At 70.3% G+C, this 115,343-nt stretch carries 92 protein-coding genes, 1 pseudogene and 1 CRISPR repeat array (1 of these 94 running past the window's edge); of the genes and pseudogenes, 58 read left to right on the top strand and 35 right to left on the bottom strand.

The features are described from left to right. The 3 genes from K8625_RS18375 to K8625_RS18365 form a co-directional block, all read left to right on the top strand. Positions 1–512, top strand: the 3' portion of a protein-coding gene (locus K8625_RS18375) for a class I SAM-dependent methyltransferase (protein WP_223746196.1). It extends 487 nt beyond the left edge of the window; only the last 512 of its 999 coding nucleotides appear in the window; the start codon falls outside the window, past its left edge; its stop codon occupies positions 510–512. 88 nt (positions 513–600) lie between these two features. After that, on the top strand, positions 601–1,389 hold the full coding sequence (locus K8625_RS18370) for a hypothetical protein (protein ID WP_223746197.1): 789 nt from the start codon (positions 601–603) through the stop codon (positions 1,387–1,389). 96 nt (positions 1,390–1,485) lie between these two features. Next, positions 1,486–2,862 (top strand): wax ester/triacylglycerol synthase family O-acyltransferase, encoded by a 1,377-nt coding sequence (locus tag K8625_RS18365; protein ID WP_223783612.1) that lies wholly within the window; start codon positions 1,486–1,488, stop codon positions 2,860–2,862. Here K8625_RS18365 and K8625_RS18360 read toward each other — a convergent pair whose 3' ends face one another. From K8625_RS18360 to K8625_RS18335, 6 genes are all read right to left on the bottom strand, one after another. After that, the gene (locus K8625_RS18360; protein ID WP_223783423.1) at positions 2,863–4,254 is read right to left on the bottom strand and encodes a sigma-54 dependent transcriptional regulator; all 1,392 of its coding nucleotides are present in this window, start codon (positions 4,252–4,254) and stop codon (positions 2,863–2,865) included. It abuts the gene before it with no gap. Then, the gene (locus K8625_RS18355) at positions 4,251–5,792 is read right to left on the bottom strand and encodes an ATP-binding protein (protein WP_223783422.1); all 1,542 of its coding nucleotides are present in this window, start codon (positions 5,790–5,792) and stop codon (positions 4,251–4,253) included. Before K8625_RS18355 ends, K8625_RS18360 begins: the two co-directional genes overlap by 4 nt. Positions 5,793–5,885: 93 nt before the next feature. After that, positions 5,886–9,131 (bottom strand): HEAT repeat domain-containing protein, encoded by a 3,246-nt coding sequence (locus K8625_RS18350; RefSeq protein ID WP_223783421.1) that lies wholly within the window; start codon positions 9,129–9,131, stop codon positions 5,886–5,888. Between the two features lie 51 nt (positions 9,132–9,182). Then, positions 9,183–10,478, bottom strand: a complete 1,296-nt coding sequence (locus K8625_RS18345) for an RDD family protein (protein WP_223783420.1) — start codon at positions 10,476–10,478, stop codon at positions 9,183–9,185. 135 nt (positions 10,479–10,613) lie between these two features. After that, the gene (locus K8625_RS18340; RefSeq protein ID WP_223746202.1) at positions 10,614–10,880 is read right to left on the bottom strand and encodes a GlsB/YeaQ/YmgE family stress response membrane protein; all 267 of its coding nucleotides are present in this window, start codon (positions 10,878–10,880) and stop codon (positions 10,614–10,616) included. Between the two features lie 110 nt (positions 10,881–10,990). Beyond that, on the bottom strand, positions 10,991–11,725 hold the full coding sequence (locus tag K8625_RS18335) for a 16S rRNA (uracil(1498)-N(3))-methyltransferase (RefSeq protein WP_223746203.1): 735 nt from the start codon (positions 11,723–11,725) through the stop codon (positions 10,991–10,993). Between the two features lie 107 nt (positions 11,726–11,832). On the opposite strand from K8625_RS18335, the gene K8625_RS18330 reads away from it, so the two are divergent. Next, positions 11,833–13,305, top strand: a complete 1,473-nt coding sequence (locus tag K8625_RS18330; protein ID WP_223746204.1) for an adenylate/guanylate cyclase domain-containing protein — start codon at positions 11,833–11,835, stop codon at positions 13,303–13,305. Positions 13,306–13,332: 27 nt separating this feature from the next. On the opposite strand, the gene K8625_RS18325 is transcribed toward K8625_RS18330, so the two are convergent. The 4 genes from K8625_RS18325 to K8625_RS18310 form a co-directional block, all read right to left on the bottom strand. After that, positions 13,333–13,848 carry a hypothetical protein gene (locus K8625_RS18325; RefSeq protein WP_223783419.1) on the bottom strand — a complete coding sequence of 172 codons (516 nt, stop codon included), beginning with the start codon at positions 13,846–13,848 and terminating at the stop codon, positions 13,333–13,335. An 18-nt stretch (positions 13,849–13,866) separates the two neighbouring features. Continuing rightward, complete coding sequence (locus K8625_RS18320) at positions 13,867–14,355, bottom strand: DUF962 domain-containing protein (RefSeq protein ID WP_255665767.1); 489 nt, start codon at positions 14,353–14,355, stop codon at positions 13,867–13,869. 129 nt (positions 14,356–14,484) lie between these two features. Continuing rightward, positions 14,485–15,474 carry an AraC family transcriptional regulator gene (locus K8625_RS18315; RefSeq protein ID WP_223783417.1) on the bottom strand — a complete coding sequence of 330 codons (990 nt, stop codon included), beginning with the start codon at positions 15,472–15,474 and terminating at the stop codon, positions 14,485–14,487. A gap of 117 nt (positions 15,475–15,591) precedes the next feature. After that, positions 15,592–16,098, bottom strand: coding sequence for a DUF1993 family protein (locus K8625_RS18310; RefSeq protein ID WP_223783416.1), 507 nt, complete (start codon positions 16,096–16,098; stop codon positions 15,592–15,594). Between the two features lie 122 nt (positions 16,099–16,220). Here K8625_RS18310 and K8625_RS18305 point away from each other — a divergent pair, with 122 nt between their 5' ends. Further along, positions 16,221–17,354, top strand: coding sequence for a metal-dependent hydrolase (locus K8625_RS18305; protein ID WP_223783415.1), 1,134 nt, complete (start codon positions 16,221–16,223; stop codon positions 17,352–17,354). A 212-nt stretch (positions 17,355–17,566) separates the two neighbouring features. On the opposite strand, the gene K8625_RS18300 is transcribed toward K8625_RS18305, so the two are convergent. Further along, the gene (locus K8625_RS18300; protein WP_223783414.1) at positions 17,567–18,433 is read right to left on the bottom strand and encodes a 50S ribosomal protein L11 methyltransferase; all 867 of its coding nucleotides are present in this window, start codon (positions 18,431–18,433) and stop codon (positions 17,567–17,569) included. A 40-nt stretch (positions 18,434–18,473) separates the two neighbouring features. On the opposite strand from K8625_RS18300, the gene K8625_RS18295 reads away from it, so the two are divergent. The 5 genes from K8625_RS18295 (at position 18,474) to K8625_RS18275 (ending at position 22,609) form a co-directional block, all read left to right on the top strand. Further along, the gene (locus tag K8625_RS18295) at positions 18,474–18,836 is read left to right on the top strand and encodes a hypothetical protein (protein ID WP_223783413.1); all 363 of its coding nucleotides are present in this window, start codon (positions 18,474–18,476) and stop codon (positions 18,834–18,836) included. Beyond that, positions 18,833–19,801, top strand: coding sequence for a hypothetical protein (locus K8625_RS18290; RefSeq protein ID WP_223783412.1), 969 nt, complete (start codon positions 18,833–18,835; stop codon positions 19,799–19,801). The genes K8625_RS18295 and K8625_RS18290 overlap by 4 nt, the downstream gene beginning before the upstream one ends. 96 nt (positions 19,802–19,897) lie before the next feature. Beyond that, on the top strand, positions 19,898–21,241 hold the full coding sequence (locus K8625_RS18285; RefSeq protein ID WP_141331453.1) for an AHH domain-containing protein: 1,344 nt from the start codon (positions 19,898–19,900) through the stop codon (positions 21,239–21,241). 15 nt (positions 21,242–21,256) lie between these two features. Further along, a complete protein-coding gene (locus tag K8625_RS18280; RefSeq protein ID WP_223783411.1) occupies positions 21,257–21,826 on the top strand; it encodes an imm11 family protein in 570 nt (189 codons plus the stop codon). A 51-nt stretch (positions 21,827–21,877) separates the two neighbouring features. Further along, positions 21,878–22,609 carry a class I SAM-dependent methyltransferase gene (locus tag K8625_RS18275; protein ID WP_223783410.1) on the top strand — a complete coding sequence of 244 codons (732 nt, stop codon included), beginning with the start codon at positions 21,878–21,880 and terminating at the stop codon, positions 22,607–22,609. Positions 22,610–22,660: 51 nt separating this feature from the next. Here K8625_RS18275 and K8625_RS18270 read toward each other — a convergent pair whose 3' ends face one another. Then, positions 22,661–25,261, bottom strand: coding sequence for a pitrilysin family protein (locus K8625_RS18270; RefSeq protein WP_223783409.1), 2,601 nt, complete (start codon positions 25,259–25,261; stop codon positions 22,661–22,663). 195 nt (positions 25,262–25,456) lie between these two features. On the opposite strand from K8625_RS18270, the gene K8625_RS18265 reads away from it, so the two are divergent. The 17 genes from K8625_RS18265 to K8625_RS18185 all read left to right on the top strand — a co-directional run bounded on the left by K8625_RS18265 (position 25,457) and on the right by K8625_RS18185 (position 44,287). Then, a complete protein-coding gene (locus K8625_RS18265) occupies positions 25,457–27,943 on the top strand; it encodes a plectin 1 isoform 8 (protein ID WP_370640316.1) in 2,487 nt (828 codons plus the stop codon). Positions 27,944–27,956: 13 nt separating this feature from the next. Next, positions 27,957–29,162 (top strand): radical SAM family heme chaperone HemW, encoded by a 1,206-nt coding sequence (gene hemW / locus K8625_RS18260; protein WP_223746217.1) that lies wholly within the window; start codon positions 27,957–27,959, stop codon positions 29,160–29,162. Positions 29,163–29,197: 35 nt separating this feature from the next. Further along, positions 29,198–30,043: a hypothetical protein gene (locus tag K8625_RS18255; protein WP_223783408.1), complete on the top strand. Its 846-nt coding sequence runs from the start codon at positions 29,198–29,200 to the stop codon at positions 30,041–30,043. 167 nt (positions 30,044–30,210) lie between these two features. Next, on the top strand, positions 30,211–31,749 hold the full coding sequence (locus K8625_RS18250; protein ID WP_223746219.1) for a DUF4388 domain-containing protein: 1,539 nt from the start codon (positions 30,211–30,213) through the stop codon (positions 31,747–31,749). A gap of 282 nt (positions 31,750–32,031) precedes the next feature. Next, positions 32,032–32,820, top strand: a complete 789-nt coding sequence (locus K8625_RS18245) for a TadE/TadG family type IV pilus assembly protein (protein WP_223783407.1) — start codon at positions 32,032–32,034, stop codon at positions 32,818–32,820. Continuing rightward, positions 32,796–34,364, top strand: a complete 1,569-nt coding sequence (locus tag K8625_RS18240; RefSeq protein ID WP_141327687.1) for a hypothetical protein — start codon at positions 32,796–32,798, stop codon at positions 34,362–34,364. The genes K8625_RS18245 and K8625_RS18240 overlap by 25 nt, the downstream gene beginning before the upstream one ends. After that, a complete protein-coding gene (locus K8625_RS18235; protein ID WP_223746221.1) occupies positions 34,361–35,491 on the top strand; it encodes a hypothetical protein in 1,131 nt (376 codons plus the stop codon). The genes K8625_RS18240 and K8625_RS18235 overlap by 4 nt, the downstream gene beginning before the upstream one ends. Beyond that, entirely contained in the window at positions 35,491–36,342 is an 852-nt protein-coding gene (locus K8625_RS18230; RefSeq protein ID WP_223783621.1) for a hypothetical protein, read from the top strand. Before K8625_RS18235 ends, K8625_RS18230 begins: the two co-directional genes overlap by 1 nt. Before the next feature lie 11 nt (positions 36,343–36,353). Continuing rightward, a complete protein-coding gene (locus tag K8625_RS18225) occupies positions 36,354–36,536 on the top strand; it encodes a hypothetical protein (protein WP_141327720.1) in 183 nt (60 codons plus the stop codon). Positions 36,537–36,940: 404 nt separating this feature from the next. Next, positions 36,941–37,744, top strand: a complete 804-nt coding sequence (locus K8625_RS18220) for a TadE/TadG family type IV pilus assembly protein (RefSeq protein WP_223783406.1) — start codon at positions 36,941–36,943, stop codon at positions 37,742–37,744. Beyond that, positions 37,720–39,276 (top strand): hypothetical protein, encoded by a 1,557-nt coding sequence (locus K8625_RS18215; protein ID WP_223746225.1) that lies wholly within the window; start codon positions 37,720–37,722, stop codon positions 39,274–39,276. The genes K8625_RS18220 and K8625_RS18215 overlap by 25 nt, the downstream gene beginning before the upstream one ends. After that, the gene (locus K8625_RS18210; protein WP_223746226.1) at positions 39,273–40,331 is read left to right on the top strand and encodes a hypothetical protein; all 1,059 of its coding nucleotides are present in this window, start codon (positions 39,273–39,275) and stop codon (positions 40,329–40,331) included. Before K8625_RS18215 ends, K8625_RS18210 begins: the two co-directional genes overlap by 4 nt. Further along, positions 40,331–40,507: a hypothetical protein gene (locus K8625_RS18205; RefSeq protein ID WP_223746227.1), complete on the top strand. Its 177-nt coding sequence runs from the start codon at positions 40,331–40,333 to the stop codon at positions 40,505–40,507. The genes K8625_RS18210 and K8625_RS18205 overlap by 1 nt, the downstream gene beginning before the upstream one ends. A gap of 213 nt (positions 40,508–40,720) precedes the next feature. Next, positions 40,721–41,524 (top strand): TadE/TadG family type IV pilus assembly protein, encoded by an 804-nt coding sequence (locus K8625_RS18200; protein ID WP_223746228.1) that lies wholly within the window; start codon positions 40,721–40,723, stop codon positions 41,522–41,524. Continuing rightward, positions 41,500–43,047 (top strand): TadE/TadG family type IV pilus assembly protein, encoded by a 1,548-nt coding sequence (locus K8625_RS18195; RefSeq protein WP_223783405.1) that lies wholly within the window; start codon positions 41,500–41,502, stop codon positions 43,045–43,047. The genes K8625_RS18200 and K8625_RS18195 overlap by 25 nt, the downstream gene beginning before the upstream one ends. A gap of 65 nt (positions 43,048–43,112) precedes the next feature. Beyond that, positions 43,113–44,111 (top strand): hypothetical protein, encoded by a 999-nt coding sequence (locus K8625_RS18190; RefSeq protein WP_223746230.1) that lies wholly within the window; start codon positions 43,113–43,115, stop codon positions 44,109–44,111. Continuing rightward, positions 44,111–44,287, top strand: a complete 177-nt coding sequence (locus K8625_RS18185; protein WP_194869318.1) for a hypothetical protein — start codon at positions 44,111–44,113, stop codon at positions 44,285–44,287. Before K8625_RS18190 ends, K8625_RS18185 begins: the two co-directional genes overlap by 1 nt. 24 nt (positions 44,288–44,311) lie before the next feature. On the opposite strand, the gene K8625_RS18180 is transcribed toward K8625_RS18185, so the two are convergent. Continuing rightward, a complete protein-coding gene (locus tag K8625_RS18180; RefSeq protein ID WP_223746231.1) occupies positions 44,312–45,553 on the bottom strand; it encodes an ABC transporter substrate-binding protein in 1,242 nt (413 codons plus the stop codon). 184 nt (positions 45,554–45,737) lie between these two features. On the opposite strand from K8625_RS18180, the gene K8625_RS18175 reads away from it, so the two are divergent. The 8 genes from K8625_RS18175 (at position 45,738) to K8625_RS18140 (ending at position 52,580) form a co-directional block, all read left to right on the top strand. After that, positions 45,738–46,250 (top strand): SUF system Fe-S cluster assembly regulator, encoded by a 513-nt coding sequence (locus K8625_RS18175; RefSeq protein ID WP_223746232.1) that lies wholly within the window; start codon positions 45,738–45,740, stop codon positions 46,248–46,250. Continuing rightward, positions 46,247–47,683, top strand: coding sequence for a Fe-S cluster assembly protein SufB (gene sufB, locus K8625_RS18170; protein ID WP_223783404.1), 1,437 nt, complete (start codon positions 46,247–46,249; stop codon positions 47,681–47,683). The genes K8625_RS18175 and sufB overlap by 4 nt, the downstream gene beginning before the upstream one ends. Before the next feature lie 3 nt (positions 47,684–47,686). Beyond that, positions 47,687–48,475, top strand: coding sequence for a Fe-S cluster assembly ATPase SufC (sufC, locus tag K8625_RS18165; RefSeq protein WP_223783403.1), 789 nt, complete (start codon positions 47,687–47,689; stop codon positions 48,473–48,475). Beyond that, the gene (gene sufD / locus K8625_RS18160) at positions 48,472–49,791 is read left to right on the top strand and encodes a Fe-S cluster assembly protein SufD (protein WP_223783402.1); all 1,320 of its coding nucleotides are present in this window, start codon (positions 48,472–48,474) and stop codon (positions 49,789–49,791) included. Before sufC ends, sufD begins: the two co-directional genes overlap by 4 nt. Next, on the top strand, positions 49,788–51,011 hold the full coding sequence (locus K8625_RS18155; protein WP_223783401.1) for a cysteine desulfurase: 1,224 nt from the start codon (positions 49,788–49,790) through the stop codon (positions 51,009–51,011). Before sufD ends, K8625_RS18155 begins: the two co-directional genes overlap by 4 nt. Continuing rightward, positions 51,008–51,469: a Fe-S cluster assembly sulfur transfer protein SufU gene (gene sufU / locus K8625_RS18150; RefSeq protein WP_141327708.1), complete on the top strand. Its 462-nt coding sequence runs from the start codon at positions 51,008–51,010 to the stop codon at positions 51,467–51,469. Before K8625_RS18155 ends, sufU begins: the two co-directional genes overlap by 4 nt. 18 nt (positions 51,470–51,487) lie before the next feature. Continuing rightward, entirely contained in the window at positions 51,488–52,030 is a 543-nt protein-coding gene (gene sufT / locus K8625_RS18145) for a putative Fe-S cluster assembly protein SufT (protein ID WP_141327710.1), read from the top strand. 160 nt (positions 52,031–52,190) lie between these two features. After that, positions 52,191–52,580 (top strand): hypothetical protein, encoded by a 390-nt coding sequence (locus tag K8625_RS18140; protein WP_223746237.1) that lies wholly within the window; start codon positions 52,191–52,193, stop codon positions 52,578–52,580. 62 nt (positions 52,581–52,642) lie between these two features. On the opposite strand, the gene K8625_RS18135 is transcribed toward K8625_RS18140, so the two are convergent. Further along, positions 52,643–53,350: a type 1 glutamine amidotransferase domain-containing protein gene (locus K8625_RS18135; protein ID WP_141327712.1), complete on the bottom strand. Its 708-nt coding sequence runs from the start codon at positions 53,348–53,350 to the stop codon at positions 52,643–52,645. Between the two features lie 240 nt (positions 53,351–53,590). Here K8625_RS18135 and K8625_RS18130 point away from each other — a divergent pair, with 240 nt between their 5' ends. Together K8625_RS18130 and K8625_RS18125 are read left to right on the top strand one after the other, a co-directional pair. Next, complete coding sequence (locus K8625_RS18130) at positions 53,591–54,709, top strand: isoaspartyl peptidase/L-asparaginase family protein (RefSeq protein WP_223783400.1); 1,119 nt, start codon at positions 53,591–53,593, stop codon at positions 54,707–54,709. An 81-nt stretch (positions 54,710–54,790) separates the two neighbouring features. Then, positions 54,791–56,164 (top strand): S9 family peptidase, encoded by a 1,374-nt coding sequence (locus K8625_RS18125; protein WP_223783399.1) that lies wholly within the window; start codon positions 54,791–54,793, stop codon positions 56,162–56,164. A 562-nt stretch (positions 56,165–56,726) separates the two neighbouring features. On the opposite strand, the gene K8625_RS18120 is transcribed toward K8625_RS18125, so the two are convergent. The 6 genes from K8625_RS18120 to K8625_RS18095 all read right to left on the bottom strand — a co-directional run bounded on the left by K8625_RS18120 (position 56,727) and on the right by K8625_RS18095 (position 66,379). Beyond that, the gene (locus K8625_RS18120; protein WP_223746240.1) at positions 56,727–58,067 is read right to left on the bottom strand and encodes a sorbosone dehydrogenase family protein; all 1,341 of its coding nucleotides are present in this window, start codon (positions 58,065–58,067) and stop codon (positions 56,727–56,729) included. A gap of 138 nt (positions 58,068–58,205) precedes the next feature. Beyond that, positions 58,206–59,267: a hypothetical protein gene (locus tag K8625_RS18115; RefSeq protein WP_223746241.1), complete on the bottom strand. Its 1,062-nt coding sequence runs from the start codon at positions 59,265–59,267 to the stop codon at positions 58,206–58,208. Between the two features lie 146 nt (positions 59,268–59,413). Further along, complete coding sequence (locus K8625_RS18110; RefSeq protein ID WP_223783398.1) at positions 59,414–63,190, bottom strand: tetratricopeptide repeat protein; 3,777 nt, start codon at positions 63,188–63,190, stop codon at positions 59,414–59,416. Between the two features lie 76 nt (positions 63,191–63,266). Then, complete coding sequence (locus K8625_RS18105; RefSeq protein WP_223746243.1) at positions 63,267–65,120, bottom strand: serine/threonine-protein kinase; 1,854 nt, start codon at positions 65,118–65,120, stop codon at positions 63,267–63,269. A 114-nt stretch (positions 65,121–65,234) separates the two neighbouring features. After that, positions 65,235–65,825, bottom strand: a complete 591-nt coding sequence (locus K8625_RS18100; protein WP_223746244.1) for a GAF domain-containing protein — start codon at positions 65,823–65,825, stop codon at positions 65,235–65,237. A gap of 305 nt (positions 65,826–66,130) precedes the next feature. Next, positions 66,131–66,379 carry a hypothetical protein gene (locus K8625_RS18095; protein WP_255665747.1) on the bottom strand — a complete coding sequence of 83 codons (249 nt, stop codon included), beginning with the start codon at positions 66,377–66,379 and terminating at the stop codon, positions 66,131–66,133. Positions 66,380–66,681: 302 nt separating this feature from the next. Here K8625_RS18095 and K8625_RS18090 point away from each other — a divergent pair, with 302 nt between their 5' ends. The 5 genes from K8625_RS18090 (at position 66,682) to K8625_RS18070 (ending at position 73,950) form a co-directional block, all read left to right on the top strand. After that, positions 66,682–67,137 carry a hypothetical protein gene (locus tag K8625_RS18090; RefSeq protein ID WP_141331959.1) on the top strand — a complete coding sequence of 152 codons (456 nt, stop codon included), beginning with the start codon at positions 66,682–66,684 and terminating at the stop codon, positions 67,135–67,137. Between the two features lie 48 nt (positions 67,138–67,185). Further along, positions 67,186–68,619, top strand: coding sequence for an ATP-binding protein (locus K8625_RS18085; protein WP_223783611.1), 1,434 nt, complete (start codon positions 67,186–67,188; stop codon positions 68,617–68,619). Next, a complete protein-coding gene (locus K8625_RS18080) occupies positions 68,616–69,959 on the top strand; it encodes a sigma-54 dependent transcriptional regulator (protein ID WP_046711316.1) in 1,344 nt (447 codons plus the stop codon). The genes K8625_RS18085 and K8625_RS18080 overlap by 4 nt, the downstream gene beginning before the upstream one ends. Before the next feature lie 376 nt (positions 69,960–70,335). Beyond that, the gene (locus K8625_RS18075) at positions 70,336–71,592 is read left to right on the top strand and encodes a C39 family peptidase (protein ID WP_223783397.1); all 1,257 of its coding nucleotides are present in this window, start codon (positions 70,336–70,338) and stop codon (positions 71,590–71,592) included. Positions 71,593–72,267: 675 nt separating this feature from the next. Continuing rightward, positions 72,268–73,950, top strand: a complete 1,683-nt coding sequence (locus K8625_RS18070) for a L,D-transpeptidase family protein (protein ID WP_223783396.1) — start codon at positions 72,268–72,270, stop codon at positions 73,948–73,950. Between the two features lie 2 nt (positions 73,951–73,952). On the opposite strand, the gene K8625_RS18065 is transcribed toward K8625_RS18070, so the two are convergent. From K8625_RS18065 to K8625_RS18050, 4 genes are all read right to left on the bottom strand, one after another. Beyond that, positions 73,953–74,366 (bottom strand): secondary thiamine-phosphate synthase enzyme YjbQ, encoded by a 414-nt coding sequence (locus K8625_RS18065; RefSeq protein WP_223783395.1) that lies wholly within the window; start codon positions 74,364–74,366, stop codon positions 73,953–73,955. 7 nt (positions 74,367–74,373) lie between these two features. Beyond that, complete coding sequence (locus K8625_RS18060) at positions 74,374–75,120, bottom strand: alpha/beta hydrolase (RefSeq protein ID WP_223783394.1); 747 nt, start codon at positions 75,118–75,120, stop codon at positions 74,374–74,376. After that, complete coding sequence (locus K8625_RS18055) at positions 75,120–75,857, bottom strand: peptidylprolyl isomerase (protein WP_223746249.1); 738 nt, start codon at positions 75,855–75,857, stop codon at positions 75,120–75,122. Before K8625_RS18055 ends, K8625_RS18060 begins: the two co-directional genes overlap by 1 nt. A gap of 89 nt (positions 75,858–75,946) precedes the next feature. Then, on the bottom strand, positions 75,947–76,915 hold the full coding sequence (locus K8625_RS18050) for a lipase (RefSeq protein WP_223746250.1): 969 nt from the start codon (positions 76,913–76,915) through the stop codon (positions 75,947–75,949). Here K8625_RS18050 and speD point away from each other — a divergent pair. The 7 genes from speD to K8625_RS18015 all read left to right on the top strand — a co-directional run bounded on the left by speD (position 76,797) and on the right by K8625_RS18015 (position 85,443). Then, positions 76,797–77,423: an adenosylmethionine decarboxylase gene (gene speD, locus K8625_RS44475; protein WP_370641930.1), complete on the top strand. Its 627-nt coding sequence runs from the start codon at positions 76,797–76,799 to the stop codon at positions 77,421–77,423. The genes K8625_RS18050 and speD overlap by 119 nt on opposite strands. Continuing rightward, entirely contained in the window at positions 77,420–79,321 is a 1,902-nt protein-coding gene (locus tag K8625_RS18040; protein ID WP_223783393.1) for a DUF4178 domain-containing protein, read from the top strand. The genes speD and K8625_RS18040 overlap by 4 nt, the downstream gene beginning before the upstream one ends. 30 nt (positions 79,322–79,351) lie before the next feature. Further along, positions 79,352–79,513 (top strand): hypothetical protein, encoded by a 162-nt coding sequence (locus tag K8625_RS18035; protein ID WP_223746253.1) that lies wholly within the window; start codon positions 79,352–79,354, stop codon positions 79,511–79,513. Then, positions 79,513–79,740, top strand: a complete 228-nt coding sequence (locus K8625_RS18030) for a DUF350 domain-containing protein (RefSeq protein WP_046711323.1) — start codon at positions 79,513–79,515, stop codon at positions 79,738–79,740. The genes K8625_RS18035 and K8625_RS18030 overlap by 1 nt, the downstream gene beginning before the upstream one ends. A 47-nt stretch (positions 79,741–79,787) precedes the next feature. Then, positions 79,788–81,284: a polyamine aminopropyltransferase gene (locus K8625_RS18025; RefSeq protein WP_223746254.1), complete on the top strand. Its 1,497-nt coding sequence runs from the start codon at positions 79,788–79,790 to the stop codon at positions 81,282–81,284. Further along, positions 81,275–82,906 (top strand): FAD-dependent oxidoreductase, encoded by a 1,632-nt coding sequence (locus K8625_RS18020; protein ID WP_223746255.1) that lies wholly within the window; start codon positions 81,275–81,277, stop codon positions 82,904–82,906. Before K8625_RS18025 ends, K8625_RS18020 begins: the two co-directional genes overlap by 10 nt. A gap of 179 nt (positions 82,907–83,085) precedes the next feature. Next, positions 83,086–85,443 (top strand): arylsulfatase, encoded by a 2,358-nt coding sequence (locus K8625_RS18015; RefSeq protein WP_223783392.1) that lies wholly within the window; start codon positions 83,086–83,088, stop codon positions 85,441–85,443. 78 nt (positions 85,444–85,521) lie between these two features. Here the strand turns inward: K8625_RS18015 and K8625_RS18010 are convergent, their stop codons facing one another. Next, positions 85,522–86,688 (bottom strand): acyl-CoA dehydrogenase family protein, encoded by a 1,167-nt coding sequence (locus tag K8625_RS18010; protein ID WP_223783391.1) that lies wholly within the window; start codon positions 86,686–86,688, stop codon positions 85,522–85,524. A gap of 87 nt (positions 86,689–86,775) precedes the next feature. Here K8625_RS18010 and K8625_RS18005 point away from each other — a divergent pair, with 87 nt between their 5' ends. After that, complete coding sequence (locus K8625_RS18005) at positions 86,776–87,789, top strand: NADP-dependent oxidoreductase (protein ID WP_223783390.1); 1,014 nt, start codon at positions 86,776–86,778, stop codon at positions 87,787–87,789. Positions 87,790–87,825: 36 nt separating this feature from the next. On the opposite strand, the gene K8625_RS18000 is transcribed toward K8625_RS18005, so the two are convergent. The 6 genes from K8625_RS18000 to K8625_RS17975 form a co-directional block, all read right to left on the bottom strand. After that, positions 87,826–88,893, bottom strand: coding sequence for a hypothetical protein (locus tag K8625_RS18000; protein ID WP_223783389.1), 1,068 nt, complete (start codon positions 88,891–88,893; stop codon positions 87,826–87,828). 87 nt (positions 88,894–88,980) lie between these two features. Continuing rightward, on the bottom strand, positions 88,981–89,325 hold the full coding sequence (locus K8625_RS17995; RefSeq protein ID WP_223783388.1) for a hypothetical protein: 345 nt from the start codon (positions 89,323–89,325) through the stop codon (positions 88,981–88,983). Between the two features lie 100 nt (positions 89,326–89,425). Further along, positions 89,426–90,031 carry a hypothetical protein gene (locus K8625_RS17990; protein WP_223746261.1) on the bottom strand — a complete coding sequence of 202 codons (606 nt, stop codon included), beginning with the start codon at positions 90,029–90,031 and terminating at the stop codon, positions 89,426–89,428. A gap of 6 nt (positions 90,032–90,037) precedes the next feature. Further along, positions 90,038–92,590 carry a hypothetical protein gene (locus tag K8625_RS17985; RefSeq protein ID WP_223783387.1) on the bottom strand — a complete coding sequence of 851 codons (2,553 nt, stop codon included), beginning with the start codon at positions 92,588–92,590 and terminating at the stop codon, positions 90,038–90,040. 255 nt (positions 92,591–92,845) lie between these two features. Beyond that, positions 92,846–93,157 (bottom strand): hypothetical protein, encoded by a 312-nt coding sequence (locus K8625_RS17980; RefSeq protein WP_046711330.1) that lies wholly within the window; start codon positions 93,155–93,157, stop codon positions 92,846–92,848. Further along, complete coding sequence (locus tag K8625_RS17975) at positions 93,154–94,602, bottom strand: DUF6209 family protein (protein ID WP_223783386.1); 1,449 nt, start codon at positions 94,600–94,602, stop codon at positions 93,154–93,156. Before K8625_RS17975 ends, K8625_RS17980 begins: the two co-directional genes overlap by 4 nt. Positions 94,603–94,778: 176 nt before the next feature. Here K8625_RS17975 and K8625_RS17970 point away from each other — a divergent pair. From K8625_RS17970 to K8625_RS17960, 3 genes and pseudogenes are all read left to right on the top strand, one after another. Further along, positions 94,779–96,081 (top strand): annotated as a pseudogene (locus tag K8625_RS17970) (AHH domain-containing protein). Between the two features lies 1 nt (position 96,082). Next, the gene (locus K8625_RS17965) at positions 96,083–96,661 is read left to right on the top strand and encodes an imm11 family protein (protein ID WP_194869349.1); all 579 of its coding nucleotides are present in this window, start codon (positions 96,083–96,085) and stop codon (positions 96,659–96,661) included. A 98-nt stretch (positions 96,662–96,759) separates the two neighbouring features. Then, positions 96,760–97,239, top strand: a complete 480-nt coding sequence (locus K8625_RS17960; protein WP_141328359.1) for an SgcJ/EcaC family oxidoreductase — start codon at positions 96,760–96,762, stop codon at positions 97,237–97,239. A 7-nt stretch (positions 97,240–97,246) separates the two neighbouring features. Here K8625_RS17960 and K8625_RS17955 read toward each other — a convergent pair whose 3' ends face one another. Continuing rightward, positions 97,247–98,599 carry a sigma-54 dependent transcriptional regulator gene (locus K8625_RS17955; RefSeq protein WP_223746265.1) on the bottom strand — a complete coding sequence of 451 codons (1,353 nt, stop codon included), beginning with the start codon at positions 98,597–98,599 and terminating at the stop codon, positions 97,247–97,249. A 240-nt stretch (positions 98,600–98,839) separates the two neighbouring features. Next, on the bottom strand, positions 98,840–100,051 hold the full coding sequence (locus K8625_RS17950) for a PAS domain-containing sensor histidine kinase (RefSeq protein ID WP_223783385.1): 1,212 nt from the start codon (positions 100,049–100,051) through the stop codon (positions 98,840–98,842). 332 nt (positions 100,052–100,383) lie between these two features. Here K8625_RS17950 and K8625_RS17945 point away from each other — a divergent pair, with 332 nt between their 5' ends. The 4 genes from K8625_RS17945 to K8625_RS17930 all read left to right on the top strand — a co-directional run bounded on the left by K8625_RS17945 (position 100,384) and on the right by K8625_RS17930 (position 106,956). Then, positions 100,384–101,532, top strand: coding sequence for a hypothetical protein (locus K8625_RS17945; protein ID WP_223783384.1), 1,149 nt, complete (start codon positions 100,384–100,386; stop codon positions 101,530–101,532). A 14-nt stretch (positions 101,533–101,546) separates the two neighbouring features. Further along, positions 101,547–103,715 carry a bifunctional alpha,alpha-trehalose-phosphate synthase (UDP-forming)/trehalose-phosphatase gene (locus tag K8625_RS17940; RefSeq protein WP_223746268.1) on the top strand — a complete coding sequence of 723 codons (2,169 nt, stop codon included), beginning with the start codon at positions 101,547–101,549 and terminating at the stop codon, positions 103,713–103,715. A 159-nt stretch (positions 103,716–103,874) separates the two neighbouring features. Further along, entirely contained in the window at positions 103,875–105,650 is a 1,776-nt protein-coding gene (locus tag K8625_RS17935) for an acyl-CoA dehydrogenase family protein (RefSeq protein WP_223783383.1), read from the top strand. 103 nt (positions 105,651–105,753) lie between these two features. Then, the gene (locus tag K8625_RS17930; protein ID WP_223783382.1) at positions 105,754–106,956 is read left to right on the top strand and encodes a serine hydrolase; all 1,203 of its coding nucleotides are present in this window, start codon (positions 105,754–105,756) and stop codon (positions 106,954–106,956) included. Between the two features lie 419 nt (positions 106,957–107,375). Continuing rightward, positions 107,376–108,825: a CRISPR direct-repeat array (repeat unit 37 nt; unit sequence GTCGCTCCTCGTGAACGCGAGGGGCGTGGGTTGAAAC). Positions 108,826–108,931: 106 nt separating this feature from the next. Here the strand turns inward: K8625_RS17930 and K8625_RS17925 are convergent. After that, complete coding sequence (locus tag K8625_RS17925; RefSeq protein WP_223783381.1) at positions 108,932–110,275, bottom strand: hypothetical protein; 1,344 nt, start codon at positions 110,273–110,275, stop codon at positions 108,932–108,934. Between the two features lie 84 nt (positions 110,276–110,359). Then, entirely contained in the window at positions 110,360–114,019 is a 3,660-nt protein-coding gene (locus K8625_RS17920) for a DUF3857 domain-containing protein (protein ID WP_223783380.1), read from the bottom strand. Between the two features lie 270 nt (positions 114,020–114,289). On the opposite strand from K8625_RS17920, the gene K8625_RS17915 reads away from it, so the two are divergent. Further along, the gene (locus K8625_RS17915; protein WP_223783379.1) at positions 114,290–115,252 is read left to right on the top strand and encodes a DUF6624 domain-containing protein; all 963 of its coding nucleotides are present in this window, start codon (positions 114,290–114,292) and stop codon (positions 115,250–115,252) included. Positions 115,253–115,343 lie beyond the last annotated feature (91 nt).

The raw sequence follows: 115,343 nt of genomic DNA, 5'->3' as shown, positions 1-115,343 counted from the left end.
TGCTCAGGCCCGGCGGGCGCATCCTCCCCAACCGCTTCGAGGTCTTCGTGGAGCCGGTGCAGCTGCGCGACGAGGCGTGCCTGCCCTTCATCTGGAGCCAGCGAATCCCGGGCGTGGACTACAGCTGCCTGCAGACGCTGCGCGAGGCGATGAACCCGTCCTACTTCACGCGCGTGGTGCGCTCGTACGAGGTGGACCACCTGCTGTGCGAGCCGGAGCCCGCGTTCGCCTTTGATTTGGAGACGATGGCGGCGGACGGCCTGCCCCAGCGCGTGCGCTACGAGCGGCCGGTGATGGAGGCGGGGCGCGTGGATGGCTTCTGCCTGTTCTACAAGGTGGCCTTCGACGCGGAGCTGTCCTTCACGGTGTCGCCGCTGCGAGGACAGAATCCGGCGGGCATGACGTTCTTGCGCGTGGACCCGCGCGACTTCGCTCGCAACGAGCTGTTGTCCTTCGAGCTGGAGCTGGCCGACCCGGGGGATGTGGGCACCTGGCGCTGGCACTTCCGCTGAGGGAGCGGGCGGCAGTGCTCGCGGGTGGACACCCGGGGGGACTGGAGGGCTTCGCCTCCGTCGGACCGTGCCTAGGTTTCACCCCGGCATGGGTTCCATTCGTGGGTGGGTGGTGGTGGGGGGCCTGCTGAGCGCCTTCACGGCGCTGGGGCAGGAAGGGGGCGAGCGTCCACGCACGGTGGCGGGCGTCTGCGGCAGCGCCAACTGGGTGTGCGTGGCCGAGTGCATCGAGCCCGAGTGCGTGGACCGCTGTCTGCGCGAGGGCTGCGAGCAGTCGCTGGACCGGCTCAAGGCCTGCACCCTGAAGGCGGGCTGCGCCGAGGACGACACGCAGTGTTCGGCGAAGGCGTGCGGCAACACGTGTCAGAAGGCCTTCGAGCCCGCGCCGCCCAGTCCGGAGAAGGAGCAGAAGTCTCCGTGTGACGGGCAGGCGGCCTCGGCCAGGCCCGTGCCCCAGAAGCTGGTGGGCGCCTGGAGGCTGGCGGCCGCGAGCCTGCCGTTGCAGCAGGACGGAGGCTTCACGCGCATCGAACCCCAGCCGCGCGCGGACTATGCGCGCACGCTGCAAATCACGCCCGAGGGGTGCTTCGTGCTGCGCACCGCGTTGAAGGACGCGACGTTGGGGCAGGGCAACCAGCTCGTCGTGCGCGCCTGGGGGACGATGGAGGTGCTGGATGACCACCACGTGAAGCTGCTCGCGAAGGATGGCCAGGCGGTGGGCCCGGTATGTGGTGACAAGCGCGTCATCCCCCTGGCCCGCTCCAAGGTGAAGTTCAAGGGCGGCTCGTTCCGGTGGGACTTCGAGGAGGAGACGCTCACGTTGACGGTCGACGACGCGACCAAGCAGACCTTCCAGTTCGAGCGCGAGGAGGAGTAGCGGCCCCCTCGTAAAGACAGCGCGCCACGGGAGGCCGTCCTGCGCCATCATGGTGTGTCCCGTCGGGTGGGACACACGGAGGCACGCGTGGCCGGGATGAACCAGGAGCGGATGGCGAGTGTGGACGCGCTGTGGTTCCACATGGAGGAGCCCGCCAACCTGATGATGATCACAGCCGTGCTCGGCTTCGAGGGCCGGCTGGACTTCGAGCGGCTGCGCGAGCTGGTGCAAACGCGCCTGGTGGAGTGCTACCCGCGCTTCCGCCAGAAGGTGGTGATGGGACGGCTGGGGCAGCCGCAGTGGGAGGAGGCCCAGGACTTCTCGCTGGACGCGCACCTGCGACGACTCCAGGTGCCGGCCCCCGGAGACCGCGCCGCGCTGGAGTCCCTGGTGAGCGAGTGGATGAGCACGCCGCTGGAGCGCTCGCGTCCGCTGTGGCAGTTCCACGTGCTGGAGGGTGGAGACGGGGGCGATGTGCTGCTCGCGCGGCTGCATCACTGTCTGTCGGATGGCATCGCGCTGGCGCGGGTGCTGCTGACGCTCACGGATGGGGACGGTGCGCGGGAGGAGGCGCCGGAGTCCTCGCGGACAGCGCCTCGTGAGGGAGGGCTCGCGAAGTGGATGCGCGGGGCGCGGGCGGTGGCGGGCACGGCTCGGACGGTGCTGCGCAAGGGCGCGGAGATTGCCGCGGAGCCCATCCTCGCCGGAGACCTGGTGCGGCAGGGGGCGCTGGGGGCCGCGGCGCTCGGCAAGCTGATGGTGGTGACGCCGGACCCGCGCACGCCGCTCAGGGGGCCCCTGGGGACTCGCAAGCGCGCGGCGTGGTCCTCTCCCATCCCCCTGGAGCGGGTGAAGGCCGTGGGCAAGGCCCTGGGCGGCACGGTGAACGACGTGCTGCTCGCGGCGCTGACGGGCGCGCTGCGGCGCTACCTGGAGGCGCGCAACGTCCCTCCCGAGGACCTGCACGCCGTGGTGCCGGTGAACCTGCGGCCGCTGGATGAGCCGGTGCCTCGGGCGTTGGGCAACCGGTTCGGCGTGGTGCTGCTGCGGCTGCCGGTGCACCTGGCCGAGCCTCGACGGCGGCTCCACGAGCTGTCGCGGCGGATGGACCTGGTGAAGAAGTCCCCCGAGGCGGTGGTGACCTTCGGCGCGCTGGAGCTGCTGGGCTACACGCCCGCGCCGCTGGAGCGGGTGGTGGTGGATGTCTTCGCCACGAAGGCCTCGCTGGTGGCCACCAACGTGCCGGGGCCCCGGCAGCCGGTGTCGCTCGCGGGCGTGAAGCTGCGCGCGCTCACGTTCTGGGTGCCCCAGGCGGGACACCTGGGGCTGGGGGTGAGCCTGTTCAGCTACGCGGGGCAGGTGACGGTGGGCGTGGCCGCGGATGAGCTGCGCGTGCCGGACCCGCACGCGCTCATCGACCACTTCCACGCGGAGCTGGAGGCGCTGAGCGACGGGGTGACGCAGGTCGCGTAGCTACAGCAGGGCGTGCTCCTCCAGCTTGTTGTAGAGCGTCCGGCGGCTGATGCCGAGCAGCCGGGCCGCCAGCGTGCGGTTGTCGCCCGCGCGCGCGAGTGCGTCCACCAGGGCCTGCTTCTCGGTGCCCTTGCGTTGGGACTCGAGCGTGCGGCCGCTGTCGGCGGCGGGGCTCGCGAGCGCGGTGACGCCCTGGGGCGGTGTGAGCACGGGCGTGGTGAGCCCCGGCTGCCGGGCCAGCTCGCGCGAGACGTCGTCGCCCGTGAGCGTCTGTCCGTCCGAGAGGACCACCAGGCGCTCCAGGAAGTTCTGGAGCTGGCGCACGTTGCCCGGCCAGGGCTGGGCGCGCAGCACCGCGAGCCCGTCCGCGGTGAGCGTGAAGGGCGGCTTGCCGTTGGTGCGCGCGTGGATGTCCAGGAAGTGGCGCGCGAGCGGCTCGATGTCCTCGGGGCGCTCGCGCAGTGACGGCAGCCACAGGGGCACCACGTTGAGGCGGTAGAAGAGGTCCTCGCGGAATCTCCCCGCCTTCACCAGCTCCTCGAGCGGCTGGTGCGTGGCGGCGACGAAGCGGACGTCCACCTTCACCGTCTGCGTTCCGCCCAGCCGCTCCAGCTCCCGCTCCTGAATCACTCGCAGGAGCTTCACCTGCACGGCGAGGGAGATGTCGCCAATCTCGTCCAGGAACAGCGTGCCGCCGTGCGCCAGCTCCACGCGACCGGGCTTGCGGGTGGCCGCGCCGGTGAAGGCGCCCTTCTCGTAGCCGAACAGCTCGCTCTCCAGCAGCGTGTCCGGCAGCGCGGCGCAGTGCAGCTTCACGAAGGGCCCTGCGTGCCGGGGGCTGCCGTCGTGCACGGCCTTGGCGGCCAGCTCCTTGCCCGTGCCGGACTCGCCGCGCAGCAGCACCGTGGCCATGCCCGTGGCCGCCTTCGCGAGCAGGGCCTGGGCCTCCAGCATCCGCTGGCTGCTCCCGACGAAGGCGCTCGGGGTGCGGAGCGGTTCGTTCGTCGCTTCACCTTGCGCGCGCAGGAGCGCCTTGCGGATGGTGAAGAGGATCTCCTCGCGGTCGAAGGGCTTGAGCACGAAGTCCGCGGCGCCCGCCTTCATCGCCTCCACCGCCAGCGGCACGGTGCCGTGCGCGGTGATGAGGATGACGGGGACGTCCGGCCAGAGCCGGCCCATCTCGGCCAACAGCTGCATGCCGTCCATGCCGGGCATGCGCACGTCGCTCACCACCACGTCCACCGGCCAGCGCTCCAGCAGCGCGAGCGCCTCCGTCCCGTTGCGCGCCGTGTGCGTGGCCAGGCCCGCCTGACCCAGGAGCGCACCCAGCACCTTCGCCACCGCCGGGTCGTCATCGACCAGCAGCACGGTTCCCTTCAACGACTCACTCACGCGGCTTCTCCTTCGGCCCCACCGTCCCCGCGCCGGGCTTCCACCGGCAGGCGCAGACGCACCACCGTACCGCGCCCCTCCCGGCTTGTCAGACCCACGGTGCCTCCGTGCGCCTCCACCACGCGTCGGACGAAGGCCAGCCCCATCCCGCTGCCCGAGGCCTTGGTGGTGAAGAAGTCGTCGAAGGCGCGCTCGCGGGTGCGCACGTCCATGCCCTCACCCGTGTCCTCCACCTCCACCGCCACGTCCTCGTCGTCCCTCAGCGTGCGCACGGTGAGTGTGCCGCCCTTCGGCATGGCCTCCGTGGCGTTGCGCACCAGGTTCTCCACGGCGTTGGTGAGCAGGTCCTCGTCCGCGGCGCAGGCGGGCAGGTCCGGGGCGAGTTCACGGACGATGGTGATGGGGCTCGAACTCGCGAAGGACTGGAGGGAGAGGACGCCCTCCACGAGCCGGCCCAGGTCCACGGGGCGGGGGAGGGGCTCCACGCGCGCGAGGCGCTGGTAGGTGTCCACGACGCGCCCCAGGCGCTCCACCTGTTCGAGCATCAGGTCGAGGAACTCGCCGTGCGTGTCCCACGACTGGCCTCGGGCGTGCTCTTCCTTGAGGTACTGGGCGGCGCCCTTGAGCGCGGCGATGGGGTTCTTCAGGTCGTGCGCCATCTGCGCGGAGAAGCGGCCCAGGGTGGCCAGGCGCTCCATGCGCTCGCCCCGGGTGACGAAGGCGGTGACGCCCCGGCGCGTGGCGGCGACGAGCGAGAAGGTGATGGCGGTGGTGCACAGGACGAGCGCGCCCACCTGCGCGGCGAAGAGGCGGAAGACGGTGAGGTAGGCGAGGACGCCCACGCCCGCGAGCACCACCGCGTGCAGCGCCATGCGCGGGGCGCCCTCGCTCTCGTCGCGTCCGAAGAGTCCGAAGCGCAGCGAGGCGGTGGCCATCAAGGGCATGCACAGGAGCGTGCCCAGGTTGCCCAGGCGTGGCACCTGTCTGAGGCCGAGCTCCACCGCGAGCTCGGTGAGGAGCAGGGCGACGAGGAAGGTGAGCCCCAGGGCCATCAAGCTCGCGCGGGCGCGCTCGTCCGGGCGACGCGCGTCGCGCAGGTGCAGCGCCAGCAGCGTGAAGGTCCCGATGACCGGGGGGACCACGAGGACGGTGACGAAGATGCCGAAGCGCAGGGTGAGGATTGTCGCGGCGAGCGAGGGCACGCCCAGCGCCACGTGCATCAGCAGGGCGAGGGCTCCGAAGACGGCATAGGTGCCGTACATGGCCCAGGCCGAGCGGCGGCGGCGGCCCACGAAGGCGAGGGTGAAGTGCAGGGTGCACGGCACCGTCATCAGCGCGGCGGCGAAGCCCACCAGTCGCCAGCCCGTCTCTCCCGCGCCGGCATACGCGTAGCCGGTGAAGTTCCACGCGGACAGCGCGATGGAGAGCAGGGAGAGCGGCAGCGCGAGCGGGCTGCGCCCCACCCGGGCCAATGCCAGCCCCGCGAGCGCGAGCTGCCCGGCGCACGCGATGAGGCTGATCCACATCCCACCGGTCATGGGGTCCTGTCCCGTGCTGGCGTCACCGGCGCAGCATAGCGGGATGGCGCGGCGTCCGGAGTCGAGGCGGTGTTCGCCTCGACTCACCGACGCTCAGAGCATGCCCAGCCGGCGCGCATTGGCCGGGTCCACGGCGGCGCTCTCCCACCGACGCGCGGCCACTTCGCGCTCGTTCTCCGGCGCGTCCGCGTAGTAGCCGAGCGTGTCGTTGAGCGCGCGGCTCAGCTCCTCGATGGCGGCGAGCCGCACGTCGAGCTCGCGGTGTCGCAGCGCCGCGATGAGCCAGTCCGCGCGACGACGGCTGCGGTTCTCCGCCCACCACGCCGCCCACTGCTTCGGGCTGAGGCCCAGCGGCATGCGCGTCACCTCGCGCAGTGCTTCCGCCGCGGCCTGCGCGCACATCTCGTCTTCGCTGCGCGTGAGCTGGATGAGGCCCTCGACGGCCTCGCGGTCATGCAGCGTTCCCAACGCCCGGGCCGCCAGCGCGCGACGCATCGTGTCCCGGCTGTTGAGCTCCTGGCGCAGCTCACGCATCGCCGAGTCCAACCTCGGCAGCTGCTTCAGCGCGGCCGCCGCCACCCGCGCGGCGCTGGAGATGTCCGGCTCCAGGTCGAACAGGCCGCGCAGCACGCCGTCCACCAGCTCCACGTAGGGCAGGTTTCCCGCCGTGAGCAGCGCGAAGTAGCGCGTGTCCGCGTCATGCGAATCCAGGAGCGGCGCCAGCGCCTGCGCGGCCGGGCGTCCCAGTCGCGACAGCGCGGCGGGAATCGGGCCGAGCTCGTCCGCCTCGGGCAGCTCCACCACGGGCAGCCGGCTCCACGCGGTGGGACCCGGGAAGTGCTGCGCGAGCACCCGGGCACTCGCCTCGGGCGAGCGCGCCAGCTCCACCATCGCGTTCGAGCGCTGCGCGGCGTCCGGGCCCGTGAGCCGACGCAGCAGCGGCGCGAAGTCCGGCGGCGGGCGCTCCTCCTGCGACTGCGCGCGAGGCGGCAGCGCGGCGGCGCGTCCCACCGTGCCCGCGGCGCCTCGACCGAAGAACGGGCTCCACCCCAGCCCCGCCACCACCGCGGGCGCGGGAGCGGGCGTGGCGGCCACCGGCACGTCCACGTCGATGGTGATGTCCTCCTCGACGGAGCGAGGCTCGGACACGCGCTGCTTGCGGAAGAGGATGAGCTCCTGGAAGGCCGAGGCCAGGTCCTGGCAGAACAGGATGTAGTCCGACAGCCGGCGCTGGCTCATCGGCTTCTGTCCGCAGTCTCCGTAGAGGATGGCCACCAGCCGGCCCTTCACCTCCACCGGGTACAGGAACACCGTGCGCGGCGTCTGCCGACCGAACAGCTCCAGGTAGTGCCGGGTGAGCGCGTCCGGAGGCAGCGGCCCCGCGTAGCTTCCCCGCGTCACCGCCACCGTGCGGAAGACGCTGCTCGCGTCGAGCGGCACGGACACCTGGGTGAGCCCTTCGCTCGCCATGCCCTCGCCGCGCGCTTCCCATCCAATCGCCGCGCCTCGCAACACCGCGAAGGCGGCCACGTAATCAAACGTCCGCCGGCCGAAGCGCAGCGCCACGTCCATCAACTTGTCGCGGTCCTTGGTGGACTCGCGCAGCGCGGCGCGCGCCGCCGCCAGCGTCCAGTCAGGGACCTCCTGATTGGCGGACGCGGTGGGCGGCGGCCGGACCTCGGGCTCGGGCGGCTTGGCCTTGGGCTGCGCGGCCGGCTTGTTCGGATTGGGGAAGACGATGAACGCGGGCTCGCTCGAGCGCGGAGGCTGCGCGGGCGGCACCTCGGGCCGAGGACCTCCGGCCAACAGCGGCGAGCCGAAGCGCATCGTGGAGAGCGGCACGGAGTCCGCCCCCGACGTGGGCGCGGCGGGACCCGGTGGCCACAGCTGCGGCGCGCCACTGGACTGCGCGGGCGGCCACAACGGAGGCGCGGCGCCAGGCGTCGTCGCGGAAGAAGGCGCTCCGCTGGCCGGAGCCGTGGAGGCACGCGTCCCCGTCACGGGCTGGGAGGAAGGCTGCGTGGCAGGCGCCGTGGAGGGACGTGCGCCAGAAGAAGCACCACCCTGCGTCGTCGCCGGAGGCTGCGCGGCGGGGCCTGTCACGAGTCGGCCCGTGGACGTGGCCGACGGAACGCCGCTCACCGTCGTCACCGGAGGCTGCGCGCCGGGACCTGTCGCGGGGCGGCCCGCTGAAGCCGTCGAGGAGGCGCCGCTCGCCGCGAGCTGCGCCGGTGGCTGTCCCGCGAACCCTGTCGTTGAGCCGCCGCCCGCCGCGGGCTGCGTGCCGGGCGAAGCACCACTCGCCGCGGGAGGCTGTCCCGCGAAGCCTGTCGGTGAAGCGCCGCTCGCGGAGGACTGCGTTCCGGGCACTCCGGCCGAGGCTCCGCTCGTCGGGGAAAACGGCGGAGGCTGTCCCCCGGAGGTACCCGTCGTGGACCGGGCAGGAGACTGCGCGCCCGTCGGCGAAGTCTCTCCGGCGCGCGCCCCAGTCGGAGCACCGCTCGCGGACGGCACACCGCCCCGTTGAACCGTCGTGGGCGTCGCTTCCACGGGAGGCCGAGGGGGCGTCGCCGTGAGCACCGGCGGCTGGGCCGGGCGAGACGTATCGGGCCTGGACGGCGGCGTCGCGGGACGCTCGGCCGCGGGCATGTTCAGCCGCAGCGGGGCTCGCACGAAGGCGGGAGGCGGCACCGGGTCGGGAGGCGGCGGCGGAGGCGGACGCAGGGGCGCGGGCGCCTCGCGGGGCGCGGCGCGAATCTCCGCGGCCACCGGCTCACCGGCGACGGAGCGGGCCAGCCGCTCCACCATGTCCACCGTGAGCGACTCGTCCGACGGCGGAGGAGGCGGCGGCGTGACGGGGAGCTGCTTGTCCGGGTCCAACGCGGACACCAGCTGCGTGAAGCGCGGCGCCAGCGGCTGGCGGTAGATGGTGGAGATCCACTCGCGAATCCGCACCTCGGTGGCCACCCACAACTCGAGCGGCTTGCCGAGCAGGAACCCGACCTCGTCCAGCTCCTTCTTCGGCACCGGATACGCGCAGGCGACGTGCAGCGTCTGCCCATCCAGCGACAGCGGCACCACGCACAGCCGCTCCGCGATCTTCGGCGGGATGAAGGACGCGACCTCGAGGTTCGGCTCGAAGTCGACCAGGTTCACGGGCCGGAAGCCCGCGACGTCACCGAGCAGCGAGAGGACATCCGCCTCGTTCGCGAGCCCCTGCTCCAAGAGCAGCGTGTCCAGATGTCCGCCCTGGGCCTGCTGGAGTCGCAACAACTCTCCCGCCTTCTCCTGGGAAAGGAGCGTGCGGGAGACGAGGAGCTGGGCAAGGCGGGCGGGCATGTAGGCGCGGCATCTTACGGCCGCGGCCGCAAGGCACAATGAAGCGGTGGTTCAGCTCGGTTGAACGACGAAGGTGGACGTCAGCTTGTCATGGAGCGTCTGTCCACGGCGATCAAAGAGCGCCATCCAGAATCCGCCCAGGAACAGGACGAAGGAGAGGCTGGCGAGCATCGCGCGGACGATGGCCCTTCCCGGCGCCGGCGCCAGGCCGTGGGTGTCCACCAGCCTGAGGCCCAGCAGCAGTCGGCCCAACGTGCGTCCGTTCCAGAGGAAGGCCGCCACCGCGCAGTACACGAGCGCCAACACCAGCACCAGGAAAAACCCGGGCAGCAGCACCGTGTGCAGCGCCCGCAGCCACGCGACGAACCCGTCCAGGCCGGACAGGCCCGCCTCGGGCGCCTTCATCCCCGTCACCGACGAGGCCAGGGTGATGTACAGCGCCGCCACGCCACCGATGGCCGCCGCGTCGATGCTGAAGGACAGCAGCCGGCGCCACAGCGACGCGGGGCGCGCGTGGACCTCGGTGACCCCCGGCTGCACCGCGGCGGTGCGCACGGACTTCGGCTTCTCCGCCCGAGGCGCGGCGCTGGCCATCACGGGCAGACCTGTGGACACCGGGGCCGGCGCGGACTCCACCGCTGGAAGGCTGGACGCGGAAGGCGCCGGCGTCTCCAGGGCCGCCATCACGGGCAGGCCCGAGGACACCGGGGCCACGGGCTCCGGAGCGGACCAGGGCAGGCCCGACGGCATGGGCGAGCCGGGCTCCGTGTCCGCCAGGCTCGCGGCGGGCGCCGGCGTCTCCACGCGGGGCAGGCCGGGGGCGGGTGCCACCAGGGGCTGCACGCGCGGCGGCACCGGCGGGGTGCCGTAGGCGGGCGTCATGGCGGACATGGGCGTCTGCGCCGTGGCGGGCACGGGCGGCACGTCCACGGGGAAGCCGCCCCCCTGGGCCCAGGACGGCTGGGCGGCCGGCGGGGGCGTCGCGGCGCGAGGCGCGGGCCGGTGCGAGGGCGTCATGCCCGGCGGGGTGGGGCGGGCGACCCCGGGCGGGTTCTGGGGCGCGGCGGCGCGGGGCGCGGCGGGCGGAGGAAGCGGGCCCGCGAGCGGCGCCACGGACGGCGGGGCCGGGGGAGCGGGGCTGCGCTCGGCGAAGGCGGGGCCGTCGTCACGCATGCCGGAGCGGCGGTCGATCTGCAGGTCCCGGTCGAGGAAGCTCGGCAGACCCGGCAGGGTGGTCTGGGCGGCGGCCTTGGCGCAGGCGGGGCACTCTCCGACGGGCGGCAACAGGGCTCCGCACTTCATGCACTTGGACAACGGACTCTCCTCCGGGATGAGACGCGTCGCCATGAAAAGACGTCCGCACCGAAGGAGCAAGAAAAGTGGCGAGCCCCCGAGGTCCCTCGGTCGAGGAACCGTCAGGGGCTCGTCAACGACAGGCGTCCACCTGTCCCCTGGGGGACAGCCGGTGTGGAGCGCCTCACGCTAGGCGTGGACACGGCGCCGTCCCACCGCTCCGACGATGAGCAGCACGACGATGGCACCCAGCACCGACATGATGAGACCCGAGGGTCGCAAGTCGAAGAGCCGTCCGTCCCGCGTGAAGAGGGATCCGATCAATCCGCCCAGCAGCGAGCCGACCATGCCCAGCAGCGTCGTCGCCAACAGGCCCATGCTCTGCTTGCCGGGGAGGATGGCGCGAGCGATGAGGCCCGCGATGAGGCCGATGATGATGAATGCGATGATCCCCATGAACCCTTCTCCTGTCTGTGGGGACCCGGAAGGTCCCAGATGGTCCAAACGTAGGAATGGCCCAGAGAAGGTGGGAACCCGTGTGGAACGGGCGCTCGACTGGCCCCTCGCTAACCAAGCTCTCCGTCGAGGTGCATCATCACCGCCAGGGCGGCGAGCGCGGCCGTCTCCGTACGGAGGATGCGCGCACCCAACGTGACGGGGCGGGCGCCCTGGGCCTTCAGCGCCTGCACCTCCTCACGGGCGAGCCCGCCCTCGGGCCCCACCACGAGGGCGATGGGCGTGCCGGCGCCCGCGGCCCGGAACGCCTCGCCCAGCGGCACCGCGGACTCCTCCTCGTCCAACACCAGCACCACCGTGCCCCGCGCGAGCGCGCCGACGGCGTCACCCAATGAGCGCGGCACCTCGACGCCGGGAACGTCGTCACGACGACACTGGCGCGCGGCCTCCTCCACGATTTTCGTCCACCGCTGGGTGCGCTCCTGCGCGCGCTTGGGCTCGAGCTTCACCACGCTGCGCAGCGTGTCCACGGGGAGGAAGGCGGCCGCGCCCAGCTCCGTCCCCTTCTGCAGCACCCACTCCAGCTTGTCGCCCTTGGGCAGCCCCTGCACCACGCTCACCGCGCGGCGGGGCGGCGCCTGTCGCGACGCCCCCAGGCTCACGCGCACCTCCTGCGCGTCCACGCCGGTGACCTTCGCCTCGAACGCGCGGCCCTTGCCGTCGAAGACCTCCAGCGTGTCGTTCTCGCCCAGGCGCAGGACGTGGACGACGTAGTGGCGGCGCTCGCCGGTGAGCACGAGCGTGTCGGGGGCGGGCTCGGCGATGGGGACGAAGAGGCGGACCACGTGGGCTTCTCCAGCGGCGACGGGGTGGGGGCGTGTCGGGGCGGGGACTTCAACAGCAAGCGCCGGCCCGACGCCAGGGCTCGCTGGCCTTCGCGACTTGAGGCACCATGAGCATGTCGGTGCCCCGTGGCAGGTTCCCCTGGACCTTTTCGCGCACGGGGCGTGGTGGACGCGCGGACGTGACGATGACGGGCCAGGCGGAGGTCCTGGCTCCGCCCCGGGAAGGGAAGGAAGGGGAGCTCGCCATCATGGGCCGGGACGACGAGGGCTTCTCGCCGGGACAGGACTCCGCCGTGGCCCGCTTCGCGCTGAGCCGCGCCAACGAGGAGCTGGTGCTGGCGGAGAGCTCGCTGCGAGGCGAGCGGCGCGTGGCGTGGGTGCGGCTGGCGCTGATGGCGCTCTTGTCGGTGAGCCAGGGTGGCATCGCGCACGTCACCGGCGAGTCCCTGCCGCCGCATGACCTCCAGCGCGTGCTGGCCATCGTCCTGTACGGGTTGTTCTCCGTGCTCGCGTTGGTGGTGCTGCTGCGCCAGCGGCCGCACTTGAGGCACGCACGGTGGTTGCCCGTGCCCACCACGGTGGCGGACACCAGCTTCTTCGCCTTCATGGGGTGGCATGCCTGGGCGCGCACGGGCCAGTTCGACGCGGGCATGCTGGGCGCGAGCATGGGCATGGTGCTGGTGTTCTCCGTGGCGCGCTTCTCGTGGCTGCACGTGCTGTTGTCCACGGCGCTGTCGTCCATGGGGTATGCCTTCGTCGCGGGCGTGTCCGGGCACGGCACGTGGTCCAGCACCAGCTTCGTCGTCTTCTGCTACGTGACGCTGGGGCTGCTCATCGCGATGACGAACGCGGAGGTGGGCAGCATGTTCCTGCGGCTGCGGCGCCGCGACGGCCTGTCGCGCTTCCTGCCCAAGCCGGTGGTGGAGCGGGTGATGGCGTCGGGGGACACGTCGCTGCGGCCGGTGCAGCGCGAGGTGACCATCCTCTTCAGCGACATCCGCGACTTCACCATGCTGAGCGAGACGCTGCAGCCGCGCGAGGTGCTGGAGCTGCTCGACGAGTACTTCGGGCGGATGACGCACATCGTGATGGCGCACGGGGGCATCGTGAACAAGTTCCTCGGGGACGGGATGCTCGCGTGCTGGGGCGTACCGGACTCGAGCGACGACCACGCGGAGCAGGCGATGCGCGCGGCCCTGGCCATGCGCGAGAAGCTGGCCGAGCTCAACGTGCTGCGCCTGCGCCGGGGACTGCCGCCGTTGCGCATCGGCATCGGGCTTCACACGGGCGTGGTGGCCGCGGGCATGCTCGGGGGCGCCGAGCAGCACGAGTACACCGTCATCGGCGACGCGGTGAACCTGGCCTCGCGGGTGGAGGGGCTCACCAAGGTCCACGGCGTGGACATCCTGGTGAGCGAGAGCACGTGGACGCGCGGCGGCGGCGACTTCGTCGGTCTGCGCCTGGGCGAGGCCCACGTGAGGGGGCGCCGGGAAGCGGTGGTGGTCCACGCGCTCCAGGGCCACGCGCTCGACGCGGACGTCGAGTCGCCCGCTCCCGTGCGCATCGCCAGCGGCACCTGAGGGAGGAAGGCCCCCAGGCGCGCGGGCTCACACCGTCAGCGGCGCGGGGCGGGACCCACCGGACATGACACGCGCGTGCAGGTCGCGCTTGAGGCCCATGCCGAACAGCAGCAGGGTGATGAGGTACACCGGCTCGATGAAGAACAGCTGCGGCCCGCCCAGGGACAGGCCGTGGGTCTTCTTCTCGAGGACGACGTGCGCGCCCACCACGAGCGCGAAGCGCACCACCATCACGGACACGGCGACGATGGCCACGGTGGGGCCGGGCAGGTGGCCCACGGCCAGCGCGGCGCTCAGCGTGGGGAAGAGCGGCAGGCTCATCAGCAGGCCCGCCGTCCACTCCAGGCTGATGGCGTACAGCGCCACCAGGGCCACCAGCACGTGGGCGGCGGACAGCGAGAAGCCTCCCACCGAGAAGCGCACGAGGCCCAGCGGGACGAGCAGGGCGAAGATGAACATGTAAGCGCCCAAGAAGTGCACGGCGCGGCTGAGGCCGTTCTCGTGCAGGGGCATCCAGGTGCGCAGCTTGTCGGCGAAGCTCATGGGAGTCCGGAGGATACGTCAGGCGCGCGCCGGCGTGGCGCCCTGGGGCTGGGGCTTGATGACGTAGTCGCCGAAGAGCACGGCGACGAAGAACAGCGGGCCCACCAGCGCGTGCACCAGGTTGGTGAGGAAGGACGGGGACTTCTTCTCCCACACGGCGTGGCCCGCCAGTTGGATGAGCCAGCCGAACGCTGCGATGGCCAGCACGCTCCAGGTGGGCATCAGCCGGCCCAGGGGGAAGCAGGCGGCCATGAAGGCCACCACGACGAGCCCCAGCTTCACGTCCGCGCGCAGGTACCAGACCGCGGCGAGCGCCCAGGCCACCATGCCCAGCGTCAGCACGCCGCCCGGCAGCGCGGGCACCGTCGCCAGCCTCACCCAGTCCAGCATCGCGATGATGTGCAGGACGATGACCGGAATGGCGACCTTGTGGGTCAGCCGGTTGGTGGGGTGCTGGTGCGACGAGTAGTACTCGTCGAAGAGCACGGCGATGGGGGCCTTGAGCATGGCGTCCTCCGGACGGTGGAGCAGGGGACCTCCCAAACTAGGAGAGTCCCCCGGCGCGTGTCCCTGGCGGCTCACGCCAATCTCCTGGCACGGGACGCCACGGGTCGGCTGGCCCGCACGCCCGGTGTCTCAGCCCCGCTCCGCGCCCTCGCGCCAGACGCGCGGCGTCATCCCCGTCCACCGCTTGAAGGCGCGGTCGAAGGTGCTCAGCTCGGAGTAGCCCAGGAGGAAGGCAACCTGGCTGACGCCCAGGTTCGCGTCGCGCAGGTACTGGTAGGCCAGCTCACGGCGCACCGTGTCGACCTCGTCCTGGAAGGACGTGCCGTGCTCGGTGAGGCGGCGCTGCAGGGTGCGCAGGCTCAGGTGGAGTCCCTTGGCCACGTCGGCGGCCTGGGGCGCGCCCTCGCGCAGGGACGCGCGGATGGTGTCGCGCACGGCCTGGACGAAGCCGGGCGCGTCCGGTGCGGGCGAGGGCACGGCGGCGCTCGCGGCGCGCTCCAGCACGGAGAGCAGGGCGGGGTCCGCGCCGAGCACGCGCAGGTCCAACGTGGCCGCGTCCAGCGTGAGCGCGTTGCGGCCGCGGTTGAACGTGGGCGCGACGCCGAAGTGGTCCACCAGCGGCGCGATGTCCGGAGGGGCGGGGTGCGCGAAGGCGATGGCGCGAGGCGACCACGGGCGCTCGGTGAGCTGCCGGCCGACGTGGGTGAAGAGCGCGAGCCCGTACTCACTGGCGTGGCGTCCGTACGCGAGCGGGGCGCCCTCGATGCCGTAGGCGAAGGTGCCGCCGCCGTCCGCGTCGTCGGTGAAGGACGCGCTCCAGGCGGGCTCCAGCAGGGCCATGTAGCGCGCGAGCGCGCGGAAGGTGTCGCGCAGCGTGGGCGAGGCCCGGGCGATGTACTCGACGAGGCCGTAGTTGCCGCGAGGCACGCGCTGGGCCACGTGCAGGCCGAGGAAGGCGTCCTGGGAGAGCCGCTCGGCGGCGTCGAGGAAGGCGTGCAGGGTGGTCAGCGGGAGGCTGACCTCGGGGAGCGAGCCCGCGTCGAGCGGCAGGCCGAAGCGCTCCACCAGGGGCGTGGGGTCCAGGCCCGTGGCGCGCAGGTACGCGAGCAGCGGACCCACGAGCTGCGAGCGGACCTCCGTGGGAGGTCTCGGGAGGGACTGGGAGGCAGGGGGCTCCACGCGCCGGGGACGCTAGCCTGTCCGGCGCGTCGGGCCCAAGAGGCGTTCAGCCGGGGCTCACATGGGGCCGATGAAGTCCTTCTTGCCGATGGGCACGCCCAGGTGGCGGAGGATTCCGTAGGCGGTGGTGATGTGGAAGTAGAAGTTGGGCAGGCCGAAGGTGAGCAGGTACTCGTCGCCCTTGAAGTCGCGCTTGAGGGTGCCGGTGGTGAGCGTGACGGTGCGGTTCTCGCTGCCCGCGAAGCTCTTGGCGGGGACGGACTTGAGATACGTGATGGTCTTGGCGATGCGCTGGCGCAGCTCATCGAAGGTGCTCTCGGTGTCGGGCATGCGCGGGGCGGGTTCTCCGCTGAGCCGCTCGGCGGTGGCCTTCGAGGTGTCGCTGGCGCGCTGGACCTGCTGCACCAGGTTGAACATGTCCGACGCGAGGCGCGCCTCGAGCACCTGCTTCGGGTCGAGGCCGTTCTCCTGGGCGTACTTCTCGCCCTGCGTGACGAGGGTGGAGAGCACCTCGAGGGCGCGGATGAAGACGGGGATGGTGGCCTCGTACATCGACAGGGACATGGAGTGCTCCACAGGAAGGGGTGCGCGGGGCGAGTGTTAATCCGCCTGGGCCCTGCGTGCTGGAGGATTTCGGCTGACGCGAGGTGTCGAGGTCCGCATGGGGTGAAGTAGCCTCGGGGGGAATGGACAACCTCGCGCACTCACTCGTCGGGGCCTGGATGGCGGAGGCGGGGCTCAAGCGCTACACACCGCTTGCCACCGCGACGCTCGTCATCGGCGCCAACCTCCCGGATGTGGACGCGGTGGTGACGTTCGCGGGCTCGGATGCCTCGCTGTACTGGCGACGAGGGTGGACGCACGGCGTGCTGATGCTGGCCATCTGGCCGTTCGTGCTCACGGGCTTGATGCTGGCGTGGGACCGCTTTGTGCGCAGGCGTCGACACCCGGAGCTGGAGCCGGCGCGAGCAGGGCCGTTGCTCGTGTTGTCGACGCTGTCGATATTGAGTCATCCCGCGTTGGACTGGCTCAACACGTATGGCGTGCGGTTGTTGATGCCGTTCGACGGGGCGTGGTTCTACGGGGACACGCTGTTCATCGTCGACCCGTGGGTGTGGTTGCTCGCGGGGGCGGCGGTCATCATGGCGGATGCGCGCACGCGCAAGTCCGCGGCGGGGTGGCTGGTGCTGGGCCTCGCGAGCACGGCGCTCGTGACGGTGCCCGACTTCGTGCCGTGGCCCGCGAAGGTGCTGTGGGTGGTGGGCGTGGCGGCGATTGTGTGGCTGCGATTGAAGGGGACGCAGGTGGTGTCCACGCAGCGCGTGGCCACGGTGTGTGGGGTGGGGCTGGTGCTGTACCTGGGGGCCATCCTGTTGGGCTCGCAGGTGGCGGCGCCGCGCGCGAAGGCGTGGCTGGAGGGGCAGGGGCAGTCGGTGGAGCGCGTCATCGCGGGGCCGGTGCCGGCGAACCCCTTCGTGCGAGACCTCATCGCGGTGGGGAAGGACCGCTATCACTTCGTGACGGCGGACTTCCTGAAGGGCGGAGAGGAGCACCTGCGCATCAACGGCCCGAGCCTGCCGCGCGAGCCGAACCCCGGCCCGGTCATCCAGGCCGCGCTCGCGGCGCCGCACCTGCGCGGACTGTCGAACTGGCTGCGGTTGCCCACGTATCAGGTGCGCGAGACGGAGCAGGGGTGGCGCGTCACCATCGATGACGTGCGCTACTCGCGGATGCAGAGCGGTGGGCTCGGCTCCGCGGTGGTCGAGCTGGACAAGGAGCTGAAGCCCGTTCGCGCTCCGCCGAGCAACGGGGCGCATTGACGCGAGGCCCGAAGCAGGCGGTGAAGGCGCAGGACACGTGTCCTGGCTCAGCACCGCGTCCCCTCGTCGTGCAGTAGGGCACGAGGGGGCCTTCGCGCGCGAGGTGGAGTGGCGTCGCGAAGGGCCACTCCTGGGTTCGGAATCGAGGAGCGCTCCAGGCATCCGAAGGCTCGTGAGGGGTTGTCCTCGTTCGAGCCCTCGGAGGGAGACCTTCAGCGCCTCAAGTCGATGCGCACCCACTCGCCCTGGGTGGCGCCGGGGAGCACGGTGAAGCCGAGGTTGCGGTAGGCGGCCTCGACGTCGGCGCGCTGGTGGGAGAGTACACCCGCGAGGACCAGCCGGTCCTTGGCCTTGGGCGCGATGAGCGGCGCCAGCTCGATGAGCGTGTTGGCGAGGATGTTGGCCAGCACCAGGTCGAAGGTGCCCTCGACGGCGGTCAGCTCCTTGCCGGACACGTCGATGTCCGGGGTTCCGTTGTCGGTGAGGTTCTCCTGGGCGAGCTCCACGGAGGTGGGGTCGTTGTCGGTGGCGACGACGCGGCCCGCGCCGAGCTTCTTCGCGGCGATGGCGAGCACGCCGGTGCCGGTGCCGACGTCCAGGACGCTCGCGCCCGGGTGGTCGGTCATGTACGCGTCCACGGCGGCGAGGCACAGGGACGTCGTGGGGTGGTCACCGGTGCCGAAGGCCATCTTGGGCTCGATGACCAGGCGAACCGCGTCCGCGGGGGCGTTGGCCACGTCCCAGGGCGGGCCCACCCAGAGGCGGCCGACGTGGACGGACTTGATGAGGGACTTCCACTCGTTGCTCCAGTCCTGCTGGGGCTGCTCGTCCAGGCCGAGGCGAGCGTCGGGGAAGGACTCGGCGACGCTGTCGCGAGCGGACTCGGCGGTGGGGCGGTCCTCGAAGTAGCCGATGACGATGGACTCGCCCGCGTTGGGGGGCTTCACGCCGGGCATGGTGGGGGTTTCGCGGTCTCGTACCTCGAGGCCGAGCGCACCGGACTCGTGGAGGAGGTCCTGTACGGCCTCGGACGCTTCCTCGGGCAACTCCACGGTGAGTGACAGATAGGTCTGGGACATGCGGGCCCTTTTACCGCGCCGTGCGTAGCGTGGGAGCGCCGTGAGATACCTGTTCATCTTGTGGCCCCTGGCCTGGCTGTGTGCCTGCTCCGGCCCGGAAGCACCCGACGCGGCGGTCTGTCGGGATGTGGTGACCCGCCTCTGCCAGACGTCGGCCTGCCCCGGAGTCGCCGAGCAGCTCGACCTGGACACCTCCTGTGAGACGACCCTGCTGGAGCGGACGGGGTGTGGCTCGGAGGACTTCGCCTTCGTGACGCCCGCGCGGGAGCGGGTGCTGGACTGCCGGGAGCCGCTCATCCGGGTGGGGACGACGACGGAGAAGTCGCCGAGCTGCGAGGACACAACGCGCTTCCTGGTGGAGTGCCCGGACGTGGCGGCGTACTTCCGGGGGGAGCAGCCATGAAGCGGTGGGTGGCGTCGGTGTTGATGTTGGCGGTGGGGTGCACGCCGCTGGACGTGGAGCGGCGCACCGAGCGGGGGCCTGTGCTGCGCACGTATGTCCAGGAGTCGCAGCTCGGGGAGCGGATGCCCTTCGCGAGCGCGGCGGTGGACTGGCCCCGGCTCTCGCTGCGGTTCTCCACGGCGGACGTCTGCCGGACGGAGCAGCACGTCGAGTACACGGAGAACCTCATCAGCACGCACTCGTCACCGGGCGCGGCGGGGGCGGTGAGCTCGGGTGGGGTGCTCACGGGCATCGGTGGCTTCCTGGTGCTCGGGAGGACGTTGTTCTCGAACACGCCGGACCGGGATGGCATCGACCGGGACGGGCACTACGGGCCTTCGAGTCGCAAGGTGGCGACGACGTGGGGCGTGGTGTTGTTGTCGGTGGGCGTGCCGGCGCTGGTCGCGGGGCTCATCCAGCTCCACAGGGGAGGGGAGACGACGGAGACGCGCAAGGCGGATGAGATGGTGGCGCTGCGCGAGGTGCCCTGTCATCCCGAGCCGGCGGACGGGGTGGTGGAGCTGACCGGAGGCAAGGGCGAGCCGCCCGCGCCACGTCCCACGGAGAACGGTGTGCTGGTGCTCGATGTGGAGCAGGTGCGGGCGTTGGGCTTCAAGGGGCTGAAGCTGGACGGGGCGCCGGTGTTGTTGGAGGAGGACGACCGCGCGCGGATGGAGTTGTTCCGCACGTGTGCTGTCTTGCTGTCGGCGCCGGTGGATGTGGAGGCGCTCGCGGTGGAGGCGAAGCGGCAGCCGGAGAAGCTGCGCAGGAAGCGCGACCTTGTCCGGGCGTGCAACACGTTGCCTGGGGCTCCCACGGGGCCACTGCTCGATGCGCTCGACTCGGCGCTGTCGATGGGACTCCGGGAGGTGCCGGAAGCGGAGCCACCGCCGCCGTCACCCGTGCTCCCTGGCACTGAACTCTGATTGATTGCGGAGGAGTCTCTTGTCCTCACCAGCCCACTCACTCTGATATCCCGGAGCCCAGTCTTCGGGGAACGAGTCCGGAGAGGGAGGGCGTGGATGAAAGCGCTCGGGATTGTCGGGCTGTTGCTTGCGCTGGCCGTGACGGGATGCGGGACGACGCGTCTGGTTCGCCTGGAGACAGGGGTCGAGCCTCCACTGGCACACGCTCCCATCGCCCAGGACGATGCTGCGCCGGTGGAGTTGGACGAAGAGGAGTTCGAGGCCGCAGTGGTGGTACTCGCTCGAGACGTGCGACCTTTCGCGAGTCCCATGCGAGAGGCACGCGAACTCTTCGGTGTTCCCGAGCGGAGTGGGGTGTTCTTCTTCGACAACCAGGGACCACGGCTCATCCCCCGGAAGGAGCAAGATTCACCCGATGGACCGAGCCTGCTGGAGTCCTACGCGGACGATGCGCTGACGCGCGCCTACGGCCATTGGTGTGAGCGGAAGAACCAACCGGGTGATTGCCTCCGCCTGCTGACGGAGGGCCCATTGCTGGCCAGCGACGGCAAGTACTCGTTGGCCATGGCCATCGCAATGGAGTCAGTTTGGGAGGAGACGGCGGAAGCGCTGGAGGACATGGCGGACCCACAGGCATTGATGGCGACGGTGAGTGCCTCCGTCAGCATGTACATGCTCCTCTGGGTATTGCCCGAGCCCATGAGTAAGGGCCTTGCTGCGCTGCTGACGGCCTCGGCCATCGCCTACCTGGGCGTCGACACGGTCTGGCGCATCCTGGATGGATGGGTCTCGCTGGTGCGGACCGTGGACCGGGCCACGACCTTCGAGCAACTCCGTGACGCGGGAGAGGTCTACGGTGAAGTCCTTGGAGAGAACGCGGCGCGCATCTTCGTCATGCTGACCACCGCTGCTCTGGGGAATACAGCGGGACTGTTGGCTCGCTCCTCAAGGCTGCCCGGCTCCTCGCAGGCCGCGCTCTTCGTCGAGTCTCAGGCGGGTTACCGCTACGGGGCGATCGGAGGCGTCCAGTCGGTGGCGATGGCAGCAGATGGCTTCACCATCGCGCTGGCTCCCAACGCCGTCGCCATGGCGTCACGTGAGATGGGCGGCAGGGACCCCGAGAACCATCACATCGCCACCGACAAGAACAGCAAATCTCCGGTCCGGGGTGGCCCTTGGACGCCACGGTTCCGACGAATCTTCGCGAAGGCGGGGATGGAGCTGAAGGACGCCGAGAACGTGGTCGAGGTTCAAGGCCATCGAGGTCCCCATCCGCAGCGCTATCATGAGCGCGTCTATGCACGGCTGGAAGAAGCGACGAAGGGATGCCGGACGGTGATGGAGTGTCGTGAGGTCCTGGTCACGGAACTCAGACGGCTCGCGAGGGAGGTCTCCACTCCTGGCTCGGGCTTGAACAAGTTGCTGACGCGAAGCGAGTGAGACCGAGGCTGCGCGATGGTGAAGCGGTACTTCCAATTGACCGACGATGTCTCCGTGCCGGGCCGATGGGACCTGGGGCATCCCCGCGAGTCTGGAGGACGTGAGCTGGAGGACCCCTGGATGTTCAGGGAGGGCCATCCGGTAGCGGTGAGCGGACGGCTCTCTGTTCCCATCGAAGTGCCGGGTAAGGCGCTCGACTTCTCCCTGGCGGGCTTCAGCACCCCGGTAGTCCATGTCACCGTGGCCAACCTCTTCCAGGAACTTGCCCCTGACGATGTGCAACTCGTCCCCGTGAATATCGAGGGACGCCCCGACGCGTACTTCATCCTCGTGGCGACGAAGCTCATCCGCTGCATCGACGATGGGGCGACGGAAGAGGTGCTCTACTGGACCGAGGAGGACCGTCGACCCGAGAAGCTGGGCCAGTACCGCGATGTCTATGGCATGCGCATCGACCCCGCGAAGGTGGGGGATGCGAAGGTGTTCCGCACCTGGGGCTGGTCCATCGCTCTCATCGTCTCCGAGGACCTCCAGCGTGCCCTAACGAAGAAGAAGGCCACCGGCGTGAAGCTCACACCCGTTTGACTCGCGCCAGCACCCCTGCTCGCATCGTCCCCTTCCACCGGGGGCGCACGCATGTCCGAGCAGTACGACAGCATCGGGACCAAGTACGAGCAGTTCAAGAACACCGCCGCTCTGCCCATCCCAGAGCGACACACCTTCCTGCGACTGGTCGGCGACCTGCGCGGGAAGCGTGTGTTGGACCTCGCCTGTGGCACGGGCCACTACTCACGGCTCCTCAACGAACTCGGCGCCGACGGCGTGGAGGGCGTGGACATCTCCCTGGAGATGGTCCAGCTCGCGCGCGACAAGGAACAAACCCAACCCCGCGGACTGCGCTACCACGTGCTCGACGCCCGAGCCCTCCCACGACTCGGCGACTTCGACCTGGTCACGGCCGTCTACCTGCTGAACTACGCGGGCGCTCGTCAGGAGCTGCTCGACATGTGCCGCGGCGCCTACGCCAACCTCAAGCCCGGCGGACGGTTCATCGCGATGACCATCGACCCGACCTTCGACGTGGCCCGCTCGAGCTGGGCGCCCTACGGCGTCGAGGTCCTCAGCGAGCAGTTCGAGGACGGGCGCCACTTCTGCAAGGCCCTCTTCCTCACCGAGCCGCCCGCGCCCTTCGAGTACTTCCGCTGGTCCACCCAGGTCTACGAAGCCACCCTCGCCGAGGCGGGCTTCCGCGACATCACCTGGCACCCCTTCGAGATTCCCGAAGAGGCCCGCCAGAAGTACGGAGACGACTTCTGGCGCGTCTACCGAGACAACCCACTCCTCACCGCGCTCAGTGGCCAGAAGTAGCCCCGCAACGAGAAGGCGAGCGCCCCAACCCCGGCGCTCGCCAACCCAAGCTCACGGCCCGACGACGGCGAGCACGCTCTTGTCGAAGTCGATGACCTTGCGCGCCACGTCCCGCACCTGCTCCGACGTCACCGCGGCGATGTGCTCCGCGTAGTGCAGGAAGTTGTCCAGGTTCAGCCCGTACAGGGTGTCCATGGCCATCATCCCCGCGCGCGCGCCGTTGCGCTGGAGCGCGATTTCATGCGTGCCGATGAGGTTCTGCTTCGCCCGCTCCAGCTCCGCCTCGGGAATCCGCTCGTCACGCACGCGCCGAAGCTCCGCGCGGATGCCCTCCAGCGCCGCGTCCACCTTCTCCGGACTCGTCCCCATGTACGCCGCGAAGTAGCCCGGCTCGATGCCCTCCACGCCGAAGCTGCTCACGCTGTACGCCATCGACCGCTTGTCGCGCAGCTCCACGAACAGCCGCCCGCCCTGGCCGGACAACACCCCCGACAGCGCCTCCAGCGCGTGCCGCTCCGGGTCGTTGATGCGCATGCCCCGGAAGCCCATCACCAGGTGCGACTGCGCCTTGGCCAGCACGCGCTTCTCCTCGCGCGCACCCTCCAGCGGTCCCTCCTCCAGGATGCGCGGCGCCGGCGCGGCCTTGCCCCGCGACTTGCCGAAGTACTCGTTCGCCAGCGCGAGCACCTCGTCCACCTTCACGTCGCCCACCACCGTCAGCACCAGCTGCGACGGGTCCATGTACTTCTCGTGGTACGCGCGGAGCGCCTCGGGCCCCAGCGCCTCCACCGACTCCTTCTCACCCAGCGTCGGCATCCGGTACGGGTGCGTCCGGAACAGCGTCCGGTTGAACAGGTCGAACGCCAGGCCCGACGGCTTGTCCTCCCGCGTGAGGATGTCCTGGAGCATCAGCGAGCGCTCCCGCGCCACCTCCACCTCGGGGAACGAGGGGTGCAACACGCTGTCGGAGAACAGCCGGAACGCCGCCTCGAAGTGCCGCGAGAGGAACTCCCCGCGCAGGTTCACCGAGTTGCGTCCGCTCAAGCCCCCCATGCTGCCCGCGTAGATGTCCGCGAGCTGCGAAATCTCCTCCGCGTCCCGCGTCGGCGTTCCCCGCGTGAGGCTGCGCGCCAAGAGCGTCGTCAGTCCGTTGTCCGCCGGCGTCTCGTAGCGCAACCCGCCCATGAACGCCGCGCGCACCGCGAACAGCGGCACCGCCGGCTCCACGCGCACCACCACCTTCGCCCCCGAAGGCAGCGTCTCCTGGATGATGTCGCTGGGACCCTTCGCCTTCGCGCCCAGCTTGAGCGAGGGCTCGCCCGCCGACACCTTGCTCGCCCTGCGCTCGGGCGGCGCGGCCACGGGGCCCTTCTCCACGCGGTCCAGCACCGCGTTCACCTGCGCCTCCGTGAACTCCGTCCCGTGCGGCAACAGCGCCGTGACGATGGCCTTGTCCAGCCGCAGGTACTTCTCCGCCGCCTTCTGGATGTGCTCGGGCGTCAGCGAGCGCACGGCCTCGTAGTAGCGCGCCTCCGCCTCCAGGCTGCCCATGCCGGACTGGAAGTAGCCCATCTTCCGCGCCACGCCCTGCACCGTCTCGCGCTGGTAGACGGCCTCCGCCTCCAGCAGCGCCTTCGCCGTGGACAGCTCGTCCGCCGTCACCGGCGTCACGCGCATGGTGGCCAGCGTCTTCGCCGCCTCCTCCAGCGCGCGCTCGCAGTGGCCGGGCTGCAGCGTCATCGACACCGAGAACAGCCCCGGGTCCTGCGGCGTGTACGCGAAGGCGTGGATGTCGTTGACCAGGTTGTGGCGGCGCTTCACCTCGCGCGACAGCCGGGACGCCTCCCCCTGACCCACCATCATCGCCAGCACGTCCAGCGCGGGCGTGTCCGGGTGCGCGGCCTCCGGAATGGGGAACGTCAGGTGCAGCCACGCCTCCTTCACCTCGTCCGGACGCAGGAGCACGCGGCGGCCCGTGAGCGCGGGCTCCTCGGGGCGCTTCACCTCCCCCTCGAACGGCCGGCCCCAGTCCCCACCGAAGATCTCATCCACCCACCCGCGCAGCTCCGCCTCGCTCAGGTCCCCCGAGACGGACAGCACCATGTTCTTCGGCGTGTAGTACCGGTGGTAGAACTCCAGCACCTTCTCGCGGCTGAAGCTGCGCACGCTCTCCGCGGTCCCCAGCACCGGCAGCCGGTACGGGTGGCGCTGGAAGGCCGTGGAGAACAAGTCGCGCGACGCGCGCCGGGACGGGGTGTCCTGGCTGCGTTTGATCTCCTCGCAGACGACCTCGATTTCGCGCGAGAGCTCCTCGGCGTCGAAGGCGGAGCGGCGCACCGCGTCCCCGAGGATGTCCAGGCCCGTCCGGGCGAACTGGCTGGCGATGACGATGTGGTAGACCGTCTGGTCGTAGGACGTCCAGGCGTTGATCTCCCCGCCGTGGGCCTCCACGTCCCGGGCGATTTCGCCGGGGCCGCGCCGCTCCGTGCCCTTGAAGAGCATGTGCTCGTGCAGGTGGGCCAGGCCCGCCTGGTCCGGGCGCTCGTCGGCGCTGCCGACCTTCACCCAGACCTGGAAGGCCGCGACCTTGGCGGCGTGCTGTTCCTCGAAGACGACAGTGAGCCCGTTGGGCAGCGCGTAGCGGATGGCCATATGGAAGGGTCCGAAGCTGGCACTCGCCCCCCAGGAGGGCAAGGCGAGGTGAGATTTATCCCTCACTGGCTAACGCCCAGGCGCCCCGGCGTCGAGGGGTCCGTGGGGCCTCCCCGCGTCCGGTCGCCCGAACCGACCCTTCCCGTCACGCGTCCCTGGTAGGCCGCGCCGCCGGGCGGTAACCTGCGTGGGCCCATGCCGTCACCTCCGGAAGAGGTGGATCCGCTCGCGGACCTGCGCGACAGCCTGGACCTGGAGGACACTGGCGTCCAAGCGGCCCCCCCCGCCCCCACCGCCACTGCCCTCCCCAGGCCCCAGCCCAAGCCCCCGCCTTCGGCGCCACCGCCCGCTGCCCCGCCCCCTCTGCCCCCTCGCCGTCCGGCGGCGTCCCCGGCTTTGTCGTCGGCGGGCACGGGCGCGGCCAAGGCCCCCGCGGCCACCCCCGCCCCCGTCGCCACCACCCCGGCCCCGGTTTCGCGGGCGGTGCGGGTGCCCGGGGATGATCCCTTCAAGGAGGCCGCCGAGCCCCGGATGCCCATGGGGGCTTCTCCAGAGGAGAAGCTCGAGTACTTCCGGGCCGTCGTCCGGCAGAAGACGGAGACCCTGGCCCGGGCGCGCACCCTGTACGCCGAGCGCGACGGGGAGGTGACGGGGCTCAAGCAGTCGCTCACCCAGGCGCGCAAGGAGGCCGCGGAGGCCAAGGCGCAGCTGGGGGCGGTGAAGGACTCCCCGGCGAAGCTGGCGCAGACCTCGGAGGCGCTGGCCAGCGCGGAGAAGCGCGCGGCGGACGCCGAGGCGAAGCTCGCCGCGGTGGAGGCGGAGCTGTCCGCGGTGGAGGCGGACCGCAAGGACTTGTCGCGGGCGCTCGCGGAGGTGGAGTCGGAGGTCCCCCGGCTGACGGCGGAGCTCCACGACGAGCGCGAGTCGCGGGGCGCGGTGGCCGAGGAGCTGGTGGGCGCCAAGGAGGCGCTGTCGCTGGCGCAGGACCGCGTCGCGGAGCTGGCGGCGGAGAAGTCCGAGGCGCAGGGCGCGCTGGAGGCCGTCCAGGAGCAGTACCAGCAGGTGCTCTCCGACGTGGAGCGGCTGGGCGGCGAGCTGGAGACGGCCACGGCCGAGCGCGACTCGCTGGGCCTGCGCGTGGGCCAGCTGGAGGCCGCGCTCGCCGAGGCGCAGGGCGCGCTCTCCGCGGTGGAGAGCGAGAGCGACTGGTCCAAGAGCTCGCTGGAGGAGGCGCAGACCCGCTCGCGCACGCTGGAGGAGGAGCGCGACCAGGCGCGCCGCCAGCTCGCGGTGGTGGAGGAGGGGCTGCGCACGCTGCAGGCGCAGACCTCCGAGCTGGAGAAGGCGCTGGCCCTGAAGGACGCCGAAATCGTGGGCCTGCGCGCGGCGCTCACCGCGCGCACCACGGAGGCCTCCGAGCTGCCCGTGCTGCGGCAGGCGCTGGAGCAACGCGCCGCCGAGGTGGCCCGACTCGCGGCGCGGCTGGAGACCGAGGCCGCGCGCGCGAACGAGCGCGCCCAGGCCCTGGAAGAGGGGCTCGCGCAGGCCGGCGAGCGGGCGCAGGTGGCGGAGGGCGAGGCCGCGGCGCTGAAGGAGGCGCTGGAGGCGCTGGAGGTCGAGCAGGTCTCGCTGCGTGACCGCATGGAGGCGGACGCGGCCGCGCTGGGCGAGGCGGCGCAGCAGGCCGAGGCGAAGGTGGGCGAGGTGTCCGCGGCGCTGGAGGCCGCGCACGCCGAGCGCGACGATCTCAAGAAGCAGCTCGCCGCCGCGGAGATGAAGACCGCCACCACGGACGCCGAGCGCGTGGGACTGGCCGCGCGGGTGACGATGCTGGAGACGGCCTCCGCGCAGCGCGAGGCGGAGCTCGTCCGGGTGCAGGGCGCGCTCGCGCAGGCGAAGGAGGAGGTGTCCCTGGAGCGCGTGCGCCGCGAGGCCGCGGAGGCGGAGCGCTCCGACGCGCAGGTGCACGCGGCGGAAGTGGAAGCCCGCGCGGATGCGCTGGCGGAAGGGCAGGGCGGCGCCGAGGCCCAGCTGGCGGAGCTGCGCGAGGAGCTGGAGGCCGCGCGCGCCGAGGCGGACAAGGCGGAGCGGCTCCAGCAGCGGCTGAAGATGCTGGAGGGCGCGCTGGAGACGGCGAAGACCGACGCGGCCCGCGCGAGCCAGGCGGCGCAGACCGCGCAGGCCGGCAAGCAGAAGGAGGAGGCGGCGGCCCAGGCGGCGGAGACCCGGCTCAAGGACGTCGAGGTGGCGCGGCTGGAGCTGGCCTCGAAGCTCGAGGCCGTGGAAGCGACGCGCGCGGAGCTGACCTCGAAGCTCCAGGAGGCCGAGGCAAGGCTTGCTCGCGCGGAGTCCTCGCAGGCGGGCAAGGCGCAGGAGTCGGCCGCGACGCGCGCCGCGTCCGAGAAGAAGCTGGAGGAGGCGAAGGCGGCGCTGTCTGCGGCGGAGGCGAAGCTGCGCGCCGAGCAGCAGGCCCGCGAGGCGCTGGAAGAGAAGCTGGCCCAGGCATCACAGCCCGTGGCGTCGAGTGCGCCCGCCGACTGGGAGGCCGAGCGGGAGGGGCTCAAGGCGGACGCGGCCAACCTCAAGCGCAAGCTGGTGGCGGCCGAGACGGCCCTCGAGGCGGCGGCTGGCTACAAGGCGAAGATCGCCAAACTGGAAGCGCAATTGAAGGGCCGGAAGTAGAGGTTTGCTCCTCATGCCGTTCGACGCGCCAGTGGACCTGCTCACGGGGATGCCGGCGGCCCGCTTCGGGCTGTACCTGCACTTCCCCTACTGCCTCGCGAAGTGCCCGTACTGCGACTTCGCCGTGGCCGTGGCGCGCCAGGTGCCCGAGGAGCGCTACGCGAACGCGGTGCTGGCGGAGCTCGACGCGCGCCTCGCCGTCTCGCCCGGGCTGCGCGACAAGCCCCTGGAGTCCATCTTCCTGGGCGGTGGAACTCCGTCACTGTGGCATCCGCGTTACGTCTCCCGCGTGCTGGACGGAATCGCCGCGAGGCTGAAGGTGTCGCCCGGCGCGGAGGTCTCGCTGGAGGGCAACCCGGAGCGCGCGGACGCGGAGCGCTTCGAGGGCTACCGGGCCGCGGGCGTGAATCGGCTGTCCCTGGGCGTCCAGTCCTTCGAGCCCCGGACGCTCAAGGCGCTGGGCCGCGCGCACGACGCCGAGCAGGTGGAGCGCGCGGTGGAGCTGGCACGGCGCGCGCGCTTCCCGGTGGTGTCCATGGACTTCATCTACGGCGTGCACGGCCAGACGGTGGCCCAGGTGGAGCAGGACGCGCGCCGCGCGGTGGCGCTCCAGCCCGAGCACCTGTCCACGTACGCGCTGACGGTGGAGCGCGAGGTGCTGGCGGTGGACACGCCCTTGTCCAAGCAGCTCAAGCGCGGCGAGCTGGAGCTGCCCTCGGACGACGACGTGGTGACGATGGCCGCCACGGTGCGCCAGGTGTACGGCGCCGCGGGCCTCACCCGCTACGAGGTCTCCAACCACGCCAGAGCGGGCTTCAGCTCCCGGCACAACGCGCTGTACTGGACGGGCGGCGAGTACCTGGCGCTGGGCGTGGGCGCCACGGGGATGCTGCTGTCCCCCGAGCCCTCGCGCTACGCCAACCTGCGCAGCCCGGAGAGGTACCTGGCCCAGGTGGAGGCGGGGCGCCTGCCCGAGGACAGCCGCGAGGCGCTGGGCGCCGAGGAGCTGTTCGCGGAGCGGCTGGCGATGGGGCTGCGGCTGGTGTCGGGCGTGGACTGGGAGGCGGTGTGTGAGCGATATGGCCAGCCGGTGGAGCCCCGACGGGCGGAGGTGGCGCGGCTGGTGGAGCACGGCTTCGCGACGCTCACGAACGGGCGACTGGCCTTGACGGAGAAGGGCGCGGACGTGCACAGCGCCGTCTGCGCGCGGCTCTTGTAGTCGAGCCGGCGCGCGCGAGGGATTTCGAGGAGCGTATGAGCAAGTGGCTGTTGTGGATGTTCCTGACGCTGCTGACGGGCAGCCCGCTGTTGTCGCTGGGCCTGGTCATCGTCTTCATCTTCGTGGCGGACCGCTTCACGTGGCGGCTGTTGCCCAGCCCCGTGCGGATGATGAAGCGCTTCCAGCGCGCCGGGTACCTGGCGGGGACCATCCTCACCAACCCCCACGAGCGCCGCGCGCGCCACGAACTGGCGGACATCCGCGTGGAGCAGAAGCGCTATGAGGAGGCCGTGGACATCCTCAAGCCCAACCTGGAGGCGGGCGACGAGGACGTGGACACCCTGTTCCTGCTCGGCGTCGCATACCTGGGCGCGGGCGACGCGCAGCGCGGCGAGCTGCTCCTGGACGAGGCGGCGAAGCTGGACGCCGGCTACCGCCAGGGCGCCATCGACCTGGAGCGCGGCCGCTTCCGATTGAAGCGCGGCGAGGTGAAGGGCGCCATCGAGGCGCTGGAGCGCTTCTGCGCGACGCGGCTGGGCTCGGTGGAGGGCCGCTACCTGCTCGCCCGGGCCCTGGCGAAGGACGGGCGCAGCGCGGACGCGAAGCGCGCTCGGGACGCGGCGTGGAACGAGTACGTCGTCGCCCCGGGCTTCCAGCGTCGCCGCGAGCGCCGGTGGGCGTGGCTGTCCCGACCCAGCCGTCCGCTGACCTACGCGGTGCTGCTCGCGCTGGTGCTGGGCACGGGCGCGACGATGGCCCGCCAGATGGGCCTGTTCACCCAGCGCACCCACCGCTATGGCGGCGGCTACGGCGAGGGCTACTCCCCGGGCGAGGCACCCTCGGCCGCCGGCTGGGAAGAGGCCGGGCCCCCAATCGAGTAGCGCGCCGGGTAGCCCCAGACCCCCGGACCGCGAGTGGAGGCCGGTCCGCTCGCTGTTCGGACCTCCTGGTGAAGGGCCCTGGGGCCGGGGGATGTCTGGAGTGGCGGGACGGGCGTAGGCTTCAAGACGTCGTCCCTCCCCGCGTCCACAGCCGAGGCCCCCGCTCCATGTTTCCCTCCCCGTCGCAGGTGCTCCGGCAGCGCGAGGGATTGCTCGCGGACACGCCCTTCCCGCTGCTGCTCCAGGCGCTGATGGCCGAGGAGCGCACGTGCACGCTGGAGCTGAAGGTGCGCCAGCGCGAGAAGCGCATCCTCTTCGAGGAAGGCTCGCCCGTGGCGTGCCAGTCCAACCTGCTCCACGAGACGCTGGGGAAGTACCTGGTGGAGAAGGGCAAGCTGTCCGAGGCCGACTACCAGAAGTCGCTGGCGGAGAGCGTCTCCTCGGGCATGCAGATGGGCGGGCTGCTGGTGCAGAAGGGGCTCATCAGCCCGTTCGACTTGTACAAGCAGCTGCAGGCGAACCTGGCGCACAAGCTGCTCGACTGCTTCCGGTGGGTGGACGCGAAGTACCGCCTCATCGCGGACGTGGAGACGCCCGACGCGAGCGTGCGGATGAACACCGCGCAGCTCATCCTCACGGGCGTGGAGGGCGTGATGCCCTTCGACGCGGTGGCCACCCACTTCACCTTCACCGACGAGCGCCGCTTCGGGCAGATGCCCGCCGTGGAGTCGGGCCCCAAGCTGTCGTCCAAGGACGCCCGGCTGCTCCAGCAGCTGCGCCAGCGCCCCACCTTCAACGAGCTGATGGAGCGCACGGGCTTCGACATGGAGACCGTCCTGCGCCGCCTGTACGCGCTGTGCCTGCTGGGCGTCGCGGGCTTCGTGGAGGACGTGGACGCCCGGGCCGTGGAGCTGTCCTCGCGCGCGGTGCCCGTGGCCGCCCCGCCTCCCGAGCCCGTGGCGCCCGAGCCCGTCGCCGCCCGGGGCCTGCCCTTCAGCGACGAGGACGTGCCCACGCGCGACGCGCTGGTGTCGGCCTTCCTCGCGCACCGCGCCAAGGACCCCTTCGCGCTGCTGGAGGTGCCCGAGGACGTGCAGCCCCTGCCGCTGCGCCGGGCCTTCCTCGCCTGGGCCGAGCGCTTCTCACCCCTGCGCTTCCAGACGCCCGAGCTCAAGGAGAAGGCCGAGTCCCTGCTCGCCGCCTACGCCCGCGCCTATGGCACCCTGTCCGACGCGGAGCAGAACCTCCTGTGGCGGAAGCGCCGCGCCGCCCACCGCGAGAAGGAGCGCACCGCCACCGGGCGCCCCTCCACCGCCGAGCAGTTCCGCATCCGCACGGATTTGCTCGACGCCAGGACGCAGTTCGACGAGGCCCGCCGCCGCCTCAACGACAAGCAGTACGCCGGCGCGTTCGAGTACTTCGAGTACGCCTGCGACATCGAGCCCAAGCCCCTGCACCACGCCTGGCGCGCCTGGGCCCGGTATCTGATGAAGCCCGAGTCCCACGGCCGGCTGGCCCTCCAGGAGCTCCAGGAGGTGGTCCGCCAGGAGCCCGGCCTGGAGGATGGCTGGGCCTTGCTGGGCGAGGTGGCCCAGGGCGAGGGCCAGTGGGCCCTGGCCGACGAGGCCCTGCGCAAGGCCTTCAAGCTCAACCCCAAGAACCGCCGCTACGTGGAGCTCATCCAGGAGATGGCCCGCCGCCGCTAGCCCGGTCAATCCCCCCCGAAAGCAGCCGTCCGAGCGGTGCATGGATGTCTCTTCACGTCACCCGCTTTTCCAGGCGCTGAGAGTTTTCCGGGGACCCATCGGTCATCTGGCCGAACAGCTCTTTCGCGCACGGCATTTTCTCCCAAGGAGAGGGATGCTCCCAGAGGGGGGGACGGGGCTCGCAACAACGGGCCCTTCATTCGCGAGATCTAAAGGTCCGTGCAACCCTGTTGTCGTCCGGCGGCAGCCCCCGGTGGGGTGCCGCTCCTGAAGCGAGGCTGGATGCGTTCCGTCCCCACAAGGGCCCAATCAGGCCAGGCCGCGGTGGAGTCCGCCATCGTCCTGCCGCTGTTCGTGTTCCTCATCCTGGGCACGTTGCAGCTGGGGCTGATGCACCAGGCGCGGCTGCTCGCGAAGTACGCCGCGTACAAGGCCGTGCGCGCCGGCTCGCTGCACAACGCCAAGGTGGAGACCATGGAGGCCGCCGCGCTCGCGGTGCTCCTGCCCATCCTCAGCACCCGGACCTCGGGCGAGGCGGGCATCGAGGTCGTCAAGCCCGTCGGCAGCGCCCAGGAGTTCGAGACCAAGTTCGAGGAGCTGAAGAACAACCAGATGCCCGGGGCGAACCTCAAGTACGCCGAGGTCACCATCTGCGGCCCCACGCAGGAGGAGGTGTCCGGCGGCGGTGAGTTCGACTTCGACGACCCGGAGAACATCCACCCGGACGGCTGGCGGGAGAACCACCGCACCAAGCTGCGCATCCAGCTGACGCTCAACTACCGGCTGGTGGTGCCGTTCGCGGACTGGGTCATCTACAAGGCCGCGCGCGGCCGCGAGGTGCCCATGCTGATGCGCATGGGGAAGATGAAGGCGGAGGAGCAATCCAAGACGTCCACCCGTCGCTTCGGCGGCGCCGCCACGGGCGAGGGCCCCTACGAGAGCGCCGCCTCCCAGGGCATCTACATCATGCCCATCCGCACCACGTACACCATGCGGATGCAGTCCAACCTGTACCTGGGCGCCAACGCCCTGCCCGCGAGCAACGCATGCCTCTTCCCGTTCTCCTACTGAGCCGGCCCGCCCGCCGCCGCCAGCGCGGGCAGGCCATCGTCCTGGGCTCGTTGTCGTTCCTCGTCCTGGCGCTGATGGTGACGCTGAGCTTCAACCTGAGCCACGCGCTGCGCCGCAAGATGTCCCTGCAGCAGCACAGCGACACGCTGTCGTTCTCCATGGCCGTGCTGGAGGCGCGCGCGCTCAACTACTACGCCGTCAGCAACCGGGCCATCGCCAGCTCCTACGTGGCGATGAACAGCCTGCACGCGTACATGTCCGCCGCCAGCCTCACCGGCCAGATGATGCGCGCGTCGTCGAACAACTTCATGCAGATCGCCATGATTGAGTTCGGCCTGTGCGTCGCCTGCGAGTTCATGTGCGACCACTGCGAGCACATGGCGGAGGCGTTCAAGATTTCCGGCGACTTCCGCGACGCGGGCAAGGACTACGACGACAAGGTGGAGGCCTTCGAGTCCAACTTCCGTCAAGCCATGGAGGCCCTGGACCTGATGGTGGACAACATCCACACCGCCCAGCGCGAGGTCCACGACAAGACGCTCCAGGCGGTGAAGGACGGCAGGAGCCACGGCCTGGGGCAGCTGCGCGACTACACCGCGCCGCTCGCCACGGATTTGGTCTCCGCGGTGGGCTCCATCAACGCCAACGAGTTCAACTGCGCCGTGGACGGCATGGAGTGCCAGGGCAGCGAGAGCAACACCTCGCCCGAGGCCCGCGCGCGGGTGATGACGGAGATCGCCAACGCCACGCGCTCGGGCTGGCCCGCCAACCGCGACAGCCCCGGCGCAGGCGCGTCCGCCAACCTGCCCAAGTACCTCAACTCGCAGTTCTTCGATGAGCTGGACGAGATTCCGGACAACGAGGCGACGAAGCTCATCTCCGGCACCAAGGGCACCGCCAAGACGGTGAAGAGCAAGGGGCAGCTCACCCAGGGCGGCCAGTCCGGCGGCAACGACGGCACCATGGTGGCCGCGTCGGACGAGGGCAACATCTTCCACCGCTGGGAGCACGGCGTGGGCACCAGCAACTTCAAGTCGGAGGTCTGGAGCGACGACGGCGGCGGTGGCCACGTGAACAACGGCGCGCACTCCGGCCAGCACCGCTTCGAGGGCGTCAACACGCGCGCGCTCACCGGCTGCGCGGGCTCCGGCAACTGCTTCATGAAGTTCCGCGCCAACCCGGACCCGGACCGGGACTGGGGCCAGCCGCGCGTCTACAGCTACGTGTCCATGCCCTTCCGCGTGGGCAACACGCGCCAGGCGCCGTGGGAGCTCAACTCGTCCGCGCAGGTGCGCCTCACCCACGGACAGCAGGGCCAGGGCAGCCTTACCGTGGCGGCGACCGAGGGCATGGCCATGTCCAAGTCCCTGGTCTACTACCACCGCTTCGGCGAGGAGGGCTGGAAGGAGGCGCCCAACCTCTTCGCGCCGTACTGGCGCGCCAAGCTGCACCCCTTCACCAAGGGGGACGCGCAGCAGGTGCTGGACGCGGCGGGCAACTCGGACGCGGCGCAGATGTCCCAGGTGGACGGGGTGGCCCTGTGAAGACTTATGGACAACGCGCGAGGCGCGGCGCGGCCGCGGTGGAGACGGCGCTGTGCATGCTCGTCATCATCCCCGTGTTCATGTACGCGCTCTTCGTCGATGACCTGTTGAGGCACACGCTGGACTCGCAAGAGACGGCGCTGTCGACCATCTGGGACTACGCCGTCCAGGACTATCCGACCAAGCCCAAGAACCCTCCGCCCGAGGGCGGCGCGGAGGAGCCCTTCTATGGCTTCAACGGCGCCCAGTACTACGCGCGCCTCCAGTACTGCGACCACGAGTCGGGCCTGGACAGCTTCGGCCCCGGCAAGGGCCCCGAGTGCGAGAACGACGAGGGCCACCACGCCGAAGTCACCGCGCACGCGTGCTGGCTCAACCCGGGCGCGCAGCAGGTGCAGTGCACGCTGAACCAGGCGGACCCGAACGGCGGCGGCGGTGGTGGGCCCGCGGGCGCGTACAACGTGACGCTGCACCAGGCGTACATGGATGACTTCGGCAAGGGCGGCGTCATCCGCTGCTCGGCGCGCCTGGGCGTGCAGAACTACCTGTTGCCGCGCACCTTCCTCCAGGACTTCAGCCAGGTGAACCTGGCGCGCCAGACGAAGAAGAAGAGCGACGGCATCCACAGCAACGCGCAGGGCGGTGATTTGCAGGACGACCCGCGGGGCCTCGCGGGCGATGTCTACCTGCTGCCCTGGGAGCGCATCGCCATCGTGACGGACACCTGGGCGCTGACCAAGGAGGCCCGCTACGAGCCGGGCACCGAGGACAGCGACCAGGAGAACCTCTACGCGCGCGTGTCGCAGATCTACAAGAGCGGGGACAACCCGGCCTACGAGCAGATGTCCTCGGCCGCGGAGGCGTTCGTCAACGAGGCCACGCAGGAGGTGCTCAGCAGCGACATCCGCCTGGATGACATGCCGCCGGGGGATGACCCGCGCGAGGCGAGCCTCTCCATCGTCCCGTTCCCGTCCAGCGGCGGCCCGACACAGACGATGAACCAGAATGGCGGCAGCGCCACGTACTTCAACAGCGAGTGGCGGGACTGGGACCGCAACAACAACGAGAAGACGCACAACGCGCGAGGGAACAACTACCTGGGCTGCGCCCAGGCGGAGCGCTGCTGATGCCCAAGTCGTCGAGCCTGGTCATTCGCGTGCCCGCGCTGCTGTTCTCCGTGGCCGTGGTGGGCGCGTTGATCGGCTTCGCCTGGGAGGGAGCCGTCTACGGGCGGCGGGACGTGTCCGAGGAGTGGTCTCCTCCGCCCTCGTTGGATGACGCGCCTCCGGCGAAGGCGCCGGGCCGCTCGCCCGCGGAGGAGGCGGCGCTGAAGCGGGCGCTGGTGCACTTCCCGGCGTACCCGCGCGCGAGCCGCGCGGAGCTGCTCGCGGTGGACTACCTGGGGCCGGACGTGCCCATCGCGGTGGCCTGGTTCACCACGCAGGACACGCCCGAGCAGGTGCTGGAGCACTACCGCAAGGTGCTGCTCGACAACGGGCTGCCGGTGCTCGGAGAGCGGCACGGGGTGAACGGCGGCTGGGTGGGGTACTGGAGCCCGGCCACGGAGGAGATGCGGCTGGTGTCCGTGCTGGCGCAGGGCGGGGAGACCCTGGGCTTCGTGTCGGCGGGGCAGGTGGCGCCGCTGCTCAAGCGGGCCTCGAAGGTGCCGTCGTGGATGCCGCTGCCGCCGGAGCTGAGCGAGCCGGTGACGCTGTCCTTCGACATGGAGGGCGCGGCGCACCACGTGGTGTCGGGCAGGATTCCGGGGGACTCTCCCCAGGCGGTGGGGGAGAAGTACCGGGCGCTGTTGAAGGAGAAGGGCTGGGAGGTGGGGGCGGTGGAGCCGATGGACGCCGGTGGCATCGGGTTCGAGGTGATGCGGGGGACGACGATGGGTCGCGCCACGCTGCGCCTGAAGCTGCCCGAGCCGGGCGTGGAGCTCCAGCTGTCGCTGCTGCAGCGCGGGGCTGTGCCATGAAGGAGGCCGTGGTGGAGAAGTCGCTGAGGAAGCAGGGGCGTGCCCGGGGCCAGTCGATGGTGGAGTACGCCGTCGTCACCGCGGCGCTGATGGGCTTCACCGTGATGGGCTGGCCGTTCCTCGTGCAGCTGCTCAACGCGCTGCACCGGTACTTCAACTCCATCTACTACGTCATCCAGTCGCCCATTCCGTAGGGCGCCGGCGGCAACCCCTGGCCCGGGACGAGTCGCGCGCTCCTGGCGCGCTGGATTCGACCGGGCTGTTTCATTCCTGTCTGGTTGATTCGCGTTCGCGCGCGTGGGCGCCGGCTGCCTGGAGGGCGGACGGGAAACCCTTACGTGTTTTCCGAAAGACAGCCACCTCATTGCCCTCCAGGGCGATGAAGTGTCGCGGAGGCGTCGTCATGTCGTGGATTCCCCCGAGGTCGTTGCCTGTATTTGTTTGATGTGGCTGCGGGCAGGCAGGCGGGGAGGCTGGGATGGCTTTGTCCATTCATGGCTGTCATTGATGTGAGGCGCAGGACATTCCCGGTCAGGGGCGGAAGAATCGAATCCTCGGCTTTTGTGGTTCTTTCTGCGTGCGTGGTAGTGATTGATGGATGCGATGCTCCTTCCGCTTACATCTTGCGAGGGCGCAGTCCGGGCAGTCCGCGGTGGAGACCGCGATTGTCCTGCCGCTCTTCGTGTTCCTCATCCTGGGTATCCTGCAGTTGGGGCTGATGCACCAGGCGCGGCTGCTCACGAAGTACGCGGCCTACAAGGCGGTGCGGGCTGGCTCCATCCACAACGCGAACGTGCGGGAGATGGAGAAGGCGGCCCTCGCCGTGCTGCTGCCCGTGCTCGCCCAGCGCGCGTCCGGCCAGGGGGGCATCGAGTACGTGCGGCCGGTGGGCAGCGGGCAGCAGTTCGCGGACAAGTGGAAGGAGCTCAAGGACAACAAGATGGCGGACACGGAGCTGAAGTACGCCGAGGTCACCATCTGCGGGCCGACGAAGGCGGACGCGGGCGGGAGCGGCGGCGAGGTGGACTTCGACGACCCGGACAACGCCACCTCCGCTGACTGGAAGCAGAGCCACCGCACCAAGCTGCGCATCCAGGTCACGTTCAACTTCCGGCTGGTCGTCCCGTTCGCGGACTGGGTCATCTTCAACGCCGCGCGCGCCCGCGACATGCCCATGGTGATTCGCATGGGCGAGGTGAAGGGCACGGAGAAGAGCAAGGTGGCCGTCCGGAAGTTCGGGAGCGCCTCCACCGGCGAGGGCCCCTACGACGCCGCCGCGTCCAAGCGCATCTACATCGCCCCCATCCGCGCCACCTACACCATGCGGATGCAGTCGAACCTCTACACCAACACCGACGACCTGCCCTCGAGGAACGCATGCCTCTTCCCGTTCGCATACTGAGTCGCCGGCCGCGTCGCCGCTCTCCTCGCGGGCAGGCCATCGTCCTGGGCTCGCTGTCGTTCCTCGTCCTCGCGTTGATGGTGACGCTGAGCTTCAACCTGAGCCACGCGCTGCGCCGCAAGATGTCCCTGCAGCAGCACGGCGACGCGATGGCGTTCTCCATGGGCGTGCTGGAGGCGCGCGCGCTCAACTACTACGCGGTCAGCAACCGGGCCATCGCCGGCTCCTACGTGGCGATGAACAGCCTGCACGCGTACATGGCGGCCGCGAGCGTCACCGGCGAGATGCTGCGCGCGGGCGGGGTGAACTTCACGGCCATCGCCGCCTCCGAGGCCGCCAAGTGCGCCGCCTGTCAGGGGAAGTGCCCCTGCTGCCAGCACGCCGTCGAGGCGGGGCAGATCGCCGCGAAGTTCGCCAAGCAGTCCTTGATGTATGACCGGGACGTCCGGGGCCTGGAGGGCAAGTTCAAGAACGCCATGGAGGGCCTGGACCTCATGGTGGACAACATCCACACCTCGCAGCGGGAGGTGCATGAGAAGACGCTGCAGGCGGTGAAGGACGGCTCGAGCCATGGCCTCTCCCTGCTGAAGACGCAGACGGTGCCGGAGGTCAGCGACCTGGCGTCGGGGGTGGGGGCGCTCAACGCCAACGAGTTCAACTGCGCCGTGGACGGGATGGAGTGCCAGGGCAGCGTGGCGAACACCTCGCCCGAGGCGCGCGCGCGCGTGGTGACGGAGATTGGCAACGCGAGTCGCTCGGCCTGGCCCGCCAACCGCAAGGGCCTGCCGCCCAACCACCTGCACGAGAAGTTCCTCGAGGAGTTCAAGACCATCCCCAACAACAAGGGGACGCACCAGTTCGTCGGTCACTTCGGCTCGTCGAAGACGGTGCAGAACATGCTGGGCGTCTACCTGCCGGGACAGATGGGGGGCAACCAGGGGACCACCGTGGCGGCCAACGAGACGGGGGCCCTTGCCCAGTTGTCGTGGGAGGACGCCATCCCGGCGACCGCGCCCTACCTGGCCAACATCTGGAGCGACGACAGGGGCGGAGGCCACACGGTGCTGATGGCGCACTCGGGGCAGCATCGCTTCGAGGGGACGAACGCGAAGGCGCTCACGTCGTGCGCCGGCTCGGGCAACTGCTTCATGAAGTACCGCGCCAACCCCGACTCGGAACGCGACTGGGGCCAGCCGCGCGTCTACAGCTATTACACGATGAAGCTGAACGTGGGGAACCCGCGCGAGGCCCCCTGGGAGCTCAACAACTCCCGCAGCGTGAAGTTCACGCATGGCGAGCAGGGCACCGGCAGCCTGACGCTGTCCGCGGCCGATGGCATGAGCCTGTCGAAGTCCCTGGTCTACTACCACCGCTTCAAGCAGGGCGGCTGGTCGGAGCCCCCCAACCTCTTCGCGCCCTACTGGCGCGTGAAGCTGCATCCGTTCAAGCCCGATGAGGCGAAGAAGGTGCTGGAGGAGGCGGGCAACTCGGACGCGGTCGCCATCGTCGAGGCGCCGGAGGTGTCGCTGTGAGCGCCAGGACTGGGAGCCGCCTCGCGCGAGGCTCGGCCGCGGTGGAGACGGCGCTGTGCATGCTCGTCATCATCCCCGTGTTCATGTACGCCATCTTCCTGGACGACCTGTTGAAGCACGTCCTGGACGCCCAGGAGACCGTGGTGTCCACCGTCTGGGATTACGCGGTGTCGGACTACGCGGCCAGGCCGGAGGGCGGTGAGGCCTTCGCGAACTTCGGTCAGACGCAGGGCCTGGCCCGGCAGATGTTCTGTGACCACGAATCGGGGCTGGACAGCTACGGCCCCGGCAAGGGGCCCGAGTGCGACAACGACGTGCGCCACCACCAGGATGTGGTGGCCCATGCGTGCTGGCTGTATCCGGAGGCCAAGCAGGTGTACTGCTCGGTGGACCAGAACGCTGTCGGGAGCTACGGCGTCACGTTGCACGCCGCCTACATGCGGCAGTTCAACAAGGGAGGGCTCATCCGCTGCTCGGCGCGCAGCAGCGTCCAGAACTACCTGCTCCCCACGACGTTCCTCCAGGAGTTCTCGCAGGTGGACCTCGCGAAGGAGCAGAAGCAGAACAAGGGGCAGGTCCACAGCAACTCCCAGGGAGGGAGCGAGAAGGACACCTACCTGCTCCCGTGGGAGTACATCGCGCTGGTGACGGACACGTGGGCCCTCACCAAGGGCCAGAGCTTCTCGCCCGGGGAGGGACAGAAGGAGGAGGGTGACCTCTACGCGCGCGTGCAGCAGCTCTACTCGAACCAGGAGAACTCGGGCTACCCGCAGATGGCGTCCGCCTCCGAGGAGCTCGTCAAACAGGCCATCGACCGCAACCTGCTCGCCTCCAGCCTGGCGCTCAACCACACCCCCGGCGACGACCCGCGTGACGTCAGCCTCTCCATCCAGCCGCAGAACGGCGGCGCCCCGTCGCAAATCGTCATCCAGGGACTGACCCCCGCCACCTACTTCAACAACGAGTGGCGCGACTGGGAGGTGAACAACAACCAGGCCACCGCGCGGCAGCGGGGCAACTACTACATGGGCTGCAAGCAGCCGGGGAAGTGCTGATGGCCGTGCTGAACCGACGCAAGCCTCGCGGCCAGGCCATGGTGGAGTACGCCGTCGTCACCGCGGCGCTGATGGGCTTCACCGTGATGGGCTGGCCGTTCCTCGTGCAACTGCTCAACGCGCTGCACCGCTACTTCAACTCCATCTACTACGTCATCCAGTCGCCCATTCCGTAGGGGCGCTGCCTGTCTGGAGGGTGGACGGTGAATCCTTACGGGTTTCCCGAAAGACAGTCTTCGAGCTGCGGGCGGGCAGGCGGGCTGCTGGAGTGGGTTCGTCCCAATGTGTGGTTGTCATGGGTGTGCGGCGCAGGACATTGCAGGCCAGGAATGGGAGATTTGAGCCCCTGGCTTTGTGGCTGTTTCCGTGTGCGTGGTAGTGATTGATGGATGCGATGCCCCTTCCGCTCACATCCCGCGAGGGCGCAGTCCGGGCAGTCCGCGGTGGAGACCGCGGTTGTCCTGCCGCTCTTCGTGTTCCTCATCCTGGGCATCCTGCAGCTCGGGCTGATGCACCAGGCGCGGCTGCTCACGAAGTACGCGGCCTACAAGGCGGTGCGGGCTGGCTCCATCCACAATGCCAGCGTCGCGGAGATGGAGAAGGCCGCGGTCGCCGTGCTCCTGCCGATGCTGGCCAAGCGCGCTGAGGGACCCGACGGCATCGAGTATGTGCGTCCGGTGGGCAGTGGCCAGGAGTTCACGGACAAGTGGAACGAGATGGCGGGCAACCGGATGGACAAGGTTGGCCTGAAGTACGCCGAGGTCACCATCTGCGGGCCCACCCGCGAGGACCTGGGCGGTGGGAGTGGCGAGCTGGACTTCGACGACCCCGACAATGCCACCTCCGACAATTGGCGACAGAGCCAACGCACCAAGCTTCGCGTGCAGGTGACGTTCAACTACAGGCTCATCATTCCGTTCGCGGACCGGGTCATCTACTACGCGGCACGGGGGCGGGACCTGCACATGTCGCTGCGGTTGGGGCAGGTGAAGGACGATGAACGGTCCAAGGTGGCTCAGCGCAGGTTCGGGAGCGTCTCCACGGGAGAGGGGCCCTACGAAGGTGCGGCATCGAAGGGGGTCTACATCGCTCCCATCCGTGCCACGTACACCATGCGGATGCAATCGAATCTGTATCTCAATACGTCGGACATCCCCTCGAGGAACGCATGCCTCTTCCCGTTCTCCTACTGAGCCGGCCAGGGCTGCGCCGCCAGCGCGGGCAGGCCATCGTGCTGGGCTCCTTGTCCTTCCTGGTGCTGGCGTTGATGGTGACGCTCAGCTTCAACTTGAGTCATGCGCTGCGGCAGAAGATGAGCCTGCAGCAACATAGTGACTCCATGTCGTTCTCCATGGCGGTGCTGGAGGCCCGGGCGCTCAACTACTACGCGGTCAGCAACCGGGCCATCGCCGGCTCCTACGTGGCGATGAACAGCCTGCACGGCTATATGGCCGCCGCGAGTGTCACGGGCGAGATGCTGCGGGCGGGCAAGGACAACTTCGACAAGATCTTCCGTATCGAGATGGCCTTGTGCGTCGCCTGCCGCTTCTCGTGTGACCACTGCAAGCATGCCGCTGATGCCGAGAAGATCGCCAATCGGTTCGAAAAGGATGCGCTGATGGTCGACAGCAACGTCCGCGGCCTCGAACCGAGCTTCCGTACGGCGATGCAAGGCATGGACCTCATGGTCGACAACATCCATACGTCCCAGCGGGAAGTGCATGAGAAGACCCTCCAGGCCGTCAAGGATGGCTCGAGCCATGGCTTGTCCAGACTCAAGGGGGATACCGCCCCCAATGTCAGTGAGCTGGCATCGGCGGTCGGGAGCCTGAACGCCAACGAGTTCAACTGCGCCGTGGATGGCATGGAGTGCCAGGGAAGTGTCGCCAACACGTCGCCCGAGGCGCGTGCCCGCGTGGTCACGGAGATCGGGAATGCGAGCCGCTCGGACTGGCCTGCCAACCGCAATGGCAAGCCACCCAAGCATCTTCACCCGGACTTCCTCAAGAAGCTCAAGGACATCCCGGGCGAGGGCAATTACACGGTGCTCCAGCATGACGGCTCCGCCAAGGCGGTGCAGAACAAGTCCAGGGTCTTCAGCGAGGGCTCAAGGAGTGGAAACCAGGGCACCACCATCGCCGGCGCCGAGAAGGGCTCTGTCCAACACCAGTGGAAGCACAACGTGGTGTCCTCGGACTACGACACCGTCGTCTGGAGTGACGCCAATGGTGGAGGTCACGAGAACGGCGGTCGGCAGCATGTGGGGCAACACCGCTTCGAGGGGACGAACGCGAAGGCGCTCACGTCGTGCGCCGGCTCGGGCAACTGCTTCATGAAGTACCGCGCGAACCCGAGCTCGGCCCGCGACTGGGGGCAGCCCCGGGTCTACAGCTACTACTCGATGAGGCTGAACGTAGGGGACCCTCAGACGGCGCCCTGGGAGCTCAACAGCTCGCGCTCCGTCAGGTTCCAGCACGGCGGGCAGGGCAGGGGGAGCCTGACGTTGTCGGCGGCCGATGGCACCGCCATGTCCAAGTCGCTCGTGTATTACCACCGCTTCAAGCAGGGAGGCTGGACGGAGGCGCCCAACCTCTTCTCCCCCTACTGGCGCGCCAAGTTGCACCCCTTCACGGCGCCCGAGGCGAAGCGGGTTCTCGAGGATTCGGGTAACTCCGATGCGTCGACCATCGCGGATGCACCGGGGGTGTCGCTGTGAGGACTCGGACGAGACGAGGGACGAGGAGCGCTCGGGGCTCAGCCGCGGTGGAGACGGCGCTGTGCATGCTCGTCATCATCCCCGTGTTCATGTACGCCATCTTCCTGGACGACCTCCTGCGCCACACGTTGGACGCCCAGGAGACCGCGCTGTCCACCATCTGGGACTACGCCGTGTCGGATTACGCGGCGGAGCCGACGGGGGGAGAGGCCTTCGCGGGTTTCGGCCAGACGCAGGGACTCGCGCGACAGATGTATTGCGACCATGAGTCGGGAATCGACAGCTATCAGACCGACCCACCCGAGTGTCGGCTGCGGACCATGCATCACCATCAGGAATTGGTAGCCCATGCCTGCTGGATGCATCCCGAGGCGCAGCAGGTGGAGTGCACGGTCGACCAGAACGCTGTCGGAAGCTACGGGGTGACGCTGCATGCCTCGTACATGCGCCAGTTCAATCGAGGTGGGCTCATCCGATGCTCGTCGCGCAGCGGCGTCCAGAACTACCTGCTCCCGACCACCTTCCTCCAGGAGTTCTCCCAGGTCGACCTCGCGAAGGAGCACAAGGATGGCGACGTCCACGACAACGCGGAGGCCAAGGGCGATCGAAGCAAGGATACCTACTACCTCCCTTGGGAGCGCATCGCCCTGGTCACCGACACGTGGGCGCTGACGACGCCGCAGAACACGGAGCCTGGCGTGAAGGACACCGAGCCGACCAACGTCTACGTGCGCGTGGCTCACATCTATTCGAGCCAGGAGAACTCGGGCTTCACTCAGATGTCTCCCGCCGCGGAGCAGTTGGTCCGGCAGGCCATCCAACGGAAGTTGCTCGATACCTCCCTGCAACTGGACAACGATGCCGGAGATGACCCGCGCAACGTGAGCATTTCCATCAAGGCCCAGACTGGAAGCAACGCGCCCACCCAGCGCATCGACCAGGGCGATGGTGCCGGCACCTACTTCAACAACGAGTGGCGCGACTGGGAAGCCAACAACAACCAGGCCACGGCGCAAGCGCGCGGCGAGTACTACATGGGCTGCCAGCAGCCGGGGAAGTGCTGATGGCCTCGCTCACGCGACGCAATCGCCGAGGCCAATCCATGGTGGAGTACGCCGTCGTCTCCGCCGCCTTGCTCGGCATCACCACGGTGGGCTGGCCCTTCCTGGTCCAGCTCCTCAACGCGCTGCACCGCTACTTCAACTCCATCTACTACGTCATCCAGTCCCCCATCCCGTGAGGGAGGGGGACCGGGCACACACCGCTACGGCGTCACGGTGGTGACGAACTCCGCCTTGCCGCCGGCGACCTTCAGTACGACGGCCTCCTTCACCGCGTCGCGGTTGGCGTCCAGCGTGATTCGCCCCGCGACGCCCGGGAAGTCCTTCGTCACCGCGATGGCGTCGCGCAAGGACGGGCCGCTCAGGTCCGGGGCGCGCTTCATCGCCTCCACCAGCACCCGGCCCGCGTCGTACGCCAGCGCCGCCACGCTGTCCGGCACGCTGCCGTAGCGGGCCTTGTAGCGCGCCAGGAACGACTGGAGCACCGGGTCCGGGTTGCCCGGCGAGTAGTGGTTGGAGAAGTAGCTGCCCTCCAGCGCGGACCCGCCCAGCTCGAACAGCTTGTCGGAGTCCCACCCGTCGCCGCCCAGGAGCGGCACCTTCAGCCCCACCTCCCGCGCCTGCCGCGCGATGATGCCCACGTCCGTGTAGTAGCCCGGCACGAACACCGCCTCCGGCTTCAACTGCTTGATGGCCGTCAACTGCGCGCGGAAGTCCGTGTCGCCCTTCGAGTAGCTCTCCGTCCCCACCACCTGTCCGCCGAACTCCTGGAACTTCGCGGTGAAGACGTTGGCGAGCCCCATGGAGAACGCGCTCTTGTTGTCCGTGAGCACCGCCACCCGCGACAGCTTCAGGTTCTCGCGCGCGAACTTCGCCATCACCAGGCCCTGGAACTCGTCGATGAAGCAGACGCGGAAGATGTAGTCACCCTTCTTCGTCACCTCGGCGCTCGTCGACGTGGGCGTAATCATGGGCACCTTGCCCGCCTGCGCCTTCTCCGCCATCGCCATGGACACCGACGAGGCCGCCTCGCCAAGAATCGCCACCACCTTGTCCTGGGTAATCAGCCGCGTCGCCGCCTGCGCCCCTTCCTCCGGGCGTCCCTGGCTGTCGTACACGCGCACCACCACCTTGCGGCCCTTCACGCCGCCGGCGGCGTTGGCCTCGTCCAGCGCCAGCTCGATGCCGTTGCGCGCCGACACGCCGAACGTGGCCTCACTGCCCGTGAGGCTGCCCACCTCACCCACCACGATGGGGCCCGAGTCCCCGCCCGCCTGCGCCTGAGCGCCCGGCTGGGTGGGCGCCTGCGCTGGAGTGCCCTCCTGGGAGCCTTGGGGAGCCGTGGCCTGGCCGCTCGGCGGGGCGTCGGTGGGGGTGGGCGCGGACTTCTTCTCACAGCCCGCCAGACTCAGTGCCAGGGTGGCCAGGAGCAGCAGATGACGCATCGGCGGATTCCCTCCAGGTGACAAGGGCCTCACCCTAGCCCTGTCCCAGAAGCCCTCCAACCGCAGGGCCGCCCGCCTTCCGTCAAAATGCAATGTGGACTGAAACGGTCCAGATTACATATGACGCCCCGGCGGGCTGGAGGGCCCGCGTGGGAATGGACCCAGAGAGGAGAGAGCGTCCCGCATGCTTCGGATGAGCAAGATGACCGACTACGGCATCGTGCTGATGACCGAGCTGGCTCGCGCGGAGGGTGGCACCCGCACCACTCGCGAGCTGGCGGCACGCACCCGTGTGCCATTGCCCTCGGCCAGCAAGGTGCTCAAGGGCCTGCTTCAAGCGGGCCTCGTGGTGTCCCACCGCGGCGCCAACGGGGGCTATGGCCTGGCGCGGCCGCCAGCGTCCCTGTCGCTGGCGGAGCTGGTGGCCTCGCTGGAGGGCCCGGTGTCGCTCACCGAGTGTGGCGTGCACCCCACCGGCGGCGCGCCCTGTGAGCTGGAGGCGGTGTGCCAGGTGCGCGGCCACTGGCGCCTCATCAATCAGGCCATCCAGGAGTCGCTGGCGCGCCTGACGCTGGCGGACCTCATCGCCCCGGCGCCGCGCATGCCCGAGCGGCTGGTGGGCCTGGGCGTGCCCTCGCGGCCCACGAGCCCCAACGCCCCCCCGACGACTTCATCCGTGACAGGAGCACGCTCATGACCACCGACACCCTCCAGGAGCTGACGCGCCGCCCGTACGCGGCGGGCTTCGTCTCCGCCGTGGAGGCGGACACCTTCCCGCCCGGCCTGAGCGAGGACGTCATCCGCGCGCTGTCCGAGAAGAAGGGCGAGCCGTCCTTCCTGCTCGAGTGGCGCCTGAAGTCCTACCGTCACTGGCTCACGCTGCGCGAGCCCACGTGGCAGGCGGTGACGTACCGCCCCATCGACTACCAGGCCATCAGCTACTACTCGGCGCCGCGCTTCAAGCCGAAGAAGGACAGTCTGGACGAGGTGGACCCGGAGATTCTGCGCACCTACGAGAAGCTCGGCATCCCGCTCGAGGAGCAGAAGCGCCTGCAGAACGTCGCGGTGGACGCGGTGTTCGACTCGGTGTCCGTGGCGACGACGTTCAAGGACAAGCTCGCCAAGGCGGGCGTCATCTTCTGCTCGTTCTCGGAGGCGGTGCGCGAGCACCCGGAGCTGCTCAAGAAGTACCTGGGCACGGTGGTGCCGCACTCGGACAACTTCTTCGCGGCGCTCAACTCGGCGGTGTTCAGCGACGGCTCGTTCGTCTACGTGCCCAAGGGCGTGAGGTGCCCGATGGAGCTGTCCACGTACTTCCGCATCAACGCGGCGGAGACGGGCCAGTTCGAGCGCACGCTCATCGTCGCGGACGAGGGCTCCTACGTGAGCTACCTGGAGGGCTGCACGGCGCCCCAGCGCGACACCAACCAGCTGCACGCGGCGGTGGTGGAGCTGGTGGCGCTCAAGGGGGCCACCATCAAGTACTCCACGGTGCAGAACTGGTACCCCGGCGACGCCGAGGGCAAGGGCGGCATCTACAACTTCGTCACCAAGCGTGGCATCGCGCACGAGAAGGCGAAGATTTCGTGGACGCAGGTGGAGACGGGCTCGGCCATTACGTGGAAGTACCCGAGCGTCATCCTCAAGGGGGATGACTCGGTGGGCGAGTTCTACTCGGTGGCGCTCACCAACAACCTGCAGCAGGCGGACACGGGCACGAAGATGGTGCACATCGGGAAGAACACCCGCTCCACCATCGTGTCCAAGGGCATCAGCGCGGGCCGGGGACAGAACACGTACCGGGGGTTGGTGAAGGTGCTCAAGAGCGCCCAGGACGCGCGCAACTATACGCAGTGCGACTCGCTGCTCCTGGGTGACAAGTGCGGCGCCCACACGGTGCCGTACATCGAGGTGAAGAACGCGTCCGCGCAGGTGGAGCACGAGGCCTCCACGTCGAAGATTGGCGAGGACCAGCTCTTCTATTGCAGGCAGCGCGGCATCTCCCAGGAGGACGCGGTGTCGATGATTGTGAATGGCTTCTGCCGGCAGGTCTTCAAGGAGCTCCCCATGGAGTTCGCGGTGGAAGCGCAGAAGCTGCTCGGAGTGAGTCTGGAAGGGAGCGTGGGGTAGGTCATGGCGCTGCTGTCGGTTCGGAATCTGCACGCCCGCGTGGGCGACAAGGACATCCTCAAGGGCATCGACCTGGAGGTGGGCGCCGGTGAGGTGCACGCCATCATGGGGCCCAACGGCTCGGGGAAGAGCACGCTGGCGAGCGTGCTCGCGGGGCGTGACGCCTACGAGGTGACGCAAGGCGAGGTGCTGCTCGACGGCAAGTCATTGCTGGAGCTGTCGCCCGAGGCTCGCGCGGCGGAGGGCGTGTTCCTGGCCTTCCAGTACCCGGTGGAGATTCCGGGCGTGGGCAACCTGCACTTCCTGCGCACGGCGCTCAACGCGCAGCGCCGGGTGAAGGGGCTGGAGGAGCTGGATGCGATGGACTTCCTCCAACTCGCCAAGGAGAAGTCGAAGCTGGTGCAGCTGGATGCGGCCTTCATGAACCGCTCGGTGAACGAGGGCTTCTCCGGCGGCGAGAAGAAGCGCAACGAAATCTTCCAGATGGCGGTGCTGGAGCCGCGCCTCGCCGTGCTCGACGAGACGGACTCGGGCCTGGACATCGACGCGCTGCGCACGGTGGCGGGGGGCGTGAACGGCCTGCGCTCCAAGGACCGCGGCATGGTGCTCATCACCCACTACCAGCGGCTGCTCGACTACATCGTCCCGGACAAGGTGCACGTCATGGCGGCGGGCCGCATCGTCCGCTCGGGCGGGCGCGAGCTGGCGCTGGAGCTGGAGGAGAAGGGCTACGGCTGGCTGGGCCTGGAGGGTGGCAAGGGGGCGCCGAAGGGCGGGGAGGTCCGGCGATGACGCGCTACCTGGACGTCGCCTCGCGCTTCCAGAAGGAGTCCGCGAGCGCGCCCGCCTTCCTGCGTGCCCTGCGTCAGGAGGGGCTCGCGCACTTCGAGCGGCTGGGCCTGCCGACGACGAAGGACGAGGCGTGGAAGTACACCAACGTCTCGCCCATCGCGGAGGGAGGCTTCACGCCCGTGTCGGCGCTGCGTGACAGCGCGGTGCTGGCGCCGGTGGTGGACAGGCTCGCGCTCGTCGGTGGACCCCGGCTGGTCTTCGTCGACGGACGCTTCGCTCCGGAGCTGTCGAGCGTGACGGGGCTGCCGCGCGGGCTGACGGTGAAGCCGCTCGGCGTGGCGCTGACGGAGGACGCGGCGCTGCTCGAGGCCCACCTGGGGCAAAGGGCGCGAGCGTCGGAGCAGGCCTTCACGGCGCTCAACGCGGCGCTGCTGGAGGATGGGGCGCTGGTGCACCTGTCGAAGGGCGCGCTGAGCGAGGTGCCCGTGCAGCTGGTCTTCCTGACGCGCGGCGACGCCGCCGTGCTGGCGAGCCCGCGCGTGCTGGTGCTCGCGGAGGAGGGCAGCGAGGGCACGCTGGTGGAGACGTACGCCAGCGCGAGCGGAGGCCCCGTGGCCACGTTCACCAACGCGGTGACCGAGGTGACGCTGGGGGACAACGCCAGCCTGAAGCACTACCGCCTCCAGTCGGAGGGGGACGCGGCGCTGCACGTGGGCGGGTTGCACGTGAAGCAGGGGCGCGACAGCCGCTTCGTCTCGCACACGTTCGCCTTCGGCGGCGTGCTGGCGCGCAACGAGGTGCACGTCTCCTTCGCGGGCAAGGGTGGCGACGCGACCCTCAATGGCCTGTACGTGGGGCGCGGGACGCAGCACCAGGACGTGCGCACCGCGCTGGACCACGCGGTGGCGGACTGCACCAGCCGCGAGCTGTACAAGGGCGTGCTGGATGACCGGGCGCGCGGCACGTTCCACGGTCTGGTGAAGGTGCGGCAGGACGCGCAGCGCACGGACGCGCGGCAGCAGAACCGCAACCTCCTGTTGTCCGAGCACGCGCAGGCGGACACGCGGCCGCAGTTGGAGATTCTCGCGGACGACGTGAAGTGCGCGCACGGCGCGGCGGTGGGGCGGCTGGACGCGCAGGCGCTGTTCTACCTGCGCTCGCGAGGCATCCCCCAGGCGGAGGCGGAGCGGCTGCTCACGTATGCCTTCGCCCGTGAGCTGGTGGAGGCGGTGCCGGAGGGGCCGGTGCGCGCGAGCGTGGAGTCACTGCTGGCCCAGCGGTTGCCGGGCGCGGCCCGGACGGAGGTGACGGCATGAGCACGTTCGACGTGCAGCAGGTGCGCGCGGACTTCCCCCTGCTGCGGCAGGAGGTGCGGGGCCGTCCCCTCGTCTACCTGGACAGCGCGGCCACGGCGCAGAAGCCGCAGGCGGTCATCGACGCCATCGTCCGCTTCTACCAGCACGACAACGCCAACGTGCACCGGGGCGTCCACATCCTCTCCGAGCGCGCCACGGAGGCGTACGAGGGCGCGCGCGAGACGGTGCGCGGGTTCCTCAACGCCCGGGACGCGCGCGAAATCATCTTCGTGCGTGGCACCACCGAGGCCATCAACCTCGTCGCGCAGACCTACGGCCGCAAGCACATCGGCGCCGGGGACGAGGTGCTCATCACGCAGATGGAGCACCACGCCAACATCGTCCCCTGGCGGATGCTGTGCGAGCAGACTGGCGCCACGCTCAAGGTGATTCCGGTGGATGACCGGGGCGAGCTGGTGATGGACGCGGTGGACGCGCTGCTCACGGACAAGACGCGCATCCTCGCGGTGACACACGTGTCCAACGCGCTGGGCACGGTGAACCCGGTGAAGGAGCTGACGCGCCGGGCGCACGCGAAGGGCATCCCCGTGCTGGTGGACGGGGCGCAGTCGGTGACGCACTTCCCCGTCGACGTGCAGGACCTGGGCTGTGACTTCTACGCCTTCAGCGGGCACAAGACGTTCGGCCCCACGGGCATCGGCGTGCTGTACGGGCGGCTGGAGCGGCTGGAGCCGATGCCTCCGTACCAGGGCGGCGGGGACATGATCCTCTCCGTGACGATGGAGAAGGTGACGTACAACCGCGTGCCGCACCGCTTCGAGGCGGGGACGCCGAACCTGGAGGGCGCGGTGGGGCTGGCCGCCGCCATCCGGTATCTGCAGGGCGTGGGGCTGTCCGCCATCGCCGAGCACGACCGGGAGATGATGGCCTACGCGACGGCCGTGCTGGAGTCGGTGCCGGGGCTGCGGCTCATCGGCACGGCGCGCGAGAAGGCGGGCGTGCTGTCCTTCACGCTGGAGGACATCCACCCGCACGACGTGGGCACCATCCTGGACCGCGAGGGCATCTGCATCCGCACGGGCCACCACTGCGCGCAGCCGGTGATGCAGCACTTCAAGCTGCCGGCGACGGCGCGGGCGTCGCTGGCGCTCTACAACACGCGCGAGGACGTGGACGCGCTCGTGCGCGGGCTGCACAAGGTGAGGGAGGTGTTCGGATGAGCTCGGGCTCGGATGATTTGAAGGACCTCTATCAAGAGGTGGTGCTGGAGCACTCCAAGCGGCCGCGCAACTACCGCGTGGTGGAGGGCGCCAACCACGAGGCGGCGGGGCACAACCCGCTGTGCGGAGATCAGCTCTCCGTGACGATGAAGATGGAGGGAGACGTCATCCGCGACATCGGCTTCCAGGGGCAGGGCTGCGCGATTTCACGCGCGTCCGCGTCGCTGATGACGGGGGCGGTGAAGGACAAGTCGCGCGAGGAGGCGGAGGCGCTCTTCGCGCTGGTGCACAAGCTGGTGACGGAAGGGCCGGAGTCGGTGGACCTGGACGCGCTGGGCAAGCTCGCGGTGCTGTCGGGCGTGAGCGAGTTCCCCGCGCGGGTGAAGTGCGCGAGCCTGGCGTGGCACACGATGCGCGCGGCGCTGGCGGGACACAGTGAAGCGGTCTCCACGGAGTAGGGAAGGAGGGAGCGGACCATGCGAGGCGTGACGGCGATGCTGGAGCGGGAGGTCCCCGCGACCATCATCCCCAGCGGTGACAGGGTGGTGCTGCCGGAGGGCGCGGAGCTGCGGGTGATGCAGACGCTCGGCGGCAACATCACGGTGCAGGACCCCTACGGGCAGCTCTTCCGCATCGACGAGAAGGACGGCGCGGCGCTGGGCGAGGAGTACGCGCCCAAGGAGAAAGCCGCGGGCGACCCCAGCGAGTTCCACGAGGAGCAGGTCTGGGAGCAGCTGCGCACGGTGTATGACCCGGAGATTCCGGTGAACATCGTGGAGCTGGGCCTGGTGTACGCGTGCAAGGCGGAGCCGCTGCCGGAGGGTGGGCAGCGCGTGGACATCCAGATGACGCTGACGGCGCCCGGCTGCGGCATGGGGCCGGTGCTGGTGGATGACGTGCGCACCAAGGTCAGCGGCGTGCCCGGCGTGAAGGAGGCCCACGTGGAGCTGGTGTGGGACCCGCCCTGGGACCAGAGCCGGATGACGGACGTGGCCCGGTTGCAGCTCGGGTGGATGTGACTCCCTGATTCGAGCCCACCGCGGGCCTCGTGCCCGCGCGTGTCGAGACCGCGGAGCGATACTTCTGCCCCCGAGTTGCTCTTGATGTCCGGATTGCGGAGGATGCCGCCGGCTCGGTCGTCCTTCGCTCGCACACCTTCTCGACACCAGGAGGTCTGCCATGAAGTCTCTGAAGCTGTGGCTGTGGGCTTGCGCCGTCAGTCTTGTGGTGGGGTGTGGCGGAGTGCCCGCCGAGACGACGGTCGACGAGGGCGATGCCCTGACCTCCGCTTCGGAGGCGCTGGTGGGCTGTTACGCCTCCTGCTCGGATGGCACCACCGTCACGTGTCCGACGACGCCCGTCACCTGCACTTCGACGAACTACGTGAGCGTGGTCTGTGATGGCACGACGTACGCGTGCCCGCCCACGGGCTGCCGGCCTGGGATGCCGACCTGCTCCTTCGCGCGGACCAAGATCTGCCTCGACCTGTCCACCTTCTCCTGCTGCGATGACGGGGAAGTGGGGGAGTGCACCTGCCGGCAGGTGGGTGGAAATCCCCGCTGCCTCTGAGCGGCGCTCGACCTCGTCGGGCCCGAGGAGGGCCGTGGAACGCACCACGGCCCTCGCGCGCTTCAGCGTGAAGCCGCCAGCCGGCGCACGCCGAAGCTGATGGCCGCGGTGGCCAGGCTGCCCGCGAGCAGCCGGGGCCAGCGCCGTCCGGACTCCTCCGTCGTCGGGTGGTAGCGCGCGGCCACGGGGTGCTCGTCCTGGGCCTGGCGCAGGCGCTCGCGCACCTCGGGCATCTTCTCCGCGAAGAGCTCCACCATGGCGCGCTCGAAGGCGGGCAGGTCCTGCGGCCCCCGGCTGGAGACCCAGTTGTCGTCGCGCACCAGCTCGTCGTCGCGCCACAGGGCGCCGGAGTTCTTCACGTCGTCCTGGATGCCGGGCCACGACGTGAGCGTGCGGCCCTCGGTGAGGCCCGCCGAGATGAGCAGCCACGGCGCATGACAGATGATGGCCATGGGCAGGTTGAGCGAGTCCGCGTCGTGGACGAAGTCCTTGGCCAGCGCGCTCTGGCGCAGCGTGTCCGGGTTGATGAGCCCGCCGGGCAGCAGCACCGCGTCGAAGTCCGCGGCCTTCACGTCGCGCAGCGTGGCGTCCACGCGGACCTTCTTGCCCGGCAGCATGTGGTTCATGCCCCGGATATGGCCGGGCAAGAGCGACACGATGGTCACCTCCGCGCCCTGGCGCTGCAGCTTCTTGACCGGACGCGTCAGCTCCACCTGCTCGAAGCCGCTCGTCGCCAGCACCGCCACCCGCAAGCCCTTCAGCTTCTTCATCACGCGCTCCCCGGTTCCGTGGACGACCCCGAGACTGTGCACGCCAGCGCCATCCGGCACGGGGGACGGAGCGGACGGGAAGGCCCTTCGTCTGTGGCCTGCTCATCGCCTGGAGGGCAGGCAGGGGGCCGTCGTTGTGCCCTTCGGAGCGCCGTGCTACCGACGCGGGCACATCGCCTGCGAACACGCGTGTCGTCACCTCATACGCGTCGTCTCGCGGGTCCCGCTGGAGGTCACGGAATGTTCGCTTCCCTGCCGTCTCTTCCCCGAAGCCTCGTCGCGGGGACCGCGCTGTTCCTCCTGCCCGTGGGCTGCACGAGCACCCAGGGCGCGCGGGTCGATGACGCCCGACTCACCCAGGAGGGCTCGGCTGCTCGCAAGCCCCGATGGGGGCTGGTCATCCACGGCGGCGCGGGCGTCATCTCGCGCGAGAACCTCTCGCCCGAGCGCGAGGCCGAGGTCCGCGCGGCGCTCCAGCAGGCCCTCGCGGCGGGACATGGCGTGCTGGCCCAGGGGGGCACGAGCCTGGACGCGGTGAGCGCGGCCATCCGTGTCCTGGAGGACTCTCCGCACTTCAACGCGGGCAAGGGCGCGGTCTTCAACCACGACGGCGTCAACGAGCTGGACGCGGCCATCATGGACGGCAGGACGCGCTCGGCCGGGGCTGTCGCGGGGCTGCGTCACGTGAAGAACCCCATCGACCTGGCGCGCCGGGTGATGGAGCAGTCGCCGCACGTGATGATGATGGGAGAGGGCGCGGAGGCCTTCGCCAAGGCGCAGGGCGTGGAGCTGGTGGACCCGAAGTACTTCTACACGGAGGAGCGCTGGCAGGGCCTCCAGCGCGCGCTGGAGAAGGAGCGCGCGACGCCCGCTCCGGGCACGACGCCCTCCACGCTGCGGCCCGGCCATGACCCGGTGACGGGGGACCATAAGTTCGGCACCGTGGGCGCGGTGGCGCTGGACCAGGCCGGCAACCTCGCGGCGGGCACGTCCACGGGCGGCATGACGAACAAGCGCTACGGCCGCGTGGGGGATTCGCCCATCATCGGCGCGGGCACCTACGCGGACCCTCGCTGCGCGGTCTCCGCCACGGGGCACGGTGAGTTCTTCATCCGCTACACCGTGGCGCGCGACATCTGCGCGCGCGTCGAATACCAGGAGCTGCCCCTGCCCGAGGCCGCCAACCTGGTCGTCAACGACGTGCTGGTGAAGGCGGGAGGCGAGGGCGGCGTCATCGCGATGGACCGCGATGGGAATGTGGCGATGCCGTTCAACTCCTCGGGCATGTATCGCGGCTACGTGGGCGAGGACGGTCAGCCCCACGTGGCCATCTTCAAGGAGCCTGAGGCGTCGAGGTAGCGCGGGCGCACTGTCGGGGCGGTGACGAAGAATCCGCGCTCGCCGCTTCCAAAAAGTCCGGACCGCGGTGTCTTGGGGCTCATGCGCACGACACGATGGGTGATTCTCGTCCTGGCCCTGTTGGGCTGCTCCTCGTCCGACCTGGAGCCCGAGGCGCCGCTTCCTCCCGAGGAGCAGGAGACCGACTCCAAGCCCCTGACGGTGACCGTCCTGGGCTCGGGGCAGGCGGCGGCCGGTGGGCAGCAGTGGGCGTACCAACTGCTGCGGCTCCAGGAGGAAGGCAAGGCGGCGTCCTACGCGCAGTGGTTCCCGCCGAGGAGTCCGGGCGCCTGGCCCGTGATGATGCTGACCCGTCCCTATGACGGAATCACGTGGACGGGCGAGGCGGTGGACGCGAAGTGGGCTGCGCGAGGCAACGGCTTCCATCCGGATGACAGCGAGCCGGGCCACCACGCGGGCTCGTCCAACATCGTCTACAGCATCAGCACGCCGGAGCTCATCGCGGGCGAGTCGTTCTTCTACCTGTACAACGGCTTCGGCGTGCTCAACGTCTTCGGCCGCTTCTACGCGGGTGGCAGCATCCAGAACGACCGGGACGACATGCACGCGGGGCTGCGCTTCCTCGCGCAGGCGCCCGAGGTGGACCGCTCACGCATCGGCATCCAGGGTGGTTCCTGGGGCGGCTTCGAGGCGCTCTACGCGGCGGCGGATGCGCCGGGGGCGGTGCGTCCCAGGGCGGGCGTGGCGCTCTTCCCGCTGTCCGACTTCGCGCGGCAGTTCGAGTACCTGGAGACGGTGATTCCCTCGCGCGTGTCGGACCCGTGGGTGCGCTCCCAGTACGCCACGTTCTTCGAGCCCTATCGGCGCCGCATCGTCGCCGCCACGGGAGGGGCTCCGGGGGCGCCGGGCGCGGACTACAGCGCGTGGACGCGCGAGCACCTCGCGCCGAGGCTGACGACGCCCTTCCTCGTCCTGCACGAGGACTGGGACACGCTCGTCCCCGTGGAGCAGACGCAGACGCTCGCGCCGCTCGTGGGCCCGACGATGTCTCCGCTGTACATCCAGCACCTGGAGGTCCCGGACTGGAACACGCGCGCGTTGGACCACGGGCAACTGGTGGTCCAGTACGCCCATGCCCTCACCACGGTGTCCCTGGGGTATCTGCTGACGAACCTGGGGCCCGAGGAGCAGTCGCTCTACGTCCCCTTCGTGCAGGACGCGTTGGTGGGGTGGCTCCAGGCGCAGCGCGTGCTCCAACTGAACGGGCGGGACGTGTCCCAGGTGGCGCCGCGCCTGCTTGAGCTTGCGGACCCTCGCGTCACCCTGGTCGAGATGACCTCGGGCAGCGTCTACTCGGGCTCGGAGGGGGTCGCCGTGCTGGTGAACGCGCTCTGGGGAACGCAGTATACGGCGGGGGAGATTCGCGAGGTGCTCTCCACGGGGCTGCCTCCCTGACGTCTCGTGGGCTTCGTCGCCGGATTGCAACGGGGATACTGCTGTAGGCTCCAGGGGTGGACCCACGGGTGGGCGGGTCCGCTTGCGCCGAAAGGAGCCTTTGCATGAGGTGCGTGTCCTCGTCGTGGCGTTCCCCTGTCCGGATGCTGTTCGCGGTGATGCTGCTCTGGCTCGGCGCGGCTCGCGCGGAGTCGGACGACGCGGTGGTCTGTGAAGCGTCTTCATCCCCGCGGGCCTTGTTCTGTTCCGAGGGGGACTGCCTCTCGGAGAGCGACTGTTGGTCCCTGTGCCCCATTGCCCGGAGCGTCTTCTGCAATGCGAGCAATGTCTGTGAGTTCGATGTGGGAGGCGGAGGGGGTGGCGGTGGTGGTGTCCCGGTGTGCGAGATGCAGGAGTGTTCGGAGGACAGGCACTGTGTCTGCAATGGGCGTCCGGGCTCCTGCGGGCCCGACTTCCTCTGTTACTACTGACGTCCGCTGATCCGCTGGAGCGGGCGAGGACAGCGGACACCCCGGACGGGCGTCAGCGCGTCACGTCCGGGGCCCCGCCTGTCGAGCTCCCGCTACGGCGTCACGGTGCGCGTGCCGGTGAACTCGATGCGGCGCACCTCTCCGCCTCCGGCGTACGTCGTGTAGTAGAGCGCCTGGCGCGTGCCCGACGGGCCGAAGCGCAGCGTCACCGCGGAGCCGGAGCCCAGGCCCGTGGCGAACGCGTCCACCGTCACCGCGCCGCCCGCGCCGCGCACCAGCTTGAACACCTTCCCGCAGATGTAATCACTGAAGAAGTACGCGTTGTCGTCCGCGTTCGCCCACGCTCCAGGCGGCGCGAAGGCCCCTCCCGTGATGGAGTTGCAGTTCTGGAACGGCGAGCCCGTGGGGTTGGTGCCGCGCTTGTAGTCGAAGAGGGGGTTCGTCATCCCCGCCGGAGGCGCGCCGCAGTTGGTGGTGGAGTTGTTCGCGCAGTGCCCCTCGCGCGTGTTCCAGCCGTAGTCCGCGCCCTTGATGCCCTCGTCAATCTCCTCCCACAGGCTCTGGCCCACGTCGTTGATGAAGAACGTGCTGGTGCCCGGCTGGAAGGCGAAGCGGAACGGGTTGCGCAGGCCCGTGGCGTAGTTCTCCTGGCACGGCCCCGTGCCCGTCGGCACCCCCGCGGGATTGCCGCAGCGCCGGCTGCCCGACACCGCGTACCAGGGGTTGTCCGTGGGCGCGGTGCCGTCCTTGTTGATGCGCAGCATCTTCCCGAGCAGCACGTCCAGCCTGCGCGCCGTGGTGTTCGCTCCCCCGCAGCGGCTCGGGTCCCCGAGCTGACAGCCGCCGTCTCCCACGCTGACGTAGAGCAGCCCATCCGGGCCGAAGTGCAAATCACCGCCGTTGTGATTGCCGCCCGGGGACGGGATGTTGTCGAGCAGCACCACCTGGCTCGACGGGCTCACCACGTTCGTGCTCGGCAGCGTGAAGCGCGACACGCGGTTCACCGCCACGTTGGCGATGTTCGTCGTGCACGTGTTGAACTTGTTGAACGTGTAATAGAGGAAGATGTGCCCGGTGGTCGCGAAGTCCGGGTCCACCGCCACGCCCAACAGGCCGCGCTCCGAGTTGGTGCACAGCACCGCGGAGAGGTCCAACGCCGGCGTCGGCAGCAGCACGCCCCCGCTGAACACCCGCAGCTGCCCCGTCTGCGTGGTGATGAGCAGCCGCCCATCCGGCGTGAAGGCCAGCGCCGTGGGCCGGGCGATGGCCGTCACCTGCGCGTCCGTGTACGACGGGGGCAGGGTGATGGCCGCGCGGGAGGTCTCCAGGCCCTCCGGGGCCGGAGTCTCTTCCGCCGCGGGCTCCGGCGCGCAGGCCGGGGCCACGAGGAACAAGGACAGCAACACCGCGAAACGACAGGACCCAGGTGTCATGGTGCACTCCTGAAGGAGGGGGATGAGGCACCTGGGTTTTGCTGTTTAATCTTGATTTTCGCGAGTCTGAACGACGCCCCTGTCGAGGGGTGAACGCTGGGGGGGCCCCCGGGGGGAGGCGGGCCCCGAGCCAGGGCTCTAGCGTCGGCGGTCGCCGTCTCCCCAGCCGCCGCCGCGTCCGCCGCGGTGGCGGTCGCCGCCGCGGACGGGCGTGGCCTCATGGCCGCGGGGCGAGGAGCGGTGGCTGGGGGCGCGCCAGCGCTCGTGGCGCTCCGGCCCGCGGTGGTGGCTCTTCCAGCGGTCATCGCGGCCGCGCCACGAGTCGTCGCGGCGGTGGTAGCCGGGGCCCGGCGAGGCGCGGTGGTAGTAGGTCGGCGAGCGCCAGACGCGGTCATGCCGGTAGTAGTGGCCGGAGGCGCGCCACGGGCGGTGGTAGTAGTAGCGGACGGCCGGCGCGCGGTACCACGTGTGCGCGAAGTAGTTGGGGTGGCCCCAGCGCACGGACACGCGGGCGTGGCGGAAGACGGGCACGGTGACGTGCAGCGAGCCGCGCGGCGCCCAGCCTCCGCTGACGAAGTGCCAGGTCAGGCCGCGCTGCACCCAGCGGGGCGACACGAAGACCAGGCCCGCGCGCGGCGGAGCGGCCCACGTGCCATCCACCCAGTCCCAGTTGTTGCCGGACCAGTACCAGTAGCCGGGCTCCCAGGTGAGGTCGGCGGAGGGCGCGGCCGGACGGATTTCCTGGCGCGGCGCGGGAGGCGCCTGCTGCACGGTGAGGGCCTCGGAGGACACGGCGATGGGAATCTCCACCTCGGTGGTGCCCCGCCGCGCCCAGCCGCCGGAGACCCAGTACCAGGCCCCCCGGTCCTCCTCCCAGTAGCCGTTCACGAACTGGTAGCCCTCCATGGGGGCCAGCCACGTGCCCGGGTTGAAGCGCCACTCGTCGCCGTCCCAGTACCAGTGCCCGGAGGCCCACACGGCGCCGGCATAGGGCCTGCGCGAGGGCTGCTCCGTGGGCAGCGCCGGAGGAGGCTGGGGCGCCATGGGGGCAATCTCCTCGTCGGAGTCTTCGTCGAACTCGCCTTCGCCGTACTCGCGGCCGTCGTACGAGGGGTCCGCGGCGGGCACTGGCGTCGTCTGCGCCTGAACCACCGGGGCCGACAGCAGGGCCACCATCCAGAGCCAGCTTCGAGGACTCATGACGTCTTCTCCAGGTTGAGAATCCAGCGCCCCGTGCAAGGGGCACCTCACGCCCTTCGGACGCGGGGAGGGGCTCCGTATTCAACCCGGGAGCCCCTCACGGGTCGACCCGTCTCGCCGGCAGAGCGGGCGGACAGGCGGGCGGGCTACTGCTTCACCAGGAACATCTCCCGCGTCTGGATGAGGTCCACGTCTCCGGTGAAGCCGGCGAACTGCTCGTACTGGCGGGGCGCGACGCGCGCGCGAGGCAGCCGCAGCGACTCGGTGATGGTGAGCGTGGCGCCCTCCTGCTTCTCGGTGCGGGTGAAGTGGCCGAAGGGGTTCTTCACGTCGATGGGGGGCTGCGGGTCGGGCAGCTTCCAGCCCGGGGGCAAGGACAGCGCCACCTGCGTGCTGCTGGCCTCGGTGTTGTCGATGTAGAGCGGCGTGCGGCGGCTGCTCAGCTGCACGTAGCGGCGGCCCAGCTGCGCGGGGAAGGTGAGGGGGCCCAGCGCCATGCGGTTGCCACCCTCCAGCCGTCCGAAGCGCGGCACGGTGAACTCGTAGCGCAGCACGAAGGGCGCGCCCACCTGGTCCTGGTGGTCCAGCGTGACGCTGGAGAGCGCCGCGCCGCCGAAGTAGCGCGCCACCGCGCCCTGGAGCGCCTGGTTGCGGCTCTCCGCCGACAGCTGGTTGAAGGCCTCCGCCAGCTGCGCCGCCTCGAAGCCCGTGTACGTCTCCTCGCCCTTGCCGGTCATCTTCCCCTCGGCGTCGAGCGAGAGCGTCAGGCGCACCTGCTTGCCCGTGGACTGCTTCGTCGCGGGCGTCTTCACCACCTCCAGCTTCCTGCCCGGCTCCGGCAAGAGGTACGCCGTCAGCTCGCCCATGGCGAACTCCGGCAGCTCACCGAAGGGCCCGTAGCGCACCGACGTGTCCACCCACACCGGCGCGCTCCCCGGCACCTCCACGCGCAACGCCGCGTAGGGCAGCAGGCTGTCGTTGGGGAACAGGTACTCGGCCGGGTCCACGTTGAAGGTGCGCACCGCCGCCACGCGCGAGGGGATGCCCAGCTCCTCCAGGCCCGCCTTGAGCACCGTCAGCCGGCTGCCCCGGTCCTGCGCCACCGTGGACGCCGCGGACTGGCCCAGCCCGTTGTCCCGCCCGGAGAAGCGCTGCATCACCGCCGCGTGCAGCGCCTTCACCGCCTCCAGGCCCTCCTTGCCCTGGGTGGCCTCGCGCGTGAAGCGGACGACCTCCGCGGTGCGCGCCCAGCGCTCCTGGAACGCGTCGCCGTAGATGCGCGCCAGGCTGTCGTTGCCCGTGGCGCCCGCGCCCACCATGACGAAGGGCAGGTACTCGTTGCCGGAGGGGGGCGCGTCCGGCTCGGGGATGAACGGCGGCACGCGGCGCGCCTCGTAGTGGAAGACCTCCTCGTCGCCCCTCACCGTGGGCCGGGGCGCCTTCATCGCGTGCGCGTCCACCTTCATGCCCGTGCCCTTGGGCGCGGCCACCGTGTACGTGGTCCACGCGTTGGGCTGGTTGGCGATCTGGAAGTAGAACGCGGACGCGGTGAAGCCCGGCTGCGCGGGGCCGCGCGGGCTCTCCGCCAGCAGGTACTCCACCTGCACGCTGTCCCCCACCTGCACGCCGGGCAGGCTCACCGTGTCCTTGCCCTCGATGTTCTCCGGCTCGAGCACGCGCCCGTCCGCCTTGAGCGTGCGCAGCGCCAGCACCTGCGCGCCGCGGGGCACGTTGACCTCCGCGATCTCCTGCACGCCCGACTGCTCCAGCGCCTTCTGGATGGTGTGGATGCGGTTGACGATGCTGCCGTCCGGGTACACGCGCACCGCCGCGGCATCCAGGACGAACACCGCCGCGCCGCCGGTCACGGGCTCCGCGTCGTAGGCGCGCAGCGCCTCCTGCCCGTCGATGGCGAACTCCTGCAGCAGCTCCTTGCCCGTCTTCGCGCGCTCCACCGCGCGGCGCAGCGACAAATCGTCCCCCTCCAGCGCCAGCGCCTTCTCGCGCAGCGCGAGCGCCTCCGCGCCCTTGCCCGAGTACTCGCGCACGTCCGCCATGCGCTTGAGCAGCTCCGTGTTGCGCGGCCACGTCACCGCCAGCTTCTCCAGCACGGCGATGGCGTCGTCATGGCGACGCAGGCCCACGTAGAGGGTCGCCAGCGACGTGCCCGCGCTCACGCTCGTCGGGTCCCGGGCGAGCAGCTGCGCGTACTCGCGCGCGGCGGCCTCCAGGTCCCCGCGCGTGCGCGCGTGGTCCGCCCGCCGCGCCGCGACGCCGGGGCAGTCCTTCTGCGCCTCCACCAGCGTGTTGGAGCGCTCCACCGCGTCGCGCCGCCGCGCCAGGTTGTACTGGAGCCCCAGCGCCTCACACAGCTGCGGCTGGAGCTGCAGCGCCGCGGCCAGCGACTCCTCCGCCAGCGCGTCCACGTCCAGCGTGAGCGCCGCGCGCGCGCGCATCAGGAACAGCGGGAAGCCCGGAGGCTGCACCGCCTCGCTCGCCGTCTTCAGGGTCTCCAGCGCGCTCGCCGCCTGCCCGTCGTCCATGAACAGGTCCGCGCGCAAGAGCAGCGCGGCCACGTGGGTCGGGTCCTTGGACAAGAGCGCTTCCAAATCCCGCGTGGCCCGGCCGCGCGCCACCTTGGAGGGCACCGTCCGGTCCGCCGCGGCCACCTCCGCGCGCAGGGCCAGCAGCGCGGGCGTCGTCGCGTCCACGTCCGCCATCAGCCGCCGGGCGCCGTCCGCGTCGCGCGCCAGGCCGTCACGCGCCGCGAGGAACGTGGAGAGCAGCTCCCCCGCCTCGCCCGAGAGCGCGTCCTTGATGGACTTCGCGGTGGGGTAAACGCCCTTCGCGTCGGCCAGCGAGGGGGCGCTGCCCCACGTCGCGGGCGCCGGTCCGGTGGCGGCGGTGAAGCGCACGTTGGCGGGCTGGCCGTCCTCGCGCAGCAGCGAGAACGACAGCACGCCGGAGGTGCCGCCCTTGAGCTGACGGACGATGATGCGGTGCTTGCCCGCCGACAGCTTCACGGCGCGGCTGGTGACGGTGGAGGTGGCCTGCGTCCACGCGGCGCGCTCCAGCACCAGCGTGCCGTCCACCACCACCTGGTGCGACGCGGCGCTCACCGAGCGCGCCACGTAGGTCGCCCCTTGCGGCACCTCCGCGTCGAAGGCCATGAGGTACACGTCGCCCTCGCCCGGCTCGCCGCCCAGGTCCAGCCGGCCGTCCGGCGCCAGCAGCTTGCGCGCGGGGAGCGCCCCGAAGGCGCCGGTGAACGGGCCTGTGAGCGAGCCGCCCTGGCCGGTGGGCCACGCCTCGTCCCACGACAGGACATGGAAGGCGGAGAAGGGCCCCACGAGCGTCGCCTCGGACACGCCGCCCAGCTCCTTGAGCACCGCGTCGCGCGCCTTGAGGTCCCCGCGCGTCACCGCGACCGACAGCCGCGTGCCGCGCAGCAGGTACGCCGTCTCGCCCGACGCGCCCGCCGCGAGCGCCTTCTGCGCCGCCGCGAGGATGGCCTCATCCAGGGGCGGCGCGGTGCCCACGGTGTCCAGCGCGTAGCGCGCGCCGATGAGCGCCAGCGGGTGCGTGGGCGCGCGCGTCACCACCTCCAGCGCGGCCACGAGCGCCCGGTCCGGCCGCCCCGCGCGGCGCGCGAGCAGGTGCTGGCCGATGAGGGCGTAGGGGTCCGCCGGGTCCTTCGCCACGGCCGCGTCGAAGCGCTGCTGCGCCACCGCCGCGTCGCCTTCCATCAGGTACGCGTGGAAGCCGGCGAAGGCGAGCGTGCGCGCCTCGTCCGTGCCGGAGCGCGCCTTCTCCGCGGCGCTCTCCAGCACGCGCGGCGCGACGCTGGGGGTGGGGGAGTGGGAGCAGCCCGTGAGGCCGGCGACGAGTGCGAACGCGGTCAGGCCGCGGCGGAAGGTGCGCATAGGAGTGCCGAGGGATAATGCAATCCCCCGTCACTGGCCATATTCCCCTGCGGAACTCTGTCGCCTTCGTGCCCGTCTAGCGGCGCTTGCCGTTCTTGGGCGCGGGCTTGACGGGCTGCTTCTTGGGGGGCGGAGGAGGCGCCTTCTTCGGCACCACCGCCTTGGCCGGCACCGCCGCGGCCACCTTCGGCGGGGACGGGGTGGGGGTCGGCGGCACCGGCGCCGTCGTCCCTCCGGGCGGCGACTGCTTGAGCACGTAGGTGATGCCGGACACGCGGCAGGTGCCCTCGATGCAGCCGAAGCCGGGGAAGGGCGCGTCGCCGAACTGCTCCACCCAGCCCGCTCCCAGCACCAGCGGCTCGAAGAGCGCCCGGCGGTCCTTGCCCGTGCCCAGGAACGCCTCCAGCCGCCCCTCCGCGTCCACCGCCAGCTCCACGTTCACCGGGCCCGCCTTGGGGGACTCGATGCCGAGCATCGCGCCCCGGCGCTCGCCGAGCGCCCACTCCAGCCGCAAGGGCTCGCCCACGCCGTTGTGCACCAGCGCCACGTAGCGGCCCGTGCTGCCCAGCAGCAGCATGGACGCGGTGGGCGGCGGGGACGGCTGGTAGAGGCTGAACATGTCGCGCAGGCGGCGCTCGAAGGTGAGCGGCGGCGCCTCCGTGAGCAGCTGCGCCGTGAGGCTGAGGCTGTCGCCGTCCCGGCGCGTGACGTCCACGCGCACCCGGCCCACGCTCTGCTCGTCGTCCTGCCAGGGGAAGACGAGCGTCTTGTCCTCGAGCGTGACGGGGCGTCCGGCCACCACCAGGCTCTGCTCCGCCAGGCCCTCGCCCAGGGTGAGCCTGCGCCGCTCGGGGTTGGACTCCTCGCGCCCGGGCACCGGCTGGATGCGCGGCTCGCCCAGGTAGGCCATGAGGGTGGCGCCCGGCGCGGACGCCGCGCGGCGCTCGCCGCTCAGATAGAAGGCCGTGCCCAGGACCAGGCTGGCCGCCAGCACCATCACCACCGCGGCGGCCTGCATGGTGGTGCGCACCACCTTGCGCACGCCCGCCTTGAAGCGCTGCACCCGCGTCTGCTTCACCGGCAGCATCGACGGCAGGCTGCCGGGGACGAGCAGCTCCAGGTCCGCGATGAGCGCCGCCACCGACGGGTAGCGGTCCTCCGGGTCCGGCTTGAGGCACTTGGTGACGATGCCGTCCAGGCGCGCGTCCAGCCCGGGCTTGCGCTGCGAGGGCGGGTCGAACGTGCCCAGCGGCACCTCGCCGGTCAGCCACTCGTAGAGGATGACGCCCAGCGAGAAGATGTCCGCGCGCGCGTCCGCGTTCTTCGCGTCCACGCGCTGCTCGGGCGCCATATACGACAGCGTGCCCATGGACACGTGCGTGGACGTCAGCGCGTAGCGCGACGAGGGGCTGGCGTCATCCAGGAACGAGGCGAGCCCGAAGTCCGACACCTTGGCGATGCCGCCGGCCTGCTGGTCCAGCAGGATGTTCTCCGGCTTCAGGTCCCGGTGGATGACGCCGCGGCCGTGCGCGTACTCGATGGCCCGGCAGATTTCGAGCATGCGCCTGAGCGCGCCCATCATGTCGAACTGGGACTGGCGGATCAGCTCGCGCAACGACGGGCCGTCCACGAACTCCATCACCAGGTAGTAGGTGGCGTCCGTCTTCCCCTTGTCGACGATGGAGACGACGTGGGGGTGGCTCAGCGCGGCGAGCGCCGCGGCCTCCTTCTGGAAGCGCGCGATGAAGGACGGGTCCTTCGCCAGCTCCTGGTTGAGCAGCTTCACCGCCACCGTGCGCCCGAGCGACAGCTGGGTGGCCTTGTGGACCTCGCCCATGCCTCCGGTGCCCACGAGCTTTTCGAGGCGGTAGCCGCTGATGAGGTCGGGGGAGCGAGGCCGGCTGATCGCCGTCGGGTCGATGGAGGACATGGCGGTAGACAGGGGGCCGCCAGGGTAGCAGAAACCCTCGACGCACGGGGCCAGGGCTCAAGGGGGGAGGGTCGCCCGCGCCCTCCGTCGCCTGGCGACCGGGGAGGCGAGGGGCTAGTGCCCGGACGCCGGCGTGCGGCCCACCGCCGCCCTCAGGCTGTTGCGCACCTGGTCCAGCGAGGAGCGCATCTGCCCGTGGCGCACCGACGCCGCCACCGCCCGCGACAGCGACTTGAGCAGCGACACGTCCTCGGGCTTCCAGGCCCGGGGCTGCCGGCAGTCCTCGAACACCGCCACGCCCCACCACTGCTGACGCGAGGGGTTGATGGGGCACAGCAGGATGGAGTGCGTCCCCTGCCGCTCGAGCAGATCGCGCATCATCGGCGGCGCGTCACGGGTGGGGCACGCGACCACCATCCCCGCCTCCAGCATGTCCACCCAGCCCGGCGCGAAGTCCCGGAACGAGAACGCGCGCAGCACGGGGTTGGCCAGGGGCGACGCGGTGGGCGGCTCCGCCCAGGCGTAGCGCAGGTCCGTCACGAACCGGCCGTACGTCTGCGACACCCGGTTCTCGAAGATGTAGGCCCGGTCCACGCCCATCGCGTGCCCCACCAGCCCCAGCGACTCCACCGCGGTGGCGGGGCAGAGGCCCTTCTCCAGCAACAGCTTCGAGGCTTCCGACACCTTCGAGAAGGCTTCCACCATGGGGGTGACTCCAGGAAAAGACGGATTTGCAATGGGGTTCCGCAGGAATCCGGAACCGACTGTCATCCTCTGAAGTCGCATTAAGCGCGATTACTGTGTTTCTGTCAAATCCCAGCTTTGCTGAAAATCAAGAGCTCGCCACGGAGACAATGACCCAGGCGGGGTGTAGATGACACAGGTGACTTTCCGAGGGAGGCGACCTGGCCGTGAAGTGTCCGGGTGATGACAGACCCCGAAATGCCGCGAGGGCGCCCCCCTTGGAAAGGGCGCCCTCGTGGGGATTCCTCGAAGTGAGGAAATCGAGACTACTTGGTCTCGGCGGCCGTCTCGGCCTTGGGGGCGGCCTTCTTGGCCTTCTTGCCCTTGGCGGGCTTGGCCTCGGCGGCGGGCTTGGCCTCGGCCGTCTCGGGCTTGGCCTCCTCGGCCTTCATCTCGGCGGCGGGAGCGGGCTGCGCCTCGGCGGCGGCGGGCTTGGCCTCCGCGGCGGCCGGAGCGGGGGTGTTGGCAAACGCGGTGGCGGCGGCGAGCAGGGCGGCGGCGAACACGGTCTTCATGGAATGCTCCGTTGAGGCAGGACGACGCAGGATTGCGCCGTATCAGCGGACAGGCGCTTGAGCAGCGGGCGTGCCAGCGCGGCCTTCCGAGGGAAGCGCGTGGGCTTTCGTGCGCGTGCTGGGGAGGAAATCCTCAGTTGAGGCTCCAACATTGGGGGCTTGCTCCCCAGACGGGCGCTTGTCGCTTTGACGACACCGGGCCACTTGAGCAAGCTGCGCACGCGTCCTTTGCTGCAACAGGACACGAGCCCGTCGCACCTCGTCGCGAATCTCTCGCGACCGCGGCGCGGGAGAGACGGTGTATGCGGTCCCTGTGGTTCGCGATGGCGACGGCGGTGGCATGGCTGGCGACAGGGTGCGCGCGAATCCCGCCTGAGCGCCTGGAGGCGCAGGTGCTGGAGACGCTGCACTGGCAGCGCCAGTACGAGGCGGAGCGCGAACGCATGGAGTCGGTGGCGGTGAAGCTGGCGGCGCTGGAGTCGGCCATCGAGCGGCTCAAGCAGGAGCGCGCGGAGGCGGAGCAGGGCCGCGCGGCGCTGATGGAGGAGCTGGCGCGCACGGAGGCGGACCGGCACGCGCTGGAGGAGCACAACACGCAGCTGCTCGCGCGGGAGCGGGAGCTCAACGAGCTGCGGGAGATGCACGAGCAGCTGTCGGACGTCTTCTATGAGTCGGCGCTGGAGCGGGCGCGGCGGCGGTTGCCGTCGGCGCGGCAGCCGGATGCTCCGGCGGCAGGCGACGGGACGGCGGCGCCCTGAAGGTCAGGACGCGGGTCCTCGGCCCGTGCTCCGTGGTACAGGACGACCCTGGTGAGCACCCGCAAGTCCATCCGCGGCTATCGCGCCGGCTTCTTCTTCGTGGTGGCCCTGCTGTCGGCCGTCACCGCCTTCATGTTGTGGACGGAGGTGCGTACGGGCGCGCAGGTGGACGCGCTGGTGAAGCAGGCGCTGGAGCGCGCCGGCCTCATCGGGCGCATCCGCGTGGACGCGCTGTCGCTGGAGTCCGCGATTGAGGCGCACATCCGCGCCACGGACGACCGGGAGCGCGGCGCGGCCGACGCGGTGATGGAAGAGATTCTCACCGACATCCGCTTCGCGTCGGAGGCGTACACGCGCAACCTGCCCTCGGGCGACAAGGCGATGTGGGAGCGCTTCAACGCCGCGTGCCAGGGGCTGGCGGACCAGGTGCGCGCGGCGGCGGTGTTCTCGCAGCGGCGCGAGGCGGACCGGGCGCGTCGTCACCTGGCCGAGCGCATCCGGCCGGTGGCCGCGCAGTTGGACGCCTTGGGCGAGTCGCTGTCGGAGGAGAACGCGAACGAGGCGCGCCGGCTGGTGGGGCGGCTGGCCGACCTGCGCGTGCGCAACACGGCGCTGGGCGCGGGCACCACGCTCCTGGCCATGCTGCTGTCGGTGTTGGTGGGGTGGCACATCACGCGGCTGCTCAAGCGTCAGGACGCGACGATTCAGGGGCAACTGGAGGAGCTGGGGCGGCACAACCAGGAGCTGGATGCCTTCACGCGCCGCGTGGCGCACGACCTCATCAGCCCGCTGGCGCCGCTCAAGGGCTACCTGACGCTCATCCGTCGCACAGGCGCGGTGAAGGACGCGGGCGCGCTGGAGATGCTGGCGCAGTGCGAGTCCAGCGCGGTGCGCATGGGGGAGCTCATCGAGGCGCTCTTGCGCTTCTGCCGCGCGGGCACGCGGGGTGAGCGCACGGTGGGCGAGCTGGACACGGCGGTGACGACGGTGCTGCTGGAGGTGTCGCAGGTGGCGGCGCTGCAGAACGTGGCGTTGGACCGGGCGCTGGAGGCGGGCGTGGCGGTGGACTGCCCGGGGCAGCTGTTGCAGGTCACCGCGCGCAACCTGCTGACGAACGCGGTGAAGTACTCGGCGGGGCGGCCCGACGCGAAGGTGACGGTGAGCGTGGCGACGGACGGGGCGGACGCGGTGCTCGAGGTGTCGGACAACGGCATCGGCATGGGGCCCGCGGTGTTGACGTCGTTGTTCCAGCCGTTCTTCCGCGCGCCCGAGGCGCGCTCGCTGCCGGGGCATGGGTTGGGGTTGGTCACCACGAAGCGGGTGGTGGAGGCGCACGGGGGGACGCTGGCGGTGCGCTCGGAGGAGGGGAAGGGGACGCGCGTGGTGGTGCGCTTCCCGAAGGTCGCGCGGCAGACGGTGGGAAGCGCCGTCCAGTCCGCGGAGTCGTCCACGGCTTCCGCAATCCGCAAGGTGGCTTCGTGAGCTCAGCGCGCATCCTCGTCGTGGACGATGACCCTCAGGCGAGGGATTTGCTCCAGCGGTTGCTGGGGCCGCTCGGCTCGGTGGCGCAGGCGGCGCACCCCAAGGCCGCGCAGGAGAAGCTGGCGGAGGGCGCGTTCGACCTGGTGCTCACGGACATGGCCATGCCGGAGCCAGGGGATGGGCTGAAGGTGCTGCAGGAGGTGAAGGCGCACCTGCCGGACACGCCGGTCATCGTGGTGACGGCGTTCGGCAACATCGAGGGCGCGCTGGACAGCATCCAGCTGGGCGCGTTCGACTACCTGGCCAAGCCCTTCGACGTGGATGCGATTTTGCGCATCGCGCGCCGGGCGCTCGAGCAGAAGCGCTTGGTGGAGGAGAACCGCTCGCTGCGCCAGCAGGTGGACCGCACGGCGCTGGTGGGGCGCAGCCCCGCGCTCCTGGAGGTCTACAAGCAGGTGGCCCGCGCGGCCGCGAGCAACGTGCCGGTACTGATTACGGGCGAGACGGGGACGGGCAAGGAGATGGTGGCGCGGGCGCTGCACAAGCGCTCGCCGCGCTCGACGGGGCCGTTCATCCCGGTGGACTGCGGCGCCATCACCGAGTCGCTGATGGAGAGCGAGCTGTTCGGCCATGCGAAGGGCAGCTTCACGGGCGCCTCGGGCGCGCGTCGGGGTGTCTTCGAGGAGGCGAACGGCGGGACGCTCTTCCTGGATGAAATTGGCGACGTGGGGATGAAGGTGCAGTCGCAGCTCCTGCGCGTGCTGCAGGAGGGCGAGATCCGCCGGGTGGGCGAGAGCGTGCCGGTGAAGGTGGACGCGCGCGTGGTGGCGGCGACGAACAAGGACTTGAAGGAGCGGGTGGCGGAGGGCGTGTTCCGCGAGGACCTGCTGTACCGGCTGGACGTGGTGCACCTGCACCTGCCGCCCCTTCGCGAGCGGCGCGAGGACATCCCGGCGCTGGTGCAGCACTTCGCGTCACGGCATGCGCGGGGTGGGGTGAGCCCGGTGGTGACGTCGGAGGCGATGGGGCGGCTGACGGCGTATGACTGGCCGGGCAACGTGCGGCAGCTGGAGAACGTGGTGGCGCGGGCGCTGGCGCTCAACGTGACGGGCGTGCTGGGGCCGCAGGACTTCCCGGAGCCGATTGGAGATGCGCCCAAGCGGCTGACGGGGCTCGCGGGGGACATGCCGAGCCTCGCGGAGCTGTCGCGGCGGTACGCGGCGCACGTGCTCCAGTCGGTGGGGGGCAACAAGAGCGAGGCGGCGCGCCTGCTCGATGTGGACCGCAAGACGCTCTACAAGCTGCTGGATGGCGCGGGCACGGAGACGCCGGAGGCATAGGCGCTTCGGGTTGGCGCGGCTCGGCCGCTTTCTCGTCGAGACCGTTGTGCGTGAAGGACCGTGTGCATCGCGCCTGTCGAGGCGCTCGCGAGAGCGTCGAGGTGCGGTGCGCGGGGCCGTATGCGGTGGCGCGTAGGTCGGCGCCGTCATGCGGTAGTGCCGGGGTGGGGGGGCGCGGGGCGCTCTCATGCCGTCGCGAAGGCGCGGCGCCCGAGCGCGCGCCGGGGTGTGAGGCGCTCCGAGCGCTCGTTCGTCATCGGGTGTTCCGCTGCGCCTGCCAAGGGCCGCTCCGGGTGCATGCGAGCTGTCCGGTGATGGAGCGTGTCGCTGCGATGCGCCTTGTCTGGAGCCGTGGAGCCCTCGCAGACTCCGGACCGTGAACGCGCGCTCCCTGTCGACGTTGGCCCTCCTCATCACCTCCACGCAGACCGCCTGTGTCTCGCAGCAGAAGGGGCGCGAGGAGCTGCCCGTGGAGGAGCCGGGGGCTCCGGCGCGACTGTGGCGGCGCAGCGCGAGCGAGCGCGACTTCGAGCGCTTCACCCGCGAGGGCACGGCGGTGACGGCGGACGGTGCGCTCGTGCTGGAGGCCTCGGCGCGGACCGACAACGTGCCCGTGCCCGCGGGCCGGTTGGAGGATGGGAGCACGCGCTACCACGAGGCGACCTATCGGCTGGGGAGCGCCGTCTCCGAGGTGCAGCTCGTGCCAGGGGGCTTCAACAGCGTCATCCCGTCCTTCGATGCGCTGACGCCGCCGGGCACGTGGGTGAAGGTGACGCTGGCCGCGCGCATCGAGGGCGTCTGGACGAAGGACTACCACCTGGGGGTGTGGGCCTTCGACAAGGAGCCCGTGGCCCGGCACAGCGTGGAGGGACAGGGCGACGCGGACGGTCAGGTGTTCACGGACACGCTCAACCTCAAGCGTCGCGCGGACGCGCTGCGGATGACGGTGTGGCTGTTCTCGTCCAACCCGGAGGCCACGCCGCGTGTGCGCGCGTTGTCGGCGGCGGTGAGCGACAAGCAGGGTGTCGCATGGGATGGCGGTGGAGACCGGAGCGTCTGGGGGACGGTGCTGGAGGTGCCCGGCCACTCGCAGATGCCGTATCCGGACGGTGGGCCTGTGTGGTGCTCGCCGACGTCCACCACGATGCTGCTCGCGTATTGGGGGCGGAGGCTGGGGCGGCCGGAGCTGGTGACCTCGGTGCCTTCGTCGGCGGACCGGACGTATGACTGGGTCTACAAGGGCACGGGGAACTGGGTCTTCAACACGGCCTATGCCTCGGCGATGGGCAACGGCGCGCTGCATGGCGCGGTGCTGCGGCTGGATGGCTTCGCGCAGGTGGAGCGGCTCATCGCCGCGGGCATCCCGGTCAGCATCAGCATCGCCTACGAGGAGGGAGAGCTCACCGGCTCACCCGTGCGCAGCTCCGATGGCCACCTCATCGTGCTCAAGGGCTTCACGCCCGAGGGGGACGTCGTGTGCAACGACCCCGCCTTCAAGACGGACGAGACGGTGTCGGTGACGTACAAGCGCGAGGAGCTGTGGCGCGCGTGGCAGCACTCGCGGGGCGCGACGTATGTACTGTGGCCCTCGGGAACCGCGCTTCCTGTCGAGCTGATTGGGGTGCTGCGCTGACCTGGGCGTGGGGGCTGTTTCACCGTGAGACAATGTCTCGGGTCTCACGGTGCATACGGGTTTCCACTCGTGCGGGTGGGGGCGCGGGAGGCTCCATTCCATTACATGTGACATCCACCGTCGTGGCGGCACGGATTACGCACCCGAGCGGAGTCGTGCGCAGGGGGCCCCACCTCGGACGACGTTGAGCAAGCGGGCGAGCCCTCGTACCGTGTCGTCCACATGCGACGTTGGCTTCAGCTCGCCCTTCTCCTTCCTGGAATCGCCTGCACGCCTTCGTCCAAGACGGAGGAGCCCGGTCCGGCGGGCACCGCCACACCTCCTGGCCCGATAGCAGCGAACGCCGCGCGTGATGAAGCGGGGACGCCTTCCGCCGCGAACGGGCTCGGAGCTGTTCCAGGTGGCGCGAACAGCGGCGGAGCAGCGCCGGCGGCCACCGAGATGGGACACTCGAACGGACTCGAAGGCGGCGGACCGACGCAGCCTGGAGCTGCGCCTCTCGCGAATCCTTCCTCTGCCCAGGGCCTCGCGAACAGTACGGCCACGCCGAGCGAAACAGCGTCTTCGCCAGTCAGTGTGAACGGTGCCCCATCAGGGCTGGGGGCGGCGAATCCCTCCGCACTCGGCGACACGGCTCGGGCCGATACGACAGTCCCTTCCGCGCAACCCTCCTCGGTGGTTCCCCCGGTCGACGGAGGCACACCCGTCACCGCCGCGACACCAGGCGAGCTGCTCGCGGCCTGGAACCGCACGGCGCCGGTGCTCGACACGGATGGCGGTCCCTCGCGTCCCGTCGTCGCCGCGCCGCCTCCGCACTCCGATGCCCCCTCCGCCGGCCACGAGCCCTCGCTCTCCATCGACCCCGAGCTCAGCGCCACCCCGAAGCCCGAGCGACAGGACCTCTCCTCCGGAGAAGACACGGACGCTCCGCCACCCGCCGAGCAGCTCGTCGTCATCCCCGACCGGAAGAACCCCAGCGAAGAGCTCGTGCTCGGTCCCGACGGTGAGCCCCTCGAGGACACCAGCCTCGTGCTCGACGACCCCTCCCTCGGGCTCGACGGCGAGGACTCCGAACCCACCGCCTCCACCAGCCCCGACGCGGGCTCCGAGCCCGTCGCCATTCCCTACCAGCCCGACGCCGGTTCGCTGCGCGTCCTCCGCTCCATCGCCGTGCGCTCCGAGCCGCGTCAGAGCTCCCCACCCCTGGGCACCGTGGCCCAGGACATGCGCGTCCTGTGGAAGAGCGAGACGGCCATGCGCAGCTCCGAGTGCGAGGCCTGGGTCGAAATCCAGCCGCGCGGCTGGGTCTGCGAGCGCTACCTGGAGCAGAACTTCCGCGAGCCCCGCGTGCGCGACCTCCCCCGCCTCCGCGAGGGCGAGCTCACCCCCGGCACCTACGCACGCGTCGTCGGCAAGCGCGTGCGCGCCTACCCCAGCCTCGCCCTGGCCCGCGCGCGCAGGAAGGGCGTGCTCCTCAAGGGCTCGGTGACGGTGCAGCTGCGCGGACAGGTGCGCGTGGGACGCCGCACCTTCTGGCGCACCACGGATGGCCAGTACCTGGAAGCCCGGGTGCTGCGCGAGTACCGGCCCTCGGCCTTCGTCGGCGTGGACGCGGAGCAGATGTCCGAGCTCTCCTCGCCCTTCGCCTGGGCCCAGTCACGCCTCAAGCCCACCGCTCCCGTCGTCGTCCGCGTCGCCCCCGACGAGAAGGCCGCGCGCGAGACGGTGCTCCCTCCACGGACGCTCGTCGCCGTGCGCGAGCTGTCCCCCGATGGCCGCTGGGTGCTCATCTCCGAGGACCACTGGGTGTCACGGGACGATTTGCACGTGGCCTGGTTCACCCACGCGCCCCCCGGCGTCGAGCCCGGCGAGCGCTGGCTGGACGTGGACCTGGAGGCGCAGGTGCTCGTGGCCTACGAGGGCGAGCGCCCCGTGTACGCCACGCTCGTCTCCTCCGGGAAGCCCGGCACGGACACGCCCGAGGGCCTCTACCGCGTCTGGATAAAGTTCGCCGAGGCCGACATGACCGGCTCCGGCACCGCGGGCAATGACACCTACCGCGTGGCCACCGTGCCGTGGACCATGTTCTTCGAGCGCGACTACGCCCTGCACACCGCCTACTGGCACGACCGCTTCGGCGAGCCCACGAGCCACGGCTGCGTCAACCTCTCGCCGCGCGACGCCCGGCTCCTCTACACCTGGGCCGCGCCCGAGGTCCCCACCGGCTGGTCCATGGTGCACGCCACGCCGGAGTCTCCCGGCTCGTGGGTGCGCATCCGGGGACAGGCGAGCCTGCCCCCGAAGCCACAAAAGGAGCGCAGGGCGCGCGTCGTCGCCAGCACGCGCGGCCTGCGCTGACTTCAGCCCACCACCGACACGGTGACGCGTCGGCGGTGGGGCGACGTGCGGTGCTCCCAGACGTAGACGCCCTGCCACGTCCCCAGGTCCGGCGCGCCGTTCTTCACGGGGATGCTCAGCGAGTTCTGCATGAGCACCGTGCGCACGTGCGCCGGCATGTCATCGGGCCCCTCCGCGTCGTGGACGAACAGCGGGTCCCCGTCCTTCACCAGCCGCGCGAAGAAGGCCTCCAAATCCCGGCGCACATCCGGGTCCGCGTTCTCGCTCAACACCAGGGACGCGCTGGTGTGGTGGAGGAACACGGTGCACAGCCCCTGCTCCAGGCCGCTGTGCTCCACCACCTCGCGCACGTCCGCGGTGATGTCCGTGAAGCCCCGTCCCCGCGTGGACACCGTGAGCTGCTTCGCGTGGTACATGCTCTCGTCAGCCTCCCAGGCGGGCCTTCAGGAACGCGGCCAGGCGCGTCAGCTCGCCCTCGTCAATCGTGTGCGGCCCGTCGAAGGGGAAGAAGTCCACGGACAGGCCCGCCTTCACCAACGTGTCGCGCAGGCGCTCGGCCGCCGCGAAGGGCAGCACGTCGTCATGGCGACCGTGGGCCTGGAACACCGGCAGCCCCTGACGGGCCTTGGCCTTCTGCGTCCACTCCGCCTCCGCCAGCAGCGTGCCCGACAGGATGCACAACCCCGCGGGGCACTCCTCCAGCCGCAGCGCCACGTCCGTCGTCACCATGCCGCCCTGGCTGAAGCCGCCCAGGACGATGCGGTTGTAGGGCAGCTTCGTCGCCGTCGACACCGCGTCCACCACGGACGTGACGGCGCGGCGCGCGGCGGGCAGGCCCTCCGGGACGCTCTTCCCATACGTGTCCCAGTCCCGCTGCTGCCCGCGCATGATGGACTCGGGCAGATGGAACCAGGCACGTCCGGACGCCATGCCCCACTGCGCCAGCGACAGCGGCGCCCCAGGGAACACGAAGCGCACGCGCCCGGCCAGCGAGGCCTCCAGCCCGACAAGCTCCGGCGCCAGCATCACCAGGTCCGTGGCCGGCGCGCCGAAGCCGTGGCAGAGCACCACCACTAGCTCCGGCGTGGCGCCCTCGGACAGCCCGTCCACCACCTGGCAGTCCAGCTCGCCCAGGCGTGTCGCCACGCGGCGCAGCTTGGGCGGGCTCATCACTTCGCCCCGGCCGTGGCCGGCGCGTCCGCCAGGGTGATCTTCTGGATGACCACCGGCTCTACCGGCCGGTCACCGGGGCCCGTCTTCACCTTGGAAATCTTCTCCACCACGTCGTAGCCCTTCGTCACCTCGCCGAAGATGGTGTGGCGGTTGTTGAGGAAGTCCGTCACCGCCGTGGTGATGAAGAACTGACTGCCGTTGGTGCCCGGGCCCGCGTTGGCCATGGCGAGCAGGCCCGTCTTGTTGAACGTGCGGCCGCTCTGGAACTCGTCGGCGAAGCGGTAGCCCGGGTCACCGCGGCCGGTGCCCGTGGGGTCGCCACCCTGAATCATGAAGTTCGGAATCACGCGGTGGAAGATGACGCCGTTGTACAGCGGCCGGCCCGTCACCTGCTCGCCCGTGTTCGGGTCCTTCCACGGCTTCTCGCCCGTGGCCAGGCCCACGAAGTTGGCCACCGTCAGCGGCGCGTCCTTGGAGAACAGGCGCAGCTCGATGGTGCCCTGGTTCGTCTCCATCGTGGCCAGCAGGTCCTGACCGGCCTGGACCTTCTTGGTCCACTCTCCGGTGGCCTCGGGGGCGGCGGGGGGCGGCGTGGCCGCGACGGGCTTGTCCGCGGGCTTCGTCGCGGCGGGCGGGGTGGGCGTGGCCGCGGTGGGCTCCTTCTTGTCGGAGGAGTCCTTGCAAGCGGCGAGGGAGAGGCTCAGCACGAGCGCAGTCAGGATTCGGAAGGTCATGGGCGGCGCAGATTACCCCCACCCGCGCCGGATTCCAGGACGTCTCGTCGCCCCCCGCCCCGGACGTCCACCGCAGGGCACAATCCCCCTCAGCGGGGCTCGAGCGCCAGTGCCACCATCACCTCGGTGAGGTCCCCCGGGTGGTAGCGGCTGAAGCCCGGGAAGGCGCGCAGCGCGGCCTCCGCGTGGTCCATGTCCGACAGCCGCACCAGGCCCGCCCCCGGCACCTCCGCGTCCAGCGCCGTCACCATGCCGTCGGAAGCGTACTGGTAGCGCTCGTCCAGGTAGCGCTGCAGCGCGTAGAGCGACGACAGCCTCGACAGGCGCGAGGTGGCGAGCGCCACCGTGGGGATGTCCAGGGGGTAGGGGTGCCGGCGGATGAACTCCATGCGCTTCGTGTAGGACAGCTCCTCCACCGAGCGCGACACCCCGTGGAACAGCAGCGGGAAGGCGAAGTCGATGAGCCTGCGCATCTCCGGCGTGGTGGACAGGTCGTGCGCGATGGGCGAGCCGCCGTACGGCGCCTGCAGCGTCACCACCGCGCGCACCACGCGGCGCAGCTCCGGGTACAGCGCGAGCACCGCCGTGCACTCCACGCCGCCCTTGCTGTGGCCCACCAGCACCACCGAGCGCCCGAAGTGCGCCGCGTCCAGCAGCGCCTCGCGCAGCACCGCGACGTTGTCGAGCAGCAGCCCCTCGGTGTCCACCGGCGCCTCGCGCACGTCCAGGCCCCGGCGCTCCAGCCGCTGCACGTTGTCCAACAGGTACCCAGGCAGCTCGTCGCCCAGCATCCCCCGCACCAGCACGTACTGGTGACGCCACGCCTCCACCGGCAACACCGGCTCGCCGTCCCGCACCCGCGCGAGCAGCGCGTGGAAGCGCGGCGTCAGGTCCACCGACGGCGGCGCGCCCGCCGGCAGGTTCAGGAGCCAGCCAGCCATGCCGCCACAGCCCGGTCCCCACCAGCGCGGCGCGGCGGGAAGTCCTCTCAGACCTCGCGTCAGCCGGGCGATGGCCCCGGGCTCCCGCTCCGGAGAGGGCGTGGGGATGGGGGACACGGGCACTTCGGGGGGCGACGGCTGCGTCATTTCACTTGCGGAGCGTAGCGGCAAGCGCGGGCCGGACGCCAACGAGGGGGCGCCCCGGGGGCACGAGCGGCTTTCGTGCGTCGGGGCTCGTGCTAAAGAGGTGGGCAGAGGCGGGAGGACTTCGAAGCTGACGACCGGACAGGAATGGCTCGTTGACGCGAGCGGCTGCTCGCCTGGGTTGCTCAAGGACGCGGCCGCGTTGGCGGCGCTCTTCGAGGAGCTCATCGTCCTGCTGGACCTGAAGGTCGTGGGTCAGCCGCAGTGGCACGTGTTCCCGGAGCCCGGGGGCATCACCGGCCTGACGTTGCTGGCCGAAAGCCACCTGGCCATCCACACCTTCCCCGAGCATGGCTTCGCCGCGCTCAATGTCTACTGCTGCCGCCCACGCTCCCGGCCCGACTTCGAGTCGCTGCTGGCCAGGCGCCTGGGCGCGGCCTCATGCGAGGTGCGTGAGCTGAAGCGGGGGGTGATGGCGTGAGTCAGGGGAGGTGTCCGTCGTGCGGCGCGGACGTGGAGTTCACCGCCGGCTCGGCGCAGGTCGTGGTGTGCGGACACTGCCAGACGGTGGTGGCCCGCAAGGGCGATGACTTCGAGTCGCACGGGAAGATTGGCCGCATCGTCCCCACCGACTCCCCGCTCCAACTGGGCGCGGAGGGGCGCTACGCGCGCACGGGCTTCCGGGTGGTGGGCCACCTGCAGAAGGACCATGGCGCGGGCCCGTGGGACGAGTGGTACGTGGAGTTCGACGACGGCCGCGCCGCGTGGATGAGCGAGTCCGAGGGCGCCTTCCACCTGCTGCTCGACGGCGGCGTGGAGGAGGGCCTCCAACTGGAGGACATGCACCCCGGCCAGCGGCTGAAGCTGCGCAACCGCGTCTGGGTGGTGGAGGAGCGTGGCCACGGCACCGTGGTGGCCGCCGAGGGACAGCTCCCCAGCGACGTGGACCCCACGCAGGACTCCTATTACGTCGACGCCACCGGCTCCAACGGCGCCTTCCTCACCCTGGACTTCGGCACCCGCCACCGCGACCCGGAGGTCTTCATCGGGGAGCGGCTCAAGCTGGAGCAGCTGGGCATCCCCTCCGACCAGCTCCGCCCGCGCGCGAAGCGCAAGGTGGACCTGCAGCAGGCGCGCTGCACCGAGTGCAACGGCCCGCTGGAGCTGCGCGCGCCGGACCAGTCGCTGCGCGTGGCGTGCCCGTTCTGCGGCGCGCTGCTGGATGTGCGCAAGGGCAAGCTGTCCTTCCTGCGGCTGCTCGAGAAGCCCGACCATCCGCCCCTCATCCCGCTGGGCGCGAAGGGGACGCTGAAGAACACGGAGTGGATGTGCATCGGCTTCCTCGTGCGCTCGTGCACGGTGGAGGGCGTGCGCTACCCGTGGGAGGAGTACCTGCTGTACCACCGGGCGAAGGGCTTCGTCTGGCTGATGAACTCCAACGGCCACTGGGTGTTCCTGGAGCCGGTGGCCGCCGGTGACGTGTCGCTGGCCCCGCTGACGTCCGCCTTCTTCGACAAGCGGCGCTACAAGGCCTTCCAGAACGTGCACGCGGTGACGGAGACGGTGCAGGGCGAGTTCTACTGGAAGGTGCAGGCCGGCGAGTCCGCCGAGGCCACCGAGTACGTGAACCCGCCGTACTCCCTCAACGTGGACGCCACCGAGGACGAGGTGACGTACACGCATGGCGAGTACCTGGCGCCGGAGGTCATCCAGAAGGCCTTCAACCTGGAGCGGCTGCCGCCCGCCGAGGGCATCCAGCCCAGCCAGCCCAACCCCTTCTCCGAGCGGATGAAGTCCACCTTCCTGTGGTCCTTCATCTGGTTTTTGGGGCTGTTGGTGCTGTCGGGCTTCTTCTCCATCAGCGCGCTGAACCGGGTGGTGCTGGAGGAAGGCGTCAAGCTGCCCGCGGAGGCGATGTCCAACACGCCCTCCGCCACGCGCTTCAGCGCGCCGTTCGAGCTGACCAAGCGCGGCAACGTGAAGGTGGAGCTGTCCTCGGGGCTGGGCAACAGCTGGATTGGCGTGCAGGGCGACCTGGTGAACCAGGACACCGGCGACGTGACGAGCTTCTACCAGGAGCTCAGCTACTACTATGGCCAGGACAGCGACGGCTCCTGGTCCGAGGGCAGCCCGAGCGAGAGCCTGTACCTGTCCGCGCTCCCCGCGGGGAAGTACGTGCTGCGCACCACGGCGTCCTTCGATGCGTCACCCCAGCCGGTCGACCGTGGCTACCACGTGAAGCTGGTGCACGACGTGCCCAACGGGAGCTGGTTCTGCGTGGCGCTGGTGCTGCTGCTGCTGGGGCCGGTGTTCGCGTTCTTCCGCTCGCACAACTTCGAGACGCGCAGGTGGGCGGACAGCAACCTGGGCAATCATTAGGCTCGCGATGGCACGACACGGAGGCGGGGCATGAAGTGGTTCGGAGGCGTGGTGCTCGCGGCGTACGCGACCATGATGTTGACCGCGTGGTCGCCGTTCACGCGTGAAGAGAAGGACCGGGTGCCGGGCACCGTGAAGCGCGGCCCGGGCGGCATCCTGCTGTGGACTGGTGGTTTTCAGGGAGGGAAGTGATGCTGTTACTCGGCGTCGTCGTGAGCTGGCAGGGTGTGCTGGCGAGCGTCATCTATTCGCTCATCGGCCTGGCGGTGTTCGTGGCGGGCTTCTACGTCATCCGCCTCATCATGCCGTTCGACGTGCACAAGGAGCTGGAGGTCGACCAGAACACGGCGGTCGGCATCGTCATCGGCTCGTTCATCCTCGGCCTGTCCATCATCGTGGCCGCGGCCATTGGTGGTTGACGGGGCGCTTGCCGTCGGGTGGACCGACGCGGCCGTGAAGTGACGACGTGAACAAGACGCTGCTGTACATCACCGTCATCGTCATCGCGACGTGCGGGCTCGTCTACGAGCTCGTCGTCGGGGCGCTGGCCAGCTACCTGCTGGGCGACTCCATCACCCAGTTCTCCACCGTCATCGGTGGCTACCTCTTCGCGATGGGCATCGGCAGCTACCTGTCGCGCTACATCGACAAGGGGGTGGCCCAGCGCTTCGTGGAGGTGGAGCTGGCGGTGGCGCTCCTGGGCGGCATCTGCGCGCCGGTGCTGTTCCTCACCTTCACGCTGACGGACATGTTCCAGGTGGCGCTGTACGGCAGCGTCATCGTCATCGGCGCGCTGGTGGGGCTGGAGATTCCGCTCCTCCTGCGCATCCTCAAGGACCAGCTGAAGTTCAAGGACCTGGTCAGCCAGGTGCTGTCGCTCGACTACCTGGGCGCGCTGGCGGCGAGCGTCGCGTTCCCGTTGCTGCTCGTGCCCAAGCTGGGGCTGGTGCGCACCTCGCTCCTGTTCGGCATCCTGAACGCGGCGGTGGGCCTGTGGAGCACGTGGCTGCTCGCGCCGCTGCTGGGCAACCCGCTGCGCCTGCGCATCAAGGCGGTGGTGCTGACGGTGTTCCTGGTGGTGGGCTTCGCGCTGGGAGACAGGCTGACGACGTTCTACGAGGACCAGCTCTACGCGGACGACGTGGTGCACGCGTCCAGCTCACCGTACCAGCGCATCATCCTGACGCGCGGCAAGCGGGGCTTCTCGCTGTTCCTCAACGGCAACCTCCAGTTCGCGAGCCTGGACGAGTACCGCTACCACGAGTCGCTGGTGCACCCGGCCATGGTGCGCGCGGGCAAGGTGGAGCACGTGCTCATCCTGGGCGGCGGCGACGGGCTGGCCGCGCGCGAGGTGCTGCGCTACCCGGAGGTGCGCTCCGTCACGCTGGTGGACCTGGACCCGGCCATCACGGGCCTGGCCATGCGCTTCGACGAGCTGGTGAAGCTCAACCACCACTCGCTGACGGATGCGCGCATGCGCGTCATCAACACGGACGCGATGCAGTTCCTGATGGAGGGGACGCAGCAGTACGACGTGGTCATCGTCGACTTCCCGGACCCGAACAACTTCGCGCTGGGCAAGCTGTACACCACGGGCTTCTACAAGCTGCTCAAGAAGCGGGTGGCGCCCGACGGCGTGGCGGTGGTGCAGAGCACCAGCCCCCTGTTCGCGCGGCGCTCCTTCTGGTGCGTGGAGAACACGCTCAGGGCCGCGGGTTATTGGACGGAGCCCTACCACGCGCTGGTGCCGTCCTTCGGTGAGTGGGGCTACGTGCTGGTGGCGCACGAGGCGCCCGGGCACCACCGCGCGCTGCCCGAGGGCCTGCGCTTCCTGGACCTGCCCACGCTGGAGTCGCTGACGCGCTTCCCTCCGGACATGGGCCCGCTGCCCACGGAGGTGAACCGGCTCAACAACCAGGTGCTGGTGCATTACTACGAGGAGGAGTGGCGGCGGTGGAACTGACGCGGCGGGAGCTCATCGCCGCGTTCCTCGGCTCGGCGGTGGCCAGCGCGTGCAAGCGCGACGCTCCCCGCGCGCCCATCCCCGGCGCCGTGGTGGACCGGGCGGTGGAGGTGGGCCACAAGCTGCGCGGCGGCCCGCTTCCTGTGGCCCAGACGGTGGAGCCGGTGGACGTGCTGGTGGTGGGCGGCGGCATCGCCGGCCTGTCCGCCGCGTGGCGGCTGATGGGCGCGGGCGTGAAGGACGTGCGCGTGGTGGAGCTGGAGGCGGACGTCGGCGGTACGTCCCGCTCCGGGCGCAACGCGGTGACGTCCTTCCCCTGGGGCGCGCACTACCTGCCGGCGCCCACGGAGGACCGGGGCCCGGTGGTGCGGCTCCTGCGCGAGATGGGCGCGGTGTCGGGCGTGGACGCGCAGGGCCTGCCGACGTTCGAGGAGACGCTGCTCATCCAGGAGCCGGACGAGCGCCACTTCTACCGGGGCCACTGGTACGAGGGGCTCTACCTGCGCGTGGGCGCCACGGCCGCAGACTTGGCCGAGCTGGAGCGCTTCGATGCGCGGATGAACGCCTTCGCCGCCGCGCGCGACGCGAAGGGGCGCAAGGCCTTCGCGGTGCCCACCTCTCGCTCCAGCGACGACGCGGAGTGGACGGCGCTGGACGCCTTGAGCATGGCCCAATGGCTGGAGCGCGAGGGCTTCCACTCCACGCGGCTGAAGTGGCTGGTGGACTACGCGTGCCGCGACGACTACGGCGCCACGTCCGAGCACGTCTCCGCGTGGGCGGGCATCTGGTACTTCGCCGCGCGCCAGGACGGGCAGGGCGAGCGCAGCGAGGGCTTCCTGAGCTGGCCCGAGGGCAACGGACGGCTGGTCCAACAGCTGTCGAGCTCGCTGCCGCCGCGCGCGGTGGAGCGCGACGTGCTGGTGCACACCGTGACGCCCTCGGTGAAGGGGTGCCGCGTGGACGCGCTGGATGCGCGCACGGGCCAGCCGCGCTCCTTCCAGGCGCGTCAGGTGGTGCTGACGTGTCCCCGCTTCATCGCCGCGCACGTGGTGGCGCCGTGGCGCGCGCAGCGGCCCGCGTGGCTGTCCGCGTTCACCTACGCGCCGTGGGTGGTGGCGAACCTGACGTTGTCCTCGCCGCCCGTGTCCCGGGGCTTCCCGCTCGCGTGGGACAACGTGTTCCAGGAGAGCAAGAGCCTGGGCTACGTGGTGGCCACGCACCAGCGGCTGCGCCAGGACGAGAACGGCCCCACGGTGCTCACGTGGTACCTGCCGATGGCGGGCGGGGACGTGAAGGCGGAGCGGGAGAAGGCGCTCTCCGCCAGCTACGCGGACTGGGAGGCACTCGTCATGGCGGACCTGCGCCCCGCGCACCCGGGAATCTCCGCGCAGGCGCAGCGGCTGGAGGTCCAGCGCTGGGGCCACGCCATGGTGCGGCCGACGCCCGGCTTCATCTGGGGGCCGGAGCGCCAGGCCGCGCAGGAGAGCCTGGGGCCCAGCCTGCACTTCGCGCACACGGACCTGGGGGGACTGGCCCTCTTCGAGGAGGCGAACTGGTTCGGGGTGAAGGCCGCGGAGCGCGTGCTGGCGGGACTGGGCGTGGCCTCCGAGAGCTGGCTGTAGCGCGAGTGACGTCCAGGGGCTGTCGAGCCGGGCCCTGCTCGCCCGGCTCCACCCTGGGGACAGCGGTGGCTGTCCGATGCTGTGTCCATTCCTGAGCTTCGGGGCCGGTGCGGTGTCCTCCCGTGACGGGGGCTCGCGGACGCGGCTCGCGGTGTCACGTCTTCTCGGAGGCAAGGGACATGTCGCTCAAGGAATACACGCCGGGCAGTGCCTTTCCCGGCACCATCGGTCGCACGTGGGAGCAGTCCTCACCGGCCTGGCCCCGGCCGCTGCGCGCGAAGGACGGCGCGCCGAACGTCCTCTTCATCGTCCTGGACGACACGGGCTTCGGGCACCTGGGCTGTTATGGCTCGCCCATCCACACGCCGAACCTGGACCGGCTGGCGAAGGGCGGACTGCTCTACAACAGCATGCACACCACCGCGCTGTGCTCCCCCACGCGCTCGTGCATCCTCACCGGTCGCAACCACCACTCCAACGGCATGGCCACCATCACCGAGGTCTCCCTCGGGTATCCCGGCTACAACGGCACCATCCCCTTCGAGAACGGGTTCCTCTCGGAGATGCTGCAGGAGCAGGGGTACAACACGTATGCCCTGGGCAAGTGGCACCTGACGCCCGCGGAGCAGACGAGCGCGGCGGGGCCCTACAACCGCTGGCCGCTGGGGCGCGGCTTCGAGCGCTTCTACGGCTTCCTCGGCGGCGACACGCACCAGTATTTCCCGGACCTGGTCCACGACAACCACCCGGTGCTCCCGCCGAAGACGCCCGAGGAGGGCTACCACCTCACCGAGGACCTGGTGGACCGCGCCGTGGACTTCATCGCGGACTCCAAGCAGGTGGCGCCGGACAAGCCCTTCTTCATGTACTTCTGCACGGGCGCGATGCACGCCCCGCATCACGTGCCCAGGGAGTGGGCGGACAAGTACAAGGGCCAGTTCGACGACGGCTGGGACGCGTACCGGAAGAAGGTCTACCAGCGCCAGCTGAAGCTGGGCGTGATTCCTCCGGGCACGAAGCTGTCCCGGCACGACCCGGACGTGGCGGAGTGGGAGACGCTGTCCGCCGACGAGCGGCGGCTCTACGCGCGGATGATGGAGGTGTTCGCCGGCTTCCTGGAGCACACGGACCATCACATCGGTCGGCTGCTGAAGTTCCTGGAGGAGACCGGTGAGCTGGACAACACGCTCATCATGGTCATCTCCGACAACGGCGCGAGCGCGGAGGGCGGGCCGCACGGCTCCGTCAACGAGCTGAAGTTCTTCAACAACACGCCCGAGTCGCTGGAGCAGAACCTGGAGGCCATCGACGAGCTGGGCGGGCCCAAGTACTTCAACCACTACTCCTGGGGCTGGGCGTGGGCGGGGGATACGCCGTTCCGCCGGTGGAAGCGGGAGGTGTACCGCGGCGGCACCACGGACCCGTTCCTGGTCCACTGGCCCAAGGGCATCCGCGCGCGCGGCGAAATCCGCTCGCAGTACTGCCACGCCATCGACATGGTGCCCACGGTGCTCGACTGCCTGGGGCTGACGCCGCCGGCCGCGCTGCGCGGGGTCACCCAGTCCCCCATCGAGGGCGTCAGCTTCCGCCACACCTTCGACGACGCTCGGGCGGAGAGCCGGCACCGCACGCAGTACTTCGAGATGTTCAGCAACCGCGCCATCTACCACGACGGTTGGCGTGCGGTGTGCCCCTTCCCGGGCCCTTCGTTCACCGAGGCGGGCGAGGGCTTCGGTGAGTCGAAGCTCACCGAGGAGCGGCTGCGCCAGCTCGACGCGGAGGGGTGGGAGCTGTACCACGTGGCGGAGGATTGCTCGGAGACGAAGAACCTCGCGTCCGAGGAGCGGGGCAAGCTCATCGAGATGATTGCCCTCTGGTACGTGGAGGCGGGGCGCTACCAGGTCATGCCGCTCGCGTCGCCCGACCGGGCCGTCTTCTCCGAGGAGCGGCCGCAAATCACCCGGGACCGCAAGCGCTACGTGTACCGCCCGCACACGTCACCGGCGCCGGAGAACGTGGCGGTGCACGTGCTCAACCGGCCACACTCCATCACCGCCAGGGTGGACGTGGAGGGCGACGCGGAGGGCGTGCTGCTCAGCCACGGCGGGCTCACCGGCGGCTACACCTTCTTCATCCAGGACCGGCGGCTGCACTACGTCTACAACTTCGTGGGCGAGCGCGAGTTCCACATCGAGTCCGGAGTGGAGATACCCGAGGGGCCATCCGAGCTGAGGTTCGAGTTCGAGCCCACGGGGGCGCCGGACCTGGCCGAGGGCAAGGGCGCGCCGGGACGCGGGCGGCTGTTCATCGACGGGGAGCTGGTGGCGCAGAGCGACATCGCCGCCACCATGCCGTTGGTCATCAGCCTGGGCGAGGGGCTGACGTGCGGACGGGATGACAACTCCGCGGTGAGCTCGATGTACCGCGCGCCCTACGCGTTCCGAGGGGGCACGCTGCGCGAGGTGGTGGTGGACGTCTCCGGCGAGCACCTGCGCGACGAACAGGCCGAGCGCAAGGCGGCGATGGCCCGGCAGTAGGCATGGGGTGACACGTCGTCGCCCCTCGGGGCCCGGTCTCTTCCCAGCGCTTCAGGGAGGCCGGGCCTCTTTTTCGTGTCACAGCACGGGCGTCGGCGGGTCGAAGCCCAGGAGGATTCCGCCGGTGAGCTCCAGCGTGGGCCGGGCCACCATGGCGTGCTGGGTGAGGGTGTGTACGTCGCGCAGGCAGCGCTGGAGCGCGCTCGTGTGGAAGACGGCCGGGCCGCCCGCGGCCTCGTACATGAGGTCCACGGCTCGCGCGGAGCTTCGTGTGGCGTGGGTCATGGCCAGGCGCAGCTCGGCCCTCGCGCGCACCGAGGCGGGGCCGCGGGAGGCCTCGTCGAAGACGGCGTGAATCGTCTCCAGCGCGAGGGCGCGCGAGGAGCGCACCAGGGCCTCGGCCTCGGAGACGGCCTCCTGCACCGCGGGGCGCGAGGCCAGCAGCCTGCGCTCCACCACCACCGTCTTCTGGCGGGCCAGCGAGGTCAGCTCGTCGATGGCGCGCCGGGCGATGCCGAGCGCCACCGCGGGGATGCCCAGGCCGAGCAGGCCGAAGGGGAAGCCATACAGCGGCCGGGCGACGCGCGGGGGCGCGAAGAGCGAGAAGCCGTGGTCGTCCGGGACGAAGAGGTCCTTCACCTCCATGTCGCCGCTGCCCGTGCCGCACAGGCCCGCGGCGAACCACGTGTCGTGCAGCGTGACGTGCTCGGCGGGGAAGAAGAACAGGCGCGTCTCCGGCACGCCCTCGCGCACCATGCGGGGCTTGCCGCCCTCCGTCACCAGCGCGCCGCCAATCAGCCAGTGGCAGTGCTGACTGCCGCTCGCCCAGGTCCAGCGGCCGGTGACGTGGTGGCCACCCTCGACGCGCTCGGCGCGGCCCAGGGGCGCGGCCACGCCGCCGGTGATGACGTCCGGCCGTGAGAAGATGGCGCGGCCCACGGCCTCCGGGAGCCACGCGGCCGTCAGCGCGGTGGCCGCGCCAATCATCGCGTTCCAGCCCGTGGCGCCGTCCGCGCGCGCGAGCGCCTCGATGACCTGGAACGACAGCGCGGGGGGCAGCTCCAGGCCGCCGTAGGTCTCGGGAATCATCATCCGGAAGACGCCGGCGCGGTTGAGCTCGGAGACCAGGTCCGCGGGCAGGCGGCGCGCGCTCTCGATTTCGGCCGAGCGCTCGGACAGGCGCGGCGCGAGCTCCCGGGCGGTGGCGAGCAGGGGATGGACGGGGGGCGTGGGGAGACTCGTCATGGTGGACAGCCTAGGAAGACATGACTTCCTGTTGCCAGTCGGAGGTGGACGGAAGAAGGTGGGGCGCCTCGAACCCGGAGCCTGTCGATGAGCCCTCTGCCGAGCCGTCACATCGTCCTCGCGCGCCACATTCCCGGGCGTCCGGAGCCGGAGCACTTCCGGTTGGAGCCGGTGGAGGTGGGCGCGCCCGGGGAGGGGGAGCTGCGGGTGCGGACGTTGTTCGCGTCGGTGGACCCGGGGACGTTGGCGCGGCTGGGCGGCGTGGACTCGTATGCGCCGGCGTTGAGGCCCGGAGAGGTCATCGGGAGCGCGACGGTGGGCGAGGTGTTGGACTCGCGGGACGCGCGCTACGCGGTGGGGGACGTGGTGGCGGGCGGGTGGGGCTGGCGCGAGCACGCGGTGGTGAGCGCGAAGGGGCTGCGCAAGGTGGAGCGCGGAAGCGAGTCCCTGTCCGCGGAGCTGGGCGTGTTGGGCATCCCGGGGCTGACGGCGTACTTCGGCATCCTGGAGCTGGGGCGCCCCCAGGAGGGCGAGACGGTGCTGGTGTCCTCGGCGGCGGGCGCGGTGGGCTCCGTCGCGGGACAAATCGCGAAGCGTCAGGGGGCGCGGGTGGTGGGCATCGCCGGTGGGGCGGAGAAGTGCCGCTGGGTGAAGGACGCGCTCGGCTTCGACGCGGTCATCAACTACCGGGCGGAGGTGGACCTGGGCGCGGCGGTTCGACGCGAGTGTCCACGGGGCGTGGATGTGTACCTGGACAACGTGGGCGGGACGATGCTGGACACGACGCTTGCGTGCATGGCGCTCAGGGGCCGCGTCGTGGTGTCGGGACTGGTGGCGGACTACGGCGTGCCGCCCGAGCAGCGCGCGGGCCTGAAGAACACGCCGTTCCTCATCACCCACAGGCTGCGTATGGAGGGCTTCGTGGTGCTCGACTACTTCGCGCGCTTCGGCGAGGCGCGGACGGCGCTGCGCGAGTGGCTCCAGGACGGCACGCTGAAGCACCGCGAGCACGTGGCGGAGGGACTCGAGTCCGCGCCCGCGCTCTTCGCCGGGCTGTTTCGCGGCGAGAACTTCGGGCGCGCGGTAGTGAAGGTGGGGTGAGGCGCGCCACGGCATCGCGGCGCGCCTCGGGGGAGGCTAGCCGTTGGGGCCGGGGCAGGTGGGGATGAGCCCGTCCGGGGTGGAGGTCAGGTCGTTGCAGTTGCGGCAGTCGAGCGGACAGGACTGGGTTGTCTCGCCACCGTTGCAGACGAAGTCACCGCACTGGGCGCAGTCGCTCCCGCACGTCCTCGAGCTCTCGCTGTTGCTGCAGACCCCATCGCCGCACCAACCGCAGTCATCGGCGCAGGAGGTGGCGGTCTCCCGGGGGCCGCAGATGCCATTGCCGCAGACGGTGCAGTCCGACGCGCAGCTCAGCTCGCCTTCGTGGGCATTGCAGCTGTTGTCGCCGCAATAGACATACGCGGCGTGGGCCGTGTAGAGCGTCGTGTTCCCTCCCTCCGTGACGATGGCCTTGGCCGCCCACTGGAAGTCGTAGGCCACGGTGTAGGCGTTGGCGTTCCGGGTGTCCTCGTCGTCGGTGAAGATGACACCCGCTCCCTTGCCGAAGCGGAAGTAGGGTGTCGCGAAGACGCCATACTCGAACTCGAGGATGGGCAGCGAGCTGGCGGGAGTCGTCGCCCCCGTGAAGAGGCAGAAGTACAGGGTCGTGTCCCGACCCTGCAGGTTGGGCCAGATGTTGGCCGAGTTCGAGTTCGAGTTCATGTTGTCGCGGTCTTCGTTGTCGAAGTAGCGACTGAACTCGGCGCTGCCCGCGGGACAGCTCGCCCCCAGCTTCAGCAGCGCGAAGTTGCTCGACGGGCCCGCGCTGGTCGAGAGCGCCCTGAACTTGTTCCCGTCGACCCGACAGAAGGTGAAGGTGGTGTTGCCGGCCCCGTTCACCTGGGTGGCCCCCACCCAGCCGCTGACAGAGCTGGTCTGGCGGCTGTCCTCGTTGTCCATGTGAATCCAGACGGTGGGAGCGAAGGCCGGGCAGCCACCCGCGGGCGCAATGACTCCCACGTCATTCGTGCTCAACGGGGCGGACGAGGAGGCGACGGCCTCGATATCCGGTTCGAGGTGCGAGGGTTGCAGGTCTTCTTGACCACAGCCCAGTTGCGTGGAGCACAGCGCCCAGACCACGAGTCCACGGACGACATCGCGCATGAATCCCCCCAGGGGTTTGATTGACAGGCGCAGTCTGGTTGCTTCTGTAGTTTAGTCAATGATTTGTGAGAGGGTTTCCTGGGGCCGTCAGGGTGTAGCAGTGGTGCCAAGGTGGGTGACGTAGCGCGTCGGGATGTCGGAGGGCGTCCAGGGACCCGACGTGCGCTCCGTGTCCACCGCGATGATGACGATGTCCTTTCGCTGCCCCAGCGCGACGAGCTCGCTGGGGCGCGGCTCCACGGCGCCGGCGGCGCCGCTCACCCCCTCGGGGAAGAAGAGGGCGCGGTCCTTCTCCAGATAGAGCACCGGGATGCTCGCGCCTTGGGCCTCGGCGTCCTCGGGCGCGAAGACATGCACCGTGCTCCCAAGCGACTCCACGCGCAGCCCACAGGACGTGAGCAGGACGGACAGGGTGAGAAGCCAGCAGCGCATGACCATTCTCCGTGCCCCGGACGCGAGGCCGGGCACCGCGATTCGTGTGGGGCCCATGGGGATGGGCGTGTGTCTGTCGTTGCCGGGGCGTCCCTCCGCCTCAGGTGGGCGGAGCGACGTCGCAGCGCCCGGAGGCGCGTCGGGTGAGGTCTTCCGCGACGGAGCGCAGCAGCGTCCCCGTCAGGCTGCTGCGGCCTGCCTCTGCCTCTTCATCCTTCCACCGCAGCCACGAGGCCATGCGTCCCAGGCTGGCCGCCGTCACCACGTTCAGCCTCACCTCCACCTGGACGACGAAGCGGTCGGCCACGTCGGGGCGGGACTCCAGCGTCCAGGCGACGCGCTCCAGTTCCAGCGCCGAGGGCCCTTGTGGAAGCAGCCGTCCATCCAGCAGATAGCCCTCGCGGCCGTAACCAATCACCTGCGTGAGCCGCGCGCCGTCCAGCCGGGTGTTGAACCACAGCGTCCGGCGCTTCCACAGCGACAGCTCCACCTCCACCTTGCCCGCCATGCCCAGCCGCACCAGCCGGTCCAGCTCCTCCGAGAGGAAGGCGAAGGCCTCCGGGCGCACCAGCACGCGCCGACCGGAGAGCGTGGCGGTGCAGGCGACGCGAGGCTCCTCCGCCAGGGCCTGGGGCGCGAACAGCCCCAGCGCGGCCACCATCGCCGCGCCGAGCCTGCGTCTGCGGTGTATTCCCGTGCGTGCCATGGGCCTCTAGAACGTCCGCACGAAGAACAGGCGCGCCTCGGGCGTGGCCGTGGCCTTCTCGTCCGTGCGCCACGCGACGTCCATGCGCACGTCGTCGGTGAAGTGGAAGCTCGCGCCCACGCCGAGTCGCGGGTCCGTCCACTCGCCCTCCCCGCGCACCGTGCCCAGGTCCGTGAAGAGACCGAAGGCATGCCACCGGTACTCGGCGCTCGCGAGCATGGACACGTCGCCCTTGAACTCCTTGAAGCCGAAGCCTCGCAGCGCCGTCCACCCACCGAGCGCCTCGCGCTTCTGCTCAGGCAGGTTGTCACCGCCCGCGCCCCGCAGGCGCAGCCGCAGCCCCGTCTTCGCGCTGGTGGGCACCACCAGGGAGGCGTCGCCCACCAGCTTCCAGAACCGCTCGTCCGCGCCGGTGGTCGCCGGCCCCTCGCCCACCTCCAGCGTCATGAAGGCGTGCAGGAACGGGCGGTGGTCCCAGTCCCCGTCAATGTCGAGCAGCGCCGTCTCCGGCGTGCGGAACAGCGAGCCCACCTTCGTTCCGCGTGGCGCGTTGCTGGCGTACTCCACCCGGGCCACCACGGACTGGAAGCGGCCCTCCGTCACCGGCGCGTTGGGGAAGGGCGGCGAGTCGCGGCGGAACAGCGACAGCGGCGGGGAGAAGCTGCGCAGCGTCTCGTAGCGGTCCGAGTGGTACTCGACGCCCGCGAGCCAGTCGGACCAGCGGAAGGTGGCGAAGCCCGCCACGCCCTTGCGGCGAAAGTAGTCGCGGTCCGGCCGGTTGATGAGCGCCGAGTACAGCGACGAGTCGATGTCGCTCATCCGCCAGCGGTCCAGCGTGTCGGTGAAGTCGTGCGCCTGGGCGCCCAGCTCCGCCAGGCCCACCGCCGGAATCTCCACCTTCGCGCCGCCGAGCAGGTTCACCCGGCGCTGCCGCTTCGTGCCCTCGGGGTCGTCGGGGATTTTCTGGCCGCCCAGTCGCAGCGCCAGGAACGCGGCGGCGTCGAGCGTGGTGTGGATGCGGTCCTTCCCATCCCAGAGGCGCAGCGAGCCCGCCAGGCCCGGCGCCAGTCCCGTCACCTGCGTGTGGATGGGCAGCAGGGACACGTCGACGTCCGGGCGGCGCGGGCGCACGTGCACCACCAGCTTGCGACCCTCCAGGGTGATGCCGTCCCCGTCGCGGCCGTGGCGCCAGGACTCGAAGAGCTCGCCCCAGCTCAGCTCGACCTCGACGTTGTCGCGGCGGCGCTTCTCCTTCCGCTTCTGCTCCTGCGTCCGGTAGTGGCGCACGCCATCGGCGGTGCGCTCCTCGACGATGCGCGCGTCGCGGCGCCGGGCCGTGTCCCGGGAGTCGGTGTCCACGCTCTTCGCCTCCAGGAACGGCAGGCGGGCCTCCAGCCGCTCCATGGCGCGGCGCGCGTCGCTGCGCAGGAAGACGTCTCCGGGCTTGAGGTCCAGCGCGTCGCGCACGCGGTCGGCGATGGCGCCCTCCACGCCCACGACGTCGACGGCCTCCAGTCGTCCCTCGTCCACGATGACGGTGAGCTTGCCGTCCGGCGTCAGCGTCCCCGAGAGGCTCGCGAGCATGTAGCCGTCCGAGCGCAGCTCCCTCAACGCGCGCTGCAGCGCGGCCGTCACGCCGCCGAGGACGATGCCCGGGCGGTACGTGTCCTTGTCCATTCGGGCCAGCCACTCGCGGGGCGGGTGCTGGGGCGGGCAGGGCCTGGTGACGGTGAGCGTGCCGCGCGCGCCGTTCACCCGAAGGGTGGCGACGAACTCCTCGTCCTCCTCGTCGCCGTCCTCGTCCGGGTAGCGCGGCGGCAGGTGGAGCAGCTCCTCCAGGATTTCATCGAGCTGGAGGTCCCGCAGGCCCTCGACCTCCACCTGGGTGACGATGGGGTGCTCCTCCAGGTGGATTTCGAGCACCGCGGCGCCCTGCTCGGTGACGCGCACGCGGGGCTCCACGCGGGAGAACAGGCCCGTGCGCGCGAGCCGGCGCAGCGTCTGCCGGAGATTCGCCGGTGTGGGCGTGCTGCCCTCCTCCGGGGTGGGACGGATGAAGGCGCGGACCTGGGCGTCTGTCAGCCGATGCAGGCCGTGCAGCTCGAGCGTGGTCGGCGTGAGCGCGCGGCCGTCGACGTCGAGCTGGAGCGGCGCGAGCACGGACAGCTCGTCGCTGTCGTCGTCCTCCAGGTCCTCGTCCTCGCACAGGTCGCGCTGCTCGCGTGACGCGTCCTTGCGGCCGTCGCGCGACTTCTTGCCGCGCTTCGAGCGCTGGTGCTCGACGCGTGCGTCCTCCTCGGACGTCTTCACGGGGAGCTGACCGTAGTCGCCCTCGGGCTCGGACGCGTGCTTGTCGTCACGCTCGTCGTCGGCTCGCGGGTCGCGCCCCTCGGGCTGGGCGGCGCTCCCTGGACTCGCCGTGGTGGCGGGGCCAGGCGTGGTGGAGGAGGGCGTGTCGACGGCCTGGGGCCCGGCGGCGACGCCAGCGTCCGGCACGGACTGGGCGCCGGAGGCGAGGGAGACGAGGCAGGAGAGAAGCGCGAGGCGGTTCATGCGCATGGGACAGAGCACGCTGCGTTCCAGCCGCCGCGTCGTGACAAGTGCTTGAAAGGACGAGGGCCGGCCAGCCGTGTCGATGTCATGGGCACATCCTGATGTCGAATCCGGATGTGATACTGACATCGCGCCCCGCGATTGCGGCACGTCTTCACGCCTGTCCCGAGGGAGCACTCCGGGTCCCGGAGGCTCGCGCTGTCGGAGGACGTGGGTGTGTCAGACGGGGCGCGGCCTTCCGGCCCGGCGTCCCGCTTCGTCTCAGCCCGGGAACTCGGCCTGGTGCGCGTCCCACCACTTCAGCCAGCCGCGCCGGTTCGCCTCCAGGTCCCCCACGACGCCCTCGCCGAAGGTGGTGACGCCGGTGATGCGGCGCAGCGCCGCGCCCCAGAACACGCTGCCGTGGCGATAGCGCTCGATGATGAGCGGCACCGCCGCGCGCCCGAGCCCCACGAGCGACTCGAAGGACGGATGCTGGACGAACACGAAGGGATTGGATGCCTCCCGGTGCTCCTCGCAGTGCCGCTCCCACTCCGCGGCCAGGGCGTCGAAGCGCTCGCTGGACGGGCTCATGACACGCTCACCGGCCGGGGCCGCACGTAGACTCGCACGGGCGCACCATACGAAGGCCCGGTGAGGTCGTCAGCGCTGTTGTGACGGATGAGCGGCTGGGTGCCGATCTTGCTCGTGAAGCGGCCCTGCTCGTCCATCAGCGCGCCGTGCGTCACCTCGAGCGGGCCGTTGCCCGTCACCGGCTTGCGGCCGTAGATGACCACCTTCTCCAGCGTGGGGTCGTGGCTCAGGTCCAACGTGTCGAGCGGCTGGTAGCCCTGCTGCGCGTAGAGCTTGTCGAAGTCCTCCACGCGCGTGCCCGGCCAGACCCACTCGTTGCGGTTGCCCAGCGTCCACGCGATGCAGTTGTAGCGCTGTGACGAAGGGCCGATTCCCACGAACTTGTCCGCGCTGAGGTGGGGGAAGCTCTTGCTGCGCAAGAGCTCGTTCTTCCAGCCCGGCTCCGCGTCGTCGCGCGTGACGCCCACGGAGAACTTGAAGTTCTGCCCGTTGGCGGAGTCCCACGTCGTGTTGTCGTCCGCCTTGCCGCGGAACCAGACCTGCACGTCCGTGGCCTCGAAGGGCACGCGGACCGAGGGCATGAACGCGCCGCCCTTGCCGCCGTCCTGGGCCTGCAGGTCCAGCGGGAACTCCAGCGGCGGCTCGCCGTTGAAGGAGACGCAGGCGACGACCTCGGTGGGCGTCTTGCCGCCCGCGAGCGACTTGAGCCGGTCCTGGTCATACGCGAGCTGCAGCTTGTCGCCCGCGCGCAGCGTGCCGTCCACCTGCGTCTGGAAGTCGTCGGTGAAGGACACCGTCGCGCCCTCGGCGGAGGCGATGGAGGCGTCGCTGCTCGGGTCCCACTGGTTGCTGGTGCGCCCGGACGCGTCCGTGGTGCGGAAGGAGATGCGCACCAGGCCCGTCGCGTCTGGAGGGACGTCGAAGGTGCCCGGCTGGAGGTTCAGCCGGCCCTGTGCGTCGCGCGTGCCGTCCGACATGGGGACGACGTTCTCCGCGCCGCCGGGGACCAGCCGCCACACCAGCTCCACCTTCTGGTGCTGCGACGAGAAGCGCGCCGGGTCCGCCGTCACCGTCAGCGGCTTGCCCGCCTCCGCGTGGAAGGAGGGGCCACGGCCCGAGCCGGTGGGCAGGTGGACCTGTCCCTGGCCCTCGACGTGCGCCGTGGCGGTGCGCTTGCCCGAGCCGAAGTGGGCCGAGTACCCCGTGGCCGCGTGGAGCTGGGGCTGGATGTCCGCGGCCTTGGAAGGCAGGGCGACCGCCGCCGTCGGGAGCGCGGTGCCCAGGAGGGACGCGTTGGGGCGGGCGGCGCGCGACTCGAACTGGTCGACCTTGGCGCGGGTCTGGGAGGACTTGTCGCCGGTGGCCCGGGCCGACCGCTCGCGCTCCGGGGTGAGGCCCGTCTGCGCGGTGGGGACGAAGGTGGGGCGGCCGATGCGGTTCGACATGGGGCGACTCTTCCTGTGGGGCGACCTGGGGGTGGCCGCATGGGATTATCGCCCCGGGGCTTCCTGGGTTTCCTGCTCACTGGGAGTCGCACGGGGAATCCCGTTGAAGTTGCTGGACACTGGACCCAGGATGCCATCCGCCCTGGATTTCGGGAGATTCACCTTCGGGGGACTCTATGAGGTGGGTTGGGATACTCCCGCTGCTGTTGCTCACGGCCGGTTGTGCCACCGGCCGCGTCGTCCAGCTCGACACGGGGAGCGGTCAGCGGGTCGTCCACGAGTCCGTGGACGTTGACCCGGTCGAGGTCACCGAGGATGAGTTCAAGTCCGCCCTCACGGCACTCATCCTCGACCTTCGGATGGACGTCGCCTTTCGCGAAGCGGACGAGGCCGACCAACGAGGTTGGGTGCGGTCCAGGACGCTGCTCGCGTCCTCGAAGGGCATTGTGGACTCAGGCCATGGAGGCTCGCCCGAGTCGCTGTCCGCGCGCATCTGCCCTGATGGCGATGAGTGCCTGACCCTCGTTGGGGCAACGGGTCTGACCTTCTCTCGCAGGGACCGGACGTTGATGGCGCTGTCGTTTCGCGCTCGATACTGTTTGGGAGAGCGTCGAGGTGGAGGTCGGCAAGGTGCTGAACCCGGCGGCACTCAAGGCCCTGCTGACCTCGGCTGCTTTGACAGTGCTCCTCACGATGGCTCTTCCTGAGCCCATCACGAAGGTCATCGCGGTGGCGTTGACGGCGGCGATGGTGGCCTACCTGGGCGTCCTGCCGGTCTGGGAGATCGGCCGGGGCTTCGTGAGGTTGTGGGACGACGCGGAGCGAGCAACGAGCGTCATCGAGTTGCAGGACATCGGGCATCGGTTCGGGAGGGTGTTGGGGACGAACGGCACGCGCGTCCTGGTGCTGCTCGTCACCGCGGCGCTGGGCGGCAAGAACGCCATGGCGGCTCAAGGTCCGAAGCTCCCTGGCTTCTCGCAAGCCGTGGTCCGAGCGCGGGCTGAATCGGGGTTCCAGCTCGGAGCGGCGATGAATGGCGGTGTGACTTCGATGGCGCTTCCCGCCGCCGGCGTGCTCCATGTCGCGCTGGCGCCTGGCGCAGCCGCTGCCCTGGCGATGTACTCGGATGGGCGGATTCCCGGTGACGAGGTCGGGCCTGTTCACCACATCTGCACGAACAAGAACCCGATTTCGGATGCAACAGGGGGGCCTTGGACGCCTCAGTGCCTGAAGATATTCGAGAAGGCAGGCATGTCTCTCGAGGACGTGGCAAATAAAGTGCGGCTCAATGGCCACGAGGGGCCTCATCCTGAGCTGTATCACCGAGCGGTGATCCGGCGCCTCGAGCTTTCGGTTTCGCGCTGCCGAACCACGGAGGCCTGCCGGGCCAGTTTGACGAAGGAACTTGCGAAGATAGCCAACGAGCTTCTGACGCAGGGCTCCGACTTGCGGAGCTTCATTGTGAAGGTGGAGGGGTGAGGTGGAGCGCCATTTCTATTCGGTGGAGCTTGGAGATGTGCCCCGGTGGCTACTGGAAACGCCGACGCGGGATTCTGGCGATGCGTTTGACGAGCCTTGGATGTTCGCGGATGGCCGCGTGCTTCCAGACCTTGGACCTCTCAAGGCACGCATCGCACATCCCGGTAGGAAAAGGGCGTTTGCTTTTTCTGTGATTGAAGCAGCCCCCATCGTCAGCGATGCCGTCGCGAACGTCTTCCGGACACTGGCTCCAGAGGACGTCCAGCTTCTTGAGGTGTCCATCGAGGGGGAGCCCGAACGGTACTTCGTTGTCAATGCAACCAAGGTCGTTGATGCCATCGATGAGGCACGGTGCAGCGAGGTGCATCATTACGACGACCATCCCCCTGGATTTGAAGGGGAGTACAACTGGATCTACGGGCTTCGCATCGACCCCTCGAAGACCGAGGGCGCGCAGGTCTTCCGGCTGAAGAAGTTCAAGGTCGCGCTCGTTGTTTCCGAAGACATCAAGAACGCACTCGAAGGAGTCGGGAACCTTGGAGTGTCATTTGAACGCGTGACGGGCCCCAGCGAAGGATAGAATGGCACGCCAAGGCCACCACCCACCCCGAGAACCCTCTGATGCTCGCTGACCTGCTCCCCGAACTGCCCCTCGACACCGCCCGGAGGTTTCGGGTGATGACCGCGTGCGCATGGCTGATGTTCCCCCTGGCGTGTTCACACGTGGACCACACGCGGGACGAGCAGCGGATTCGTGAGCAGGTGGATGCGCAGACGGCGGCGTGGAACCGTCAGGACGCGGTGGTGTGGTCCCAGGACTTCGCGCCCGACGCGGACTTCATCAACATCGCGGGGACGATGTTCGAGGGGAAGGCTCAGATCCAGGAGCGCCACGCGGCCATCTTCGAGTCGCTGTTCAAGGGCAGCCAGAGCAAGGTGACGGTGCGCCGCATCTCCTTCGTCGGCGACGACGTGGCGGTGGTGGACACGACGCACGAGGTGACGGGCCATCCGGGCCTTCCTCCGGGCGTGCAGAACACCGAGCCGGGAGTCCTGAGGACGCAGATGCGCTACGTGATGCAGCGCTCGGCGGACGGCGCGTGGCGCATCGTCGCGGGGCAGAACACGGACGTGAAGCCGCGGCCCGCGGCTCCGTGAGGCGCGTTCAGCTCACGGGAAGGCCGAGCGCCTTGATGCGGCGATAGAGGTTTCCCCGGTCCACCTGGAGCAGCCGCGCGGCGCCGGCGATGCTCTCGCCTTCCTGGAGCGCGGCGCGGATGAGCTCACGCTCGAAGTCCTCGACGTGCTCGCGGTAGCTCTTCTCGCCCACGCTGGCGCGCTTGGGGGTGGGGGAGGCGAGGGGGCCGGAGACGGCCTCCGGTCCGAGCAACATCGGCCCGTCGCCGCGCAGCAGGTTGAGCCGCTCGATGACGTTGCGCAGCTCGCGCACGTTGCCGGGCCACGGGTAGGCGCGCAGGGCCACCTCCGCGCCGGGCGCGAGCGTCAGGGGCACCTCGCGTCCGGCGAACTCCGCGGCGAAGGCGCGGGCGAGGGGGAGCAGGTCCTCGGGGCGCTCGCGCAGCGGCGGGATGTGGAGCGGCATCACGTTGAGGCGGAAGAAGAGGTCCTGTCGGAAGCGGCCGTCCTTCACCGCGCGGGCGAGCTCCTGATGGGTGGCGGCGAGCACACGCGCATCCACCGGCACGGGCGCCGAGCCGCCAAGTCGCTCGACCTCGCGTGTCTCCAGCACGCGCAGCAGCTTGGCCTGCAGCTCCAGCGGCATGTCGCCAATCTCGTCGAGGAACAGCGTGCCGCCGTGGGCCTGCTCGATGCGCCCCGCGCGCCGGCTGTGCGCGCCGGAGAACGCGCCCTTCTCGTGGCCGAACAGCTCGCTCTCCAGCAGCGTGGACGGGATGGCCGCGCAGTTGACGGCGACGAGGCGTCCCTTGCGGCCCGAGGCCAGGTGCAGCGCGCGTGCGACGCGCTCCTTGCCGGTGCCGGTCTCGCCGGTGATGAGCACCGCCGTGTCGCTCGGGGCCACGCGGGTGATGAGCCGGCGCAGGGCCTCCATGGCGGGGCTGTCGCCCACGAGGTGTCCAGGGCGGGCGAGCGCGTCCAGCAGTCGCTCTCGCTCCTCCTGGAGCGCGCCGAGCGCCAGCGCGTTGCGCAGCGCGGTGAGGAGTCGCTCGGGGGAAGGGGGCTTCTCCACGAAGTCGGTGGCGCCGAGCTTCAGTGCCTGCGCGGCTTCGGAGGGAGAGGCTTCGCCCGACAGCACGACGACGGGCACGGGCAGGGGGCGGGGCAGTCGCGCGAGGAACTCCAGGCCTGTCTCTCCGGGCATGCGGAGGTCGAGCAACATCATCGCGGGCGGAGCCTCGGGGGCATCGAGGACGCGGGTCGCCTCTGCGGTGGAGCGGGCCTCGACGACAGTGAAGCCCTCGTCGCTCAACAGGCCCCGCAGGGCTTTGAGGACGCCGGGGTCGTCATCGATGACGAGGATGCGAGGGCCGGGCTTCATGACGGAGACACCTGGAGAGGTTGAGGCACGAGGGGATGCTCCACGTCGTGCGGGAGGCAGCGCATGGCATCGAGGACGCCAGGGTCGTCATCGACGACGAGGATGCGGGGGCCGGACTTCATGACGGAGACACCTGGAGGGGCCGTGGCACCAGGGGGACTCCACGCCGCGCAGGAGGTCGCGCACCGGCGTCGAGGATGCCAGGGTCGTCATCGACGACGAGGATGCGCGAGCCGGGCTTCATGACGGAGACACCTGGGCGGGCGGAGGCACGAGAGGAAGCTCCACGCTGGCGAGCGTACCGCCGCCCGGCGCGGGCTCCAGGCGAAGCTGTCCGCCGTGCTCGTGCGTGATCTTCTGCGAGATGGGCAGCCCGAGTCCGCTGCCCTCGGGCTTCGTGCTGAAGAGTCCACGGGTGAGCGCCGCGCCCTCGAGGACACCCGGGACGCCGCTGCCTCCATCCGTCACGGTGACGCGCACGCCGCCCGTGGAGGACTCCTCCACGCAGACGCGCACCGGAGCGGCGCTCTCGGAGGATGCCTCGGTGGCGTTCTTCACGAGGTTGCCGAAGAGGCGGCGAAGTCCGTCCGGGTCCGCGCGCAACGAGACCTCGGGACCGGGGACGAGCTCCACGGGGACCGCAGACGTCCGCGCGTACAGTGCGCAGACCTCGGAGAGCAGCGGCCGGAGCGGCACGTCCTGGAAGTGCGGCGCGGGCAGCCGCGCGAAGGTAGAGAAGCTCTGCGTCATGCGCATGAGCAGCTCCACCTCTTCCTGGAGCAGCGCCACGGACTCGGAGATGCGCGTGGTGTCCGCGGCAGACGCCGGGTCCGAGCGCGACAGCCGCGCGAGCGAGAGCTTCATCGCCGTGAGCGGGTTCTTCAGCTCATGGGCCAAGGCGCGCGCCACGTCCTGCCATGCGGCGATCTGCTCGGCGGACTTCGCGCGCTCGCGTTGTGCGACCAGCTCCTGTCCCATCCGGTTGAACTGGCCCAGGAGGAACTGGAGCTCGTCGCGCGGCGGGTCGACGGCAGGCAGACGCACCGACAGGTCGCCACGGGCATAGGCCCACATGCCCTCGGTCAACGTCGTCACCGGCCGGGTCAGCGCGCGGCCGAGCAGCACGGCGGCCAGCGCGAGCACACAGCCCGAGACGAACACGAGCACGGTGATGAACGCGGGGACCCGGCGCGCCAGTGCCCGTCGGGTCAGCTCCGCCTGCGCGAGGTTCAGCCGCGCCTCGTCCAGTGCGTCACGAGAGAGCCCTTGTCGCTCCAGGTTCACGGACACCTCGTCCAGCACGGCCTCCACGGGCGCGACGGAGACGGACAGCACACGCTCCAGGACGCCCTGCGCCACCACGCCCAGCAACACCAGGGGCACGAGCCCCGCCAGGAGCATCACCGCCAGGAGCCGACGACGGAAGCGAGGGGGCGGGGGCGTGGAGGACATGGCGGAAGCTTCGGGAAGGAGGTCGACAGGCGCACTACGCGGGAGCCGCGCCGCGCTTGCAAGCCCCTCCACTTCCCGGCGCGGACTGAATCGCCGCGAGGGCCGGACACACCCTGCCTGGGGCCCTCCACTCCATGGCGTTGCCGGCCTGGTCAGATGCCCGCCTCTCTCTCGTGCTCTCCGTCTGCGTCGCCCACGTGGGAGCGGCGCACCACTCGGCTCATCCGAGTTGATGGCGATGTGGCCTGGACACCTCGCCTCCTCGTGCCTCCACGAGGGGGCCGAGCCTCGCCACCCAACCGCTCCACGGTGCTGATAGCCTCTCGGTCCGGATGCCCCGCTTCCTCGCGCCTTCCCAGAGCTGGCTGTTCGGTCCGCGCGTGGACCTCGCCGTGTTCGCTGGCAGTGCCCTCGCGTCCGTGGCCCTCGTGCTCGCCGCGCCGTGGCTCGGCGCCGCGGGGGACACGCCTCCTTGGGCGTGGCTGCTGCTCGTCGTCTGCGTGGACGTGGCCCACGTCTGGTCCACGCTGTTCCGCACCTACCTGGACCCAGGGCAGCTGCGTGAGCGCCCCGGGCTCTACCTGGGTGCTCCCCTGGTCGCCTGGGTCGTGGGCGTGCTGGCGCATCAAATCTCCGCGGGCGCGTTCTGGACCCTGTTCGCCTACGTGGCGCTGTTCCACTTCGTCCGCCAGCAGTACGGCTGGGTGGCGCTCTACACGCGCAAGGCCCGCGCCTCGGACCTGGAGCGTCGCCTCGACGCCGCCGCCATCTACGCCGCCACCGTGGGCCCCGTGGTGTGGTGGCACGCGAACCTGCCGCGCGCGTTCTGGTGGTTCGTCGAGGGCGACTTCCTCCCGGGGCTGCCCCCGTGGCTCGGCACCGTGGCCCTGCTGCTGCACGCGGGCGTGCTCCTCACCTGGGCTGGCCTCCAGCTCGCCCGCGTGGCGCGCGGCGAGGGACTCCAGCTGGGCAAGGTGCTGCTCATCGGCGCCACGTGGGTGACGTGGTTCGGCGGCATCGTCCTCGCGCGCGACGACTTCACCTTCACGGTGATGAACGTCGTGCTGCACGGCGTGCCGTACTTCGCGCTCCTGTTCCGCTACGCGCGAGGCCGCGACGGGGAGGGGGACTTCGGCGTCGCCAGCTCCATCCTCCGCGCGGGCCTGCCGGGCTTCCTCCTGTTCCTCGTGGCGCTGGCGTTCGCGGAGGAGCTCCTGTGGGACCGCTTCATCTGGCACGAGCGCACGGGCCTCTTCGGGGGCTCGGAGTGGACGCTGTCGCCGGACCTGCTGGCGCTGGTGGTGCCGCTGCTCGCGCTGCCGCAGGCCACGCACTACGTGCTGGATGCGTTCATCTGGAAACCCGGCCGCGAGCCCGCGTTGCTCGCGCGACTGGGCTGGGCACCTCGGGCGACACGCGAGGGTCCAACAATCGCCACCTCGCGCGAATCGGCGATGGCCATTCGTGGAGGGAGTGAATAAGGGTTTGAGGTTCTATGCCTCGACTCCTGCTCGTCTCCAATCGTCTCCCTGTCACCGTCAAGGTGGAGAAGGACAGTGTCGCCGTGGTGCTCAGCTCCGGCGGGCTGGCCACGGGCCTTCGACGACCCCATGAACGCTCCGGCGGCCTGTGGATTGGTTGGCCCGGTGACGTGTCCCGTCTGTCGGAAACCCAACGCACCCAGGTGGAGGCCCGCCTCGCCGAGGAGCGCTGCGTGCCCATCCACCTGTCGCCCAGCGAGGTGAGCCGCTACTACGAGGGCTACTCCAACCGGGTGCTCTGGCCGCTGTGCCACTACATGCTGGAGCGCGTCCCCCGGCAGGACCGCGACTGGGAGGTGTACCGCAAGGTCAACGAGCGCTTCGCGGACCTGGTGGCCCGGCACTATCAACCCGGTGACATCATCTGGGTCCACGACTACCAGCTCATGCTGGTGCCGGGGCTGTTGCGCCAGCGCCTGCCCGAGGCGCGCATCGGCTACTTCCACCACATCCCGTTCCCCTCGTCCGAAATCTTCCGCACGCTGCCCCGTCGCGAGGCGCTGCTGAAGGGGCTGCTCGGCGCGGACCTCATCGGCTTCCACACCGTGAGCTACGTGCGGCACTTCTCCGGCTCGCTCTTGCGGCAGCTCGGCCTGGACACGGACGTGGACCGCATCATGTGGGAAGGGCGCCAGGTGCGCGTGGGCGCGTTCCCCATGGGCATCGACACGGAGGCCTTCGAGTCGCTCGCGAAGGAGCCGAGCGTGCTGGAGGAGGTCGCGTCCCTGCGGCGCAGCGCCGAGGGCCAGCGCATCCTGCTGGGCATCGACCGGCTCGACTACACGAAGGGCATCCCCCGCCGGTTGCTCGCCGTGCAGCGCCTGCTGGAGCGCGAGCCCACGTGGCGCGGGCGGCTGCGCTTCATCCAGGTGGCGGTGCCCAGCCGGACCCAGGTGAGCGAGTACGCCACGTACCGCGAGCAGGTGAACGAGCTGGTGGGGCGCATCAACGGCCAGTACGGCACGACGCAGAACGTGCCCGTGCACTACCTCTACCGCTCCTTCAACGAGAAGCAGCTCACGGGGCTGTACCGCGCCGCGGACGTCATGCTCGTCACGCCGGTGCGGGACGGGATGAACCTGGTGGCGAAGGAGTTCTGCGCCGCCCGGCCGGACGATGACGGCGTGCTGGTGCTCAGCGAGTTCGCCGGCGCGGCGGACGAGCTGCACCGGGCCGTCTCCGTCAACCCCTACGACGTGGAGAAGGCGGCGGACGCCATCGAGGAGGCGCTGGAGATGGGCGAGCCCGAGCGCCGCGAGCGCATGCGCGCCCTGCGCGCGCAGGTGAAGGCCCATGACGTCCACTGGTGGGTGTCCAGCTTCCTGGGGCGGTTGCAGGGGCTGCCCTCGGTCTCCGTCCGCAAGTTCCAGGGCGCCACCGAGGCGCTGGAGGTGATGAAGTCCGCCGGGCGGCTGGCGCTGATGCTCGACTATGACGGCACGCTGGTGGGCTTCGCGCGCAGGCCGGAGCTGGCCGCGCCGGACGATGCGCTGCGCGAGCTGCTGGCGAAGCTGCTCGCGCGGCCGGACCTCTCGGTGAGCGTGGTGAGCGGCAGGCCCAAGGAGACGCTGGAGGCGTGGTTCGGGACGCTGAACCTGGGGCTCTACGCGGAGCACGGCCTGTGGTCGCGGCCCAGGCCCGGGGACACGTGGAAGATGCTGGAGGGGGTGTCCGCCGAGTGGAAGGCCGCGGCCCGGCCGGTGCTCGACGAGTTCGCCGCGCGCGTGCCGGGCTCGTTCGTGGAGGAGAAGTCCGCGTCGCTCGCGTGGCACTACCGGCAGGTGGACCCGGAGTTCGGCGCGCTGCAGTCGCGCGAGCTGCGGCTGAAGCTGGCGGAGACCTTCGCGCGCAGGCCGGTGGATGTCCTCCCAGGCGACAAGGTGGTGGAGGTGCGGCCGCACGGCGTGCACAAGGGCCGGGTGGTGGAGGGCGTCCTGCGCGGGCTGCCCCCCGGCACGCTTGCGGTGGCCATCGGCGATGACCGCACGGACGAGGACCTGTTCGAGGCCATGCCCGAGGACGGACTCACGATTCATGCGGGCAACAAGCCCACGCGCGCCACCTATCGCGTCAGCGGTCCGGAGGAGGTGCGCAAGCTGCTCGCCGCGCTCGTGGCCTCCTGAGCGCGGATGGGCTGGGGGCTTCGCGCTCGCCCGCAGGTGGAGGCGGGTGCGGGGAATGGATGGCTGGGATTGCGGGTCTGGATGTTTGTCTTTGATTGGGCAGTGTGGTGGGGTCTGCGTTATCAGACACGCCGCTGTCCACTCCAGAGCGAGGTCCGCATGTCCGAGTCCCGTGTTCCGGTGGCCGAGTCGAACGCGCGTGAGCGCGAGTCCCGTTTCGCGCGGCTCTTCGCCGCCGAGGTGTTCCGTCAGCGGGAGCATCAGACGCTGGGCGAGCGGGCGCGGCATGCGTACCGACAGCTCCAGGAGGTGCACCGGGGGCTCGGGTCGGGGAAGGCCATCGCCCAGGACCTGCCCAGCCTGTTCGCGCTGTTCGAGTGGTCGGCGATGCTGGCGCCGGAGCTGTTCCTGGTGCTCAGCGGGCACTTCAACCTCACGCTCAACGCGCTGCTGAGCCTGGGGCGCGGGCGCACGGACCTGGAGGACTACCTGCGCGAGCTCGACAGCGGGGACTCGGTGGGCGTCTTCCTGCTGACGGAGCTGGGGTATGGCAGCACCGTCTTCAGTTTGGAGACGGAGGCCGAGTATGACCATGACCGGCGCGGCTTCTGGCTGACCACGCCGCGCGACGCCGCGTTGAAGTTCATGCCGAACGTGGGGGCGGAGGACGTCCCCAAGCTCGTCGTCATCGCCGCGCGGCTCAAGGTGGCCGGGGAGGACCAGGGCGTCTTCCCCTTCATCCTCCGCCTGAGGGGGAAGGACGGCGGCCTCCATCAGGGCGTGCGTGTGGTGCCCCAGCCGGAGCGGCCGCTGTATGCCATGGACAACGCGATGATTGGGTTCGACCGTGTCTGGCTTTCCTTCCGGGACTGGCTGCCGGGGGACGCGGGCTCCATCAGCGAGCAGGGGGTCTTCCACAGCGACTACGGCCGACGTGAGCGCTTCAGGCGCACCATCGAGATGCTCCAGACAGGGCGGGTGGCCCTGTCGTGCGGGGCGGTGGCGAGCGCCCGGGCCTCGCTCTCCATCGCGCTGAGCTACGCCCGCCAGCGGCGGGTCGCGGTGCCGGACCGGGGCACTGCTGCGATGCTGGAGTGCTGGAATGTCCAGCATGACCTCCTCATCGGGCTGGCACGCATCCAAGCCTGCACGCTGTTCGGCCGGTTCGTGCAGGAACGCTTCAGTGAGGAGGGGGACGAGGAGCGCGAGAGGCTCTCGCTGCTCGCCATGCTGCTCAAACCGTACATTTCCCGGACGGCTTTCGAAATCATCCAGACGTGTCGGGAGCGTTGCGGCGCGCAGGGCATGTTCGGCGTCAATCGCATCCCGGAGTACCTGGGGACATGTCAGGCGGTGATGACGGCTGAAGGGGAGAACCAGGTGCTGCAGCTCACCGCCGCCAGGCGCCTGGTGATGGGAGAGCACCTGCGGACCCCCTCGGAGGGGACGGACGCGGCGCGGACGGAGGGCTCCAGCCTGTTCGCCGAGCGGGCCCGACGGCTGCGGACGCGAATCGCTCAGGGCCTGGAGGCGCCTCTGGGGCCCGGGGAAGATCGCTTCGAGCGTTGGAACGCGTGGTCCACGGAGGCCATCGCCCTGGCGGAGGCGCAGGGCGAGGCGCTCGCGCTGGAGTGCTTGCAGGTGGCGCTCCGGGCGGAGGTCCCGTCGTCGGAGGGATTCCGGACGGCGAGCGCGGTGCTCCGGGTCTTCGTGGCCGACGGCCTGCGGCGTCACGCGGGTTGGTTCCAGTCCGAGGGGCTGCTCGGCGCGGAGGAGGCGCGGCGGTTGGACGTGGAGCTGCGCGAGGCCTGCGTGGAGCTGCTGCCCCACGTGCCTCGGGTGCTGGAGTCCTTCGCGCTGCCCGAGGCCCTGAGGGAGGCGCCCATCGCCGCCCCGGAGGGTTACGTGGAGGCGTGGGCCCGACGCTTCCGCTGACCTGACGTGGTCCAGTCCACGAAATCCCCACGGAGCGGGTGACACCGCTCCCCCTCACTGGTGTTCTGTCCCCGGGCCGGAGTTTCGAGAGGGGAGAGGGAACATGGATGTCCCGCGCCGGGGTCTGCGGGTCGGTGCCGCGGTATTGGTGGTGAGCTTCTCCGGGACGGGGTGTGCTCCCGGGGACGAAGCGCTCTCCAACGAAGTGGACACCCGTGAACAGGGCCTGGACTGGGGCCAGTCATTGCTGGCCCCGTTGGACCGCGAGACGCTGCGACAGGTCATCATCGAGCTGCCCGACGCGACGGCCGCCCAGGTCCGCGTGCAAGGCTCCGCGGGCCGCTGGCTCGGCTCCGCGGGTGTGGCGGACCTGCACACCGGCGCGCCGATGCCTGGTGACGCGCGCTTCCGCATCGGCGGCCTCACGCAGACCTTCACCGCCACGGTGCTGTTGCAGCTCGCCGGCGAGCGCCGCGTGGACCTGGACCGTCCGGTGCAACACTCGCTGCCCGGCCTGCTGCCACCCAACTATCCGCTCATCACCGTCCGGCAGTTGCTCAACCACACCCACGGCCTGCCCGGTGTCCCGCTGTCCATGCGCCATCCCGAGTGGTTCTTCGAGCACCGCTTCCGTCGCTGGTCTCCGCGCGAGCTGGTGGCGCTGGCGCTCCCACAGGGGCCGCGCTTCACGCCGGGGACCGTGCAGGAGTACGGCCACATCGGCTACCTGGTGGCGGGGCTGCTCATCGAGAAGGTGACGGGTCGGCCGTACGGCCATGCCGTGCGCGAGCGCATCCTCACGCCGCTGGGCCTGCGCGACACGTCCGTGCCGGGCAACGACCCGACGATTCCCGGTCCCCACGCGCGGGGCTACGAGGCCCTCGCCAGCGCGGATGGGACGCAGCGCTGGGTGGACGTCACGGAGGCGAACCAGTCCCTGATGTGGGCCGCGGGGGAGATGATCTCCTCCACCGCGGACCTGGACACGTTCCTCTCCGCGCTCTTCAGGGGCCGGCTGCTGCCCTCCGAGCAGTTGGAGGAGATGTTCACCGTGCCGGACGTGCCCTCGGCCCACGGTGGTCGCGCGGCGCACGGCGCGGGCCTGGCGCGCTACGAGTTGGGCGGCGTGACGGTGTGGGGACGGCGCGGGGCGCGCCAGGGCTATGTCAGCGGGATGGGCGCCACGCGGGATTCGAGCCGGCGCCTCGTCTATGCCTTCAACACGCACCGCATGGGGCACGCGCGGCCGGTGCTCGCCGACCGCATCATCGCCACCACCTTCGCCGCCCGCGTGCCCCGGCCTTGAGGAGTGGGGCGCACGGGGGCGCAACCTCGATGATGGGTAGGCCATGGGTGGCGCGGGTCTGGAGTGCTTCCAGGTCGATGGCGTGGCTTTGTGGGGGATGCGCGGGGCGCGTCTGGGCTGTCACGCCAGCAGTGCTGGGCATGGCAGATTCGCGCAGGTGATGAGGGTGCGGACGTCAGGATGGCGGCGACAGAATGCGGGGTCGCGAGATCGGGAGGTGGCTTGCTGGCGGACGGCGAAAGCGCGAACCTGTCCCGGTGTGCGCTCCGTCGAGGGTTCGCGCTCTTTGAAAACTTCAATAGTTCTTGAAGGTTGCGTGGCCGCAGGACTGGCTGCTGTGTGCTGTGGACCTCTTCTGGGATGGGGTTCGCGCGAAGCGGCTGGATTCTCCTGGGATCCTGCTAGGTTGGACGAGCAGGGTCGCTCCTCGTGAACGCGAGGGGCGTGGGTTGAAACGGGGCGGCCTGCTGCGCCGACTGGGCCTGCGCGGTGTCGCTCCTCGTGAACGCGAGGGGCGTGGGTTGAAACCGTGGTCCTCGAGGAACGACCAGAAAACGCCAGTCGCTCCTCGTGAACGCGAGGGGCGTGGGTTGAAACAGAACCTGGGGCCGAACCCCATCTACTGCGTGGCCGTCGCTCCTCGTGAACGCGAGGGGCGTGGGTTGAAACGTCACGAGACCAACCGCACCACCCGCGAAGCGTGTCGCTCCTCGTGAACGCGAGGGGCGTGGGTTGAAACTTCACCTACGAGGTCTTCGGCCACAGCATCTTCGGTCGCTCCTCGTGAACGCGAGGGGCGTGGGTTGAAACTCGTTCGGCATGTTTCGTTGCTCCTTCTGCGGCGGTCGCTCCTCGTGAACGCGAGGGGCGTGGGTTGAAACAGCGCTACCCACCGCGCCGGGGGGCCAGCGGTGGGTCGCTCCTCGTGAACGCGAGGGGCGTGGGTTGAAACCCGTGCGCGGTTCCACACTCGCCTCAGACTGGTCACTCCTCGTGAACGCGAGGGGCGTGGGTTGAAACTGCCCACGTCAAGCAACTGGACCATGCTCTCGCCGTCGCTCCTCGTGAACGCGAGGGGCGTGGGTTGAAACTGGGTCAAGCAGCGGTGGGGCAACGAGCCGCTCCGCGTCGCTCCTCGTGAACGCGAGGGGCGTGGGTTGAAACTCCGGAGGCTGGCCCTCGCCCACCCAGTGGACGTCGCTCCTCGTGAACGCGAGGGGCGTGGGTTGAAACCGGGGGATGGTGTATTGGGCGTCCGGCTCGGTGTCGCTCCTCGTGAACGCGAGGGGCGTGGGTTGAAACATGCCGGTCAAGGTGAAGCTGAACGCGCGCGCGGTCGCTCCTCGTGAACGCGAGGGGCGTGGGTTGAAACTCCACCTTCGCCTTGACCACCGCGCGCATCTGCGTCGCTCCTCATGAACGCGAGGGGCGTGGGTTGAAACGCATTCAGGGAATGGTTGAGCTGGCCGAGAACGTCGGTCGCTCCTCATGAACGCGAGGGACATGGGTTGAAACTGTTCCTCGAACACGACCATCATGGTCTGACCCCAGTCGCTCCTCGTGAACGCGAGGGGCGTGGGTTGAAACTTGCTAAAGAGGGGCTTGCCCGTCTGCGCATGCACCGTCGCTCCTCGTGAACGCGAGGGGCGTGGGTTGAAACTCGCCCAAATGCTCGGCACCGAGAGAAGACCGGTCGTTCCTCGTGAACGCGAGGGGCGTGGGTTGAAACTGTAGCTCGCCTCGTCACGGGCGTGGATTAGGCGGTCGCTCCTCGTGAACGCGAGGGGCGTGGGTTGAAACAGCTTCGTCACCGTGCCGACCTGCACGCGCTCGTTGCTCCTCGTGAACGCGAGGGGCGTGGGTTGATGCTGGGGACTGCAAGTGCGTCGGCGGCTCCATCGTCCGTTGTCGTGTCTCTGCGGACTTGATGCTCGCGCTCCACCTAGCAGCCCGTCACGTCTCCCCTCAAGTCGAGTCAGGGCCTTGGCGCCGGTGCGCGAGCCTCAGGGGCCTGGAGCACCAGGTCTCCGGGTCGAGGCCCCGCATTGACCTGCCAGCCGGGAGCCAACTCCAACACCCATCCCTCGCCTTCCCAGCGAGCATCTCGGGGCTCCGTGCGCGGGGCGTTCACCGTGGCCGACTTCCAGTCCGAGGACAGGATCACCTCGGACGTCGCCGTGAGCGAACCCCACGCATCCACGATGCGCGCGCCGGGATACACCGTGCCGTGCTCGGCCAGCGGGATGAGCTCACCAGGGTTGAACTGGATGCGCATGCGGACCAGCGGAAGGCGCAACACCGGGCCCTCCACCAGTTTCTTGCGCAGCGCCTCGGCCCGCGCTTCGGCGAGGCGAGCCCGCTCCCGTTCGCTCTCTCTCAACGCGGCGCCTTCGTAGCGTGCCTCGCGCTCGGGTGAGGCCTCAGGCGTCCCCAGCTTCAATGCCTCCTGCAGCAGCGCTCCCAGCTCCGCCCCGGCGAGCGCCCGGGCACGCCACCCCTGGGCGCGTGAGCCCGCCTCGTCCAACAGGAGGCCGTAGGCCGGACCCGATGCATAGGCGAAGGCACGCACGAAGGACTTCCGTTTGGCGCCATCCTCGAGGTTCTCCAGCGCCAGGGCTCGCCTGCCACGTGCATCGGCCCCCGCCAGCGCCACGCCCGTGTACTCCGCGAGACCTTCGTTCTCCTCGAGGAGCCCCTCCGCGACGGCGGCTTCCTCGAAGCGCGCTCGACGCTCGCGACGGAACACCAGCGCGTCCTCGACAGCCCGAGCGCGCACCGAAGGGTTCGTCGCGCGCAGCGCTGCCGCGAGGGCCCGCCACTCGAGTTGCAGCAGCGTGCGGCCCTCCATGCCATCGAGGTGGGCATTGTCCTTCTCCCGCCCGGGCTGTCCCAACGTGGTCCGAAGCCGATGAAAGGCCTCGTGGGCAATCAGCGCACGGCGACGCACGGGGACGTCGGGCAACGGCCCCTGGAGCTGGACCCAGGTGGTTCCCGCCCAGGTCAGGGCCGTGTTCGCGATGGTGAGCTCCGAGGGGAGCACGCCCACCCAGGGTCCTGTCCCCGCGCCCTTCGGCCAGGTGCTCGCGACGAAGACGCGCGTGCCGGGATGGACGACGAGGAGCGGGGCGCACAATGAGTGGCCCCACAGCCGCTGTCCGTCCGCGGCACACGTCCGCTGGAACTCAGCGAAGGCCGAGGTGAGTGCCCCCACCTCCAGGACCTCGGGCAGGGGCTTCACCTCGGGCTCGGCCGCGGCCGCACCGAAGCCCCAGAAGACCATCGCCGCCACCGCGAGTCCCACCTGTCGTCCGTGCTTCATCGAGCCGCCCTCCCATGTTGGGGCGACAGTACACGGCCGGGCTTCCACGGCAACCCACGTGGAGCCCGGCCCTGAGCGCGCCGCCTACGGCGTCAGCGACGCGGTGCGCCCACCGGGGCCCTGGATGATGACCCGACGCCCGAAGGCGCGGTCCACCCGGCCCAGGAACTCCCTGAACGCCGGGTACTCGTCCGACTTGATGCGCGCGACGGAGAGCTTCACCTCGCCCTCGGCGATGAGCTTGCCCTCCTCCACGCGGTAGGTGAGCCTCAGCCGGCCGAACGGGTTCGTCTCGTCCACCGCCTGCGGCAGCTCCGTCACGGACCAGCCCGCCGGCAGCGTGTAGCGCAGGTTGAATAGGTTCACCCACGGGCTCTGCATCACCAGGTCGAAGCGGCGCTCTGCCAGCGGCGCGAAGGCCTGCTGGTAGGTGCGGCCCGTGCCGAAGGGCAGGAAGCGCACCGCGTTGGACAGCACCTCCGCGTAGCGCGGGATGCTCATGCGGAAGCCCATCGCCACGTCCTCGTCCAGCCGCGTGGTGTCGTTGAGCGACACCTCGTTCACCGTCAGGCCCGGGAAGCTCTGCGCCCACGCGCGCTCGAAGGTGGACTTGCGCGTGGCCTCGGGACGGTAGGCGCGGCGGTACTCGGGCGCGCTCTGCCCGCTCACCGTGCTGGAGCCCGTCACCTCGGCGCTGCCGTCCGCGCGCAGCGTCACGTCCATCTTCAGGCCCGTGGCGTTGTCCTCCGCCTTCGCCTCCGGCGTCACCATGAAGGTGCTCTTGCCGTCCGGCTCCACCACCAGCACGTTGGCCACCCGGTCCGAGCTGGGCAGCTCCTTGGCCCCGTGGAACTCCGCGGTGCCATCCAGGTACAGGTCGAACTTGGGCACATACGCAATCGCGTGGTTGAAGGCCGCCAGGCTCGCCGGCTCCGCGTCCAGCGCGCCCAGGTTGCGCATGCGCAGGAGCACCAGCCGGCTGTCCACGCCCGCCACCCGCAGCATGGAGTGGATGAGGCTCGCCTTGTCCTTGCAGTCACCGAAGCGCCGCGCCAGCACGCGGTCGACCCGGTAGGGCTTGAAGCCGTGGATGCCGAACTCCAGCGCCACGTAGCGCGTGTTCGTCACCACGAAGTTGTAGATGGCGCGCACCACCGCCAGCTCGTTCTTGCGGTCCACGCCCTGGAGGACCTGGTCCACCGTCTGCTTCAGCTCCGCGTTGGGCTGCAGCTGGTCCCTCACGAGCCCCCACCAGTAGCGGCCCACCTGGTCCCACGTCTGGTACGTGGAGACGTGCAGGTTCTGGGCGACCTCCGCCCAGCCCGGCATGCCCGGCTCCGGCACCACCTTGGCCACGTGCTTCGCGCCCCAGCGGTACAGCACGCGGCCGCCCTCCAGCGACTCCTGCGCGCTCTCCACGCCGGTGAGCTTGCTCTTGTTCCAGTACAGCGGCCGCTCCTTCGGCGTCTCCACCAGGTACTGGAAGCGCAGCTTCGGGTAGACGCCCTGCACGCTCTCCACGTCACCCCAGTAGTCCGACAGCAGGTTCTCCTGCGCGGTGTCGTCCAGGCGGTACGTCACCTCCAGCGTGTCGCCGGCGGCGAGCGACGGGAAGGACAGCACCTTGGCGCGGGCGTCGTAGTACATGCCCGTCCACGGCTCGTTGATGTTGCGGTCGTTCTCCCCGTAGCTCTCCACCACGGAGCCGTCCGCCTTCGTCACGCGCGCGCGCAGGATGCGCACCTCCTGCCGGTCCGGCGAGTAGGTGATGGGCATCGAGCGGAACGCGTCCACGCCGCGCGCGTTCTGCACCTTCACCACCATCTGCGACAGCCGGCTGGACAGGCCGCTCTTCTGGACATTCACGTAGGTGTTGTCGACCAGGTAGATGGCGTCCTCGTGGACGTAGGCCTCGGCCTCCTTCGCCAGGGGCCTGGCGTCCACCACGTGCTGCATGCCGGCGCCGGTGCCCTCGCCCTTGAGGGCGCGCAGGGCCTCCTTGAGGCCGGGGTTCTGCGGACGCAGCACCAGCGAGCGCTCGAAGGCGGCCAGCGCGGGCTCACGCCGACCGGCGGCGAGCAGCGCGCGGCCCTCGCGCTCGTAGACCTCCGGCTCATCGGGCGACAGCGCGCGGGCCTCGGCGAACAGCGCCACGGCCTGCTCCACGTTGCCGTTGCTGGCCTTGAGCTCGGCGAGCCGCACGCGCGCGCCGTTGTCGAACGGGTTGAGGGCCACCAGCTGCGCGTACTCGCGCTCGGCGGCCTCCACCTGACCGGAGTCCGCCAGCAGCGCGGCCAGCGAGCGGCGCGTGCCGGTGTCGTCGAAGCGCAGCGCCAGCACCACGCGCATGCGGTCCATGGCCTCGCGGTTGCGGCCCAGCTGCCGCGAAATCTGCGCCGCCGAGCGCACCGCGCGCGGCTGCCGGGGCTGATGGCGGAAGGCCTCCTCCACCAGCGCGTGCGCGCGGGGACGCTCGCCCAGCGCCTCGTGGGCGCGCGCGAGGACCAGGCGCGCGGGCGCGTCGTCCGGCGTCTTCTCCAGCACGGGCGCCACCAGCGGGATGACGCGCTCGGGGTGGCCGCGCTCCAGCTCGAAGTCGGCCAGCGCCACGCGGGCCTCGGGCAGCGCGGGGTCCGCCTTCACCGCGGCCTCCAGGAAGCGGCGGCGCTCGTTCAAGTCATCGCGCTGGAGGCTCGCCGCGAGCATCTGCAGGCGCGCGTCCTGGGGGGCGAGCTCCGCGGCGCGCGTGGCCTCCACGGTGGCGGTGTGCTCGCGGTCATCGAAGCCGCGGTAGAAGCCGAGCACCCGCGCGTAGTCGCCGCGCAGGGCCGCGTCGTCGGGGTTCTTCTCCACCAACGCCTTGAGCGCGGAGGTGAGCGTGGGCAGCACCTGGGGCGCGGGGGGCGCGCCGCGCTCCACGGCGGGGGCCTTGGCGGGCAGCGCCGCGCGCACGCCCGGCGACTCCTGGCGCAGGTAGAAGCCCAGCGGGCCCGTCTCCTGGCACACCTTGAGGAGCACGCGGTTGAGGCCCTTGCGCAGCTTCACGGAGACGCGCGCCTGGTCCGGGCGCGGCAGGTTGTAGCGGTCCTCCTTGGAGGCGAGCTGGCCGTTGACCCACAGGCGGTAGGCGCCGGAGGTGCCCAGGCCCAGCGTCACGCGCGACTCCTGGTTGGACTCCAGCCAGGTGGCCGCGTACGCCACGGCCTCGCGGTTGGGGCGCACCGCGGTGGCCAGGTCCACGTAGCCGTCCGCCGTGTTCGCCGTCAGCTTGCGCCACGACACCTGGCGGCCCTTGGCGCCCGGGTAGGTGGCCGTCAAATCCAGCGCCGCGGCCTCCGGGCCGAAGTCCGTGTCACAGCCGGACTTGCCCTCGTTGTCGAAGCCGCCGACGACGTAGTAGTCGCCCACGAAGCCCATCCACTGGCGCACCTCGTTGGCGCGCGTCATCCGCCCGCGGGCCCGCTCGGTGTCCAAGAGGAGCAGCTGCGCGGTGGCGCGCGTGTTCGCGTCGAACTGGCGCCGCGAGGCGATGTACGCGTACGTGCTCACCAGCGGCGTGAGGTCCTCCACCTCGTCCACCAGGGAGTGCAGCCGCAACAGGCCGGCGGCGCCTCGGGGCGAGGAGGCCTGCTTCATCGCCTCGGCCGCGTAGACGCGCGCTGTTTCGTCCGCCGCGGGCCGGGCCTGCGCCCAGAGGGGGCAGGTGAGCACGAAGACTGCGGCCAGCCATGTGAAGCGCGACATCCGTTCTCCTCGGTGCGACATGCGTGGGGCACAGCGTCCCATTCCTGGGGGCGCCGACGGCGATGAACAGGCGGGCCCTCCGGGGCCTTCCCCTGCATGCGACCCCGGACGGCGCACAGGCAACCGAAAACGTTACCCGGGGTGCGCTCGGGAACGGGGTGGGTGTGGGTGGGTATCCGGCGGATTTCAGGGTGGACGAGCGCTTGGTGTCCCGAAAAACCCGCCTACACTGCTACCCCGTTTTCACCTCACACCCCCTGGAGCCCCCGAATGCGTCGTCTCGTCATCCTGCTCGCCGCGCTGAACCTGGCCGCCTGTGCCCACTCGTCCGGAGGCGCGGCCACCCCCGCCGAGGCCCAGGCCGCCGCGCCCAAGCCCGTGGCGACGCCGGAGGCGCGCAAGGCCGCCATGGAGGCGACCGGGCTGGCCGCCGCTGGCAACAACGAGGCCGCGCTGCCCCTGTTCCGCGCCGCCTGGGAGGGCGGGGTGCGCAGCAACAACATGGCCTACAACGCGGCCTGCGCGGCGTCGCTCTTGAACCAGGGCGAGGAGGCCCTGATGTGGCTGGGGCGCGCGGCGGACGAGGGCTTCGAGGACGTGGCCCACATGAAGAAGGACACGGACCTGGACAACGTCCGGGGCCTGCCGGGCTTCGCGGCCGTCGAGAAGCGCGTCGCCGAGGAGGAGGCCAAGCAGCTGAAGGCGGCGGACCCCGCGCTTCGCGACGAGCTGCTGTCGCGCATGGAGGTGGACCAGCAGGTCCGCATGACGCTGATGAAGTCGAACTTCCAGGACGAGGCGGCGAAGAAGAAGCTGGAGGAGGTCGACGCGAGCAACACGGCCTGGCTCAAGGACGTCATCGCGAAGAAGGGCTGGCCGGGCCAGGCGCTGGTGGGCAAGAAGGCGTCCTTCGCGGCGTGGCTGCTGGTGCAGCACGCGGACAAGGACGTGGCGTTCCAGGAGCAGGTGCTGCCCATGCTGGAGCAGGCCGTGGCGCGCGGGGAGGGCTCCAAGCAGAACCTGGCGTACCTGACGGACCGGGTGCTGGTGAACACGGGCAAGCCGCAGCGCTACGGCACGCAGATGGAAGAGGTGGATGGGAAGATGGAGCCCAAGAACCTGGAGGACCCGGCCAACGTGGACGAGCGCCGCGCGGCCGTGGGCCTGGGGACGATGGAGGAGTACAAGGCCTCGTTCGAGGCGATGCGCAAGCAGGCCGAACAGAAGCCCTGAGTCCTGGGGCCCGGCTAAGTAGGTCGCCGGAAGTTCCGAGACAAATGCCGGTCGCATGCGCATTTTCTGGACCATGCGACCGGCAAGGAGC

This window comes from Myxococcus sp. AS-1-15, from assembly GCF_020037055.1.
GTDB classification, from domain to species: domain Bacteria; phylum Myxococcota; class Myxococcia; order Myxococcales; family Myxococcaceae; genus Myxococcus; species Myxococcus fulvus.
Note: the sequence above shows the minus strand (reverse complement) of the source record. Positions and strands in the feature narration are given on the sequence as shown.

Excerpts from the sequence above, each read along its gene's own strand:
- K8625_RS18370 (WP_223746197.1), top strand. The coding sequence starts at position 601 with ATGGGTTCCATTCGTGGGTGGGTGGTGGTGGGGGGCCTGCTGAGCGCC.
- K8625_RS18090 (WP_141331959.1), top strand. The coding sequence starts at position 66,682 with ATGCGGTCCCTGTGGTTCGCGATGGCGACGGCGGTGGCATGGCTGGCG.
- K8625_RS17935 (WP_223783383.1), top strand. The coding sequence starts at position 103,875 with ATGTCCGAGTCCCGTGTTCCGGTGGCCGAGTCGAACGCGCGTGAGCGC.
- sufU (WP_141327708.1), top strand. The coding sequence starts at position 51,008 with ATGAGCTCGGGCTCGGATGATTTGAAGGACCTCTATCAAGAGGTGGTG.
- K8625_RS18300 (WP_223783414.1), bottom strand. The coding sequence starts at position 18,433 with ATGTCCCAGACCTATCTGTCACTCACCGTGGAGTTGCCCGAGGAAGCG.
- K8625_RS18195 (WP_223783405.1), top strand. The coding sequence starts at position 41,500 with ATGCCTCTTCCCGTTCTCCTACTGAGCCGGCCAGGGCTGCGCCGCCAG.
- K8625_RS18140 (WP_223746237.1), top strand. The coding sequence starts at position 52,191 with ATGAAGTCTCTGAAGCTGTGGCTGTGGGCTTGCGCCGTCAGTCTTGTG.
- K8625_RS18250 (WP_223746219.1), top strand. The coding sequence starts at position 30,211 with ATGTTTCCCTCCCCGTCGCAGGTGCTCCGGCAGCGCGAGGGATTGCTC.
- K8625_RS18325 (WP_223783419.1), bottom strand. The coding sequence starts at position 13,848 with ATGAGCTTCGCCGACAAGCTGCGCACCTGGATGCCCCTGCACGAGAAC.
- K8625_RS17955 (WP_223746265.1), bottom strand. The coding sequence starts at position 98,599 with ATGAAGCCCGGCCCTCGCATCCTCGTCATCGATGACGACCCCGGCGTC.
- K8625_RS18265 (WP_370640316.1), top strand. The coding sequence starts at position 25,457 with ATGCCGTCACCTCCGGAAGAGGTGGATCCGCTCGCGGACCTGCGCGAC.
- K8625_RS17945 (WP_223783384.1), top strand. The coding sequence starts at position 100,384 with ATGCCCCGCTTCCTCGCGCCTTCCCAGAGCTGGCTGTTCGGTCCGCGC.
- K8625_RS18280 (WP_223783411.1), top strand. The coding sequence starts at position 21,257 with ATGGTGAAGCGGTACTTCCAATTGACCGACGATGTCTCCGTGCCGGGC.
- K8625_RS18015 (WP_223783392.1), top strand. The coding sequence starts at position 83,086 with ATGTCGCTCAAGGAATACACGCCGGGCAGTGCCTTTCCCGGCACCATC.
- K8625_RS18105 (WP_223746243.1), bottom strand. The coding sequence starts at position 65,120 with ATGTCCTCCATCGACCCGACGGCGATCAGCCGGCCTCGCTCCCCCGAC.
- K8625_RS18130 (WP_223783400.1), top strand. The coding sequence starts at position 53,591 with ATGTTCGCTTCCCTGCCGTCTCTTCCCCGAAGCCTCGTCGCGGGGACC.
- K8625_RS17960 (WP_141328359.1), top strand. The coding sequence starts at position 96,760 with ATGACCGCGTGCGCATGGCTGATGTTCCCCCTGGCGTGTTCACACGTG.
- K8625_RS18190 (WP_223746230.1), top strand. The coding sequence starts at position 43,113 with ATGCTCGTCATCATCCCCGTGTTCATGTACGCCATCTTCCTGGACGAC.
- K8625_RS18340 (WP_223746202.1), bottom strand. The coding sequence starts at position 10,880 with ATGGGGATCATCGCATTCATCATCATCGGCCTCATCGCGGGCCTCATC.
- K8625_RS18320 (WP_255665767.1), bottom strand. The coding sequence starts at position 14,355 with ATGCTCAAGGCCCCCATCGCCGTGCTCTTCGACGAGTACTACTCGTCG.
- K8625_RS18270 (WP_223783409.1), bottom strand. The coding sequence starts at position 25,261 with ATGGCCATCCGCTACGCGCTGCCCAACGGGCTCACTGTCGTCTTCGAG.
- K8625_RS18230 (WP_223783621.1), top strand. The coding sequence starts at position 35,491 with ATGCCCAAGTCGTCGAGCCTGGTCATTCGCGTGCCCGCGCTGCTGTTC.
- K8625_RS18305 (WP_223783415.1), top strand. The coding sequence starts at position 16,221 with ATGGACAACCTCGCGCACTCACTCGTCGGGGCCTGGATGGCGGAGGCG.
- K8625_RS18355 (WP_223783422.1), bottom strand. The coding sequence starts at position 5,792 with ATGACCGGTGGGATGTGGATCAGCCTCATCGCGTGCGCCGGGCAGCTC.
- K8625_RS18220 (WP_223783406.1), top strand. The coding sequence starts at position 36,941 with ATGCGATGCTCCTTCCGCTTACATCTTGCGAGGGCGCAGTCCGGGCAG.
- K8625_RS18055 (WP_223746249.1), bottom strand. The coding sequence starts at position 75,857 with ATGACCTTCCGAATCCTGACTGCGCTCGTGCTGAGCCTCTCCCTCGCC.
- K8625_RS18115 (WP_223746241.1), bottom strand. The coding sequence starts at position 59,267 with ATGAGTCCTCGAAGCTGGCTCTGGATGGTGGCCCTGCTGTCGGCCCCG.
- K8625_RS17915 (WP_223783379.1), top strand. The coding sequence starts at position 114,290 with ATGCGTCGTCTCGTCATCCTGCTCGCCGCGCTGAACCTGGCCGCCTGT.
- K8625_RS18100 (WP_223746244.1), bottom strand. The coding sequence starts at position 65,825 with ATGGTGGAAGCCTTCTCGAAGGTGTCGGAAGCCTCGAAGCTGTTGCTG.
- K8625_RS17995 (WP_223783388.1), bottom strand. The coding sequence starts at position 89,325 with ATGCGCTGCTGGCTTCTCACCCTGTCCGTCCTGCTCACGTCCTGTGGG.
- K8625_RS18350 (WP_223783421.1), bottom strand. The coding sequence starts at position 9,131 with ATGCCCGCCCGCCTTGCCCAGCTCCTCGTCTCCCGCACGCTCCTTTCC.
- K8625_RS18205 (WP_223746227.1), top strand. The coding sequence starts at position 40,331 with ATGGCCGTGCTGAACCGACGCAAGCCTCGCGGCCAGGCCATGGTGGAG.
- K8625_RS17930 (WP_223783382.1), top strand. The coding sequence starts at position 105,754 with ATGGATGTCCCGCGCCGGGGTCTGCGGGTCGGTGCCGCGGTATTGGTG.
- K8625_RS18110 (WP_223783398.1), bottom strand. The coding sequence starts at position 63,190 with ATGCGCACCTTCCGCCGCGGCCTGACCGCGTTCGCACTCGTCGCCGGC.
- K8625_RS17975 (WP_223783386.1), bottom strand. The coding sequence starts at position 94,602 with ATGTCGAACCGCATCGGCCGCCCCACCTTCGTCCCCACCGCGCAGACG.
- hemW (WP_223746217.1), top strand. The coding sequence starts at position 27,957 with ATGCCGTTCGACGCGCCAGTGGACCTGCTCACGGGGATGCCGGCGGCC.
- K8625_RS18330 (WP_223746204.1), top strand. The coding sequence starts at position 11,833 with ATGAGCATGTCGGTGCCCCGTGGCAGGTTCCCCTGGACCTTTTCGCGC.
- K8625_RS18135 (WP_141327712.1), bottom strand. The coding sequence starts at position 53,350 with ATGAAGAAGCTGAAGGGCTTGCGGGTGGCGGTGCTGGCGACGAGCGGC.
- K8625_RS18125 (WP_223783399.1), top strand. The coding sequence starts at position 54,791 with ATGCGCACGACACGATGGGTGATTCTCGTCCTGGCCCTGTTGGGCTGC.
- K8625_RS17925 (WP_223783381.1), bottom strand. The coding sequence starts at position 110,275 with ATGAAGCACGGACGACAGGTGGGACTCGCGGTGGCGGCGATGGTCTTC.
- K8625_RS18155 (WP_223783401.1), top strand. The coding sequence starts at position 49,788 with ATGAGCACGTTCGACGTGCAGCAGGTGCGCGCGGACTTCCCCCTGCTG.
- K8625_RS18365 (WP_223783612.1), top strand. The coding sequence starts at position 1,486 with ATGAACCAGGAGCGGATGGCGAGTGTGGACGCGCTGTGGTTCCACATG.
- K8625_RS18310 (WP_223783416.1), bottom strand. The coding sequence starts at position 16,098 with ATGTCCCTGTCGATGTACGAGGCCACCATCCCCGTCTTCATCCGCGCC.
- K8625_RS18030 (WP_046711323.1), top strand. The coding sequence starts at position 79,513 with ATGCTGTTACTCGGCGTCGTCGTGAGCTGGCAGGGTGTGCTGGCGAGC.
- K8625_RS17940 (WP_223746268.1), top strand. The coding sequence starts at position 101,547 with ATGCCTCGACTCCTGCTCGTCTCCAATCGTCTCCCTGTCACCGTCAAG.
- sufB (WP_223783404.1), top strand. The coding sequence starts at position 46,247 with ATGACCACCGACACCCTCCAGGAGCTGACGCGCCGCCCGTACGCGGCG.
- K8625_RS17990 (WP_223746261.1), bottom strand. The coding sequence starts at position 90,031 with ATGGCACGCACGGGAATACACCGCAGACGCAGGCTCGGCGCGGCGATG.
- K8625_RS18035 (WP_223746253.1), top strand. The coding sequence starts at position 79,352 with ATGAAGTGGTTCGGAGGCGTGGTGCTCGCGGCGTACGCGACCATGATG.
- K8625_RS17985 (WP_223783387.1), bottom strand. The coding sequence starts at position 92,590 with ATGCGCATGAACCGCCTCGCGCTTCTCTCCTGCCTCGTCTCCCTCGCC.
- K8625_RS18215 (WP_223746225.1), top strand. The coding sequence starts at position 37,720 with ATGCCTCTTCCCGTTCGCATACTGAGTCGCCGGCCGCGTCGCCGCTCT.
- sufT (WP_141327710.1), top strand. The coding sequence starts at position 51,488 with ATGCGAGGCGTGACGGCGATGCTGGAGCGGGAGGTCCCCGCGACCATC.
- K8625_RS17950 (WP_223783385.1), bottom strand. The coding sequence starts at position 100,051 with ATGTCCTCCACGCCCCCGCCCCCTCGCTTCCGTCGTCGGCTCCTGGCG.
- K8625_RS18285 (WP_141331453.1), top strand. The coding sequence starts at position 19,898 with ATGAAAGCGCTCGGGATTGTCGGGCTGTTGCTTGCGCTGGCCGTGACG.
- K8625_RS18245 (WP_223783407.1), top strand. The coding sequence starts at position 32,032 with ATGCGTTCCGTCCCCACAAGGGCCCAATCAGGCCAGGCCGCGGTGGAG.
- K8625_RS18345 (WP_223783420.1), bottom strand. The coding sequence starts at position 10,478 with ATGGCGACGCGTCTCATCCCGGAGGAGAGTCCGTTGTCCAAGTGCATG.
- speD (WP_370641930.1), top strand. The coding sequence starts at position 76,797 with ATGCCGCCACAGCCCGGTCCCCACCAGCGCGGCGCGGCGGGAAGTCCT.
- K8625_RS18255 (WP_223783408.1), top strand. The coding sequence starts at position 29,198 with ATGAGCAAGTGGCTGTTGTGGATGTTCCTGACGCTGCTGACGGGCAGC.
- K8625_RS18005 (WP_223783390.1), top strand. The coding sequence starts at position 86,776 with ATGAGCCCTCTGCCGAGCCGTCACATCGTCCTCGCGCGCCACATTCCC.
- K8625_RS18180 (WP_223746231.1), bottom strand. The coding sequence starts at position 45,553 with ATGCGTCATCTGCTGCTCCTGGCCACCCTGGCACTGAGTCTGGCGGGC.
- K8625_RS18065 (WP_223783395.1), bottom strand. The coding sequence starts at position 74,366 with ATGTACCACGCGAAGCAGCTCACGGTGTCCACGCGGGGACGGGGCTTC.
- K8625_RS18185 (WP_194869318.1), top strand. The coding sequence starts at position 44,111 with ATGGCCTCGCTCACGCGACGCAATCGCCGAGGCCAATCCATGGTGGAG.
- K8625_RS18095 (WP_255665747.1), bottom strand. The coding sequence starts at position 66,379 with ATGAAGACCGTGTTCGCCGCCGCCCTGCTCGCCGCCGCCACCGCGTTT.
- K8625_RS18120 (WP_223746240.1), bottom strand. The coding sequence starts at position 58,067 with ATGACACCTGGGTCCTGTCGTTTCGCGGTGTTGCTGTCCTTGTTCCTC.
- K8625_RS18175 (WP_223746232.1), top strand. The coding sequence starts at position 45,738 with ATGCTTCGGATGAGCAAGATGACCGACTACGGCATCGTGCTGATGACC.
- K8625_RS18010 (WP_223783391.1), bottom strand. The coding sequence starts at position 86,688 with ATGACGAGTCTCCCCACGCCCCCCGTCCATCCCCTGCTCGCCACCGCC.
- K8625_RS18200 (WP_223746228.1), top strand. The coding sequence starts at position 40,721 with ATGCGATGCCCCTTCCGCTCACATCCCGCGAGGGCGCAGTCCGGGCAG.
- K8625_RS17920 (WP_223783380.1), bottom strand. The coding sequence starts at position 114,019 with ATGTCGCGCTTCACATGGCTGGCCGCAGTCTTCGTGCTCACCTGCCCC.
- K8625_RS18275 (WP_223783410.1), top strand. The coding sequence starts at position 21,878 with ATGTCCGAGCAGTACGACAGCATCGGGACCAAGTACGAGCAGTTCAAG.
- sufC (WP_223783403.1), top strand. The coding sequence starts at position 47,687 with ATGGCGCTGCTGTCGGTTCGGAATCTGCACGCCCGCGTGGGCGACAAG.
- K8625_RS17980 (WP_046711330.1), bottom strand. The coding sequence starts at position 93,157 with ATGAGCCCGTCCAGCGAGCGCTTCGACGCCCTGGCCGCGGAGTGGGAG.
- K8625_RS18060 (WP_223783394.1), bottom strand. The coding sequence starts at position 75,120 with ATGAGCCCGCCCAAGCTGCGCCGCGTGGCGACACGCCTGGGCGAGCTG.
- K8625_RS18240 (WP_141327687.1), top strand. The coding sequence starts at position 32,796 with ATGCCTCTTCCCGTTCTCCTACTGAGCCGGCCCGCCCGCCGCCGCCAG.
- sufD (WP_223783402.1), top strand. The coding sequence starts at position 48,472 with ATGACGCGCTACCTGGACGTCGCCTCGCGCTTCCAGAAGGAGTCCGCG.
- K8625_RS18290 (WP_223783412.1), top strand. The coding sequence starts at position 18,833 with ATGAAGCGGTGGGTGGCGTCGGTGTTGATGTTGGCGGTGGGGTGCACG.
- K8625_RS18000 (WP_223783389.1), bottom strand. The coding sequence starts at position 88,893 with ATGCGCGATGTCGTCCGTGGACTCGTGGTCTGGGCGCTGTGCTCCACG.